General features: G+C 72.5%; 101 protein-coding genes, 1 pseudogene and 1 riboswitch (2 of these 103 running past the window's edge). Of the genes and pseudogenes, 52 read left to right on the plus strand and 50 right to left on the minus strand.

The features are described 5' to 3' along the window. Positions 1–86, plus strand: partial view of an MTH1187 family thiamine-binding protein gene (locus HL189_RS13365; RefSeq protein ID WP_369134199.1) — the final stretch only. The gene continues 205 nt to the left of window position 1, outside the view; the window shows 86 of its 291 coding nt (coding positions 206–291); the start codon falls outside the window, past its left edge; its stop codon occupies positions 84–86. A 79-nt stretch (positions 87–165) separates the two neighbouring features. On the opposite strand, the gene HL189_RS13370 is transcribed toward HL189_RS13365, so the two are convergent. Together HL189_RS13370 and HL189_RS13375 are read right to left on the minus strand one after the other, a co-directional pair. Continuing rightward, on the minus strand, positions 166–2,253 hold the full coding sequence (locus HL189_RS13370; RefSeq protein WP_369134200.1) for a 3-hydroxyacyl-CoA dehydrogenase NAD-binding domain-containing protein: 2,088 nt from the start codon (positions 2,251–2,253) through the stop codon (positions 166–168). Beyond that, a complete protein-coding gene (locus HL189_RS13375) occupies positions 2,250–3,455 on the minus strand; it encodes an acetyl-CoA C-acyltransferase (protein WP_369134201.1) in 1,206 nt (401 codons plus the stop codon). Before HL189_RS13375 ends, HL189_RS13370 begins: the two co-directional genes overlap by 4 nt. A gap of 204 nt (positions 3,456–3,659) precedes the next feature. Here HL189_RS13375 and HL189_RS13380 point away from each other — a divergent pair, with 204 nt between their 5' ends. Then, on the plus strand, positions 3,660–4,196 hold the full coding sequence (locus HL189_RS13380; RefSeq protein ID WP_369134202.1) for a DUF1697 domain-containing protein: 537 nt from the start codon (positions 3,660–3,662) through the stop codon (positions 4,194–4,196). Between the two features lie 182 nt (positions 4,197–4,378). Continuing rightward, positions 4,379–5,548 (plus strand): hypothetical protein, encoded by a 1,170-nt coding sequence (locus HL189_RS13385; protein ID WP_369134203.1) that lies wholly within the window; start codon positions 4,379–4,381, stop codon positions 5,546–5,548. On the opposite strand, the gene HL189_RS13390 is transcribed toward HL189_RS13385, so the two are convergent. The 3 genes from HL189_RS13390 to HL189_RS13400 form a co-directional block, all read right to left on the minus strand. Next, on the minus strand, positions 5,523–6,830 hold the full coding sequence (locus HL189_RS13390; protein ID WP_369134364.1) for an HRDC domain-containing protein: 1,308 nt from the start codon (positions 6,828–6,830) through the stop codon (positions 5,523–5,525). The genes HL189_RS13385 and HL189_RS13390 overlap by 26 nt on opposite strands. Further along, positions 6,827–7,543, minus strand: a complete 717-nt coding sequence (locus HL189_RS13395; RefSeq protein WP_369134204.1) for a LuxR C-terminal-related transcriptional regulator — start codon at positions 7,541–7,543, stop codon at positions 6,827–6,829. The genes HL189_RS13390 and HL189_RS13395 overlap by 4 nt, the downstream gene beginning before the upstream one ends. 75 nt (positions 7,544–7,618) lie before the next feature. After that, a complete protein-coding gene (locus HL189_RS13400; protein ID WP_369134205.1) occupies positions 7,619–8,239 on the minus strand; it encodes a DUF3000 domain-containing protein in 621 nt (206 codons plus the stop codon). Between the two features lie 118 nt (positions 8,240–8,357). Here HL189_RS13400 and hemE point away from each other — a divergent pair, with 118 nt between their 5' ends. From hemE to hemQ, 4 genes are read left to right on the plus strand one after another with little or no spacing between them, the layout of a single operon-like run. Further along, entirely contained in the window at positions 8,358–9,404 is a 1,047-nt protein-coding gene (gene hemE / locus HL189_RS13405) for a uroporphyrinogen decarboxylase (protein ID WP_369134206.1), read from the plus strand. After that, a complete protein-coding gene (gene hemG / locus HL189_RS13410; protein WP_369134207.1) occupies positions 9,401–10,756 on the plus strand; it encodes a protoporphyrinogen oxidase in 1,356 nt (451 codons plus the stop codon). Before hemE ends, hemG begins: the two co-directional genes overlap by 4 nt. Continuing rightward, a complete protein-coding gene (locus HL189_RS13415; RefSeq protein WP_369134208.1) occupies positions 10,753–11,688 on the plus strand; it encodes a DMT family transporter in 936 nt (311 codons plus the stop codon). The genes hemG and HL189_RS13415 overlap by 4 nt, the downstream gene beginning before the upstream one ends. Next, positions 11,685–12,401 (plus strand): hydrogen peroxide-dependent heme synthase, encoded by a 717-nt coding sequence (gene hemQ / locus HL189_RS13420; RefSeq protein ID WP_369134209.1) that lies wholly within the window; start codon positions 11,685–11,687, stop codon positions 12,399–12,401. The genes HL189_RS13415 and hemQ overlap by 4 nt, the downstream gene beginning before the upstream one ends. Positions 12,402–12,581: 180 nt before the next feature. On the opposite strand, the gene HL189_RS13425 is transcribed toward hemQ, so the two are convergent. Both HL189_RS13425 and HL189_RS13430 read right to left on the minus strand, forming a co-directional pair. Further along, on the minus strand, positions 12,582–13,244 hold the full coding sequence (locus HL189_RS13425; protein WP_369134210.1) for a response regulator: 663 nt from the start codon (positions 13,242–13,244) through the stop codon (positions 12,582–12,584). After that, positions 13,237–15,375, minus strand: a complete 2,139-nt coding sequence (locus HL189_RS13430) for a histidine kinase (protein WP_369134211.1) — start codon at positions 15,373–15,375, stop codon at positions 13,237–13,239. The genes HL189_RS13425 and HL189_RS13430 overlap by 8 nt, the downstream gene beginning before the upstream one ends. Positions 15,376–15,550: 175 nt before the next feature. On the opposite strand from HL189_RS13430, the gene HL189_RS13435 reads away from it, so the two are divergent. After that, positions 15,551–16,204, plus strand: a complete 654-nt coding sequence (locus HL189_RS13435; protein WP_369134212.1) for a hypothetical protein — start codon at positions 15,551–15,553, stop codon at positions 16,202–16,204. Between the two features lie 67 nt (positions 16,205–16,271). Here the strand turns inward: HL189_RS13435 and msrB are convergent, their stop codons facing one another. Beyond that, positions 16,272–16,691 carry a peptide-methionine (R)-S-oxide reductase MsrB gene (gene msrB, locus HL189_RS13440; RefSeq protein ID WP_369134213.1) on the minus strand — a complete coding sequence of 140 codons (420 nt, stop codon included), beginning with the start codon at positions 16,689–16,691 and terminating at the stop codon, positions 16,272–16,274. A 19-nt stretch (positions 16,692–16,710) separates the two neighbouring features. Then, positions 16,711–18,846 (minus strand): ExeM/NucH family extracellular endonuclease, encoded by a 2,136-nt coding sequence (locus HL189_RS13445; RefSeq protein ID WP_369134214.1) that lies wholly within the window; start codon positions 18,844–18,846, stop codon positions 16,711–16,713. A 178-nt stretch (positions 18,847–19,024) separates the two neighbouring features. On the opposite strand from HL189_RS13445, the gene HL189_RS13450 reads away from it, so the two are divergent. Further along, complete coding sequence (locus tag HL189_RS13450) at positions 19,025–19,483, plus strand: hypothetical protein (RefSeq protein ID WP_369134215.1); 459 nt, start codon at positions 19,025–19,027, stop codon at positions 19,481–19,483. A gap of 89 nt (positions 19,484–19,572) precedes the next feature. Here HL189_RS13450 and HL189_RS13455 read toward each other — a convergent pair whose 3' ends face one another. From HL189_RS13455 to HL189_RS13465, 3 genes are all read right to left on the minus strand, one after another. After that, positions 19,573–19,776 (minus strand): cold-shock protein, encoded by a 204-nt coding sequence (locus HL189_RS13455; RefSeq protein ID WP_075015009.1) that lies wholly within the window; start codon positions 19,774–19,776, stop codon positions 19,573–19,575. A gap of 129 nt (positions 19,777–19,905) precedes the next feature. After that, a complete protein-coding gene (locus tag HL189_RS13460) occupies positions 19,906–20,331 on the minus strand; it encodes a hypothetical protein (protein ID WP_369134216.1) in 426 nt (141 codons plus the stop codon). 115 nt (positions 20,332–20,446) lie between these two features. Further along, positions 20,447–20,719, minus strand: coding sequence for a YciI family protein (locus tag HL189_RS13465; protein WP_369134217.1), 273 nt, complete (start codon positions 20,717–20,719; stop codon positions 20,447–20,449). Positions 20,720–20,813: 94 nt separating this feature from the next. Here HL189_RS13465 and HL189_RS13470 point away from each other — a divergent pair, with 94 nt between their 5' ends. Further along, positions 20,814–21,584 carry a polyphosphate kinase 2 family protein gene (locus tag HL189_RS13470; RefSeq protein ID WP_369134218.1) on the plus strand — a complete coding sequence of 257 codons (771 nt, stop codon included), beginning with the start codon at positions 20,814–20,816 and terminating at the stop codon, positions 21,582–21,584. Between the two features lie 6 nt (positions 21,585–21,590). Here the strand turns inward: HL189_RS13470 and HL189_RS13475 are convergent, their stop codons facing one another. After that, positions 21,591–22,151 carry an SRPBCC family protein gene (locus tag HL189_RS13475; protein ID WP_369134219.1) on the minus strand — a complete coding sequence of 187 codons (561 nt, stop codon included), beginning with the start codon at positions 22,149–22,151 and terminating at the stop codon, positions 21,591–21,593. Beyond that, a complete protein-coding gene (locus HL189_RS13480; RefSeq protein WP_369134220.1) occupies positions 22,148–23,425 on the minus strand; it encodes a PP2C family protein-serine/threonine phosphatase in 1,278 nt (425 codons plus the stop codon). Before HL189_RS13480 ends, HL189_RS13475 begins: the two co-directional genes overlap by 4 nt. A gap of 194 nt (positions 23,426–23,619) precedes the next feature. Here HL189_RS13480 and HL189_RS13485 point away from each other — a divergent pair, with 194 nt between their 5' ends. Beyond that, positions 23,620–24,249 (plus strand): methyltransferase, encoded by a 630-nt coding sequence (locus HL189_RS13485; RefSeq protein ID WP_369134221.1) that lies wholly within the window; start codon positions 23,620–23,622, stop codon positions 24,247–24,249. Between the two features lie 137 nt (positions 24,250–24,386). Then, positions 24,387–25,001, plus strand: coding sequence for a universal stress protein (locus tag HL189_RS13490; RefSeq protein WP_369134365.1), 615 nt, complete (start codon positions 24,387–24,389; stop codon positions 24,999–25,001). A 108-nt stretch (positions 25,002–25,109) separates the two neighbouring features. Here the strand turns inward: HL189_RS13490 and allB are convergent, their stop codons facing one another. The 3 genes from allB to HL189_RS13505 form a co-directional block, all read right to left on the minus strand. Further along, the gene (gene allB / locus HL189_RS13495; RefSeq protein WP_369134222.1) at positions 25,110–26,582 is read right to left on the minus strand and encodes an allantoinase AllB; all 1,473 of its coding nucleotides are present in this window, start codon (positions 26,580–26,582) and stop codon (positions 25,110–25,112) included. Between the two features lie 71 nt (positions 26,583–26,653). Then, on the minus strand, positions 26,654–27,382 hold the full coding sequence (locus tag HL189_RS13500) for an aspartate/glutamate racemase family protein (protein WP_369134223.1): 729 nt from the start codon (positions 27,380–27,382) through the stop codon (positions 26,654–26,656). A 32-nt stretch (positions 27,383–27,414) separates the two neighbouring features. Beyond that, complete coding sequence (locus HL189_RS13505; RefSeq protein WP_369134224.1) at positions 27,415–28,962, minus strand: NCS1 family nucleobase:cation symporter-1; 1,548 nt, start codon at positions 28,960–28,962, stop codon at positions 27,415–27,417. A 384-nt stretch (positions 28,963–29,346) separates the two neighbouring features. Here HL189_RS13505 and HL189_RS13510 point away from each other — a divergent pair, with 384 nt between their 5' ends. Together HL189_RS13510 and HL189_RS13515 are read left to right on the plus strand one after the other, a co-directional pair. Next, complete coding sequence (locus HL189_RS13510; RefSeq protein WP_369134225.1) at positions 29,347–30,186, plus strand: bifunctional allantoicase/(S)-ureidoglycine aminohydrolase; 840 nt, start codon at positions 29,347–29,349, stop codon at positions 30,184–30,186. A gap of 78 nt (positions 30,187–30,264) precedes the next feature. After that, a complete protein-coding gene (locus HL189_RS13515) occupies positions 30,265–30,930 on the plus strand; it encodes a GntR family transcriptional regulator (RefSeq protein ID WP_369134226.1) in 666 nt (221 codons plus the stop codon). A 31-nt stretch (positions 30,931–30,961) separates the two neighbouring features. Here the strand turns inward: HL189_RS13515 and HL189_RS13520 are convergent, their stop codons facing one another. The 3 genes from HL189_RS13520 to HL189_RS13530 all read right to left on the minus strand — a co-directional run bounded on the left by HL189_RS13520 (position 30,962) and on the right by HL189_RS13530 (position 35,703). Next, a complete protein-coding gene (locus tag HL189_RS13520) occupies positions 30,962–33,631 on the minus strand; it encodes a glucosidase (RefSeq protein ID WP_369134227.1) in 2,670 nt (889 codons plus the stop codon). A 118-nt stretch (positions 33,632–33,749) separates the two neighbouring features. After that, positions 33,750–34,775: an AAA family ATPase gene (locus HL189_RS13525; protein ID WP_369134228.1), complete on the minus strand. Its 1,026-nt coding sequence runs from the start codon at positions 34,773–34,775 to the stop codon at positions 33,750–33,752. A gap of 631 nt (positions 34,776–35,406) precedes the next feature. Beyond that, the gene (locus HL189_RS13530; protein ID WP_369134229.1) at positions 35,407–35,703 is read right to left on the minus strand and encodes a hypothetical protein; all 297 of its coding nucleotides are present in this window, start codon (positions 35,701–35,703) and stop codon (positions 35,407–35,409) included. 1,026 nt (positions 35,704–36,729) lie between these two features. Here HL189_RS13530 and HL189_RS13535 point away from each other — a divergent pair. Continuing rightward, a pseudogene (locus HL189_RS13535) lies at positions 36,730–36,901 on the plus strand (transposase); the annotation flags it as partial. Between the two features lie 64 nt (positions 36,902–36,965). On the opposite strand, the gene HL189_RS13540 reads toward HL189_RS13535, so the two are convergent. Next, on the minus strand, positions 36,966–37,799 hold the full coding sequence (locus HL189_RS13540) for a hypothetical protein (protein WP_369134230.1): 834 nt from the start codon (positions 37,797–37,799) through the stop codon (positions 36,966–36,968). Next, positions 37,799–38,623 (minus strand): hypothetical protein, encoded by an 825-nt coding sequence (locus HL189_RS13545; protein WP_369134231.1) that lies wholly within the window; start codon positions 38,621–38,623, stop codon positions 37,799–37,801. The genes HL189_RS13540 and HL189_RS13545 overlap by 1 nt, the downstream gene beginning before the upstream one ends. Positions 38,624–38,980: 357 nt before the next feature. Here HL189_RS13545 and HL189_RS13550 point away from each other — a divergent pair, with 357 nt between their 5' ends. Both HL189_RS13550 and HL189_RS13555 read left to right on the plus strand, forming a co-directional pair. Continuing rightward, on the plus strand, positions 38,981–39,400 hold the full coding sequence (locus HL189_RS13550; RefSeq protein WP_369134232.1) for an IS5 family transposase: 420 nt from the start codon (positions 38,981–38,983) through the stop codon (positions 39,398–39,400). Positions 39,401–39,441: 41 nt separating this feature from the next. Then, positions 39,442–39,981, plus strand: coding sequence for a transposase (locus tag HL189_RS13555; protein ID WP_369134233.1), 540 nt, complete (start codon positions 39,442–39,444; stop codon positions 39,979–39,981). Here the strand turns inward: HL189_RS13555 and HL189_RS13560 are convergent. The 6 genes from HL189_RS13560 to HL189_RS13585 form a co-directional block, all read right to left on the minus strand. Next, positions 39,917–40,318, minus strand: coding sequence for a hypothetical protein (locus HL189_RS13560; protein ID WP_369134234.1), 402 nt, complete (start codon positions 40,316–40,318; stop codon positions 39,917–39,919). The two genes, HL189_RS13555 and HL189_RS13560, sit on opposite strands and share 65 nt — an antisense overlap. A gap of 365 nt (positions 40,319–40,683) precedes the next feature. Beyond that, positions 40,684–42,282 carry a hypothetical protein gene (locus HL189_RS13565; RefSeq protein WP_369134235.1) on the minus strand — a complete coding sequence of 533 codons (1,599 nt, stop codon included), beginning with the start codon at positions 42,280–42,282 and terminating at the stop codon, positions 40,684–40,686. A gap of 568 nt (positions 42,283–42,850) precedes the next feature. Next, positions 42,851–43,054, minus strand: coding sequence for a hypothetical protein (locus HL189_RS13570; RefSeq protein WP_369134236.1), 204 nt, complete (start codon positions 43,052–43,054; stop codon positions 42,851–42,853). A 176-nt stretch (positions 43,055–43,230) separates the two neighbouring features. Further along, positions 43,231–44,640, minus strand: a complete 1,410-nt coding sequence (locus tag HL189_RS13575; RefSeq protein ID WP_369134237.1) for a tyrosine-type recombinase/integrase — start codon at positions 44,638–44,640, stop codon at positions 43,231–43,233. 34 nt (positions 44,641–44,674) lie between these two features. After that, a complete protein-coding gene (locus tag HL189_RS13580) occupies positions 44,675–44,974 on the minus strand; it encodes a helix-turn-helix domain-containing protein (protein ID WP_369134238.1) in 300 nt (99 codons plus the stop codon). Positions 44,975–45,203: 229 nt separating this feature from the next. Next, positions 45,204–45,398 carry a hypothetical protein gene (locus HL189_RS13585; RefSeq protein ID WP_369134239.1) on the minus strand — a complete coding sequence of 65 codons (195 nt, stop codon included), beginning with the start codon at positions 45,396–45,398 and terminating at the stop codon, positions 45,204–45,206. 1,263 nt (positions 45,399–46,661) lie between these two features. Between HL189_RS13585 and HL189_RS13590 the strand changes: the two genes are divergently transcribed. The 3 genes from HL189_RS13590 (at position 46,662) to HL189_RS13600 (ending at position 50,090) form a co-directional block, all read left to right on the plus strand. Further along, positions 46,662–47,375: an HNH endonuclease signature motif containing protein gene (locus HL189_RS13590; RefSeq protein WP_369134240.1), complete on the plus strand. Its 714-nt coding sequence runs from the start codon at positions 46,662–46,664 to the stop codon at positions 47,373–47,375. Further along, entirely contained in the window at positions 47,372–48,025 is a 654-nt protein-coding gene (locus HL189_RS13595; RefSeq protein ID WP_369134241.1) for a hypothetical protein, read from the plus strand. The genes HL189_RS13590 and HL189_RS13595 overlap by 4 nt, the downstream gene beginning before the upstream one ends. Before the next feature lie 601 nt (positions 48,026–48,626). Continuing rightward, positions 48,627–50,090 (plus strand): YecA family protein, encoded by a 1,464-nt coding sequence (locus HL189_RS13600; RefSeq protein ID WP_369134242.1) that lies wholly within the window; start codon positions 48,627–48,629, stop codon positions 50,088–50,090. 1,037 nt (positions 50,091–51,127) lie between these two features. Here the strand turns inward: HL189_RS13600 and HL189_RS13605 are convergent. From HL189_RS13605 to glgX, 11 genes are all read right to left on the minus strand, one after another. Then, positions 51,128–51,325, minus strand: a complete 198-nt coding sequence (locus tag HL189_RS13605) for a hypothetical protein (protein WP_369134243.1) — start codon at positions 51,323–51,325, stop codon at positions 51,128–51,130. 55 nt (positions 51,326–51,380) lie between these two features. Further along, the gene (locus HL189_RS13610; protein ID WP_369134244.1) at positions 51,381–52,448 is read right to left on the minus strand and encodes a DNA polymerase domain-containing protein; all 1,068 of its coding nucleotides are present in this window, start codon (positions 52,446–52,448) and stop codon (positions 51,381–51,383) included. 79 nt (positions 52,449–52,527) lie between these two features. Beyond that, a complete protein-coding gene (locus tag HL189_RS13615; RefSeq protein ID WP_369134245.1) occupies positions 52,528–54,090 on the minus strand; it encodes an alpha/beta hydrolase in 1,563 nt (520 codons plus the stop codon). Positions 54,091–54,149: 59 nt separating this feature from the next. Further along, on the minus strand, positions 54,150–55,223 hold the full coding sequence (locus HL189_RS13620; RefSeq protein WP_369134246.1) for an ATP-dependent DNA ligase: 1,074 nt from the start codon (positions 55,221–55,223) through the stop codon (positions 54,150–54,152). Positions 55,224–55,231: 8 nt separating this feature from the next. Further along, on the minus strand, positions 55,232–56,035 hold the full coding sequence (locus tag HL189_RS13625) for a hypothetical protein (protein ID WP_369134247.1): 804 nt from the start codon (positions 56,033–56,035) through the stop codon (positions 55,232–55,234). Further along, a complete protein-coding gene (locus HL189_RS13630; RefSeq protein WP_369134248.1) occupies positions 55,969–56,739 on the minus strand; it encodes a DUF222 domain-containing protein in 771 nt (256 codons plus the stop codon). Before HL189_RS13630 ends, HL189_RS13625 begins: the two co-directional genes overlap by 67 nt. 341 nt (positions 56,740–57,080) lie before the next feature. Further along, the gene (locus tag HL189_RS13635; RefSeq protein WP_369134249.1) at positions 57,081–57,809 is read right to left on the minus strand and encodes a dihydrofolate reductase family protein; all 729 of its coding nucleotides are present in this window, start codon (positions 57,807–57,809) and stop codon (positions 57,081–57,083) included. Positions 57,810–57,811: 2 nt separating this feature from the next. Next, entirely contained in the window at positions 57,812–59,566 is a 1,755-nt protein-coding gene (gene treZ, locus HL189_RS13640; protein WP_369134250.1) for a malto-oligosyltrehalose trehalohydrolase, read from the minus strand. 164 nt (positions 59,567–59,730) lie between these two features. Continuing rightward, on the minus strand, positions 59,731–60,315 hold the full coding sequence (locus HL189_RS13645) for a transglycosylase family protein (RefSeq protein WP_369134251.1): 585 nt from the start codon (positions 60,313–60,315) through the stop codon (positions 59,731–59,733). 3 nt (positions 60,316–60,318) lie between these two features. Beyond that, a riboswitch (cyclic di-AMP (ydaO/yuaA leader) is annotated at positions 60,319–60,474 on the minus strand. A 215-nt stretch (positions 60,475–60,689) separates the two neighbouring features. Continuing rightward, the gene (gene treY, locus HL189_RS13650; protein ID WP_369134252.1) at positions 60,690–63,038 is read right to left on the minus strand and encodes a malto-oligosyltrehalose synthase; all 2,349 of its coding nucleotides are present in this window, start codon (positions 63,036–63,038) and stop codon (positions 60,690–60,692) included. Further along, positions 63,035–65,143, minus strand: coding sequence for a glycogen debranching protein GlgX (gene glgX / locus HL189_RS13655; protein ID WP_369134253.1), 2,109 nt, complete (start codon positions 65,141–65,143; stop codon positions 63,035–63,037). The genes treY and glgX overlap by 4 nt, the downstream gene beginning before the upstream one ends. Before the next feature lie 552 nt (positions 65,144–65,695). On the opposite strand from glgX, the gene uvrB reads away from it, so the two are divergent. The 4 genes from uvrB to HL189_RS13675 all read left to right on the plus strand — a co-directional run bounded on the left by uvrB (position 65,696) and on the right by HL189_RS13675 (position 71,136). Beyond that, entirely contained in the window at positions 65,696–67,813 is a 2,118-nt protein-coding gene (gene uvrB / locus HL189_RS13660) for an excinuclease ABC subunit UvrB (protein ID WP_369134254.1), read from the plus strand. 89 nt (positions 67,814–67,902) lie between these two features. Beyond that, positions 67,903–68,256, plus strand: a complete 354-nt coding sequence (locus HL189_RS13665; RefSeq protein ID WP_369134255.1) for an MmcQ/YjbR family DNA-binding protein — start codon at positions 67,903–67,905, stop codon at positions 68,254–68,256. Positions 68,257–68,497: 241 nt separating this feature from the next. Further along, a complete protein-coding gene (locus HL189_RS13670; RefSeq protein ID WP_369134256.1) occupies positions 68,498–69,652 on the plus strand; it encodes a TerC family protein in 1,155 nt (384 codons plus the stop codon). A gap of 404 nt (positions 69,653–70,056) precedes the next feature. Further along, positions 70,057–71,136 (plus strand): TerC family protein, encoded by a 1,080-nt coding sequence (locus HL189_RS13675; RefSeq protein WP_369134257.1) that lies wholly within the window; start codon positions 70,057–70,059, stop codon positions 71,134–71,136. A 43-nt stretch (positions 71,137–71,179) separates the two neighbouring features. On the opposite strand, the gene HL189_RS13680 is transcribed toward HL189_RS13675, so the two are convergent. Further along, a complete protein-coding gene (locus HL189_RS13680; RefSeq protein ID WP_369134258.1) occupies positions 71,180–72,424 on the minus strand; it encodes an amidohydrolase family protein in 1,245 nt (414 codons plus the stop codon). Between the two features lie 76 nt (positions 72,425–72,500). Between HL189_RS13680 and HL189_RS13685 the strand changes: the two genes are divergently transcribed. Next, entirely contained in the window at positions 72,501–74,591 is a 2,091-nt protein-coding gene (locus HL189_RS13685) for a prolyl oligopeptidase family serine peptidase (RefSeq protein ID WP_369134259.1), read from the plus strand. 11 nt (positions 74,592–74,602) lie between these two features. On the opposite strand, the gene HL189_RS13690 is transcribed toward HL189_RS13685, so the two are convergent. Further along, entirely contained in the window at positions 74,603–75,496 is an 894-nt protein-coding gene (locus HL189_RS13690; protein ID WP_369134260.1) for an NAD(P)-dependent oxidoreductase, read from the minus strand. A 120-nt stretch (positions 75,497–75,616) separates the two neighbouring features. Between HL189_RS13690 and HL189_RS13695 the strand changes: the two genes are divergently transcribed. From HL189_RS13695 to HL189_RS13715, 5 genes are all read left to right on the plus strand, one after another. Then, positions 75,617–76,099, plus strand: coding sequence for a potassium channel family protein (locus HL189_RS13695; protein WP_369134261.1), 483 nt, complete (start codon positions 75,617–75,619; stop codon positions 76,097–76,099). Between the two features lie 199 nt (positions 76,100–76,298). Next, the gene (locus HL189_RS13700; protein WP_369134262.1) at positions 76,299–76,502 is read left to right on the plus strand and encodes a hypothetical protein; all 204 of its coding nucleotides are present in this window, start codon (positions 76,299–76,301) and stop codon (positions 76,500–76,502) included. 31 nt (positions 76,503–76,533) lie between these two features. Then, positions 76,534–77,748, plus strand: a complete 1,215-nt coding sequence (locus tag HL189_RS13705) for an alpha-hydroxy-acid oxidizing protein (protein WP_369134263.1) — start codon at positions 76,534–76,536, stop codon at positions 77,746–77,748. A 93-nt stretch (positions 77,749–77,841) separates the two neighbouring features. Beyond that, positions 77,842–78,843: an acetamidase/formamidase family protein gene (locus tag HL189_RS13710; protein WP_369134264.1), complete on the plus strand. Its 1,002-nt coding sequence runs from the start codon at positions 77,842–77,844 to the stop codon at positions 78,841–78,843. 27 nt (positions 78,844–78,870) lie between these two features. Then, positions 78,871–79,632, plus strand: a complete 762-nt coding sequence (locus tag HL189_RS13715) for an SDR family NAD(P)-dependent oxidoreductase (protein WP_369134265.1) — start codon at positions 78,871–78,873, stop codon at positions 79,630–79,632. A 35-nt stretch (positions 79,633–79,667) separates the two neighbouring features. Here HL189_RS13715 and HL189_RS13720 read toward each other — a convergent pair whose 3' ends face one another. Then, positions 79,668–80,111 (minus strand): PPOX class F420-dependent oxidoreductase, encoded by a 444-nt coding sequence (locus HL189_RS13720; protein WP_369134266.1) that lies wholly within the window; start codon positions 80,109–80,111, stop codon positions 79,668–79,670. A gap of 4 nt (positions 80,112–80,115) precedes the next feature. Continuing rightward, the gene (locus HL189_RS13725) at positions 80,116–80,796 is read right to left on the minus strand and encodes an MBL fold metallo-hydrolase (RefSeq protein WP_369134267.1); all 681 of its coding nucleotides are present in this window, start codon (positions 80,794–80,796) and stop codon (positions 80,116–80,118) included. 46 nt (positions 80,797–80,842) lie between these two features. Between HL189_RS13725 and HL189_RS13730 the strand changes: the two genes are divergently transcribed. The 12 genes from HL189_RS13730 to HL189_RS13785 all read left to right on the plus strand — a co-directional run bounded on the left by HL189_RS13730 (position 80,843) and on the right by HL189_RS13785 (position 96,627). Next, positions 80,843–82,258 carry an amidase gene (locus tag HL189_RS13730; protein ID WP_369134268.1) on the plus strand — a complete coding sequence of 472 codons (1,416 nt, stop codon included), beginning with the start codon at positions 80,843–80,845 and terminating at the stop codon, positions 82,256–82,258. 178 nt (positions 82,259–82,436) lie between these two features. Next, a complete protein-coding gene (uvrA, locus tag HL189_RS13735; protein WP_369134269.1) occupies positions 82,437–85,328 on the plus strand; it encodes an excinuclease ABC subunit UvrA in 2,892 nt (963 codons plus the stop codon). 191 nt (positions 85,329–85,519) lie between these two features. Beyond that, positions 85,520–87,586, plus strand: coding sequence for an excinuclease ABC subunit UvrC (gene uvrC, locus HL189_RS13740; protein ID WP_369134270.1), 2,067 nt, complete (start codon positions 85,520–85,522; stop codon positions 87,584–87,586). 86 nt (positions 87,587–87,672) lie between these two features. After that, positions 87,673–88,566, plus strand: a complete 894-nt coding sequence (gene rapZ / locus HL189_RS13745) for an RNase adapter RapZ (protein WP_369134271.1) — start codon at positions 87,673–87,675, stop codon at positions 88,564–88,566. A gap of 20 nt (positions 88,567–88,586) precedes the next feature. Continuing rightward, a complete protein-coding gene (gene yvcK / locus HL189_RS13750) occupies positions 88,587–89,519 on the plus strand; it encodes a uridine diphosphate-N-acetylglucosamine-binding protein YvcK (protein WP_369134272.1) in 933 nt (310 codons plus the stop codon). A 126-nt stretch (positions 89,520–89,645) separates the two neighbouring features. After that, on the plus strand, positions 89,646–90,626 hold the full coding sequence (gene whiA / locus HL189_RS13755) for a DNA-binding protein WhiA (RefSeq protein ID WP_222267132.1): 981 nt from the start codon (positions 89,646–89,648) through the stop codon (positions 90,624–90,626). A gap of 167 nt (positions 90,627–90,793) precedes the next feature. Next, complete coding sequence (gene gap, locus HL189_RS13760; RefSeq protein WP_369134273.1) at positions 90,794–91,801, plus strand: type I glyceraldehyde-3-phosphate dehydrogenase; 1,008 nt, start codon at positions 90,794–90,796, stop codon at positions 91,799–91,801. Next, positions 91,801–93,009 (plus strand): phosphoglycerate kinase, encoded by a 1,209-nt coding sequence (gene pgk, locus HL189_RS13765; protein ID WP_369134274.1) that lies wholly within the window; start codon positions 91,801–91,803, stop codon positions 93,007–93,009. Before gap ends, pgk begins: the two co-directional genes overlap by 1 nt. Before the next feature lie 10 nt (positions 93,010–93,019). Beyond that, positions 93,020–93,832, plus strand: coding sequence for a triose-phosphate isomerase (tpiA, locus tag HL189_RS13770; protein WP_369134275.1), 813 nt, complete (start codon positions 93,020–93,022; stop codon positions 93,830–93,832). A gap of 36 nt (positions 93,833–93,868) precedes the next feature. After that, a complete protein-coding gene (locus HL189_RS13775; RefSeq protein WP_369134276.1) occupies positions 93,869–95,644 on the plus strand; it encodes an ABC transporter substrate-binding protein in 1,776 nt (591 codons plus the stop codon). Positions 95,645–95,881: 237 nt separating this feature from the next. Beyond that, complete coding sequence (gene secG / locus HL189_RS13780) at positions 95,882–96,115, plus strand: preprotein translocase subunit SecG (protein ID WP_369134277.1); 234 nt, start codon at positions 95,882–95,884, stop codon at positions 96,113–96,115. A gap of 170 nt (positions 96,116–96,285) precedes the next feature. After that, a complete protein-coding gene (locus HL189_RS13785; protein WP_222267122.1) occupies positions 96,286–96,627 on the plus strand; it encodes an RNA polymerase-binding protein RbpA in 342 nt (113 codons plus the stop codon). A 60-nt stretch (positions 96,628–96,687) separates the two neighbouring features. On the opposite strand, the gene pgl is transcribed toward HL189_RS13785, so the two are convergent. The 5 genes from pgl to tkt form a co-directional block, all read right to left on the minus strand. After that, entirely contained in the window at positions 96,688–97,581 is an 894-nt protein-coding gene (gene pgl, locus HL189_RS13790) for a 6-phosphogluconolactonase (RefSeq protein WP_369134278.1), read from the minus strand. Then, a complete protein-coding gene (locus HL189_RS13795) occupies positions 97,578–98,777 on the minus strand; it encodes a glucose-6-phosphate dehydrogenase assembly protein OpcA (RefSeq protein ID WP_369134279.1) in 1,200 nt (399 codons plus the stop codon). The genes pgl and HL189_RS13795 overlap by 4 nt, the downstream gene beginning before the upstream one ends. Before the next feature lie 43 nt (positions 98,778–98,820). Next, complete coding sequence (gene zwf, locus HL189_RS13800; protein WP_369134280.1) at positions 98,821–100,338, minus strand: glucose-6-phosphate dehydrogenase; 1,518 nt, start codon at positions 100,336–100,338, stop codon at positions 98,821–98,823. A gap of 138 nt (positions 100,339–100,476) precedes the next feature. Beyond that, a complete protein-coding gene (gene tal, locus HL189_RS13805; RefSeq protein WP_369134281.1) occupies positions 100,477–101,583 on the minus strand; it encodes a transaldolase in 1,107 nt (368 codons plus the stop codon). A gap of 39 nt (positions 101,584–101,622) precedes the next feature. After that, the gene (gene tkt / locus HL189_RS13810) at positions 101,623–103,854 is read right to left on the minus strand and encodes a transketolase (protein WP_369134282.1); all 2,232 of its coding nucleotides are present in this window, start codon (positions 103,852–103,854) and stop codon (positions 101,623–101,625) included. A gap of 313 nt (positions 103,855–104,167) precedes the next feature. Here tkt and HL189_RS13815 point away from each other — a divergent pair, with 313 nt between their 5' ends. Continuing rightward, entirely contained in the window at positions 104,168–105,091 is a 924-nt protein-coding gene (locus tag HL189_RS13815) for a heme o synthase (protein WP_369134283.1), read from the plus strand. 102 nt (positions 105,092–105,193) lie between these two features. On the opposite strand, the gene HL189_RS13820 is transcribed toward HL189_RS13815, so the two are convergent. Continuing rightward, a complete protein-coding gene (locus HL189_RS13820; protein WP_369134284.1) occupies positions 105,194–106,135 on the minus strand; it encodes a heme A synthase in 942 nt (313 codons plus the stop codon). A gap of 217 nt (positions 106,136–106,352) precedes the next feature. Between HL189_RS13820 and HL189_RS13825 the strand changes: the two genes are divergently transcribed. From HL189_RS13825 to HL189_RS13865, 9 genes are read left to right on the plus strand one after another with little or no spacing between them, the layout of a single operon-like run. Next, complete coding sequence (locus HL189_RS13825; RefSeq protein ID WP_369134285.1) at positions 106,353–107,132, plus strand: helix-turn-helix transcriptional regulator; 780 nt, start codon at positions 106,353–106,355, stop codon at positions 107,130–107,132. Then, on the plus strand, positions 107,129–108,571 hold the full coding sequence (sufB, locus tag HL189_RS13830; RefSeq protein WP_369134286.1) for a Fe-S cluster assembly protein SufB: 1,443 nt from the start codon (positions 107,129–107,131) through the stop codon (positions 108,569–108,571). The genes HL189_RS13825 and sufB overlap by 4 nt, the downstream gene beginning before the upstream one ends. Positions 108,572–108,594: 23 nt before the next feature. Continuing rightward, a complete protein-coding gene (gene sufD, locus HL189_RS13835) occupies positions 108,595–109,899 on the plus strand; it encodes a Fe-S cluster assembly protein SufD (RefSeq protein WP_369134287.1) in 1,305 nt (434 codons plus the stop codon). Between the two features lie 3 nt (positions 109,900–109,902). After that, positions 109,903–110,247, plus strand: a complete 345-nt coding sequence (locus HL189_RS13840; RefSeq protein ID WP_369134288.1) for a non-heme iron oxygenase ferredoxin subunit — start codon at positions 109,903–109,905, stop codon at positions 110,245–110,247. Positions 110,248–110,261: 14 nt separating this feature from the next. After that, a complete protein-coding gene (gene sufC / locus HL189_RS13845; RefSeq protein WP_369134289.1) occupies positions 110,262–111,080 on the plus strand; it encodes a Fe-S cluster assembly ATPase SufC in 819 nt (272 codons plus the stop codon). Next, complete coding sequence (locus HL189_RS13850; protein ID WP_369134290.1) at positions 111,077–112,405, plus strand: cysteine desulfurase; 1,329 nt, start codon at positions 111,077–111,079, stop codon at positions 112,403–112,405. Before sufC ends, HL189_RS13850 begins: the two co-directional genes overlap by 4 nt. Continuing rightward, positions 112,405–112,857: a Fe-S cluster assembly sulfur transfer protein SufU gene (gene sufU, locus HL189_RS13855; protein WP_369134291.1), complete on the plus strand. Its 453-nt coding sequence runs from the start codon at positions 112,405–112,407 to the stop codon at positions 112,855–112,857. The genes HL189_RS13850 and sufU overlap by 1 nt, the downstream gene beginning before the upstream one ends. A 1-nt stretch (position 112,858) precedes the next feature. Then, entirely contained in the window at positions 112,859–113,242 is a 384-nt protein-coding gene (locus tag HL189_RS13860) for a metal-sulfur cluster assembly factor (protein WP_369134292.1), read from the plus strand. 57 nt (positions 113,243–113,299) lie between these two features. Next, the gene (locus tag HL189_RS13865) at positions 113,300–113,878 is read left to right on the plus strand and encodes a GNAT family N-acetyltransferase (protein WP_369134293.1); all 579 of its coding nucleotides are present in this window, start codon (positions 113,300–113,302) and stop codon (positions 113,876–113,878) included. Between the two features lie 47 nt (positions 113,879–113,925). Here HL189_RS13865 and HL189_RS13870 read toward each other — a convergent pair whose 3' ends face one another. Further along, positions 113,926–115,343: the 3' portion of an SCO7613 C-terminal domain-containing membrane protein gene (locus tag HL189_RS13870; protein WP_369134294.1), read on the minus strand. The gene runs 409 nt beyond the window's last position; the window shows 1,418 of its 1,827 coding nt (coding positions 410–1,827); its start codon lies beyond the right edge, outside the window; its stop codon occupies positions 113,926–113,928.

Consider the following 115,343-nt stretch of genomic DNA (forward strand, 5'->3'; position numbering starts at 1 on the left):
CCGACGGCGCGACCAGCGGGATCTCCCACGTCAAGATCGCCAGCGTGGACCGCACGATGGACAGCCTCACCCGCAAGTTCCGCTGAGAGCGCCCTCACCGTGTGGTCGCCGTCCTCACGCCGCAGGGTGAGGACGGCGACCGTGTGGTGAGGCCGCCGGCCCGCGTCAGGCCGGGAGCGACGCCACCCCGCGGGGCAGGAACCGCTGCCCGGTGACCGCCGCCGAGACCCCGGCCCGGTCGAGGTGGGCGGAGATCCCGCCCAGCCAGAACGGCCAGCCGGCGCCCAGCAGCATGCATAGGTCGATGTCCTGGACCGCCTGCACGACGCCCTCGTCGAGCATCAGCCGGATCTCCTGGGCCAGTGCCCGCTCGGCCCGGTCCCGCAGCTCCTCGGCGGTCAGCGGGGAGTCGCCCGCGTCGATGCCGGCCAGGTCGGGGTCCACGACGCCGGGCTCGGAGAACACCGACGTCTTGCCGAGCTCGACCATGCGGCGCAGCCCCTCGCCGACGGCGAACCGGTCGGGGAACGCCTCGTGCATCCGCTCGGCCACGTGCAGCGCGACCGGCGGGCCGACCAGCGACAGCAGCTCGAACGGCGTCATCGGCAGCCCCAGCGGCTCGAGCGCCCGCTCGGCCACGGCCACCGGGGTGCCGGCGTCCACGGCCGCGGTGACCTCGCCGAGGAACCGGGTGAGCAGCCGGTTCACCACGAACGCCGGGGCGTCGGCGACCAGCACGCAGGACTTCCCCAGCGCCTTGCCGACGGCGAACGCGGTGGCCAGGGTGGCGTCGTCGGTCCGCTCGGCGCGCACCACCTCCAGCAGCGGCAGGACGGCGACCGGGTTGAAGAAGTGCAGGCCGACGACCCGCTCCGGGTGCTGCAGCTCGGCGGCCATCTCGGTCACCGACAGCGCGGACGTGTTCGTGGCCAGCACGCACTCCGCGGAGACGACCGCCTCGACCTCGGCGAAGACCTGCTGCTTGACCTTGAGCTCCTCGAACACCGCCTCGATCACCAGGTCGGCGTCGGCGAACGCGGCCTTGTCCAGCGACCCGGTCACCAGCCGCTTGAGCCGGTTGAGCCGGTCGGGGGAGAGCCGGCTCCGCCCGGCCAGCTTCTCCAGCTCGCCGTGCACGTAGCCGACGCCCTTGTCCACGCGGGACTGGTCGACGTCGGTGAGGACGACGGGCACCTCCAGCCGCCGGACGAACAGCAGCGCGAGCTGGGAGGCCATCAGCCCCGCGCCCACCACGCCGACCTTGGTCACCTGGCGCGCCAGCATCCGGTCCGGCGCACCGGCCGGCCGCTTGGCCCGCCTGTTGAGCAGGTCGAAGGAGTACAGGCCGGCCCGCAGCTCGTCGCTCATCAGCAGGTCGGTGAGCGCGTCGTCCTCGGCCGCCGTCCCGGCCGCGAACGCGTCGTCCTCGACCCCGGCCCGGGCCAGGTCCAGCAGCTCCACGGCGCGCAGCGCGCCGGGGGAGGCGTTGCGGGTGCGGGCCGCGACGATGCCGCGGGCCCGGGCGAGCGCGTCGTCCCAGGCCGACCGGTCGACCGCGGGACGGCGCACCACGACGTCCCCGTTGAGCACCCCGGCCGCCCACTCCAGTGACCGCTCCAGGAAGTCGGCCGGCTCGAACACCGCGTCGGCGATGCCCAGCTCAGCCGCCTTCGGGCCCGGTGTCATCTTGTTCTGCGCCAGCGCGTTCTCCACGACCACCGAGACCGCGCCGTCGATGCCGATGAGATCCGGCAGCAGCTGCGTGCCGCCCCAGCCGGGCACCAGCCCGAGGAACACCTCGGGGAAGGCCACGAACGCCCCGCCGCTGATCGTGCGGTAGGAGCAGTGCAGCGCCAGCTCGAGACCGCCACCGAGCGCCGCGCCGTTGACGAACGCGAAGGTCGGGACGGCGGCGTCCTTCAGCCGGCCGAACACCCGGTGCCCGGCCTCGGCGACCTCCCGGGCCTGCTCGGCCGAGGTGATCGCCGGAACACCGGAGAGGTCGGCGCCGACGGCGAAGACGAACGGCTTGCCGGTCACCGCGATGGCCACCGGGGCCGGGGTGCGCGCGGCGATCTCGTCCAGCGCGCCGTCCAGCGAGGCCAGACCGCCGGGGCCGAAGGTGGAGGGCCGGGTGTGGTCGTGGCCGTTGTCGATGGTGATCAGGGCGATCTCCCCGGCCAGCCCGGGCACCCGGACGAACCGGACGCAGGCGTGCGTCACGACCTCGTCGGCGAACAGCGCGTCGCTCACTTCTCCACACCCTCCCAGTTCGGGTTCTCCCAGATCACGGTGCCGCCCATGCCGATGCCGACGCACATGGCGGTGAGGCCGTAGCGGACGTCGGGCCGCTCGGCGAACTGGCGGGACAGCTGGGTCATCAGCCGCACCCCGGAGGAGGCCAGCGGGTGGCCGACGGCGATGGCACCGCCCCAGGGGTTGACCCGCTCGTCGTCGTCGGCGATGCCGAAGTGGTCCAGGAACGCCAGCACCTGGACGGCGAAGGCCTCGTTCAGCTCGAACAGGCCCATGTCGGAGACGGACAGCCCGGTGCGGGCCAGCGCCTTCTCGGTCGAGGGGATCGGGCCGACGCCCATGACCTCCGGCTCGACGCCGGCGAAGGCGTAGCCGACCAGCCGCATGCCGATGGACAGCCCAAGCTCACCGGCGACGTCCTCGGCGGCCAGCAGGCAGCCGGTGGCGCCGTCGTTCAGGCCGGCGGCATTGCCCGCGGTGACGGAGCCGTGCGGGCGGAACGGCGTCCTCAGCGAGGCCAGCCCGTCGAGGGTGGTGTCCGGGCGGGGCGGCTCGTCGACCGTGGCCAGGCCCCAGCCCTGCTCGGTGGAACGGGTGGCGACCGGGACGAGCTCCGGGCCGATGTGGCCGGCTGCCACGGCCTCGGCGTACTTCTGCTGGCTGGCCAGGGCGAAGGCGTCGGCCCGCTCCTTGGTCAGGTGCGGGAAGCGGTCGTGCAGGTTCTCCGCCGTGGCGCCCATGACCAGCGCCGAGGAGTCGACGATCTTCTCGCTGACGAACCGCGGGTTCGGGTCGACGCCCTCGCCCATCGGGTGGTGACCCATGTGCTCGACGCCGCCGGCGATCGCGACGTCGTAGGCGCCGAAGGCGATGCCCGACGCCGTGGTGGTCACCGCGGTCATCGCGCCGGCGCACATCCGGTCGATGGCGTAGCCGGGGACGGTCTCGGGCAGCCCGGCGAGCAGCGCGGCGGTGCGCCCGATGGTCAGACCCTGGTCGCCGATCTGGGTGGTCGCCGCGATCGCCACCTCGTCGACCCGGTCGGCCGGCAGGGACGGGTTGCGGCGCATCAGCTCGCGGATGCAGCGCACGACCAGGTCGTCGGCGCGCGTCTCGGCGTAGATGCCCTTCGGGCCGGCCTTGCCGAAGGGGGTGCGCACGCCGTCGACGAAGACGACCTCGCGCAGCGAGCGGGACATGGGACCTCCGCGGTGGGTTGCGTGCCGGCCCTGGGGGAAGAGTCGGCCCGATCAAGTTACCTGTCGGTAACCGCCAGACCAAAGCACCTCCTCGACACGGGTGAGATCGGTCCCCGGCCCCTACGCTCACCCCCACGCGGAGGGCGGGGGTGCCATGGGCAGCGGGCGGACGACGGCGCGACGGCTGGTGCCGGGGGCCACCGGATGACCCGGTACGCGCTCCTGCTGCGGGGGATCAACCTCGGGAAGGCCCACCGGGTCGGGATGGCCGACCTGCGGGAGCTGCTCCGTGCCGAGGGGCACGGCGACGTCGCCACCGTGCTGCAGAGCGGGAACGTGGTCCTCCACTCCGACCTGCCGCCCGGCGAGCTGGCGGGCTCGGTGGAGCAGGCGCTGGAGCGGCGGTTCGGGTTCCCGGTGCCGACCGTCGTCCGGACCGCCGACGAGCTCCTCGCGGTCGTCGCGACGGACCCGCTCGGTGCGGTCGCCACGGACCCGACCCGCTACGTCGTCAGCTTCTTCCCCGAGGAGCTGCCCGCCGAGGTGGCCGAGTTCCTGCGCGGCGTGGACCCGGGCGACGACGCCTTCGCGGTCGACGGTCGCGAGCTCTACATGTGGTGCCCGCACGGCCAGCTGGAGAGCCCGCTCGCCGCGGCGCTGGGCAAGCGCCGCGGCGGCCCGGTCGGCACGGCACGCAACTGGGCCACCGTCGGCAAGCTCGCGGCTCTGCTCCAGCGCTGAACCCGTCGACGGTGCGGCTCGCGCAGCGCTACCGTCGGTCCGTGCGGAAGCACCTGACCTCCTTTGCGTGCCCCCGGCTGCCGAGCAGCCGTGCGGGCGCCGAGGTCTGCCGGTAGCCCGTCGCGGAGTCGTCGGCCGGGGGTGAAGCCCTCCTCCCCGCCGACCACCCGAGAGGGACTCCCGTGACCACCCTGCTCTCCACCGCCGACCTCCAGGCCGCGCTCGAGCTGCGCGACCTGTCCGACCCCGCGTCCGGTCCGCACGCGATGCAGTCGCTGCTCGACGACGTGCTCGCCGCCCTGACCGGTGCCTGGCACTGCACCCTGGACCTGCAGCGGCGCCGGCCGCTGGTCAGCGTCGAGGACAACTACGACCGCCTCGGCTACGCGGCTGCCGACGTCACCCGGGACGCCCGCTACAGCCGCTACGTCGCCGAGACGGTGATGCTGCGCAGCCACACGAGCGCCGGCGTCCCGCCCGCCCTGCGTGCGCTCGCCGCCGCGCCGGCCGCCGACGCCGACGTCCTGGTGGCGCTGCCCGGGCTGTGCCACCGCCGGGACACCATCGACCGGCTGCACGTCGGGACCCCGCACCAGCTCGACCTCTGGCGCATCACCACCACGGGCTCCGCCGGACGGCGGTGGGACACCGGCGACCTCCGGCAGATGGTCGAGCTGGTCGTGGGCGCCGTCCTGCCCGGAGCACGCTGGCGGGCATCGGCCGCGCGGCACCCCTACACCACGCACGGTCTGCAGGTCGACGTGGACACCGGCGACGGCTGGATGGAGCTGGCCGAGTGCGGACTCGCCGCTCCGCACGTGCTCGCCGGTGCCGGGCTGGGCCCCGACCGGTGGAGCGGCCTCGCCCTCGGCATGGGCCTGGACCGGGCGCTCATGCTGCGGAAGGGCATCGACGACATCCGCGTGCTCCGCTCTCCCGAGCCGCGGATCGCCGCGCAGCTGCTCGACCTGGCCCCGTGGCGACCGGTGTCATCGCAGCCGCCGGTGCGTCGCGACCTGTCCGTCGTCGTCGACGCCCCGGTCGACGCCGAGCTGCTCGGCGATGCCGTGCGGGCCGCGCTCGGCCCGGCCGCCGAGGACCTCGAGTCGGTGACCGTCGTGGCCGCCACCGGCTCCGACGACCTCCCGGCGGCCGCCCGACGCCGCCTGGGCCTGCGCCGGGACCAGGTCAACGTGCTGCTGCGGGTGGTGCTCCGCCCGCTGTCCGGCACCCTGACCGACCAGCGGGCCAACGAGCTGCGCGACCGGGTGTACGCCGCCGTGCACCGCGGACCGCACGCCGAGTGGGCCGCCCGCGGACGGGCCCCTACCCCGCCGCGATCGCCTCGGTGAGCAGGTCGCAGGTCAGCTCGACCTGCCACGGCCGGGCACCGCCGGCCCGCAGCACCTCGGCGACGGCCTCCGGCGTGGCCGGCGACGGCGGGGTCCACATCAACCGGCGCACCAGGTCGGGGGAGAGGACGTTCTCCACCGGCACCGACCACCGCGTGGACAGCTCGGCGAGGGAGGCGCGGGCGGCCTTGAGCCGGGCGGCGGCAGCCGGGTCGCGGTCGGCCCAGCGGTTGACCGGAGGCGGGCCGTCGCCGGGGCGGCTGTGCAGCGGGAGCTCCGTCTCCGGCAGCGCCCGGCCGCGGGCCAGCGCGCCGAACCAGGTGCTCACCAGCTTGCGGTTGGCCCGGCCGCGGAACACCGGCAGCTCGAGCAGCGCGTTCTCGGTCGTCGGATCGGCCTGCACCGCCGAGACCATGGCGGCGTCGGGGAGCACCCGGCCGGGGGCGACGTCGCGGCGACGGGCGAGCTCGTCGCGGGTTTGCCACAGGGAACGCAGCATGCCCAGCTGCCGCCGGCTGCGCAGGCCGTGCATGCCCGACGTCCGCCGCCACGGGTCGGCCTTCGGCGCGGGCGGGCCGGCGGCCAGGATGGCCTCGAACTCCTGCCGGGCCCACTCGGTCTTGCCCTGCTCGGCCAGGATCTGGGCCAGCGCGTCCCGCAGGTCGACCAGCACCTCGACGTCCAGCGCGGCGTAGACCAGCCAGTCCTCCGGCAGCGGACGGGTGCTCCAGTCCGCGGCGGAGTGCCCCTTCTCCAACGAGTACCCGAGCAGCGACTCGACCACGGCGCCCAGGCCCACCCGGGGCAGCCCGGCCAGCCGGGCCGCAAGCTCGGTGTCGAACAGCCGGGCCGGCACCAGGCCGATCTCGGCGAGCGAGGGAAGGTCCTGGTTGGCCGCGTGCAGCACCCACTCGGTGTCGGCGATCGCCGCCTGCACCACCGACAGGTCGGGCAGCGGGACCGGGTCGACGAGCCCGGTGCCGGCGCCCTCCCGGCGCAGCTGCACGAGGTAGGCCCGCTGGCCGTAGCGGTACCCGGAGGCGCGCTCGGCGTCCACCGCGACCGGGCCGGAGCCGGCGGCGAGGGCGTCGGCGTACTTCACCAGCGCGGTGGAGGTGTCGATGACCGGGGGCAGCCCGTCGCGGGGGGCGGTCAGGGGGACGGCGGCCGGGGCGGCGTCGTCCGTCCCCTCGACGTCCGTCCCCTCGGCGTCCGTCCCCTCGACGTCCGTCCCCTCGGTGTCCGTTCCCTCGACGTCCCGGGACTGCGGGTCGGCGCTCAGTGGATGACCCCCGAGCGGATGCCGAGCGCCACCATGTGCGCCCGGTCGCCCGTGCCCAGCTTGCGCGCGATGCGTGCCAGGTGGCTCTTCACGGTCAGTGCGGACAGGTCCACCTTCTCGCCGATCTCCTCGTTCGTGTGCCCGTTGGCGACCAGGCGGAGGATGTCGCGCTCCCGGGGCGACAACTCGCCGACCGCCTCCTCCGCCCCGTCCCGCGTGAGGCCCTGGGCCAGGCTGCTGGCGACCCCCGGGTCGGCGTAGACCTCGCCGGACAGTGCCGCCCGCAGGCCCTCGGTGAGCGTGCGGAGCGGGCTGGTCTTCAGCACGTACGCCTGGACGCCGGCCAGGAAGGCCGCGCGGACGACGGCCGGGTCGGTCACCGAGGTGAGGACGACGGTCACCGGCCAGCCCTCGGCGCGCAGGGTGGGCAGCAGCTCCAGCCCGCGGCCGGGGTCGGCGTCGGTGTCGGTGTCCCGGCCCGCCTGCTCTGATCCGGGCAGGTCGACCTCGAGCACGCACAGCGCCCGCGGCCCGGAGACCTGCGCGCGGACCCGCGCCTCCTCGAGCGAAGCGGCCTCCTCGACCTCGCGGGCACCGAACGCGCGCAGCCGGCCGGCGAGCGCCTCGCGCAGCAGGGGGGAGGGGTCGACGAGCAGAGCACCGGCGACACGGTCGAACGGCAGGCCGTCGGACCACGGAGCCCCGTACGGCATCGACCCTCCCGTCGTCCGGCGTGTCAGCGCGATCGGCCGAGTCGCCGTTACGCCGAGTGGAGTACGCGGAGGAGTCTAGGCGTCGGGTCGGACGTCCTGCTCCGCGCCGAGCAGGTGCACGCCCGGCGGCGGCAGCCCGGCCGCGTTGCCCAGGACCTCCAGCCAGGCGGCCAGGTGGCGGTCCAGGTCGGTGCCCTCCGCCGTCCACGAGGCCCGGATCTCCACGTCCACCGAGTGCTCGGGCGCGGCGATCGAGCCGAAGCGGGTGGAGGCGGTGCGGGTCACCGTGCCGCCGATGGCGTGGTGGGCGGCGCCGCACTCGGCCAGCGCGTCGACCAGCCAGCTCCAGGCGACCTCGGAGAACATCGCGTCGTCGACCATCTGCTCGTCGGTGCTGGCCGAGACGTAGCCGACGCAGCGGGTGGTCCCCTGCCAGGCCTCGTGCCCCTCCGGGTCGAACAGCACGATGAACCGGCCGCTGGCCAGCTCCTCGTCCTCCTCGCCGGGGACGCCGACGTGCGCGCCGACGGCGTGCGCCCACGGTGCGAGCCGCTGCGGGGCGGGGATGTACTCGAGCACGACCTCCGGGCGGGGGCGCACCGTCGCCAGGGCGTCGAGCGCGGCCTGGAAGTCCGCCGGCCGCGGTGCCGCGGCGGCCGGGGCGTCCGCCGGTGGACGCGTGCGCTGAGGTGCCACCTCCGCAGGGTAGGGCGGCGGTGACCCCGGGGAGCGTCCCGACGCGCCACTCCTGCCCGGCGGTGGCCACCTGGACGGCGGGAGCCCGCCGGCGGGGTGTCTGGGAGACTCGTCGGTCGTGGGAACAGCTGCGGGACCTCTGCTCGACTCCGACCTCGTCCGGGCGGCCCGCGGCCTCCCCGTCTCCCGGACCCCGGTGTGGTTCATGCGGCAGGCCGGGCGCTCGCTGCCGGAGTACCGCGCGCTGCGGGCCGGCACCCGCATGCTGGAGGCCTGCCAGGACCCCGACCTGGTCACCGAGATCACCCTGCAGCCGGTGCGCCGGCACGGGGTGGACGCGGCGATCCTCTTCTCCGACATCGTGCTGCCGCTGGTCGTCGCCGGCGTGGACATCGACATCAAGCCGGGCGTGGGGCCGGTCATCGCGCATCCGGTGCGCACCGTCGCCGACGTCGACGCGCTGCCGCCGCTGGAGCCCGACCGGCTCGACTTCCTGTCCACCGCCGTCCGCCGGCTCGTCGGCGAGCTGGGCGACATCCCGCTGATCGGCTTCGCCGGGGCGCCGTTCACCCTCGCCACCTACCTGATCGAGGGTGGTCCCTCCAAGGAGCACGCCCGCACCAAGGCGTTCATGTACGCCGAGCCGGAGGCCTGGCGGCGGCTGCTGGAGCGGCTCGCGGTCAGCGCCGCCACCTTCCTGCGCGCGCAGGCCGACGCCGGCGTGAGCGCGGTGCAGCTGTTCGACTCCTGGGCCGGGGTGCTGTCCGCGGTCGACTACGGGACCCGCGTGCTGCCGCACTCCCGCGCGGTGTTCGACGGGCTGGCCGCCCCCGAGCTCCCGAAGATCCACTTCGGCGTCGGCACCGGCGAGCTGCTGCCGCTGATCGGCGAGGCCGGCGTGGACGTCGTCGGCGTCGACTGGCGCGTCCCGCTGGACGAGGCCGCCCGCCGGGTGGGGCCTGCCTACTCCCTGCAGGGCAACCTCGACCCGGCCGTCCTGCTCGCCGACCGGGCGACCGTCGACCGCGAGGTGCGCCGGGTGGTCGAGCAGGGCCGGGCGGCCCGCGGCCACGTGTTCAACCTCGGGCACGGCGTGCTCCCGGACACCGACCCCGGCGTGCTCACCCACGTCGTCGAGCTGGTCCACCAGCTGAGCGGCCGATGAGGTTCGTCGTCGTCGGGGGCGGCCTGACCGGGCTGACCGCCGCCTGGGAGTGGCGGCAGACGCACCCCGACGACGAGGTCGTCGTCCTCGAGGCCGCTGCCCGCCCCGGCGGCAAGCTCGACCGGGTCGAGCTGGCCGGGCAGTGGTACGACACCGGCCCGGAGGCGGTGCTCGCCCGGGTGCCCGAGGCCCTGGACCTGGTCCGCGAGCTCGGCCTGGGCGACCAGCTCGTGGCGCCGCGGACGACGCAGGCCGCCGTCGTGCTGCCCGAGGGGAGCTTCCCGCTGCCCGCCGGCACCGTGCTGGGCGTGCCCACCTCCGCGGCGGGGCTGGACGGCGTCCTGACCCCGGCGGGCGTCGCCCGGGTCGCCGCGGAGGCCGACCTGCCGCCACTGCGGGTGGACGGCGACGTCGCGGTCGGCCGGCTGCTGCGTGAGCGGCTCGGCGACGAGGTGGTCGACCGGCTGGTCGAGCCGCTGCTCGGCGGGGTGTACGCCGGCCGTGCCGACGAGCTGTCACTGGCCGCGACGATGCCCGGGCTCTTCGCGCAGCTGCGCCGCTGCTCCTCGGTGCTGGCGGCGGCCACCGCCGCGCGGGACGCCGGCGCGCGCAGCCGGGGGGACGACGACGGCCCGGTGTTCATGACCGTCGCCCCGGGCATCGGCTCGCTGCCCGACGTCCTGGCGCGGGCCGGCGGCGCGGAGGTGCGGCTGGGCACCCGCGCGGAGCGGCTGCGGCGCACCCCCGCCGGCTTCGACGTGCAGCTGGCCGGCGGGGAGGTGCTCGCCGCGGACGCCGTGCTGCTGGCCACCCCGGCCGGGCCCACGGCGCGGCTGCTCGCCGGGGTCGCGCCCGATGCGGTCCAGCCGCTGGCCGGCATCCCGTACGCCTCGATGGCGGTCGTCGCGATGGCCTTCCCGGCGCAGCCGCTGCCCGCGGGCTCCGGCCTGCTCGTGCCGCCGGTGACCGGCCGGCTGGTCAAGGGGGTCACCGTCTCCTCCGCGAAGTGGCCGCACCTCTCGGCGGGCGGCGTGGTCCGGGTGCGCTCGTCGGTCGGGCGGTTCGGGGACGACGACGCCCTGCACCGGGACGACGCCGAGCTCACCGCCGCAGTCGTCGCCGACGTCGCGGAGCTGCTGCAGCTGGAGCGCCCCGAGCCGCTGGACACCCGGCTCGTCCGCTGGGACGACGGGCTGCCGCAGTACCTCGTCGGGCACCCCGGGCGGGTGGCGGCGGTCCGGTCCGCGGTGGCCGCCGTCCCCGGGCTCGGGGTGGCCGGTGCGGCGTACGAGGGGGTCGGCGTGCCGGCCTGCATCCGCGACGCCCGCCGCGCCGTGGCGGGGCTGGCGTGAACGCACCGGCCGCCGTCCGCGGCGCCGCGATCACCGTGGCGCCGGTCGTCTTCGTGCTGCTGTGGAGCACCGGGTTCGTCGGCGCCAAGTACGGCCTGCCCTACGCCGAGCCGTTCACGTTCCTGGCGCTCCGGCTGGCCCTCGCCGGGGTGCTGCTGGCCGGGCTCGCCGCCGTCCTGCGGGCGGCCTGGCCGGCGGGCCGCGAGCAGGCGGGGCAGGCCGGTGTCGCCGGCCTGCTGCTGCACGCCGGCTACCTGGGCGGCGTCTTCTTCGCCATCGACCACGGCCTGCCGGCCAGCGTCGCCGCGGTCGTGGTGAGCCTGCAGCCGGTGCTGACCGCGGCGCTGGCCACCCGGCTGCTCGGCGAGCGGCTGGTGGCGGTGCAGTGGCTGGGGCTCGTCCTCGGCGTCGGCGGGGTGGTGCTGGTGCTCGCCCCGGGGCTGGCCCGCGCGGCGGGGGAGGCGGGCGCGCTCCCGCCGATCGGCGTGGTGTCGGCCCTGGTGGCCCTGCTCTGCGGCACCGGGGGGACGCTGTGGCAGAAGAAGCACGGCGACGACATCCCGATGGTGTCGGGCACCGCGGTGCAGTACGCCGCGGCCGCCCTCGCGCTGCTCGCGGTCGCCGGGGTCACCGAGAGCATGACGATCGAGTGGACGGCGGACTTCGTCCTAGCGCTGGCCTGGCTGGTGCTGCCGCTGTCGCTCGGCGCGGTCCTGCTGCTGCTGTTCCTGCTGCGCCGCGGCAGCGCCTCCGGGGTGTCCAGCCTGCTGTACCTGGTGCCCCCGGCCACCGCCGTCGAGGCCTACTTCCTGTTCGGCGAGGAGCTGCCGCTGCTGTCGCTGCTCGGGGTGGTGGTCACCACCGTCGGCGTCGCGCTGGTGCTGCGGCCGCCCGGTAGGCGCGCGGGACGCCGCGCGACAATGGACCCATGAGCGAGCAGACCGAAGAGCGCAGCACCGGCAAGCGGGCGAACGAGCTGAACGCGCAGATCCGCTACACGATGTGGTCGGTGTTCCGGCTGGCCCGCCCGCTCGGCGACGACCCGCGCACGGGGACCGCCGACGAGGTCACCGCGCTGTTCGAGGAGCTCGCGGGCAAGGACGTCGTCGTCCGCGGCACCTACGACGTCGCCGGCCTGCGCGCCGACGCCGACCTGATGATCTGGTGGCACGCGGCCACCCCCGACGCCCTCCAGGACGCCTACACCCGGCTGCGCCGCACCGCCCTGGGCCGGCACCTGGAGCCGGTCTGGTCGCAGATGGCGATCCACCGGCCGGCGGAGTTCAACCGCAGCCACATCCCGGCGTTCCTCGCCGAGGAGGAGCCCCGCCGGTACGTGTGCGTGTACCCGTTCGTGCGGTCCTACGAGTGGTACCTGCTGCCCGACGAGGAGCGCCGGGACATGCTCAAGGAGCACGGCATGCAGGCCCGGCCCTACCCGGACGTGCGGGCCAACACCGTCGCCTCCTTCGGCCTCGGCGACTACGAGTGGATGCTCGCCTTCGAGGCCGACGAGCTGCACCGGATCGTCGACCTCATGCGCGACCTGCGGGCCAGCCGCGCCCGCCGGCACGTGCGCGAGGAGGTGCCGTTCTACACCGGCACCCGCAAGCAGGTCGCGGAGCTCGTGTCGGATCTGCCGTGACCGTGCACCTGGTCGGCCTACCGGCCTCCACCGCGGCCAGGTGCCGTCCCGGCCTGCGCTGAGCCGTTGCCCGGATCGTCGGCAGGAGCCTCCGGCTCCGTGCCGACGATCCGGAGGCGGCTTCCGCCGCCGTCATCCGTACCTCTGGTTGCGTTCGTCGTGCGCTGCCGGGCGTTCGGTCTACCTGCCCAGGCCGGCGTCGCGGGCGCGGACGATGGCCTCGGCGCGGTCGGCGACCTGCAGCTTGGTGAGCACGTTCGACACGTTGTTGCGCACCGTCTTCGGCGACAGGTACAGCGCCGCGGCGATCTGGGCGTTCGACCGGCCCGCGGCCACCAGGTCCAGCACCTCCCGCTCCCGCGCGGTCAGCTGCGGGAACGCGGTGGCCGGGCCCGCCGGGCCGGCGGTGAAGAAGTCCGCGATCCGCCGGGCCAGTGCCGCCCCGAACACCGCGCCGCCGGCCGCCACCGTGGTGATCGCCCGCACGACCTCCTCCTGGTCGGCGCCCTTGAGCAGGTACCCCCGGGCGCCGGCCCGGACGGCGGAGAACACCGTCCCGTCGTCCTCGCTCATGGTCAGCACGACGACCCCCACGGACGGCGACTCCGACGTCACCCGCCGGGTCGCCTCGATGCCGTCGAGCCCGGGCATCTGCACGTCCATCACGACCACGTCCGGCTGCTCCTCCCGGGCCAGCTCGACCGCGGCCAGCCCGTCGGCCGCCGTCCCGACCACCACCAGGCCGGGCACCGACGCGAGCAGCGCGGCCAGCCCCTCCCGGTAGACCGGGTGGTCGTCGGCGACCACCACGCGCACCGGCTCGGCCCCCGTCGGCTCAGCCACCCGTCCTCCTCCCGTCCACGGGCAGCACCGCCCGCACCACCGTGCCACCCTCCGGCGGGCAGTCGACGGTGCCCCGCCCGCCCAGCTCCGCGGCCCGTTCCCGCAGCGACGCCAGGCCCACCCCGGCGGTCGCGTCGGCGGGGATCCCGCGGCCGTCGTCGGTCACCGTCACCACCAGGGCACCGCCCTCGCGGGCCAGCCGCACCGTGCACGAGGCCGCCCGCGCGTGCCGCGCGACGTTGGCCAGCGCCTCGGAAGCGATGCGGTAGGCCGCCACCTCCACCGCGGCCGGCAGCCCGTCGACGTCCGGCCCGGCCAGCACCTGCACCACCACCCGCGGCGCCAGCAACCGCTCGGCCTGCTGCCGGACGGCGCCGGTCAGGCCGAGGTCGTCCAGCGCCGGCGGCCGCAGGTCGTGCACCAGCCGGCGGACGTCGGCCAGCGCGGCGGCGACGTCGTCCCGCGCCTGGCGGAGCACCCGGTCGGCCTCCTCCGGCGCCCGGCCGGCCAGGTTGCGGGCGGTGTCGATGCGCAGCACCACCGCCCCGAGCGAGGGCCCGAGCCCGTCGTGCAGGTCCCGCCGCAGCCGGCGGCGCTCCTCCTCCCGCGCGGTCACCAGCTGCTCGCGGATCGCCTGCAGCTCGGTCGCCAGCGCGCTGGCCCGGGCGGCCGCGGCGGCCTGCCGGACGACGTCGGCCAGCAGCGGCTCGTCCTGCGCGAGCAGCGCTGCCCGGACGCCGGACCGCGGGAGCAGCAGGCGGCCCACCTCCTCGCCCCGGTAGGAGATCGGCAGCGCCTGCACCTGCGCCGGGCGGGTGCCGTGCTCGGCGACGAGCTGGTCGCCGCCGGCGTGCTCGACCTCCACCCCGACGTACGGCGACCGGAAGGCCTCCGCCACGGTCGCGGCGACGGCCACCAGCTGCCCGCCGGGGTCCGGGGACTGCTCCAGCCGCTCGGCGAGGCGGGACACCACCCGGTACGGGTCCTCCCGCTGACCGAGCACCCACCGGCGCACCACCCGCCACAGCTGTGCCCGCAACGGCACGTACAGGGCGGTGACCAGCAGCAGCGCCAGCAGGGCGACGTCCCGCTGGCCCAGCCGGTCCCCGAGCAGGGTGCCGGTGGCGGCCACCACCGCCAGGTCGAGGAGCACCACCGCGACCGCGAGCCCGCCGTAGACCAGGGTGCCGCCGAGCAGCCGGTCGATGTCGACCAAACGCGGGCGCAGGAGCCCCACGGCGACCGCTCCGCCGGTCAGCGCGACCGCCAGCGTCAGGGCGAGTGAGGCGCCCCCGCCGGGCAGGACCAGGGCGGTGAGCATGACCAGCAGGTCGACGACGCCGGCCCACACGAGCCAGCGGATCTGCCGGCGCCGTTCCCCGGTCGCCCGGCGGTGGCGGGCGACCACGACCGCCAGCGGCACGGCGACCCCCAGCAGCGCCACCGGGAAGGCCACCCGCAGCAGCGGCAGGACGACCGCGGCCGGCAGCGGCAGGCTCGTGGGGTCGACGTCGATCCGGTCGTAGACGGCGGGCAGCGCCGTGCCCGCCCGGGCGTCGGCGATCTCGGACGGGACGATGAGCAGCAGCGTCGGCAGCACCGCGGTGCACGCCAGGGAGGCGACCGCCGGGAGTCGCCAGCGCCCCGCGGGGAGCCGGCCGTCGGGGTACAGCAGGAGCAGCAGCGGCAGTCCCAGCAGCAGCCAGGAGCCGAGCCGCTGGACGGTCCAGAAGGCCAGCGACGCGAGCGGGCGCGGCTCCTCGGGAACCATCGCCCAGCTGAGCCAGGCGCCGGCCAGCCCGTCGACCGCCCACAGCAGCGCCGTGCCGGCCAGCACCCAGGACAGCGGGTGCCGCGGCGCGCGCCGCAGCAGCGCGGCCGCCGGCCCGGCGAGCAGGACACCGGGCAGTCCGACGAGCCAGCCGGGGTCGTTGGCGGTCGCCTCCCGCACTGCGGCCGGGGTGACGACGTCCAGGCCCAGGGTGACCGCGAAGGACAGCACGCAGGCGAGCGGGACCAGCCACGCGGCGGAGCGGGCGGCGGCCGCCCCCCGGGCGCGGCGCGGATCGGCCGCGTCCCCGCGCGGAGGGCGCGGTACGCGGTCGGTGACCGGGGACGACGGTGCCTGCACGCGGGGATCCTGACGGGTCGACCGTCCCGAGGGGGAGAGGCACGTGTCCCGGGTCGCCCGGGACGGTGAGCGGGACCGGAGAGAGGGTGGCGGGCCCTGGGTGCCCGGGACGCCGACCCGAGACGGTTCTCCCAGCGCGGCACACCGGGTGCCGCACCTCGCCGTGGAGGCCCCGATGTCCCTGAGCACCACCCCCGCCCCCGCCCGCACCGACGTCCGCGCCGACCGCGGCGGGCACCGCGCCCCGGCCGGCCGGTCGACGTCCGTCCGCGGCGCCCGGGCCGCGGGGATCGCCGTCGCCTCGGGCTCCGCCCTCTGGGCCGGTGGGCTGCTCGCCTTCGGCGCGGACCCGAGCGGCTGGCAGCAGACGGTCTACGACCTCACGTCGCTGGCGTTCCAGCTGGGCCTGGTCGCGCTCGTCTCCCTGCAGTTGCGCACCGGGGCGACCGGCACCGGGCGGCTGGCGCGGGGCTTCCTGCACGCCGAGCACGTGCTGCTCGGGCTGGCCATCCTCTCGACCCTGACCTGGATCGTCGCCCCGGGCCAGAGCGAGCAGACCTGGTTCCTGCTGCTCGACGCCTTCTGGCCGCTGTCCATGCTTGGCATGGCCGCCATCGGGGTGCGGATCGCCATCGCCGGCCGGTGGCGGGGGGCCGCCCGGGTGTGGCCGCTGGTCGCGGAGAGCTGGGCGCCGGTCGTCGTCCCGCTCAACGCCGTCCTCGGCGCCACCGTCGGCGGCTACGCCGGCGCCGCGCACCTGCTGGTCGGCTACGTGGCGCTGGGCGTCGTGCTCGCCGTCCGCCCGCAGCTCACCGGCGCCCGCGACTGACCTGCCCGAGCAGACGACACCGTCCCCACCCCGTGATCCCGGGTGGGGGCGGTGTCGTCGGTCGGCCTCAGCTCCCGCTGGGGGTGAGGGTGATGCTCACCGAGTTGATGCAGTAGCGGTCGCCGGTGGGCGTCTGCGGCGCGTCGGCGAAGACGTGCCCCAGGTGGCTGTGGCAGCTGCCGCACAGCACCTCGGTGCGCAGCATCCCGTGGCTGCGGTCCTCGCGGAGCACCACGTTGTCGCCGGTCGAGGGCTCGTAGAAGGACGGCCAGCCGCAGTGCGAGTCGAACTTGGTGTCCGAGCGGAACAGCTCGGCGCCGCAGGCCCGGCAGGCGTAGACGCCGACGGTCTTGGTGTCGACGTACTCCCCGGTCCAGGCCCGCTCGGTGCCGGCCTGGCGGAGGACGGCGTACTCCTCCGGGGAGAGCTGGGCGCGCCATTCCTCGTCGCTCTTGACGACCTTCGGCTGGGAGGCGGATGTGGTCATGCACCCACCGTACGGCGGCTCAGTCGCCGTCCGGCGTGAGCCACCCGATCAGCCGCTCCAGCAGCTCGGCGACCAGCGGGCGCACCTCGAAGCCCGTGCTCGCGGACTCGCCGGAGGTGCCGCGGAGCTCCACCTGCTGCCCGCCGGCCGGCAGGGTCACGGGCACCGTCGCGGCGATCGCGACACGGCCGTGCGCGTCGGCCGTGCCGCTGCCCAGCAGCCCCTGGTTCCGGGACGGCAGGGCGGCGGTCACCTGCTCGCCGGCCAGGAACCCGGTGCCGGTCACGGTCACGCGGTCGCCGCGGAACGGCGTGGCGTCGCTGATCGTCGCCGCGGCCTCGACGTCGATCCCGACCAGCGTCGGGTTGTGGTCGCTGGCCCGGTACGGGCCGGGGGAGTACAGCCGCCGGTCGCCGTCGTACTGGTAGGCGGAGGACTCCGCCGCGTTGACGTCCCAGACCGCGTGCCCGGTGACCCGCGCCGCCAGCGACGGCGAGGCGAACACGTGGTCCAGGGACCCGGACCCGCCGTCGAAGACGTAGCTGAACTGGTCCGGGGCGGCCAGCTCGGTCCAGCCGGCCGCGGTGACCACGTCGACCGGGTCCTCGTGCCGGTAGGCGTTGAAGTCGCCGGTGAGGAGGACGTCGGGGTCGCCGGCGGCGGTGGCCCGCTCGGCGGCGAAGGCGACCAGGGCCTGCGCCTGGGCGACCCGGTCGCCGTTGCAGTTGCCGTTCCCGCCGACGGCGGGGTCGTCGCTGCCGGCGCCGCACGCGCTGCCCTTGGACTTCAGGTGGTTGGCGATGACGGTGAACACGTCCCCGCCGGCCGAGAAGGTCTGCGCGATGGGCGAGCGGGCGTTGGCGAAGGCCGACAGGTCCGCGGGCACCGCCGGGTCGCCGACCGGCACCACCCGGTCGGCGCGGTACACGATCGCGTTGGTGATGACGTCGGTGTCCTCGTGCGCGGGCACGTACCGCCAGTCGTGCCCGTCGGCGTCCTCGAGCGCCGCCAGCAGCGTCTCCACCGCGCGGTACGGGGTGGCGGGGGTGAGGACGGCGGAGTTCTCGATCTCGTGCAGCGTGAGGACGTCGGCGTCCAGCGCCGTGATCGCCCGGACCAGCTTGGCCTCCTGCCGGGCCAGCTCGTCGGCGTCCGCCGCGCCGCGGGCGAGGTCCCCGAACTCGCTCGGGAAGTCGACGAAGTAGTTGAGCACGTTGAGGTCGCCGACCACGAGGTCGCCGCCGACCGCCGGGGGCTGCTCGGGGCGGGCGTTGACCGCGGGGAACGTCGTGCCCTGCGGCGTCCCGTCGGCGGGCTGCAGCCGCCACGCGTCGTGACCCCAGCCGAGCACGACCGGTTCCAGGTCGACCGCGTCACCGACCCGCACCGGGTCGTCCAGGGTCAGGTGCGGTGGTGCGGCCCGGGTCGTGGTCAGGTTCGCCGTCCGGGCGTCGTCGAGCAGGATCGAGCGGGTCTCGTTCTCGGCGGCGACCGCCGCGGCGGCCGGTCCCGGCTCGGCCGCCTCGGTCGGCGCGAGCAGCCGGCCGCCGGAGGACAGCAGCAGCTCGCCGAAGCGGTCCAGCGCGAAGAGCCCGGTCACGGTGAGCGGGGACGACGGCGTGACCAGCATGCCCTCCAGGGCCTCGCGCTCGGCGTCCCCCGAGGGCATCGGCAGGGGCGCGGGCGCGGGCAGCTCCGCCGTTCCGCAGCCGGCCACCTCGGGGTCGATGAGCTCGGTGAGGCCGTCGAACTCGGCCACGGTGCCGCGCACCACCACCTGGTCCCCGAGAGCGAGGTCCCTGAGGGCCATGTCCCCGAGGGCCATGTCCCCGAGGGCCGAGTCCCCGCCGGCCCCGTACACGAAGACGGCGTCGGAGGTGGCGGCTGAGCCGTCCCCGCCGTCCTGCACGAAGACGCCGCCGAACCCGCCGTCCTGCAGGTCGCCGACCACGGTGCCGGCGACGGTGACCTGCTGGCCGACCACCGGGCTGGCCGCGTCGCTGCCCTGCACCGAGCCGATCGACCGGACGGCGGCCGCGCAGGCCTCGTCCACCGGCGCGGCGCCGACGGGGGCGGCGGGAACGCCGGCCGCGAGCACGACGACGGCGACGGCGACGGTCAGACCTGGGGCGGCGAGGCGGAGGCGCTCGGACACGGATCTCCTCGGACTGCGGGCGAGGTGGCCGGGGCCTCGATCCTGGCAGCGCGCTGCGCAGTCGGCGGTGAACATACGGTAACGGTGTCCGCCGGTCCGGGGTCCGGCCGCGGCGGCGGTGCTCGTACCGTGGTCGCGGCGCGGCGCACCGCGCCGCCGACTCCCGCCGGAAGGACCCATGACCGTTCCCGAGCCGCTGCCCGACGTCTGGTTCACCCGCGACCTGCCCGTGCTCCGGGCGATCGTCCGGCTCGTCGACGAGCCGGCCACCGGCAGTGCCCCCTACCTCGGGGCGGTGGTGCCGGCCAGCGGGCTGCCCAAGCCCCAGGTGGTCTCGGCGGCCAAGGCCCTGGTCGACGCCGGCCTGGTCGAGGCCCTCACCAACTACGCCGGGGAGATCGTCCGGTTCACCGCGGTCTCCGGAGAGGCGCGGCGGCTCGCCGGGCTGTGGCCGACCCCGCAGGGGGAGTGGGACCGGCTGCTCGAGCAACTGCAGGCGCGGGCCACCCGTGCGCTGAGCGAGACCGAGCGGACGCGGTGGCGGGCCCTCGCCGACGCCGCCGCGGCGATCGGGCCGGACGACGGGGCGCTGCTGATGTCCGCGCTGATCGGCGGGTACGTGCCCCGCGCCCGCTGACCCCGGACGAGACAGCGCCCCCGCCCGGGGATCCGGACGGGGGCGCTGTCGGTGTTCGGGAGGCTGAGGTCAGCCGTCCGCTCCGAGGGTCAGAGCGGGGTGACGTTCGCCGCCTGCGGGCCCTTCTGGCCCTGCTCGACGTCGAACGAGATGCGCTGGCCCTCGTCGAGCGAGCGGTACCCGCTGGACTGGATGGCCGAGTAGTGGACGAAGACGTCGGGGCCGCCCCCGTCAGGGGTGGCGAAGCCGAACCCCTTCTCGGCGTTGAACCACTTCACTGTTCCTTCGGGCATTGCTCGCTCCTAGCTGAGGTCGTGCATCGGGGTCCTGCCAGTGCGCAGGGCCTTCCCGACGTCCAGAACCCTAGCGGCTCGGAGCGCTCCGTGGTCAAGCAGGGACCGACGAGTTCCCGGCGCGGCGGGTCAGAGCAGCCGGCCGTCGTCCTCGGGGAAGGCGTGCACGGTCCGCGCACGGGGACGCCCGTAGGCGTTCCCGGCGGCACCCTGGGGGCGCGCGGCTCCGGCGAGGGAGGGGGCCGCGGCCGGCAGCGCCCACCGCGCCGGCCGCCAGGACCGGACCCCGATCGGCTCCTGCTCGGCCGCCCACTGCTCGCGGGCCAGCCGGGCCTGCTCCGCGTCCCGGGCGAGCACCCAGCGGTGCCACCGGTGACCCAGCACGTCCAGGCCGACCAGGACGGCGACCAGCACGGCGACGGTGAGCATGGCGTCGGTGACCGCGGCCGCCACGTCGAGGGCGGTGACCTCCGGCCAGCTGACCGCCGTCAACCGGTGGCCGACGACCTCGAGGACGACGTACAGCACGCCGTACACCGTGAGCGTTGCCCTCATCTGCTCTCCTCCCCCGGAAGCCGTCCCCGTCCCCAACGACAGGACCGGTACCGAGGACGAGCCCCGGTGCCACCCCGGCGGCCGCTGGTCCCCCGAAGGGGTGAGCCCGGCCGGCTCAGCCGGTGAGGACCTCGTTCCACGGCCGGACCGTCCACTCGGCCACCACGCCGTGCACCACGAACGGGTCCCCGGCGATGAACTCCTCCGCGGCCTCCCGGGTGGTGAACACGCCCATGGCGTCGCCGTTCATCGGCTCGTCGAACGTGCCCACCATCAGCAGCACGCCGCGGTCGCGGAACTCGTGCAGCCGGGCGACGTGGGCCGCGCCGTGCTGCTGGGCCAGCGGGAGGAAGTCCTCGACCGCCCGGTACCTCATCACGTACTTCACGCCGGGCATCGTGGCGGAGACGGACGGCGCGCGGCAGGGGCCCGCTCGTCGCCGCCGACGCGCGCTCCGGGGTGGCGCCTGCCAGGCTCGCCGCATGGGCCGCCTGGACGAGGTCGATCTCAGCTCCCGCCTGGACAAGAAGGCGGCCAAGGAGCAGCTGGCGGCAGCCCAGCGGCGGCTGGTGCACCTGCGGCTGCTGCTCGGTGGGCAGATCGGGCCCGGGGAGATCGGGCCGCCGCTGTGCGTGGTGTTCGAGGGGTGGGACGCGTCGGGCAAGGGCGGGGTGATCAAGCGCCTGGTGGACCACCTCGACCCCCGGCACGTGCGGGTGGCCCAGTTCGCCGCGCCCACGCACGACGAGAAGCGGCACCACTTCCTGTGGCGGTTCTGGCCGGTGCTGCCGGGCTGGGGCGGCATGGCCGTGCTCGACCGGTCCTGGTACGGGCGGGTGCTGGTCGAACGCGTGGAGGGCTTCGCGCCGGAGGAGGCGTGGCGGCGCGCGTACGGCGAGATCGTCGACTTCGAGACGACCCTCGCCGCGGAGGGCACGGTCCTGGTCAAGTTCTGGATGCACGTGTCGCCGGAGGAGCAGCTCCGCCGGTTCGAGTCGCGCCGCGAGGATCCCTACCGCGCCTGGAAGCTGACCGACGAGGACTGGCGCAACCGGGGGAAGCGGGCCGACTACGAGGCGGCGGTCGAGGAGATGCTCCAGCGCACGGACACGACGACCGCTCCGTGGCACGTGGTCGCCGGCGACGACAAGCGGACCGCCCGGGTCACCGTCGTCCGTGCGGTCTGCGAAGCGGTCGAGCGCGCGCTGGAGGCCCGCGGCATCGACCCCGACCCGCCGCTCACGCAGGACTGAACCCGGTCAGCCGGGGCGCCGCGCGCCGGACCACCAGGCGGTGAGCCGACGGAACGTGGGCGGCGGCGGTGGGGGGACGGCGGCCCGCTCGGCCGGGGTGCGGGCCCGCCGCCGGCGCAGCTCCAGGGCGAGGCTCTCCTGCCCCCGGTCCATCGCCCAGCGGTGGTTGGCCTCGAAGACCGGTCGCAGCAGCCGGCCCAGCCGGCGCAGCAGCGGCTTGGCGGCGGCGACCCGCCAGTCGTAGGTGATCTCCACCTCCGGACCGTCCTGCCGGAAGGTCCACCGGCCGGTGCCCACGAGGTCGCCGTCGGCGGACAGCGCGAAGCCCGTCCCGCTGACCGGTTCGGTGAGTTCCAGCGTCCAGCGGAGGGTGTAGGGGAGCCAGCCGGTGGTCCACAGCTCGGCGGCCTCCCGGCCGGCCCGGGTCCGCCGCGCGGCGTCCAGGTAGACCGCCGGCCACCAGCGGGTGAGCGCGGCGCCGTCCCCGAGCACGTCCGCCACCTCGGCCACCGTGCCGGCCACCCGCCAGACGGTGACGAAGTGGTACTGGTCCGACCGCGCGGTCATCGGCCTGGCGGGTCGGTGGCGACCGGGCGGGCGTCCGAGGCGAGCGTCGCGTCGGCACCGTTCTCACTCGCCGTGCGGCGCCGCGGTCCGCCGTACCAGTCCAGGCAGACCATGGTGGCGTCGTCGCGCAGGTCTCCGCCGGTCTCGTGCAGCACGGCAGCGCCCAGCTCGTGGACGACCTCCCGAGGGTGCAGGTCCCGGCTGGCGAGCAGGGCGGCCGCCACGTCGAGGGAGACCGCGTTGCGCTCCTGCATCCCGTCGGTGAGGAGCACGATCCGGTCCCCCGGTTCCAGGGGGAGCCGCTGGAGCCGGAAGGACTTGCCGGGGACCACCCCGAACGGCGGCTCGATGCCCAGTTCCATCTCCTCCACCCGGCCGTCGCGCAGCCGGAGCGGGAAGGGGTGGCCGGCGTTGACGATCGCGGCCGTGCGGGTCGCCAGATCGACCCGGACGAGCTGCCCGGTGACGAACTGACCCGGCGGCGCGTTGTCGGCCAGGGCGTCATTGGCGTACCGGGCCTGCGCGCCGAGGTCCATCCCCTTCCGCCGGGCGTTCCGCAGGCCCCCGACGAACAGCGTCGCCAGCAGGGCCGCGTCGACCTCGTGGCCGACGGCGTCGGTGATGGACACGTGGAGCGAGTCGCGGTTGAGCGTGTAGTCGAAGGTGTCGCCGCCCACCGAGGCCGCGGGTTCGAGCCAACCGGCGAGGGTGAACTGCCCGGCCTCGCAGGTGTAGGAGGCCGGGAGCAGGCGACGCTGGATCTCGGCGGCCAGGGAGAACGGCGTGGTGCGCTGTCCCCACTCGAACACGTCGGTGTACCGGCGGGCGGCGATGACGACGTAGGCGAGGGCATGGGCGGCGCCGGCGACGTCGGCGACCACCCTCGCGGAGGGGTGGGCGGGCAGGACCAGTTCCAGCAGTCCGATCGCGTCGCCCCGGTCGGTGACCGGGACGGTCATCCGCGCCCCGGCGTCGAGCGCCTGGAGGTCGACCTCCTGGGTCCGCAGCACGCGCTCGTACACGGTGCCGTGCAACGGCACCGTCTCGGCACGGGCGCCGTCCTGCGTCCGTGCGCCCTCGGTGCGGGCTGCCGTCGACGTGAGACGGACGACGGCGCGACCGCTGAAGTCGGCGATCAGGAAGCTGAGCTCGCGCGCCCCGGTCATCTCCGTGAGCGCCTCCGCCGCGGCCTCCACGGCCTGGATCGGCGCCGTCCCCTCGATCCGGTCGAGCAGTGCGCCGATGTCCAGGCCGGAGGCGGGCGTGGTCGGCATGGGCAGACTCTAAGTGGCGCCTCCGGAGGCTCCCCACGCGCGAGAACGGCCCAGGGGCGCGGAGGACGCGCGGCGCGGCGGTGGTGGTCCGCATCGCCGCCGTCCGACACGATCCCGCTCGTGCCGTTCGAGACGAGTCCGGGCCCCCACCGTCCCTCGATGCAGCACGGGTGTGCCGCCGGTGAGGTGCGGGCGTGAGCGCGGTGGCGCTGGGGCTGTACGTCGTGGCGCTCGTCGTGCTGTTCGGCGTGCGCTCGTGGGTGCAGCGACGCCGGACCGGGCACACCGGCTTCCACGGCCTGTCCGGCACGCCGGCCGACGCCGGCTGGTGGGGCGGCGTGCTGTTCATGGTCGCGATCGTGCTCGGGCTGGCCGCTCCGCTCCTGGTGGTCCTCGGCGCAACGCCGACCGACCCACCCGTCGGGGTCGAGGTCGTCGGGCTGGGGCTGGCCCTGGTCGGCTTCGCCGCGACGCTGGCCGCGCAGACCGGCATGGGTGCCTCCTGGCGGATCGGCGTCGACCCGGCCGAGCGCACCGAGCTGGTGACCACCGGGGTGTTCGCGTCCGTGCGCAACCCGATCTTCACCGCCATGGTGCTCGCCCAGTCCGGCGTCGTGCTCATGGTCCCCACCTGGGTCGGCGCCGGAGCGCTGGCCGCACTGGTCACCGCGGTCCAGCTGCAGGTACGCGCGGTCGAGGAGCCCTACCTGCGGAACGCGCACGGCGACGCCTACGCCCGGTACGCCGCGCGCACCGGCCGGTTCGTCCCCGGGGTCGGTCGTCTGCCCGATGCCGCCACCGCGACCGGCCGGCGCGCGTTCTGAGGCCGGGCGGGACCGCGCCGTCGGCAGCCCGCCGGGGTCTCGACGGATCGACGAGGTCCCTGGTGGGGCGCAGCTCGACGGAGGAGCATTCCTCCTGAGTGCTGTACCGGTGATCCTGGACGGAGGAGGCGGGCGTGATGCACGACGAGGAGGAAGCCCTGTACGTGGACAGGCCTCCGGTCGAAGAGGAGGCCGTGCGAGGCCACCGGGTCGTGGTGGCGGTCGACGGCTCGGCGGGCTCGACGGCGGCGCTGAGGTTCGCCCTCGAGGACGCGGCACGACGCGGTGTGCCGGTCGAGGCGGTCATCGCCTACCGGGTGCCGGAGATGCGGGGCGACTACACCGACATCGGCACGGCCGAAGACCAGCGACTCTCGGACACGCTGCGGAGGCAGTCCGTGGACAAGGTCCGCGCCGTGGTCGACGAGGCCGCGCGCGGCTTGGCCGGCGCGGTGCCGGACGTGCAGATCCGTGCCGCGCTCGGCTCGCCGGCGGACGTGCTCGTCCGTGAGTCGCACGGCGCGGACCTGCTGGTGGTCGGCAGCCGGGGGCACGGGGGCTTCCACAGCATGCTGCTCGGCTCGACGAGCATCCAGTGTGCGACGCACGCCACCTGCCCGGTCACCGTGGTCCACTCGCCCGAGACGCGCCGCCACCGGCTCCGTCTCCACCGGGAGCGCCAGGACCAGCGTGCGGACCAGCGTGGGGACCAGCGTCAGGACGCTACCCAGATGGCGGGGGACGGTCGCTGAGCGCGCCCTGCCGCACCGGGCGTCGAGGAACCGGGACGCCGCGACGGGACGGGGGCCGGACCACCGGGGCCCCCGTCCGCGCCGGACGCGAGAGGGTGTGCGGCAGCGTCAGTCGATCCCCCGGCGGATGAGCCGCCCGCGCGGGGTCTCGTAGTCCACCTCGACGCCCCGGACGAACGTCCGCCGCACGACGCCGGACAGGGTCTTCTGGTCGTACGGCGTCAGCGGGTGCCGGTGGCGGAGCTTCCCGGCGTCCACGACGAAGGCCTGGTCGGGCGCGAAGACCGACAGGTCGGCGTCGTAGCCGAGGGCGATCCGCCCCTTGGACCTGAGCCGCAGCCGGTCGGCCGGGCGGGCGGCCATCCACTCGATGACCTGCTCGAGGCCGATGCCCCGCAGGCGCGCCTCCGTCCAGACCACCGACAGGCCCAGCTGGACCGAGGCGATCCCTCCCCATGCCACCCCGAAGTCGCCGTTCTGCAGGTCCTTCAGCGACGGCGTCGAGGGGGAGTGGTCGGAGGCGATGTAGTCGATGGTGCCGTCGAGCAAGCCCTCCCACAGCTGCTCGCGGTTGCTCGTCTCACGGATCGGCGGGCAGCACTTGTACTGCGTGCCGCCGTTGGGGATGGACTCCGACGCCAGGGTCAGGTAGTGCGGGCACGTCTCGACGGTGAGGTCCAGCCCGTCGGCCTTCGCGGTGCGCAGCATGGGCAGGGCGTCGGACGACGACAGGTGCAGGATGTGGGTGCGTGCACCGGTCCAGCGGGTGCGCTCGATGACCTCGGCGATCGCCAGGTTCTCCGCGCCGCGGGGCCGCGAGGCGAGGAAGCGGTCGTAGACGTCCCCCTCGGGGTCGGGGGCGCGGTCGATGGAGCGCGAGTCCTCGGCGTGGACGATCATCAGCGCGTCGAAGCTGCGCAGGACCTCCAGGTACTCCTCCAGCTGGTCCGGGCTGAGCGGGGGGAACTCGTCCACGCCGGAGTGGAGCAGGAAGCACTTGAAGCCGAAGACGCCGTCGTCGTGCAGCTCACGGAGGTACTGCTTGTTCCCCGGCACGGCGCCGCCCCAGAAGCCGACGTCGACGAAGGCCTGCGGTGCCGCGGTGAACTGCTTGAGCTGCAACGCCGGGCGGTTGACCGTCGACGGGATCGAGTTCAGCGGCATGTCGAGGATGGTGGTGACGCCGCCGGCCGCGGCGGCCCGGGTGGCGGTGGCGAAGCCCTCCCACTCGGTGCGCCCGGGCTCGTTCACGTGCACGTGCGCGTCCACCAGACCCGGTATCAGGGTCTCGTCGTCGGCGAGGGTGATGACGTCGTCGCCCTGCAGGTCCGAGCCGAGGGGCTCCAGGGCGACGATCCGGCCGTTGGTGACGCCGATCTCCCGCGCGACGATCCCCGCGGTCGTCAGGATGCGGTTGCCCCGGACGACGAGGTCGAAGCCGGTGGACCGGGTGGTCACGCGTGCCGTGGGGTCGTCGGCGACGTCGTCCCCGCGCTCGGCGCGCAGCCGGGCGAGTTCCTCGAGGATCGTCTCGGGGTCGTTGACGGCAGCCAGCTGCTGACGGGGTCCGCCATCGGGCATGAGTAGCTCCTGGGGTCGAGTGGTGGGGTGATCAGGGGTCGGAGGTCCCGGGATCCTGGTGCGGGAGTCGCTCACCTGCCCCCGGTGATGGGCCACCCGGTCATCTTCTTCTGCCGCGCCGGCGCGTAGGTGCGCACCTTCGAGGTGCTCAGCTGCATCCGCACCAGCGACTCGGCGACGGTTACCGCCGCCGCGACCCCGTCGACCACGGGCACCCCGGTGCGCGCTCGCACCGCTTGCTCGAGCTCCGCCATCCCGCCGCAGCCGAGGCAGATGACCTCGGCGTGGTCGTCGCGCACCGCGGCGGTGGCCTGCTCCACGATCGCCTCCACTGCGCGCTCCGGGTCCGACTCGAGCTCGAGGACCGCCAGACCGCTGGACCGGACCGACGCGCAGCGGCGGTCCAGGCCGGCGAGGAGCAGCCGGTCCTCGATGAGGGGCACCGCGCGGTCCAGCGTCGTGACGACGGAGTAGCGGTGGCCCAGGTACATCGCCGTCGAGGCCGCGGCTTCGGTGATGTCCACGACGGGGACGTCGAGCAGCTCCTGGAGTCCCTCCCGGCCGTGCTCCCCGTAGCCGGCCTGGATGACGGCGTCGAACGGTTCGTCGTAGGCGAGGACGCGGTCCATCACGGCGACCGCGGCCAGGTAGCTCTCCAGGTTGCCCTCGACGGACTCGGCCCCGAAGGCCGGGGTGAGCCCCACGATCTCCGTTCCGGGCAGCGCCACGCGGCGGGCCTGCTCCGCGATGCCCTCGGTCATGGACTCGGTGGTGTTGACGTTGACCACGAGGATCCGCATCGGTGGTGTCCCTTCGTCTGGTGTCGGGTGGATCAGTGCCGGACCGGGACGGCGATGGACTCCCCGTCGACGTCAGCGAAGGTGCGCGTCCGGTCGGCGATCACGTAGTAGATGACCGCGCCGAGGCCGGCCGCGATGAACCACGAGAAGGCGGCGAACGTCCCCAGGCCCTCGACGAAGGCGAACACCATCGCGATGGCCGCGGACGGGATGAGCGCGAGGATCGCCCGCGTGTTCACGCCGTTGCGGTACCAGTACTCACCGGAGGTCTCGAAGGTGTACAGGTCGGGGACGTTGATCCGCTGGCGACGCAGCAGCCAGTAGTCGGCCATCACGATCCCGAACAGCGGGCCGAGGAAGGCGCCCAGGCCGCCGAGGAAGTAGAGGATGACCGCCGGGCTGTTGTAGAGGTTCCACGGCAGGATGACGAACCCGATGACCCCGGACACGATCGCTGCGCGACGGAAGTTCAGCGTGCGCGGCATCATGGCGGCGAGGGCGAAGGAAGGGGCGACGAAGTTCGCCATCAGGTTGACCGCGATCGTCAGGGTCAGCAGGGCCAGGCAGGCGAGCACCAGGAACAGGGTGCTGTCGATGGCCTGCACGACGTCGGTGGGGCTGGTGATGACCGTTCCGTCGATGGACAGCTGGCCACCGGTGAGGATCACGACCACCAGGCCGAAGAACAGCATGTTGACCGGGATGCCCCAGAGGTTGCCCAGGACCACGGCCTGCTTGGACTTGGCGCCGCGGGTGAAGTCGCAGAAGTTCAGGACGAAGGTCGCGTAGATGGCGACCCAGAGGGCGCCACCGCCCAGGATCTGGAGCCACATCTCCGACCCGGTGAGCACGTCGGGCGGCGACCAGGCGATCGAGCCCCCGGCCTGGACGAACACGTAGACGGCGAGCGCGACGAACGTGATCAGGATGACCGGGCCGGCGAACGCCTCGTAGTGGCGGATCATCTCCATGCCGTAGCAGGCGATGAGGACCTGCACGACCCACAGCACGCTGAAGCAGATCCACGACAGGTGCGACAACCCCAGGGTGCTGCTCTCGGTCAGCGACTCCAGCGAGGGGAACACCGCGATCAGCAGGACGTTGCCGACGAGTGCCGCGAGGTAGGTCTGGATGCCGAACCAGACGATGGCCACGCCGCCGCGGAGCAGCGCGGGGACCTGTGCGCCGCGGACGCCGAAGCTGATCCGGCTCATGACCGGGAAGGGCACACCCGTCTTGACGCCCATGTAGCCCGACAGGGTCAGCAGGAGGAAGAGCAGCGCGGCGCCGACCCCGATGGCGGTGAGGATCTGCCAGGTGCCCAGGCCCAGGGCGAACAGACCGATCGCGAACGCGTAGTTGCCGAGGCTGTGCACGTCGTTGGCCCACAGCGCGAAGAAGTTGTACGCGCTCCAGGTCCGGCCCTCGCGCTTCGTGGGCGCGAGGTCCTGGTTGTAGAGCCGGGGGTCGACCCCGGCGGGGACCGGTTCGGCCAGGCCGTGCAGGCCGGGCAGGCCGCCGGACGGGCCGACGATGGTGTCCCCTGGCGTCGAGCTGCTGGCGGGTGAAGATCCGCTCATGAAGCACTCCGGGTTTGGTATACGAGAACGGCTGGTGACGAGTAACCTGCATCACAAGGCCCGCCGACGTCAAGGGTTTGTTTCCGTTCCGCGAAAGTCAATGTCCACATGACGGAAGAGTCGGCCCGCCGGAACTGGCGGTCGCTGCAAGTGACGGAGGGCGATGGTGCGGTCCCGGGCATGGTTGACGGCTCGTATACCAAGTCACTAGCTTCATCCACCATCACGGGCGGCCGGTCCCGCGGCAGGGACAGGTGACCGCCCGGCGCAACGGCCCGGGCGTCTCCGAGGGCGCGCCGGCGTCGTAGAGCCCCACCGGCACCAGCAGGAGTGCGGACATCATCCGGGCCGCGACGGCGGCTCCAGCGGAGAGGACGACCCGACATGACGTCGACCACGAGCCCCTACTACGCGCCCCGTGGCGGGCTGCCGGGGCAGACCGAGCTGACCACCAACCGGGCCATGTTCACCGAGGCCTACGCGGTGCTGCCCAAGGGGACGATGACCGACATCGTCACCAGCAACCTGCCGTTCTGGGAGCGGACCCGGCTGTGGGTGATCGCCCGGCCGCTGTCCGGCTTCGCGGAGACCTTCTCCCAGTACATCGTCGAGGTGTCCGAGGGCGGCGGCAGCGACCGGCCCGAGGCCGACCCCGCCGCCGAGGCCGTGCTGTTCGTGGTGGAGGGCTCTCTGCGGCTGACCATCGGTGAGACGGCGCACCAGCTGGAGCCCGGCGGCTACGCCTTCCTCCCGCCCGGCGCGGCGTGGACGCTGCGCAACGAGCAGGCCGAGCCCGCCCGCTTCCACTGGATCCGCAAGGCCTACCAGCGGGTCGAGGGCGTCGAGGTGCCCGAGGCGTTCGTGACCAACGAGCGCGACGTCGAGCCGATCCCGATGCCCGACACCGCCGGCACCTGGAGGACGACCCGCTTCGTCGACCAGACCGACGTCCGGCACGACATGCACGTCAACATCGTCACCTTCGAGCCCGGGGGAGTGATCCCCTTCCCCGAGACCCACGTGATGGAGCACGGGCTGTACGTGCTGGAGGGCAAGGCGGTCTACCTGCTCAACCAGGACTGGGTGGAGGTCGAGGCCGGGGACTTCATGTGGCTGCGCGCGTTCTGCCCGCAGGCCTGCTACGCCGGCGGCCCGGGGCGGTTCCGGTACCTGCTGTACAAGGACGTCAACCGGCACGTGCAGCTGAGCCGGCAGTTCGTCTGAGCCGACGCCTCCCCCGTGGGGGGAAGGGAGTGTGGGCGGGTGCACGTGCGGCGTGGGGGCCTGCGGGACGATCAGCTCGTGAAGACGAACGAGGAGCCGGCGCCCCTCGCTGCCGCGGAGGGCCAGCCGCTGCGCGACGTCATCCGGGAGCAGCTCCGCGCGCAGATCGCCGAGGGTGTGTGGACGCCCGGCACCCGGTTGGTCGAGCGCGAACTGGCCGAGGAGTTCGGGGTCTCCCGCGTGCCGGTGCGGGAGGCCCTGCGGGCACTGGAGAGCGAGGGCTTCATCCAGCTCCTCCCGAGACGGGGGGCGGTGGTCCGCGACCTGACGCGGTCCGTGGTCGCCGACCTCTTCGACATCCGGGAGGTCCTGGAGGCGCTCGTCGCCCGGCTCGCGGCACAGCGGATCGACGAGGAGGGGCTGGCCGAGCTCCGGGGCGTGGTCGAGGACGGCCGCCGCGCCGTCGACGCCGATGACCACGCCTGGGCCGGCGCCGCGAACACCACCTTCCACGAGACGCTGCTGCGTCTCTCGGGCAACGACTCGCTCCGGTCGCTGCTGGAGCCCCTGACCGGACGGCTGCGGTGGCTCTTCCGGCAGTCGACCGATCTCCGGCGCGTGCAGGCCGAGCACGAGCAGTTGTACGCCGCACTGGCGATGCACGACGCGGACCTCGCCGCCGCCGTCGCCGTGGCGCACGTGCGGGCCAGCCGGCACATGGTGCTCGACGACATGCCCGGCTGACGGTCGGGTCGGGGGACCGGCCTTCCCGCCCTCAGTCGTCGGAGGTCGTGACCGTGCGCATCCCGCAGACCAGATCGGCGACGAGCGCGGTCCACCCGGTCTGATGGGAGGCGCCGAGCCCGGCGCCGTTGTCGCCGTGGAAGTACTCGAAGAACAGCGGCTGCCCGTTCCAGGCGGGATCGCGCTGGAGGCGGTCGACCCAGCCGGAGCACGGGCGCCGGCCGTCCGGGCCGACGGTGAACAGCGAGAGGAACCGGCTCCGCAGGTCCGCCATGACGTCGGTGAGCGTCTTCTGCTGTCCCGATCCGTGCGGGAACTCGACCGTCATGCCGGGGCCGATGTGGTCGGCGTACTGGGCGACGACGTCGACGAGCAGGTAGTGCAAGGGAGCCCACACCGGACCGCGCCAGTTGCTGTTCCCGCCGAACATGGTCGTGGTCGACTCGGCCGGCTGGTAGTCGATGGAACCGTGGTGCGAGTCCACCGTGACGACGTACGGGTTGTCGCGGTACTCGGCCGACAGGGACCGGACGCCGTAGGGCGACAGCAGTTGCCCCTCGTCGGCGACCCGCTGGAACACCCCGCGCAGCTGCTGCTCGTCGATCAGGCTGATCAGCTGCTCCGGTCGGTCGGCGAGTGGGCGGACCACCCCCACGCGGTGCGAGCGCGCCGGCGCATCGGTCGGGGGGAGGAACTCCGCGACGGCGGGCAGGGTCGCCCGCGCCGCCTCGAGGCGGGCAGGGGTGATGACGGCCGCGGCCAGTGCAGGGACGACGCCGACCAGCGAGTCGATGCGGAAGGGGACGCTCTCCCCGCTCGGCATCCGCAGGACGTCGAAGAAGAACTGGTCGCGCTCGCTCCACAGCCCCTTCTCGTCCACCGCCCGGGCGAGCTTCGCGAAGTAGTCGAGGTACCGGCTGACCTCGGCCTCGTACGCCGGGTCGGACCGGGCCAGCGCCTGCGCGATCGTCACCATGGACAGCGTGAACAGGCCCATCCAGCCGGTGGCGTCGGCCTGCTCCAGCTCACCGCCGAACGGCAGGTTCGAGCGGTCGAACACCGAGATGTTGTCCAGGCCCAGGAAGCCGCCGGTGAAGATGCCGTCCCCCTGGGAGTCGTGCCGCGAGACCCACCAGTCGAAGTTCCGCCCCAACCGCTCGAACATGAAGCGCAGGAAGTCCGTGTCGCGCTCGCCGTCGAGCGACCAGACCTTGACGGTCGCCCACGCGTGCACGGGCGGGTTGGTGTCGTCGAACCGCCACTCGTACGCGGGCAGGGCGCCGTCCGGGCTCTGCACTCCGTCGCGGCAGAGCAGGCGCAGCTGGTACTTGGCGAACGCCGGATCGATGTGCGCCCAGGCGACGCAGTGGAAGGCCAGGTCCCAGGCCGCGAACCAGGGGTACTCCCACGTGTCCGGCATGGAGATGACGTCGGTGAGCGCGAGGTGCCGCCAGGCCCTGTTGCGCGCGCGGCCCGGTGGTGGCGGTGGTTGCGCCGGGTCGCCGTCCAGCCAGCGGCCGACGTCGTAGGCGTAGAACTGCTTGGACCAGATCAGGCCGGCGAAGGCGCTGCGGGCCACTGCGGCAACCTCGTCCGGCGTTCCCGACGGCACCAGCGCGGCGTAGAAGGCATCCGCCTCCCTCCGGCGAGCGCCGATGGCGTCGTCGAAGGCGCTGCCGAGCGGATCCGCCGGGAGCACGTCGCCGGACGGCCGCAGCCGCAGCCGCAGCTCCGCCGTGCCGCCGGCCGCGACCCGGAGGCGGTACCAGGCGGACGCCTTGGTCCCCCTGGCGGCGGGGTCCACCGTCGGGGTGCCGGCGACGACGTAGTCGTTGATGCCGTCCTTGGGAAACGGCGACGGGTTCGTGGCCGCGAACAGGCGTGCCGCGTTGGTGTCGTTGGCGCAGAAGACCAGGTCCGGACGGCGGCCGTCCGGACCCGTGCCCACCGTGAGGGTGTGGTCGCCCAGGTCCGGGTGGCTCGCCACGAGGTCGCCGTCCGCAGCGCGGATCTCCGGCCGGTGCGCACCGACGTCCCACGACCAGGTGTTGCGGAACCAGAGCGTCGGGAGGACGTGCAAGGTCGCCTCATCCGGTCCCGCGTTGCGGACGACGATCCGCATGAGGAGGTCGTCGGGGCCGCCCTTGGCGTACTGGACGTCCACGGCCCAGTACCGGTCGTCGTCGAAGACCCCCGTGTCGAGCAGTTCGTACTCCGGGTCGAACGGGCCGCGGCGGGCGTTCTCGGCGACGAGGTCGTCGTAGGGGAAGCGGCGCTGCGGGTAGTGGTAGCGCCAGTGCAGCCAGGAGTGACTGGGCACCGCGTCGACGTACCAGTAGTACTCCTTGACGTCCTCGCCGTGGTTGCCGCGGTCGATGCGGCCACCGGTGAGGCCGAACAGGCGCTCCTTGAGGATCGGGTCGGCGCCGTTCCACAGCGCCAGGCCGAGGCACAGCCGCTGCTGCCAGTCGCACACGGCGGCGAGGCCGTCCTCGCTCCAGCGGTACGCGCGGGAGCGGGCGTGGTCGTGCGGGAAGTAGTCCCATGCTCCGCCGTCCGCGCTGTAGTCCTCCCGGACGGTGCCCCACGCCCGCTCGCTGACGTACGGACCCCACCGGTACCACTCGGTCACGTCCGCGAGGTGGGTGGCTCCCGCGTCGAAGCCGCGGACACGGTCCCGTTCCGGGTCGGCACCAGCCATCGTCCGATGCTGACAGATCCGGGCCGCGGCGCGCCCATCCCGGCCTGCGGTAGCAACACCAGGCCAGGGGTTCGCCGAGAGCTCCAGTCACAGCGTGACATCACCGCCCTCCTGGACGTCACCCGAGCCAGCGTTGCCATCGAGAGGGCTCGTGTTCACGCGCTGGCTCCTCGCCCAGCGCGCGGGCAGCCTCAGCGACGTCGTCCGCGGTGAGCGTCGTCACGTCGGCACGGTCGAGCGCGTCCACGCTCCGGTCCTCGGCGCGCGTGAGCCGCAGGGCCTGGCGGTTGAGGGCCTGTTCGAACAGCGTGCGGGCGAAGCGCGCGTTGCCGGACTCCTCACCGGGGCGGAGGCCACCGAGGATGCGGCGGAGCGTCGCTCCGGCGCCAGGCTCCAACGTGTACTCGTGCTGGGCAAGGATGAGAGCGAAGATCGCTTCGAGTTCGTCCGTCGAGTAGTCGGGGAACCTGACCTCGCGAGCGAACCGGGAGCGGAGGCCGGGGTTCGAGAGCAGGAACGACTCCATCAGCCGGGGATAGCCGGCCACGATCACCACGAGGCGGTGGCGGTGGTCCTCCATGCGCTTGAGCAGGACCTCGACGGCCTCGGGCCCGAAGTCCAACCGGCCGTCGCCCTCGGGGGCCAGCGAGTAGGCCTCGTCGATGAACAGGACGCCGTCGAGTGCCCGGCGGATCACGCGGTCGGTCTTGATGGCGGTCGCACCGACGTACTGTCCGACCAGAGCGGCCCGATCGACCTCCACCAGGTGACCCTTCTGCAGCAAGCCGACCGCCCGGTACATCTCGGCCAGGAGCCGCGCCACCGTGGTCTTGCCCGTGCCCGGGTTCCCGAGGAACACGAGGTGCTGGGACGTCGCCACCTCGGGCAGGCCGTGCGTCTTGCGGCGCGCCTGCACTTGCAGGAAGGCGACGAGCGCCTGCACCTGCTCCTTCACCGTCTCCAGCCCGACGAGCGCGTCGAGCTCCGCCTGCACCGCCGAGAGCGGCCGAGCCGGCCCGGGGCGGCCGCCGAAGAGGTCGCTCACCAGGTCGTCCACGCCCCGCAGACCGGGCCGCGGAAGTTGATCGCCCAGGCGACCGACGGTCTCACGCAGGTCATCGAGTGGCTTGCGCTTGGAAGCCATGCCGGGAGCCTAGGGCCACGGGGGCGGAGGATCCCTCGTGAGAGCCCAGGAGGTGGTCGTCGGTGGGGTCGATCACCCACGCAGCCCTGGTTCGGCGAGCTGACCGGTTCAGGTGGCGCGTTGGGCAGCCGGGGACTGCCCCGGGTCGGGTGACGCCTTTCCGTGAGGCTGCGGCCTCGGCTCCACCCCTCAGCGTGGGCGGCGCCGTACGGACTGCCGACCGCCATCGGGGAACGGAGGGCAGTGCCGTTGAGCGGGCGGTCAGGCGTCCTCGCTGGTCACCTTCCTCGCGCGGCTGGGCTGCACGCGCATCGGCTCGCCCGGCATCTTCGGGGAGCGAAACCCGAAAGCGCTGTTCAGAGCGGTGAAACCGCAGGTCGCGCGTGAGCGAAAGTGGGGGAGTTATCGGGCGAGTTCTCGCGCCTCGAATCCGCGTAGAAAGCCGTCTCCCGTGTCGCCATGAGTACCGTGCACGGTAGTAGGGCTCACCGCGGTGTGGCGCTCAGACGGGGACGGTCTTCTGTAGACGCGGGAACGGGACCACGAAGCACTCAGGCGAGGTCATACGCGTCACGTCGGTCGACGGCCTGTGCGTTTCGGTGACGTTCGCAGGAGTGGACGAGGGGCCGGTCTACTGCGGCTGGTCCTCGCCCGGGTGGCTCGGCCGGCCGCTTCCATCTGCCACGTCGAGCGGCTTGCGTCGCGCCTTCGCTGACCGCAGCGCGAGGCGGGCGAAGTAGGCCTTGCGCGCGTGCCCGGCTCGGCGTGCCCGCTCGACCGGTGACAGCACGCCGTCGGGGTCGACCTGGCGCTCGAAGCGATCCAGCATGGCGCGACGTGCCGGCGCCGTCCGCGCACTTGGGTCGGCGGTGTTGGCCCACGACTCGTGCGCGGCGAGCCGCGCGATCAGCGAGCGGTCGGCCGTCATGGGAACGAGGCTGCTGACCCTTCTCCAGTTCATCTCGCGGCGCGGCCGCCTGTGCGCGGACCCGCCGGACAGCATGGGAACGGCAGGGCTCCTGTTCCTCTGCACCCAGCGACGGGGACCGCGAGCATCTGGTGGGGGAGGGTCACTGAGCCGCTCTCCTCCAGTTGTGGTCTGCACTGCAGGACGACTGGAGATTGCAGGTCGACCGCAGGGTGGGAGGCGCCGCTGCAGGGTCGAGCGTCGACAGCGTGCACCGGCCCGGTTCTCACTACAGATGAGCGGACCCTCGTCCGAAGCTGCGGTCTCGCACATACGGGCGTCGGCTGTAGGCGTCGAGGACGGTTCTCAGTGCCGCGGCGAGTGCAGCGAGGTCGCGGTCGTAGACACGGCCGTCCTCCAGTTGGTGGGCCAGCTCGTTGAGGAGCGGCGCCCAGTCCCGTCGCGTGGGCGTGACCGGCACGCGGACCTCGACCCGGCGCTCGACCACTTCCACGGCTGACCGCCCGGACGCCGCCGCACGGCCCTGCTCCCATGCGCGACGTCGGCAGTCGACCGAGCACCACTTCGGGATGGGTCCCCGGGACCGTGGCGTGATGGCAGCACCGCACCAGGCGCAGGACACAGCGGCTGCCCGCCGGGCACCGCCATCAGCGGATGTGCGCGCCGGCACGTCGGTCTCTGCGGACTGGTCGCTGGTACCTCGCCGCGCGGTCCGCCCCCGACGGTGTCGTTCGGCTTCACGCCGGCGAGCTCGGTAGCCGGCGCTCCTTCCAACTGCCATGTTCTCAGCGTCCGGAGCAACCTCCTGAAACCCGTCCGACGAGTTCCACGGCCGCTGGTGCATGAGGTGTGTGGCACTTGATCTTGGAACTTCTCGAGTACTCGGGGCCGTGCCGAGGCTCCGGGGCGGTGGGCGAGGCCGAGCGCTGGAAGGGACAACCGCGGCCTCGCGTCGACTACTGGCATCTTGCCCGGTTCCACAGCACGACATTCGTCGAACGTCCGTGCGAAGACATGCCGGGCGCGGTGAACACCCGCAAGGTCGACGACCTGGTCAAGGCCCTCGGGTGCCGATACCGGCATCTCGAAGTCCGAGGTGTCCCGGATCTGCGCGGATCTGGACGCGGAGGTGGCCGCGTTCCGGGGCAGGTCGCTGGCCGACACCGCGTTCCCGTACGTGTTCCTGGACGCGACCTACTGCCCCCGCCCCACTTCACCGGAGGTGGAAGGCATTGCTGGTCATGACCACTTTGGTGATCTGCCTATGCGATAGGCGACGACCTTGAGCGAGAATTGTTCGGGGACGATTCGGGTGGCGTCGACGATTCGGGTGGCGTCGACGATTCGGGTGGCGTCGACGATTCGGGTGGCGTCGACGATTCGGGTGGCGTCGACGATTCGGGTGGCGTCGACGATTCGGGTGGCGTCGACGATTCGGGTGGCGTCGACGATTCGGGTGGCTTGGCGTCTCCGCGTATCTCTAGTTCCTCCCTATAGAGCAGTGTCGCCTCCTCCCAGATATCTAGCGTGCCTTTGTACTCCCCTTCCCCGGGCGGCGTCGCCCCGATTATTAGGGAACAACTGGGCCCTGGGAATGTCGCCCCGTTGCACTCGTTTGAAACGATACTAAAGGCTATCCCCGTAATCTCTATGTCAGTGATGCGGGCCCGCTCGTTGACGTGTCCGTATACGAACAGATGCCATGTGACGGTGAATCCTGGTGTAGTTGAGTTATCAAAGTAGGCTCCGATCCCCACGGCGTTGGTTGCGGTCTGGCCGTAGCCGCCGCCGTCCCCGTCCCCGCCGCCGTCCCCGCCGCCGTCCCCGCCGCCGTCCCCGCCGCCGTCCCCGCCGTCCCCGCCGCCGTCCCCGCCGCCGTCCCCGCCGCCGTCCCCGCCGCCGTCCCCGCCGCCGTCCCCGCCGCCGTCCCCGCCGCCGTCCCCGCCGCCGCCGCCGCCGTCCCCGCCCCCGCCTACCGTCGTCGACGTCGGGGAGGCAACGGAAAGGTCATTTTCCGCTCCGTCGTCCGAGGAGCAAGCAGGCAGGGGCGTTGCCAGGACCGCGGCCAGAGCGAAGGTCGCCAGGCGTGTGTTCATCATCGACCTCCCGGAGCGAACTCAATCCGAATCTCCGAGCCGTCGGGGATCACGAGGATCGTGCCGGTGGTCGGGGTCCAGTTATCAGGCAGAAGGAAGTACTTCTCGGCCGAGCGGATGAGTAGCCTGAGTCGGCTGTACCGGTAGAGGTATCGACCGTTTTCCTCGGAATTGAGCCGCTCCGTGGGCGCGACGGCGGGGTCGATAGCGAGAGCGCGCTCGCTGTATACGGTCACCCTCGGCTGCGCTGCCAGGGAGGCTCCCAGTTGTTGGGCACTTCCCCGGCCGAGCGCGTCGGCGTAAAGGGATGTCGCCCAGAAGAGGCCCAAGAGGACGAGTCCGCCGACGGCCGCCGCGCTGATCTGCGCCGACCGCGCAACCGGCGCCTCCGGACGCAAGCATCGTGCGGCGAATGCGGTGACCAGTGGACCGGTGGCTAGCAGTATGGGAGGCAGTAGGTACCAATCAAGCGGTGGAGGCAGCGGGCGGAAGGCGCCATAGGCCCCGACGACGCCAGCCAAGGCGCCGCCGACGATGACCGAGCCGACTCCCCAGCCGAATAGCTTCGCCGTGCCGCATCTGTCGGCGAGGCGATGTGCCTCGGTGTGCACTGCCACGCCGCCTAGGACGGCGGCAAGTAGCACGATAAGCGGGACAATCCCTGCCTGGACGCCTCGGATCAGGTAGTCGGTCGTCGTGAAACCCAACGTCCCTGTGCTCAAACCGAAATAGCTGGCCCGAGCGTCCACGAGCTCGAAGCCAAACCAGAATAGTAGTGCGGTGACCAGCGTCGTCGGTGGGACGACCAGGGTCAGCAGTTCCAATGCCTGCCGGGTGTGAGCCTCGGGAGCGGGCGACGCTGGGCTCCGTCGATCCCTCGCCGGCATTCCCGTAGACAGGCTGGTTTGGCGCCTTAACCTTTGGTCACGGGATGGCATCGCGCTTCGGTCCGCGACTGGGGCTGGTCACGGTCGCGCGACGGCCGCCCATCCCATCGAACGGGTCGAGCGAGCTGCAGCGTAGTAACCGGTGAGAGGTAAGCATCGGCCACCCTCCGATCATCAGAGGCAGTCGAGTATCGGGATGCCCCGTCACCGGAACGTCACCGACCGGGCGGCGACCCCGGCCGGCTAGGGCGTGTCCTGCGGATCATCTGGGCGGTCCGCGAGAATGCTGCTGCGATGGTGGGTCGCGGTGAGCTGACCGATGCGGCGTGGGCGCGGATCACACCCCTGCTGCCGGCGACTGGCGGTCGCGGCGGGCGGTGGCGTGATCACCGGCAGGTGATCAACGCGATCCTGTGGCAGGCGCGCACCGGAGCCCCGTGGCGGGATCTGCCCGAGCGCTACGGGCCGTGGAAGACCGCCCATGAGCGGCTGCGCAAGTGGACCGCCGACGGCACCTGGGAACGCATCCTGGCCGAGGTGATCGTCAGGGACGACGCGGTCGGCGCGGTGGAGTGGACCTTCAGCATCGACTCCAGCTCGGTCCGGGCTCACCAGCACGCCGCCGGAGCGCGGAAAAAGGGGGGTCCCGCGCCGGGTGGATCGACCGGCTCGCCGTCGACGGCGAGGCGCTGGGACGCTCTCGCGGCGGACTGACCTGCAAGCTGCACCTGGCCGTCGACGGCCGCGGGCTGCCGATGGCCATCCTGCTCACCGCCGAGCAGGCCGGGGACAACCCGCAGCTGCTGCCGCTGCTCGATGAGGTCTCCGTCGCCCGGGTCGGGCCCGGCCGGCCGCGTCAACGCCCGGACCGGATGGTGGCCGATCGGGCCTACTCCCATCCCTCCACCCGGGCCGCGCTGCGCGCCCGCGGCATCCCCTTCACCAGCCCCGAACGCACCGACCAGATCGACCGGCGCAAGGCCAAGGGCTCGGCCGGTGGTCGCCCACCGGCCTTCGACGCCGAGGCCTACGCCGGCCGCAACGTCGCACCACGGAGCGCCCGGGTGGAGGAGCGGATCGCGATGATGGGCTGGTACGGCTGGAACCACATGGGTGGCTGGGGCTCGTTCGCCATGGTCTTGGCCGGTGGCGGAAAGACTGACGAACGTACTTCTTGTGTGCCATTGGCGCTCAGAGGCGGCAAGATCATCAGAGGGTCCGGTGTCACCATCAGGCCTGAATCGCCATCATCGCTGCCGCGGCGAGTACCCCCAAGCCGACGAACTGCAGTATAACCGCGACTAGGAGAAGTGCCCCCTTCGAGTTGTTTCCATCCTGCAGTTGCTTCAACTGCTCCAATCGCTCCGAGACTTCCTTGAGTCGGGCGTCGTTCTCGGAACCGCTCCAGGTCGCGACAAGCTCATCGGCCAACCTTGACACATCGTATGGATAGAAGGCACGAGGGGCGAAAGTCGCTAAGGCGGCGATTGCGGAGACGACGAGGACGGCGACCGCAGTTGTCACAAGTCCCTCAGCGGATCCTGGCAGATTAGGCTTGTTGTCCGCAGTGGTTGCGGCCGCAAGCGCCAGGATTAGTGTCACCAAGGCCCCTGAAGCGGTGATGCTTGCCACTGCGCGATTGTCCAGGGAAGTGCGGCGACCGTCCTCCATCTGTACGAGATCCTTGACCAAAGCACATAAGACAGAGCCGCTTGTCCCACCGCTTCGATCGTCAGTCACCATGATTCAGGTTTCCCCCTTCCGCTCTTCGACGGGCACCTCGGGGACGTCAATCGGCGTCGTACTCGGCCTTCGGTACCGCCGCTGAGGGATTCTGGGTAGCGGTGGTGGAAGACTTACCGGGGAAGTACCTGTCTCTCGCGATGCACCTGAATCACCAGGTTTGCCAGGCTCGGCCATCATCCCGTACCTCCATTCCGATGACTCCTCAGCCACTCTCACCCCACGCGCTGACGTTGAATGGGGACCGTTGCACTCTAGGGCTCGCCGGGACGATACGGGGGAAGCGCTCCACCGATTGCATAGAGTTCAACTATCTTCACAGCAACCTCATGCTCCCTGCTCGCCTGTTGCAGTTTGCTTGACTTCGCCCACAGCCTCTCAAGTAGTGCTGGCTCGTGCAATTCCAAAGCATTGAAGAATCCCGGGAACGCGCGACAGCACATCATGAACCTGGCTGTGGTGTCCGGAATCGGTCCCATGTCGCCGAAGAGCCACCCAATGTCTGGGTTCTGCGTCGCACCTAAGAGAATGCGCTCCGCCTTATCGACATAGTGTTGCAACAGCGAGAACGTGATTTGAGGGTCGAACGACTCCTCTACTAGAACCCAATCAAGGGGAGAGGCCAACCCCTCCAAAGTTGCAACGAACGTAGCGTTGCTCGCGAGGGCGGAGGACGAACTGAGCGAGCGGCGCTCGACTAAACCACTTGTCAGCGCCCCAAGTGCCTCATCTAAGCTCGGCAAGATCGCCCGCTGACGTAAGAATTGTGAAGGCGACTCCGATGATGTCACGTCGGCAGGCACGTCATAGAACAGAATCGAGGCGAACCCCTCACCAATATGCATATGGGCATGAACTGTGTCGGGAATATTCGTCCACAGAGCAACAAAGGTACTTTCATCTACAAGAGCGTCTTCAATCAGTCGCTCCTCAACATATGTCACGTTACTATCGGCTAAATGACTCAGCCAGTCATACCCGTCCTGCAGTCCGGGGACTTTGACGCCCAGTGAAACCAGGTGTTGTTGTGCAGCATCCCACCATTCCAGGACGCAACTCTTGACATCCGTCTGAGTGTGGTCAACAAGTTCTGCCGAGACCATGCCCATGTTACTGGCGAAAGCTTCATCGATCTCCTGCTGCAGCGCATTTAGAGCCTCGCCCTGCTGGGTGGACCCCATCGCTGAATGTATCTCACCTCGAGTTAGATTTCCGGCAATCCCAAGTCGCGACTTTATCAAGGTCATGGAAGCCTGCAGAAAGGCATCGGGCCAGCCGTGGATCTCTATCGCTTCGCAGATGCGTCGAACTCTGTAGTCAGGAACGTTCCGCGGGTTTCCAAGGTCTTCGCTCACCACATCAAGCCAGTCCTGAGATGGGGCGCGCGCGAGTATCCTTGTGTTCATAGCCGCCGCGGCAAGCGCCTGCAGTAGCAGCGGCTCAGCCCCCCGGGTCGATTCTGGCAATCGTCGGCCGGCCCGAAGATAATGATCGAGCGCCTCTGTGTACGCGCTCGGGAGTGGCGCCACTTGCCCAGGCGGAGTCCCCCTGTGCTCATGGTACAAGTGCTCGACGTACGAAGCCCATCCTTCCTGAACTAGGAAGGTTCCGGCGAATAACTGGTCCGTCAGGCGCTGCAGCGAATCCGATCGCCCTTTGCTGCTGGCTAATGTGCTCAGGGCTTGTAGGTATCGCAGCGCGGTTCCCACGCTCGTAGTGATTGCTAGGTTGCGATGGGCGCCTTCATGGGCGGCCGTTGCCGCCGTCCCCCTTGAAGCGGGATGCATTCGTGGATGCACGTACACTTCCGAGAGCAAATCGAACCAGCCCGCGTCTGACGGTTCATCGGACATCCAAGGCCCTTCCTCCAGGGAGAAGATTCTGCCGCACCCGCTGCGTCGTGCCTAGCCGCGCCTCGGCGACTGGCCACTGCGAAGGAGGAGTCGTGCGTCCTGGAGGGCTGTCCCTAGGGCCGCCCTCAGGGACATCGGGCTCCGCGGGACAATGGGTCTCGGTACGTCCCTAACGCGCCTTGAGTTGGCTCCAGGACGCGCCCGAGCGCGGGGGAGGACTACAGCAACCGGTACAGCAACGCGGCCCGAACGCGGCTGTACCCGGCCGGACGAAGAACGCCGCAGCCGTCTCACCAGCGCAACAAGTCAACCCCGGGTGTCGGCGAACCCCCGGCACCTGACTAGGGGTCTTCGGGCGTGTCTCGACGCTCCGGGGCCGGCGCAGCAGTCAAGACCCTTGCCGCCCGCGTCCCGCTCGCATCGTGTGAGGGCCAGGCTGCGGCAAGCAGCGGCCTCCCCGTCGGTGGCCGGTCGACTCCAGGGACAGCGAGCTTCCTCGCCCAGCTGAACCCGGACACAGCCTGCCGTGAGGCACCCCCGGGTCAGGAGCTGAGGGAGGCAGGCCTGCTCACCTTGACCTCTGCTGGCTCCGAGCGACGAGGACGAGCCCGCCCACGACGACGACGATGGGCACCCACGATGGCAGCCCGAACGGTCCGAGCAGTAGGCCCACGACAGAGAGCAGGAGCTGGAAGCCGAGGAAGAGACCCAGCGCCACCAGCACCCAGAAGATGACAGGCTGCTCAGCCGTCAGTCGGCGCAGGTGCTCCATGGTGTCTCCTCATTCGTGTCGGTTGGCGCGTGGCGACGACGCAGCCTGGCCGTGGACCGCCGGCTCAGCCAGCTGGGCACATCGGCAACGCGGGGTCGCGACTTGAGTCGACTGTCCACCGGAGAACGTCCCACGGTGAAGACGGCGTTCCCGCTCCTGTTCTCGCCAGGGGTCTGTCAGGCGGCCTGTGTGTGGTGCCACGGTAGTGGCCAAGCCGTGTCGTTTACGGTCGTCCGGAGGGGTCTCCTGACAGCCACATACGACGCTGAGCTGCGGCAATGGACAACGGCGGACGTCCGCGGACCCCCACCAGCCACCCTGGCAGTGTGGGGGTCAGGGGTTCGAGTCCCCTCAGCTCCACCCCGATGACCAGGCCGTTCTCCTTCTGGAGGGCGGCCTGAGTCGTCTCTGGTTGCAGTTGTGGTTGCAGTTTGCCTGCCCTTACCTGGCAGCAGCAGGGCGCTCATCCGGTCGGCGGCCTCGCGGGCCAGGGCCGGCATGACGTGGCTGTAGATGTCCATCGTGGTGCGCATCTGGCTGTGGCCGAGCAGCTCCATGACCACGCGCGGGTGGACGTTCTCGCTCAGCAGCAGGGTGGCGGCGGTGTGCCGGCCGTCGTGCAGCCGGACGTGCCGGACGCCGGCGGCCTGGAGCAGACGGCTCCAGTCGTCGTAGTCGGTCTTCTTGTCGATGGGCCGGCCGTTGGGCTGGGCGAAGACCAGGTCCTCGTCGTGCCACTCCGAACCGGCCAGCATCCGTTCGCCATTCTGGACGGCTTTGTGCCGGTGGAGTTCGGCCACGAGGGGCACCGGCAGCGCGAGCGTGCGCTGGCTGCGGCGGGTCTTGGGCTCCTCGTAGATCAGCCCGCCGCCCCGGACGCGGTGGATGCTCCGCCGCACGGTGAGGGTGCCAGTGAGCGGGTCGATGTCCTTCCACTGCAGCGCCAGCGCCTCGGACTGCCGCAGCCCGAGGGCCAGGGCAACGGTCCAGCGGGCGGAGTTGCGCACGTGGGCGGCCGCGGTGAGCACGGCCCGGGCCTCGTGGAGGGTCAGGGCGGTGGCGAGGTCGCTATGCCTCTGGGCGGGTGGATCGACGAGCGTGGCGATGTTGCGGGCGATGTGGCCGCGCTGCATGGCGACGGTGAGCGCGCGGGACAGGATCCGGTGGTGGCGCAGCACGGTGGCGGGGGAGTAGCCGTCGTCGAGCAGCGCGGTGTACAGCTGGTCGAGGTGCTCGGGGCGCAGCCGGTCCAGGCGGTGCCGGCCGATGCCGGGCATCAGGTGCTTCCGGACGGCGGACTCGTAGCTCTCCAGCGTGCGCTGGCGCACCCGGCGCGGGGCGATGGTGGTGAGCCAGTGCTCCAGCCACTCGGCGACGGTCGGGGTGGAGACGGCGCTGATCGTGCCGCTGTCGCGCCTGCGTTCCAGGTCGCGGACCTTCGCCACGACCACGGCGCGGGTCTTGCTGGTGACGTGCCGGCGGTCGGGCTTGCCGTTGGCGGTGAAGCCGACGGAGACGTAGCCGTGCCACCGGCCGTCGGCGTCCTGGTAGATCGTCGACTCGCCGTTCGCCGCTCGTCCCGCCATCGCTGGTCCCGTTGTCGTCGCTGCCGGGCAGTCTTCAGCAACCTGCTGACTGGCGGCCAGCGCTCGGGGGGAACAGTGCTGGCTGGTCCACAGTTTGCGCGCGGGTCCGTGCATGGCGGGCCGGTGGGGGAGCCTCGAGTCGGCTGACGTAGCGCTCGATCTCGGCGCGGGAGATCCGGCAGCTGCGGCCGATGTGCACCGGCCGCAGGTGACCATCCTTGGTCAGGGCGTAGACGGTGGTCCGCCCGACCCGGAGGACGTCGGCCGCCTCCTCGGTGGTCAGCAGCAGCCTGTCGGCGCTTAAGTCCTCTGACTGGTTGTTGTCGGTTCGCACTTGGATCCTCCCGGTGGCCGATGGCGGTGACCGGCGGTGTGGACCCGGTCGTTCCTCACCCGGAGAAGGCGCCTTCATCGCCCGATTGGTGACGGCTGACGCGAAGATCCGGGCAATGGCGGGCCGACCGGGACGGTGGCGAACCGTGCGGCCCGGTGCTCGCAGAACGGGGTGACGTCCGAACGTCGTTGTCACCCCGGCCGGTTGCACGTCACCCCCCGGGTCGCGGTCAGTGCGGTCGGGGAGCTGCCCGGCTGCGGATGTAGCTCCGGCGGCTCATCGCGACGTCGACTGCGGTCAGGGCGACGGACAGCTCGTCCAGGTCGCGGTTGTAGATGCGACCGTCGTCGAGTTGGGCGGTGAGCTCACGAAGCAGCCGCGGCCAGTCACGCCGGGTGGGTGGGATGGGCGTCGGGGTCTCCACGCGTCGTTCGACGAGCTGCACCGCCGAGAGCCCATACGAGGCCGCGCGTGCCTGCTCCCAGGCCCGCTGCCGGCAGGATGGCGAACACCACTTGGGGAGGCGTCCCGTCGCCTTGAGGGTGATCGGCCCGCCGCACCACCCGCACACCGATGCGGCGCGCCGCCGAGGCTGCCTCACGGACTCGGCCGCCCGCGTCGCATCTGCACTCCGGTCCTCGGACGACGACATACTCGCCCGCCTTGGCTGCAGGCTGGTTGCTCGGCGCCGGGTCCCGGATCGCCCTGATGCATTCCGACGTTTGGTCATGCCGGCCACGGTCCGGATCAACGTCCCAGCCGACGTCACCCCCATCCGTCACGACGGAACGGGGGTCCTCGATGCAGTAGGTGTGTCGGCTGCAGATCCTCTCGGGGTTGACGCCGTAGCGGAGCTCAAGGTGGCTGGGCGACATCATGCAGGCCAGCCACGCCCAGGTCATCGGTCACCTCCGCGTCAGCGTCGAGAGCACGCGGCCCGAGGTGAGCGCGACCATCTTTGAGCAGCTCCCGGATCTCCTCGCCACCCGAGGCCGGCAGAGAGCCAGGTAATCGACGAGCCGTTGGACACCTCCCGAGCCATCGCCGCGTGGACGATCCGCGACTACCGGCCTCCCCCTGGAGAATCCATGTCGGCGTTGTGAGACACGGGAACCGCTGGTGCAACGCTTTCGCTATCGCTCGGAATATCGCTTCCTGCACGGCCCGCCTCTCATACAAATGAGGCGCCGACAGGGGACTGTCCCCTGTCGGATATAAGTGCCCTGATTCTTATCGGGCACGTCGCCCCAGAATGCAGCCCGACTGGCCTGGCTTTTTGGGCGTCATCCTGCCGTTCAGCACTCACGGCCTACCTGTGCGATGGCACTGGCTCCGAGTTAAGGGTGCCGCTGACCGACGCGTCGTCGCCGTGCGGACCCGCCCACCCCAACCTCGAGGGCGCCTGAGATTGCACTCCGTCGGCTGGTCAAGAAGCGCTGCGGATGCGCCCCTCCCGCCTGGTCCTGGGAGAATGGGACGAGCGCCTGGACCTGGTGATCGCGCTGAAGCCACGCCCGGGATGTGCACCCTGCACGCCAACAGCGCGCGCGAGGAGATCCACGCCTAGGCAGGACCCGTCGCACTCAGCCGCAGACAGTGTCCGATGACGTGAGTGCGACGGACATCTGGTGGGTACCGCAGATATCAGACACCGTGTCGGATGGAGGAGTTGGTCGATGATGTCCGCGTGACCAGGAACGTGGAGGTCAAGACTTGCGAGCGTCTCGCGCTCTCAACCGAAACGAAGCGGCGTCTCTGGAGCGAGTCTGGGGGCTACTGCCAAAATCCTCAGTGCACCACCAAGCAGCTCTTCGCGGCGGGGACTGACATCGACTTCGCGGAAATGGCGCACATCATCCCTGCATCCACTGGAGGACCTCGCGACGAATCCGCCCCAGACATGACTCCCCAGCAGCGTGCTCATCACAGCAACGTCGCTGTCCTGTGCGCCAACTGTCACACCATCGTTGATAAGGATCCTGCGAGCTACCCAGCCGACCTCGTGCGTGGCTGGAAGGAGCGACACGCACGGGCACTGGAGGTAGCTCTCGGCGCGCCCGAGTTCGCCACTCGCGCGGAGGCGCGCGACTACGTCGCTCCGAAGCTGGACGAGAACCGAATGATCTTCACACATTATGGGCCGCTCCGTGAGGCCGTCACCGAAGAGGGGGCTGCTCAATGGCGGCGACACGTTGTGGCGACCGTCATTCCGAATAATGCCAACGTGCAGCTGGCGCTGAAGCGAAACCGGGCGCTGCTCACGCCGGACGAGCAGGCCACCGCCGACCTCTTCTCGCTTCATGTGTTTGAGTTTGAGGCACGTCACTTATTGGACGACTTCACGGCTGGATCGACACGGTTCCCAGTTGCAATGGACACCATCCTCAAGGACACCGAGTGAGCGGCATTCAATCTTGGATCGCAGGCAAGCTGGATGATAAGTACAATGTCTACCTGCAAGGGGAGCAGGGCCTCCGAATCGAACGACCTGGCGCACCTACCGCACACGTCTACTGCATCGAGCCCGATGAAGCGGCGCTTTTCGACGTGGAGGACCTCGAAGCGGCGCTAACCGAGATGCCACAAGCCGACTTCTTCGTGATCGTTCGACGAGCCGTGGCGCACCAAGCGTACGAGCGAGCAGAACAGCTCGGGGTGTGTCTGGACACGTTCGGGGAACTACAAAGTGCGTTGTTCAGTGACTACGATATCCGGTCCCATCGAAGCAAGAATAACGCATACCTGCAAAATCGCCTCAGGCGAAGCAAGTACGTCGAATCCATCACCCGCAGAGGAGGAGCCGCATACGAAATAACGAGAGTCGATTCTCTGAGGCCACTCATCATCGTGACAATCGACCACTACGAACTAACCGCAGACGGCGTGTACACTGTTCTAGACGATTACGACCATCTGGTAGTAGACATCATCGTCACGACGAACCCCTACGCCATGGGCTTTTCACGCGAGTCGTGGAGGGTGGCGGAACGGGCGGGGATTGAGGTAGACACATTGAACAACTTCTTGGACCGAATCGGTGAAATCTCGTAGAAAGCTTGCTTGGCCGCAGCTAGCCAAGTTCTGCCATTGTGCAGCGGATCTGGGTGATCTGGAGGTATGGCTCTTCGGATCCGCCGTGCGAACGGAGGCGCCGAAAGATATTGATGTGCTTGTGGTCTATGCCTCACGTCAGAAGGTGGTTGAACTGAGGGCGACAGCTCGGTGGAACCTCTGCGACCCCCCTTTGCACATGATCGCCATGACGGATGCGGAGGAGCGGCATTACAAGTTCATCTCTGTGACAAACGCGGTTAGACTGGTTTAGGCTGGCTCGTAGCCACGGTCCGCGATTGGCGTCAGCGGCGAAGAACGGAGTCGATGGCTGAGCACCACGCACGCAGTCGCCCCCTGAGGGGTGTCAACGCGCTGATGGTGGCCGCGACGTTGCGGCTCCTCGTTGTCGTCCCCGCAGCCATGCCGTGCTGCTGGGGATTTACCCAGGGACCGCCCGTCCTGGGGACACTGCGCGCACTCGTACCGACGCAGCCGCCTTCGGCCGGTCCGTTGACAAATCGCCTGCGTTGTCGGTGGCTCGTGGTGTGATGGCAGCAGCGGCAGTTCGCCGCTGCTTGTCTTGAAGGCTAGGAGTCGGGTGACTGCCACCGTCCTTGACGTAATCGACAACTTCTTGACTGGCGAGGGCGCTACGGAAGTCCACCGCATCCCCGGTCGCAACCTCTACGAGCTTGGTCGGGAAGCACGACGACTCGCTGATGCGCGCACTCCAGCGCAAGTTGAGCCGGGGGCTATTTACCTCGGCGGTTGGCCGTCGGCAAACTTTTGGGCTGTCTCCGGTGACCTGATTCTTTCGACTCTTCTTTACGCTGACTCTGTTGTCGTAAAAGACCCGGTGACTGACTGGTTCTCATCAAGTCAATACAGAGTGCCGCATGTGATGCCGACGAGGCCAGGGTACTTGGACCCTGAAGCAGGTAAGCCTGCCGTTGGTCAAACGCGGGCTTTTCTCCGCTCCGTGCTCCCATCCCTGCTTGCCTTGCGCCCGTTGGTTGAGTCCGGAGCCATCATCTTTACCTCGTCACATGACTTCAATCTCGCCGCGTCAGGGCAGATTGAGCTCATGACGGAGTCCCTTATGGCCAACTTGGTAAGAGACGTCGCGCAATACACTATGGACTTTTCTCCTGAGGAAATCGCTGTTGAAGACAATGTTCGAGGGATGTTCGTAGCCGCCCCAGGTGATCAGGAGGCATCGGTCGTCCGCAGCCTTGAGCACGGCATGCGGCACTTCGCACGTGAATACTTGCTCGCAACGAGCGTAGGAGCTACCTACACGGCACCGTTCAGGCACGAGCGGTATTTGTGCGAGTCGGGGCTCGGAAGGTCTCTCTCTCCCAGTGAGCGCGTGACCCGTGCTTTGATGACCACCGAGCTGCCTATCTTAACCGGTTTGACTCCGGAAATTGTGGCCAAGGTTCGGCGTGACGACGCGTATGAGGACTTTCGTGCTCAACTGCACAATATCTACGCAGGGCTTCCAGTAGGAGCTCCGCATGACGAGGTCGAACGTTTCTTGGAGGATCAGGAGCGAGCGCTGCTTGCGGGGCCGCTTCGAAGGGCCGAACAGGATCTATCGCGTGGCGCCCTCGGGCGCTTGGGCGCGTCGCTTTCTAGGGCCACCTTCAACATCGCAGCAGGCGTCGCCATGGATGCTGCCGTAGGCACCGGGTGGTTGGGAGCTGGGTTGGGCGCCGCCAAGACTGCGGCTGAGGAGGTTGTCGCCGCTAGGGCCAGCCTTGGGCCGCAGCGTGTGTGGAATGCTCTCGTGAAGCACAATAGGAAGCCGAACCAAGAGCTGGATGGAGTGAGCGTCCAGCTAGGCCACGCACAACAGAAGCCCTACTGGGGCATACCTGGGACCCCCGGTATGACTGTCACAGTGACTGCTGGTGCGACTCTCTGGGATCATGTTCCGCAACCAGGTGCGAGTGATGAATCGCCCAGTGGTGCATACCGGGAAGGTGACTATGCACCATGCGATTGCGGCAGTGGCCGTGGATATCGGTATTGCTGTAGGCGACTGAAGGTGGACTTCTGATCCGGCTGAACAACCCGAGGGGGCCCAAGCCTCGGGAAAGTGACGTGTTCGGCGTAAGGCTCACCGGACGTCGGATGCGAGTCCTCCTTGACGGAGGATGGGAGTCTGCCCGTTGGGGGACTGACGACGCTGGTCGACAGCTGCAGGAGATGTTCGCGGCCGAAGACATTGAGGTTTGGGTTGTCCGTGGGGAGGCCCTAACACCGGATAGTCCCACGTGGGGGCCCTCATTCCCCCTCGACGTGCGCGAACTCAGGGTGCGCGAACTGTCAGATCGAGACTTTGCCAGCCATGAGTTGGAGTGGACTGATGGTGATGGGTGGACCCGGTCGGCGATCTTTGGAAACTTGATCGAAGTCGCGGGTCTTGACGAAACTGCTGTCTCGTATTCGCCTCTGGTTCCTTCAGAGAGAGCAGCTCGGAGATGTGCTGACGCGGTCGTTGCCGGTGTAGCGGAGAGTTTGGGCGTCGACCTGTTGATCTCTCGGCGCGACTACCTGCATCGCGGGAAGCCGCACCTAGTTCGTGATGTGACAGTTTGTACGCCCGAGTCGGCAGTGGGCCTGACGGGTCTCTTCCTGAGAACGCGTGACCGCTACGAGTGCTTAGGGATTTACGGAGCGGTTTTCATATCGCGTTGGACAGGTGGCTTTTCTTTCTGGTCGCGGCCAACGCTCTCCTTCCAGCGGCTCAGGGGTTGCAGTCACGCCTTAGCGCTTCCTCCACGTCTACGGAGCTGGCCGCTGAGGACGTGTCAGCGTTGATCCAGTCAGTCCGACAGCGCACCGCTCGTGCGCTTAAGTTGCGGGATGATCTTCTGCGGCTGGCCAACACGTCCGTTACAAACAGTTCCTTTGATGAGGCATTGGAGGACCTTGACAGCTGCCTACTGTTCCTTATGGGCGCGCTGGACGCGTTGGCGCGGTGTGCTCATGTTCTGGCCGAACTGCCCGCGAGCAAACTCTGGCAGGCTGGGTGGCAGAAGACCGCATGGACGAAGAATCTCAGCAAAGAGTTTCCTGCCGTGCAGCACGCTCCTAGTTCCTGATGGCGAGCACGTAGCCGCGCTGACCGTATTGCGTCTCCTTCGTAACACCGTGCACTCGTCGGGTCTGCAGGGCATCACCGTCGGCAGCTCCTCCCGAATGCACGATGCAGCCGGCCACGACGGCCCTCGCGGCGGCCCGCAGGTGCCGTCGGAAGGACGCCAGCAGGTCCTTGAGCTGGATCGCCACGGTGGCAAGTTATCGGGCGAGCGAGCGCTGTGCTAGCCCTGCCAAAACGCTCGATTTAGCTGTCTGTGCTGCTAGAACGCTTGGCGCGGCTGGGCTGCACGCGCATCGGCTCGCCGGGCATCTTCGGGTAGTCCGGGGGATAGGGCATCTCCCCGAGCCCGAGGTCGCGCTCCTGCCGGTCCGCGAGCTCGACCAGCGGGGTGATGTCGAAGGCGTGGTCGGCCAGCCCGGCGTGCTTGTCCCCGACCTCGCGGAACCGGGCGGGCATGGTGAGCACGTCGAAGTCGAAGGGGGAGACGTCGGGCAGCTCGTCCCAGTCCAGCGGCGCGGACACCGGGGCGTGCGGCTTCGGCCGGATCGAGTAGGCGCTGGCGATCGTGCGGTCCCGGGCCATCTGGTTGTAGTCGATGAAGATCTTCTCGCCGCGCTCCTCCTTCCACCAGTTCATCGTCACGCGGTCCGGGATGCGCCGTTCCAGCTCCCGGCCGAACGCGATCACCGCCCGGCGCACCTCCGGGAAGGTCCACCGCGGCTGGATCGGCACGTAGATGTGCACGCCCCGCCCGCCGGAGGTCTTCGGCCACCCCTCCATGCCGAACTCGTGCAGCAGCTCCCGCACGTGCGGCGCCACCCACACCGCGTCGGAGAAGTCGGTGCCCGGCTGCGGGTCCAGGTCGATGCGGATCTGGTCGGGTTGCTCGACGTCCCCCTTCGACACCGGCCACGGGTGGAAGGTGAGCGTCCCCAGGTTGGCGCACCAGGCGACGACGGCGACCGAGTCGGGCGCGATCTCGTCGGCGGTGCGCCCGCTGGGGAAGGTGATGTGCGCCGTCGGCACCCACTCGGGGGCGTTCTTCGGCACCCGCTTCTGGTAGAACGCGTCGCCGGTGTTGTCGACCCGGGTGGAGATCCGGGCGCCCTCGAACACCCCGCCGGGCCAGCGCTCCAGCGTGGTAGGCCGGTCCCGCAGCGCGAACAGGATGCCCGGCCCGACGGCGACGAAGTACTCGATGACGTCGATCTTCCGGATCCCCTTGTCGGCGAAGTACGGCTTCTCCGGGTTGCTCACCCGCACCTCGCGGCCGTCGAGCTCCAGCACCACGGCGTCCTTGCTGCTGCCCATCGGGCTCCGTCCGGTCGGGGCGCGCGGGAGCGCGCAGGTCAGGCGGGCAGGATCCGTGCCCGAGCGCGACCGCGCAAGATCAAGCGGGGCAGGTCGTGCCGTCCGCGGGGACGGCCAGGTCGATCAGGTACGCGTTGACCGCGCCCGTGACGCAGTCGGTCTTGGGGTAGGCGGTGTGCCCGTTGCCCTCCCAGGTGAGCAGCGTCCCGCTGAGCAGCTGGGTGGCCATGTCGACGGCACCCGCCGCCGGCGTGACCGGGTCGCCCTGCGTGCCGATCACGAGGATGGGGGCGCTCCCCTCGGCGTCGCGCACGGGCAGGGGGGTGCGCGGCGCCTCCCAGGGCGTGCAGGCGTAGAGGCTGCGCGCGGCGTCGGCACCGAAGAGCGGGTACGTGCCGTTCCAGTCGGCGGCGAGCTGCTGCACCTGGTCGCGGGTGAACTGCTCCTCGGTGTCCGCGCAGCTCACGGCGACGTTCGCGTCGATGACGTTCGTGTAGGTGCCGTCGTCCGTCCGGCCGGTGTAGGTGTCGGCCAGCGTCAGGACCCCGGCCGAGTCGCCCTCGCCGGCCGCGGCCAGGGCCTGGGCCAGCTGCGGCCAGGCACTGGGCTGGTACAGGGCCGAGCGGACGGCCTGCAGCACCAGGCCCGGCGTCGCCTCCCGGGTCTCGCCCGCCCGGCTGCTGGGGATCGGGCCGGCGGCCGCCTGGGCGAGCCGGTCGTTGAGGAACCCGCGGGGGTCGCCGCCCAGCGGGCAGCCGCCCATCAGCCCCGTGCAGTTGGCGGCGAAGGCGTCGAACGCGGCCTCGAAGGCCTGCGCCTGCGCCTCGGCCCGCTCCTGCGGACCGGCGTCGGGGTCGACGGCGCCGTCGAGGACCAGGGCGCGCACCCGGTCGGGGAACAGCTCCGCGTACGTGGAGCCGAGCGTGGTGCCGTAGCTGTAGCCGAGGTAGGTCAGCTGCTCGTCGCCGAGCGACTGGCGGACCAGGTCCATGTCCCGGGCCGCGTCGACCGTGCTGAAGGCGCCCAGCGCCGCGCCGTACTTCTCCGCGCAGCCGTCGGCCGCCGCGTCCACCCGGCCGAAGGACTCCTCCAGCGACGCCTCGTCGAGCGCGCGCGGGTCCTCGGCGAGGATCTCGTCCTTCTGCTCGTCGCCGATGCACTCGACCGGGGTGGACAGGCCCACTCCGCGCGGGTCGACGCCCACCACGTCGAAGCGGGCCAGGACGTCGGTGGGCAGGGTCAGCGCCGCCTGCACCGCCGCGTCGGTGGCCGACTGGCCCGGCCCGCCCGGGTTCACCTGCAGCGACCCGATCCGGTCGGTCTGCCCGGCCAGGACCCCGCGGACCAGGACCAGCTGGAGGGTGCCGCCCTCGGGGTCGGCGTAGCTGACCGGCACATCGGTCGTCCCGCACTCGAAGGACAGGTCGCGGTCGGCGCCCGCGCGCCCCTCGATGATCGGGTCGATCTGCTCGCTGCAGTCGGTCCAGTCGATCGGCTGGGCCTCGGGCGGGGCCGTCGTCGTCGCGGCCGGACTGCTGGCCGCCGGTTCGTCGTCGCCGGTCGAGGTGCAACCGGCGAGGACGGCGGGGGCCAGGAGCAGGGCGCCGAGGACGGCGGCGGAGGTGCGGCGGTGCGGGTACACGATGATCCACCCTAGGACCCGCACGGGGAGGTGGCAGCCGCAACCGTGTTCCTTCCGTCTCAGCCGCCCAGCACCTCGGCGAGGTCGTAGCGGACCGGGACGTCGAGCTGGTCGTACGTGCAGGAGCGGGCGTCCCGGTCGGTCCGCCAGCGCACGAACTGGCCGGTGTGCCGCAGCCGGCTGCCCTCGAGCTGGTCGTACTTGACCTCGACGACCAGCTCCGGGCGCAACGGCACCCAGGACAGGTCCTTCCCCGCGTTCCAGCGGCTGGTGGCGCCCGGCATCCGGTGCTCGCCGTCCGCGTCGGTCTGCGCGTTCGCCCAGTCCTGCCACGGGTGCCCGTCCAGTGCCTCCGCCCGGTACGGCGCCAGCTCCTCGACCAGCTCCGCGCGGCGCTTCATCGGGAACGAGGCGGCCACGCCGATGTGCTGGAGGGTGCCGGCGTCGTCGTACAGCCCGAGCAGCAGCGAGCCGACCACCGGGCCGCTCTTGTGCCACCGGAAGCCGGCGACCACGCAGTCGGCGGTGCGCACGTGCTTCACCTTGGTCATCACCCGCTGGTCGGGGGAGTAGGGCTGGTCACCCAGCTTGGCGACGACGCCGTCCAGGCCGGCGCCCTCGAACTCGTGGAACCAGCGCTGACCGATCTCGGCGTCCTGGGTGATCGTGCTGACGTAGACGGGGGCCTGCACCCCGGCCAGCACCTCCCGGAGCCGGGCCTGCCGGTCGGCGAACGGGGTCTCCATCAGCGACTCGTCGCCCAGCGCGAGCAGGTCGAAGGCGACGAAGGACGCCGGGGTTTCCTGAGCGAGCTTCGCGACCCGGGAGGCGGCCGGGTGGATGCGCTGGAGCAGGGCCTCGAAGTCCAGCCGGTCGCCGCGGGGGACGACGATCTCGCCGTCGATCACGCACCGCTCGGGCAGCCCGGCCCGCACCGCGTCGGCCACGTCGGGGAAGTAGCGGGTCAGCGGCCGCTCGTTGCGGCTGCCCAGTTCCACCTCGTCGCCATCGCGGAACACGATGCAGCGGAAGCCGTCCCACTTCGGCTCGTAGAACCAACCCTCGCCCGCGGGCAGCTGGGCCGCGGGCTTGGCGAGCATCGGCTTGACCGGTGGCAGCACGGGCAGGTCCATGGCTTCAGTCAAGCAGGTGATCTAGAAGGGCGGCGGGTCCTCGACCGGTGCCGGTGGCGGGGGGCTGGCTCCGGCGGGTGGGCCGGGGGGCCGGGGGGCCGGGGTCGCTGGCCCGGTGGTCGGGTGGTGCGGGTGACGCCGGAGGGGGTGGTGACGGTGATCACCCCGTCGGGGGTCATGGTGAAGCGCCAGCCGGGGGCGAAGTCGAAGGACCCCCGTGCCCCCCACCACTCGCGAGCTCGCGGCGGGACCCTGCACGGGGGCCGGTGGGCGGTGACGTGGTCGAGGTCGGCCCAGCCGATCCGCTGCCCGCAGTTGGGGAACCGGCAACGCCGGTCGCGGGTGGTGACGAAGGCTCGTTGCCGGTCGGTGGGCGCGTAGGCGTCGGTCGGCGGGGGCGGGCCGGCCACGCCGCAGGCGCACGGCTGATCGGTGTCGGCGTCGGCAGCGGGGTCGGGGTGGGTGGGGCAGCCGCGGCGGGCCAGCCGGATGAGTTCGGCGGGGGTGAGGGTGGCCAGCAGCTGCCCGTCGGGGCCGGTGACCGCAAAGCGCAGTGTCCCGCCGTCGGGGGTGGTGAGCCCCAGGGCGCTGACGCGGGCGAGCAGGTCCCGCAGGTGGCCGGCGGTGATCGGCAGCCCGTTCACCTCACCGGGCGCATTACTCGTGCCCTCCAGCGCGGCGAGGTCGGCGGTGACCGTCAGGTGCGCGCAGACGGTGGGCAGGCCGGTGTCGGCAGGGCGGCGGATCAGCGCCGACAGCACGTGCGCCCGCAGCTGCCCGATCGGCCGGGGATCGCCGTCGGCCTTGAGCATGCGGGCGAGCTGGTCGACCAGGTCGAGGCACTCGGTCGCCTCGTCGGTGGGCAGGTCCGCGGCCAGCGTGGTGCGGCCGTCGGCCGGGGAGGGGTACAGCTTGACGTCGGCGGCCTTCTCGCTTCCTTGCGGCGTTCCTCGGCGGCGGCGTCGTCGAACTGGAGCAGCAGGGCGGTGGCGCGGTCGCGCAGCTTGTACACCGACAGGTCGCCGGCCTCGCCCAGCAGCGCGTCCTCGACCCGGCCGGCGACCTCGGCGGAGGTGTGCATCAGCACGTCGGCCAGCGCCTGGGCGCGGCGCTCGTCGATCTCCCCGGCGGCCAGGGCGGCGAAGGTGGCCGGCAGCTTGTCCCGCCAGGTCAGCGCCCGGGCCACCTTGATCGCGGCGGTGCCGCGGCCGACGCTGGGCACGGTGGCCAGCTCCGCGGTGAGGAACTCGCTCACCGTTTCCGACGGCTGCGCGGTCCAGCCCGGCCGGCGGGCACCCGGGGTGTCCGGCGGCGGGTCGGCGGTGGCCGGCCGGTCGTCGGCCAGCGCCAGGATCAGCTCCGCCTCGTAGGCGGTGTCCATCGCCCTCCGGGCCTGAACCCGCTGCAGCTCGACGGCCTTCTCCTCGTCGGAGAGCCAGGCCACCGGTAGGCGCGGAGCAGCGACCTGGGGCTGCCACACCAGGTCGATCTCCAGCCCACCCACGCTCTCGTGCACGGATCGAACACAGGATCGACCACTGACAGTTTCGCGTTCTTCTCGGGCCGCCCGAGTCGCAGCGGATGAGTTCGCCCTGCCACCGGCGTCCTTGGACCACAGGGAGCCCCAGCCTCGAGGGACCCGCATGACCGCGACCACCGCTCCGGCCGCCCGAACCCTCGACCCTGCCCGGTGCTCGTCTGCACCTCGAGGTCCGGGGCGTCGGGCCGTTGCTGGTGCTCGTCGGCGCCCCGATGGACGCCGACGCCTTCGCGCCGCTGGCCGACCATGCTCGCCACCGACCGCACCGTGCTCTTCGCTGCCCGGGCGCGCGAGTGCTGGCCGGTTGATGAACCGGCTCAGCGCAGCGCGTACCGGGTGAGGAGGACGCCGTCCTCCTCCAGCACCTGGCGGAGCTGGCCACGGGCCGGCACCGGCAGCCCTGCCGGCAACAGGCCCGGGCCGCCGCCGACCAGCTGGGGGGCCACCGTCAGGTCCAGCTCGTCGACGACGCCGGCGATCAGCGCGGCCTGGAACAGCGCGGGGCCTCCCTCGCAGAGCACCTGCTCCAGCCCGCGGCCGGCGAGCTGGTCGAGCGCGGCGGGCAGGTCGACGTCGTCGTCCCCGCAGACCAGCACGTCCACCCCGGCGGCGCTCAGCGCAGCCCGACGGCCGGGGTCGGCGGCCGCGCAGGTGACCAGGATCGTCGGCGCGACGGCGCCGGTGACCAGCTGGTCGGCCGGGTCCAGCGAGGCCCGCCGGGAGACGACGGCGACCGGCGCGACCGGGGGGCGGCCGAGTGCGGCCCGCAGCCGGCCGACGGCGGAGTCGGCGGACACCGGGCGGTACCCCTCGGCGGCGGCCGTGCCCGCCCCGACCAGCACGACGTCGGACACCGCCCGCAGCACGCGGAACACCCGCCGGTCGCCGTCCGAGCCGAGCCCGCCGCTGCGGCCCTCGACGGCGATGGCGCCGTCGAGGGACGCGACGAAGTTGACCCGCAGGTGCCGGCCGGCCGGCAGCCGGTAGGCGTCGGCGAGCGCGGCAGTGTCCTCCAGCGGTCCGGGGTCGGGGAACAGCCGCCGCACGGTCAGCGGGTGCTGACCACGGCGGCGCTCTCCGCCGGCAGCGTGACGGTCCTGCCGTCCAGCGTGGGCGGCTCGCCGGTGGCGAGGAGCAGCTCGTGCGCCGGGACGTCCAGGTCGACCTCGCGGGGCTGGTCGGAGAGGTTGGCGACCACCCGCAGCGAGCCGCGGGTGACGACCAGCCAGCGGTCGGCGTCGTCCCAGCTGACCGCCATGCTGCGGAGGTCGGGGTCCACGAGGTCGGGGTGTGCGTGCCGGAGCGCGATCAGCGACCGGTGCACGGCCAGCAGCTGCGCGTGCGGCTCCTGGGTGAGCTCGGACCAGTTCAGCTTGGACCGGGTGAAGGTCTCCGGGTCCTGCGGGTCCGGGACGACGGCGGCGTCCCAGCCGTGCGCGGCGAACTCACCGATCCGGCCCTCCGCGGTGGCCTTGCCCAGCTCGGGCTCGGGGTGGCTGGTGAAGAACTGCCACGGGGTCGAGGCGCCCCACTCCTCACCCATGAACAGCATCGGCGTGAACGGGCTGGTCAGCACCAGCGTCGCACCGACGGCGAGCAGGCCGGGCGAGAGGGTGGCCGAGATCCGGTCACCGACGGCGCGGTTGCCGATCTGGTCGTGGTCCTGCAGGTAGGCCAGGAACTTCCAGCCGGGCAACGCGTTCGTGTCCACCGGCCTGCCGTGGTGCCGGCGCCGGAAGCTCGACCACGCGCCGTCGTGGAAGTAGGCGCCGGTCAGCGTCCTGGCCAGGCCCCCGAGGCCGGCCGCCGCGAAGTCGGCGTAGTAGCCCTGGGCCTCGCCGGTGAGCTGGGTGTGCAGGGAGTGGTGGAAGTCGTCGCTCCACTGCGCGTCGAGCCCCTTGCCGCCGGCCACGCGCGGGGTGACCAGCGAGGGGTCGTTGAGGTCGCTCTCGGCGATGAGCGTCAGGGGGCGGCCCTCGGCGACCGACAGGCGCTCCACCTCCACGGCCATCTCCTCCAGCACGTGGGTGGCGCGCTCGTCGACCAGGGCGTGCACCGCGTCCAGCCGCAGGCCGTCGACGTGCATGTCGCGCAACCACATCAGCGCGTTGTCGATGATGTAGCGGCGGACCTCGTCGGAGTCGGGGCCCGAGAGGTTCACCGAGTTGCCCCAGGTGTTGGCCCCGCCCTCGCTGAAGACCGGGAAGAACAGCGGCAGGTAGTTCCCGGACGGGCCGAGGTGGTTGTAGACGACGTCCTGGATCACGGCGAGGCCACGCTGGTGGCAGGCGTCGACGAACCGCTGGTAGGCGGCCGGGCCGCCGTAGGTCTCCTGGACGGCGTACCAGGCGACGCCGTCGTACCCCCAGTTGTGCGTGCCGTTGAACCCGTTGACCGGCAACAGCTCGACGAAGTCGACGCCGAGGTCGACCAGGTGGTCCAGCCGGTCGATCGCCGAGTCCAGCGTGCCCTCGGGCGTGAACGTGCCGATGTGCAGCTCGTAGACGACACCGCCGGCGAGCCGGCGGCCGGTCCAGGCGCGGTCCCGCCAGGTGTACGCCGCGGGGTCGAAGCGCCGGGACAGCCCGTGCACGCCGTCGGGCTGCCGCCGGGAGCGCGGGTCGGGGCGGGGGGTCTCGTCGTCGTCGAGCAGGAAGCCGTAGTCGGCCTCCGGGGACGCCGGGACCGTGGCACGCCAGGAGCCGGCGTCGTCCTGCCGCATGTCGTGCACCTCGCCGTCGACCTGCAGGCGGACCCGCTCGGGCACGGGCGCCCAGACGGAGAACTCGACGGGCTCGGACATGCGGGGGCCTCCAGAGGCGGGTCGGGCGGGCGGCGCGGGAGATCATGCCCGCGTCCCGGCGGGCCAACCCTCGGTGTGCCTGAGCCCACCGGACGGCGCTGCCCACGGGATGGCGCTGCCCCCCGGAGGCGGCCGGGGCTGATGCCCCGGCCGCCCTCGGCGCGTCAGACCGTGATGACCTGACCGACGAAGATCCGGTTCGGGTCGCTGATCGTGCTGCCGTTCTGGTTGTGCAGCTGGCGCCAGTTGACGCCATGGGCTGCGGCGATCTCCGCCAGGGTGTCGCCGGGCTGCACCGTGTAGGTGCTCCCGGACGACGAGGCGGCGGCCGGCGCCTGGGCCGCCGGTGCCGGTGCTGCCGGTGCGGGCGCCGCGGCCGCGGCCGTGGACCCGCCGGTCAGGTACCGGCCGCAGTGCGGCCAGGCGCCGATGCCCTGGCCGTCGAGGACGCGCTCGGCGATCTCGACCTGCTGGGCCGGGGTGGCCAGGTCGGCCCGCGACGCGTACTGCCCGCCGCCGTAGCCGAGCCACGTCGGAGAGCTGAACTGCAGCCCGCCGTAGTAGCCGTTCCCGGTGTTGATGTGCCAGTTGCCGCTGGACTCGCACTTCGCGACGCCGGTCCAGTCGTGCTCGGCGGCCTGCGCGGGTGAGACCCCCAGGGCGAGGGCGGTACCGAGCGCGGCGGTGCCGACGACGCCCGCGCGGAGCAGGCGGCGGCGGGCAGGGGTGTGCTGGACGTGCTGGGACATGCGGGATCCTCCGATCACCGCCGGCGAGGTGAGCTGTCGGGTTCGGGCGATCGGTGCCCGGCCGCGTGCCGCGGCTTCACCCCGAGGCGCACTCCTGGTTGCGGGCGCGCCGGATGTGGGTCCCCCACCCCCGTCCGGGAGGTTCGATGTCAGGCGGCCGGTGGACGGGGTTGGGCGGTCCGGCGCCTCGCAGCCCGGCCAGGGTGCCCGGATGCGCCGGGAACGCTAAGCGGAACCGGCGAGTCTCGCTGAGCGAGCCCGGCGCGTCCTGTCGGTGTGTCGGTGACAGGCCGAGCCGGTCGCTGCGCACAGCGACCGGCCCGGGACGACACGTGTCCGTGCTCCTCGTGCGGGGTCCCGCCCCCGGAGGTGCTTCAGGAGTCGCGGACGAGCAGGGCGACCGGCAACCTCGTGAGCAGTTCCGCCACTGGTGCGCCGGCCGCGTCGGAGACCACCCGCGCACCGGTGAACAGGTCCCGCCAGGCGCCGGTGGGCAGCTGCAATGCGGTGTCGCCCCAGCCCGTGCCGGCGACGCGCACCGGCAGTCGGGTCGCCACGGTGACCACGCCGCCGCGGTCGAAGGCCACGACGGAGTCCGCTGCCGCGCCGGCCACCTCGACCGGCGTGTAGGCAGTGAACGCTTCGGGGTGGTCACGGCGGTGCCGCAGGGTCCGGGAGACCACCAGCAGCTTGGCCGCACCGGTCTCGTCGACCGGGGGCACCCGGCCGCCGTCCAGCCGGGCGAGCAGCGAGCGGCGCTGCGCGTAGTCGACCGGACGGCGGTTGTCCGGGTCGACGAGCGAGAAGTCCCACAGCTCGGTGCCCTGGTAGACGTCCGGGACGCCGGGCATCGTGAGCTGCAGCAGCTTCTGGCTCAGCGAGTTGCTGTACCCGAACGGCGCGATGCGGGCGACGAAGGCGTTGATCGCGCCGTGCGTCGCCTCGTCGTCGAACGCGGCGTCGACCAGCCCGTGCAGCTGCTCCTCGAACTCCTGCACCGGGTTCGTCCAGGTGGTCGAGGTGCCCGCCTCGCGGGCGGCCTTCTCCACGTAGGCGTGCGCGCGCTCCCGGGACAGCGGCCAGGCGCCGACCAGGTTCTGCCACACCAGGTGCGCCAGGGAGCGGTCGGCCAGCGGGTGCCGGTCGAGCAGCCGGCGCACCAGCTCCGCCCACTCGGCAGGGACCTCGGCCAGCACCGCCAGCCGGGCCCGGACGTCCTCGCTGCGCTTCGTGTCGTGCGTGGACAGCGTCGTCATCGAGGCCGGACGCCGCTCGGCCCGCCGCTGCTGCGCCTCGTGGAACCCGGCGACCGTCGTCCCGAACCGGGCCGGGTCCCCGCCCACCTCGTTGAGCGCGACGAACCGGGCCCACCGGTAGTAGGCGCTGTCCTCAACGCCCTTGGCCATGACCGGGCCGGAGGTCTGCTCGAACCGGGTGGCCAGCTCGGTGCCGGCCTGGCCCAGCAGCGGGTGCAGGGCGTCGACCGCGGCGGTGAGGTCCGGCCGGCGCTGCTTGACCGCGTGGACCGTCTCGTCGAGGTGCTCCCGCCCGTCGGGCAGGTAGCTGCGGTACACCGGGAAGCTGGCCAGCAGCTCGGCCAGCCCCTCGCGCACCTGCTCGGCCGGTATGCCGGGCAGCTCGCCGACGATCCGCTGCAGCCGCGCGACCTCCGAGCCCAGCATCCCGTCGGTGACCTCGCGCTTGCAGTGGTGCACCAGCCGCGCGTAGTCGACGGGCGCGCCGGCCAGCTCGGTGTCCAGCGCGGTGATCGCCGTCTCGCCGGCCGGGTCGACCAGGACGTCGTCCACCTCGGCGAGCGCGTCGTAGCCCGTCGTCCCCGCCGTCCGCCAGCTGTCCGGCAGCTCCTCCCCGGGCTCCAGGATCTTCTCGACCACGGTCCACCGGTCGCCGGTGGCCTCGGCCAGCCGGTCCAGGTAGCCCTTCGGGTCGGCGAGGCCGTCGGGGTGGTCGATGCGCAGCGCGTCGACCGAGCCGCCGTCGACCAGCTCCACGATGGTCCGGTGGGTGGCGTCGAAGACCTCGGGGTCCTCCACCCGCAGCCCGGCGAGCGTGTTGATCGCGAAGAACCGGCGGTAGTTGAGCTCGTCGTCGGCGCGCCGCCAGTCGACCAGCTCGTAGTGCTGCCGGGCGTGCACCGCGGCCGGGTCGTCGCCGGCCTCAGCGGTGCCCGGCGCCACCGGGAACCGGTTGTCGTAGTAGTGCAGCTCCAGCTCGCCGTCCACCGTGGCCAGCTCCAGCTTCGCGACGTCCTCGTCGCTGCCGAGCACGGGGATGCGCACCCGGCCGCCGCCGAAGTCCCAGTCGATGTCGAACGCGGTCGCGTGCGCGCTGTCCCGGCCGTGCCGGAGCACGTCCCACCACCACGGGGACTCGGCTGCGTCGCTGACACCCATGTGGTTGGGCACCAGGTCGAGCACCAGACCGAGGCCGTGCTCGTGCAGGGCGGAGATGAAGCGGTCGAACCCGGCCTGCCCGCCCCGCGACTCGTCGATGTGCGCGTGGTCGGTGGTGTCGTACCCGTGGGTGCTGCCCGCGGCCGAGCGCAGCAGCGGGGAGGAGTACGCGTGGGTCACGCCGAGCTCGGCGAGGTAGCCGGCCACGGCCGCCGCGTCGTCGAGGGTGAAGTCGGCGGTCACCTGCAGCCGGTAGGTGCCCGCGGGCACCTCCCGGCGGCGGTGCCCGTCAGCGGACGGCGTGCTCACGCGTCGGCCTGCAGCACGACCATCGCCCGCGCCTGCAGGGTGAGCTTGTCGCCCGCCTTGACCGTGACCGGCTCCACGTCACCCAGCTCCGCGGTGTCCACGACGACGGTCCAGCCCTGGGCGTACTCGTCGCTGGGCAGGGTGAAGTCGATCGGCTCGTGGGAGGTGTTGAAGGCCAGGTAGAAGCAGTCGTCGGTGACCAGCTCGCCGCGCTCGTCCATCTCGCGGATGCCGTGGCCGTTGAGGTACATGGCCAGCGACTTGGCGTACCCGGCGTCCCAGTCCTCGTCGGACATCAGCTCGCCGGCGGAGGTCAGCCAGGCGATGTCCTGCACCGGGTCGCCCTCCTCCCGGCGGACCGGGCGGCCGTGGAAGAACCGGCGACGGCGGAACGTCGGGTGGTCGGTGCGGAGTTTGGTGACCAGCTTGGTGAACTCGAGCAGTCCCTCGTCGATCTCGGCCCAGTCGATCCAGGTCAGCTCGGAGTCCTGGCAGTAGCCGTTGTTGTTGCCGTTCTGGGTGCGGCCGAGCTCGTCGCCGTGCAGCAGCATGGGCACGCCCTGGGACAGCATCAGCGTGGCGATGAAGTTGCGCCGCTGCCGGGCGCGGAGGGTGAGCACGTCCTTCTTCTTCGTCGTGCCCTCGACGCCGCAGTTCCAGCTGCGGTTGTGGCTCTCGCCGTCGTTGTTGCCCTCGCCGTTGGCCTCGTTGTGCTTCTCGTTGTACGAGACGAGGTCGTTGAGGGTGAAGCCGTCGTGCGCGGTGACGAAGTTGATGCTGGCCACCGGACGGCGGCCGGAGTGCTGGTACAGGTCGGCGGAGCCGGAGATCCGGCTGGCGAACTCGCCGATGGTGGCCTCCTCGCCGCGCCAGAAGTCGCGGACGGTGTCGCGGTACTTGCCGTTCCACTCCGTCCACAGCGCCGGGAAGTTGCCCACCTGGTAGCCGCCCTCACCGATGTCCCACGGCTCGGCGATCAGCTTCACCTGGCTGACGATCGGGTCCTGGTGGACCAGGTCGAAGAACGCCGACAGCCGGTCGACCTCGTGGAACTGGCGGGCCAGCGTGGAGGCCAGGTCGAAGCGGAAGCCGTCGACGTGCATCTCGGTGACCCAGTAGCGCAGCGAGTCCATGATCAGCTGCAGCGACTGCGGGGTGCGGACGTTCAGCGAGTTCCCGGTGCCGGTGGTGTCCATGTAGTACTGCTCGTCGCCGTCGACCAGCCGGTAGTACGCCCGGTTGTCGATGCCCTTGAACGACAGGGTCGGGCCCATGTGGTTGCCCTCGGCGGTGTGGTTGTAGACCACGTCGAGGATCACCTCGATGCCCGCCTCGTGCAGGTCGCGCACCATGCCCTTGAACTCCTGGACCTGCTGCCCGTCGGTGTTCTGCGCGTACTCGTTGTGCGGGGCGAAGAAGCCGATCGTGTTGTAGCCCCAGTAGTTGCGCAGGCCCTTCTGCAGCAGGGTGTCGTCCTGCACGAACTGGTGCACCGGCATGAGCTCGATCGCGGTGACCCCGAGGCTCTGCAGGTGCTCGATGATCGCCGGGTGCGCGACGCCGGCGTACGTGCCGCGCAGCTCCTCGGGGATCCGCGGGTGGGTCATGGTCAGGCCCTTGACGTGGGCCTCGTAGATGACGGTCTTCTGGTACGGCGTCCTCGGCGGCCGGTCGACGCCCCAGTCGAAGTAGGGGTTGATGACGACCGACTTCGGCATGTGCACCGCGGAGTCCAGGTCGTTCCGCTCGCCGGAGCCGAAGTGGTAGCCGAAGCAGGCCTCGTCCCAGTCGATCTGGCCGTCGATCGCCTTGGCGTACGGGTCGAGCAGCAGCTTGTTCGGGTTGCAGCGCTGTCCCTGGCTCGGGTCGTTGGGGCCGTGCACGCGGTAGCCGTACCGCTGGCCGGGCTGGATGCCGGGCAGGAACGCGTGCCAGACGAACGCGTCCCGCTCGGGGAGCCGGATGCGCTCCTCGTTGCCGTCGGCGTCGAAGAGGCAGAGCTCGACCTTCTCGGCGACCTCGCTGTAGATCGCGAAGTTCGTTCCGGTGCCGTCGTAGGTGGCACCGAGGGGATAGTCGTTGCCGGGCCACACCTGGGTGGTCATGGAGAGGTCGTCCTCCTGGACTGAGCGCCCCGTTCCGGGGGCACGTACGGCACATCGTTGGTGCGGGGGAGTTGAGCAGGCGTCCGCGGACGGATGCCCGGATCGCGGCTCTCGCACACCTGTCGTGGCCTGCGCCACAGCGGCGGGCTCGGACGGGGCAACCATGATCATCAGCGTGCCCGGGCGGCGGGGTGCCCGCGCGGGATGCTGCGGCCGGCCCGCGGCGACGGTGCGCGCGGGGCCGACGACGGCGGCGGCGAGAGCGCCCAGGACGGTACCCGGGCACGGCCGGGGGCCGGTGCGGGGCAGGAGCGCAGTCCGGTCCGCCGCTGACCCCGTCCGGCTGCCCGGGTGGCACTGGCGGCGGCCGGAGCTGCGCATTCCTACCGGCGGCGAGGCTAGGGGCGCGCGCGGCCCGGGACAAGACCACGCGTGCGTTCGCTCCGGCGTGTCGCCCCAGTCGTCCCCTCGAGGCGCACGAGGCGTCACGTGCACCGAGGGCGACGAGGTCGCGGGAGCCGTTCTGTCGTCCCCCCGTCGTACCGTCGTCCCGTGCGCGCATCCACCGACATCCGGCCCACGCGGGGCCGGTTCCGGGTCGTCAGCGAGTTCGAGCCCTCCGGTGACCAGCCGGCGGCCATCACGGCGCTCGCCGAGCGGGTCAACGCCGGCGAGACCGACACCGTCCTGCTCGGTGCCACCGGCACCGGGAAGTCGGCCACCACCGCGTGGCTCATCGAGCAGGTGCAGCGGCCCACGCTGGTGATGGCGCCGAACAAGACCCTCGCCGCGCAGCTGGCCAACGAGTTCAAGGAGCTGCTGCCCGACGCGGCGGTGGAGTACTTCGTCTCCTACTACGACTACTACCAGCCCGAGGCGTACGTCCCGCAGACGGACACGTACATCGAGAAGGACTCCTCGATCAACGAGGAGGTGGAGCGGCTGCGGCACTCGGCGACCAACAGCCTGCTCACCCGCCGCGACGTCATCGTCGTCTCCACGGTGTCCTGCATCTACGGCCTCGGGACGCCGGAGGAGTACGTCGAGCGGGCGCTGAAGATCAAGGTGGGGGAGGAGCGCGACCGCGACGAGCTGCTGCGCACCCTGGTCACCGAGCAGTACACCCGCAACGACCTGTCTTTCACCCGGGGCACCTTCCGGGTCCGCGGCGACACCATCGAGGTCTTCCCGGTCTACGAGGAGCTCGCCTGCCGGATCGAGATGTTCGGCGATGAGGTGGAGCGGCTCTACTACCTGCACCCGCTCACCGGTGAGGTCGTCCGCGAGGTGGAGGAGCTGTTCGTCTTCCCGGCCACCCACTACGTCGCCGGCCCGGAGCGGATGGAGCGGGCGATCCGCACCATCGAGGCGGAGCTGGAGCAGCGGCTGGCCGAGCTGGAGCAGCAGGGCAAGCTGCTCGAGGCCCAGCGGCTGCGCATGCGCACCACCTACGACATCGAGATGATGCGGCAGGTCGGCTTCTGCTCGGGCATCGAGAACTACTCCCGGCACATCGACGGGCGCGCGCCCGGCAGCGCCGGCGCCTGCCTCATCGACTACTTCCCGGACGACTTCCTGCTGGTCATCGACGAGTCGCACGTCACCGTGCCGCAGATCGGCGGCATGTACGAGGGCGACATGAGCCGCAAGCGGACCCTCGTGGAGCACGGCTTCCGGCTGCCCTCGGCGATGGACAACCGTCCGCTGCGCTGGGAGGAGTTCACCGACCGGATCCACCAGACCGTCTACCTGTCGGCCACACCGGGTCCTTACGAGCTGGGCAAGGTCCAGGGCGACGTCGTCGAGCAGGTGATCCGCCCGACCGGCCTGGTCGACCCCGAGGTCGTGGTCAAGCCGACCAAGGGCCAGATCGACGACCTGGTGCACGAGATCCGGGTGCGCACCGAGAAGGACGAGCGGGTGCTGGTCACCACGCTGACCAAGAAGATGGCCGAGGACCTCACCGACTACCTGCTCGAGCTCGGCATCAAGGTGCGGTACCTGCACTCCGAGGTCGACACCCTGCGCCGGGTGGAGCTGCTGCGGGAGCTGCGCCAGGGGGAGTACGACGTGCTCGTCGGGATCAACCTGCTGCGCGAGGGGCTCGACCTGCCCGAGGTGTCGCTGGTGGCCATCCTCGACGCGGACAAGGAGGGGTTCCTGCGCTCGGGCACCTCGCTGATCCAGACGATCGGCCGCGCGGCGCGCAACGTCTCCGGCGAGGTGCACATGTACGCCGACAAGATCACTCCGTCGATGGCGCAGGCGATCGAGGAGACCAACCGGCGGCGGGAGAAGCAGGTCGCCTACAACCTGGAGCGCGGCATCGACCCCCAGCCGCTGCGGAAGAAGATCGTCGACATCCTCGACGGCATCTACAAGGCCGCCGAGGACGCCGAGGCGACCACCGAGCTGATCGGCGGCTCGGGGCGTCAGCAGTCCCGCGGCAAGTCCCCGGTGCCGGGGCTGTCGTCGAAGCGGGCGGGCAAGGCCGGCTCGATCGACGTCCAGGGGCTGCCGCGCAACGAGCTGGCCGACATGATCGCGACGATGAACGAGCAGATGCTCGCCGCCGCCCGCGAGCTGCAGTTCGAGGTCGCCGCCCGGCTGCGCGACGAGCTCAACGAGCTCAAGAAGGAGCTGCGCCAGCTCGACGCGGCCCACGCCTGAAGAAGGACCCTGCTTCCCCCCACGCCTCGCAGGCTCGGCGCGGGCCCGTGGAGCAGGGCCGTTCCAGTCCGTCACCAGGGAGGGGTGCCGTGCAGCGCGAGGAGCTGGTGGCCTACTGCCTCGCCAAGCCGGGGGCGGAGGAGACATACCCCTGGGGCGAGGCCGAGCTGGTGGCCAAGGTCGGCGGCAAGGCGTTCGTCTTCATCGGGCTGGACGGCGGCACGGTCGGGCTGAAGTGCGGCCGGGACGCCGCCGAGGCGGCCGAGTGGCGCGAGCGGTACCCGGGTGCGGTCACCGTCAGTGCCTACGTCGGGCGGTACGGCTGGAACTCCGTCGACTGGACCGGACCGGTGCCTGACGACGAGGTCCGCGAGCTGGTGGACGGCTCGTACGACGCGGTCGTCGCCGCGCTGCCGAAGAGCCGCCGTCCACCCGCCGGCTGAGGCCGGTCCGCCCCGCGGCACTCGCCGGGAACACCAGCGGGCCCCCGCGCGTTATCTGCCACGAACCGACCCGGTGCGGCGTCCCTGACGTCTGTGCCCGGGACGGGGTGGAGGGGAGTATCCCCACGCGGCAACGTCGTCAGTACGAGGTCCCACGACCTCCGGCGCTGCTGGTCGGCCATCGACGGCCGACGGGAGAGACCTCCGGAGCTGACACTTGCCAGCACACCGGAGGAAACACTTGGACGTCCCCTTCTGGGTCTGGGCGATCACCGTCGCCGCGATCCTCGGCATGCTCGCGTTCGACTTCGTCGGGCACGTGCGCACCCCGCACGCACCCTCGCTCCGCGAGGCCGGCACCTGGTCGGCGGTCTACGTCGGCATCGCGATCGTCTTCGGGCTGCTCGTCTTCTGGTTCGGCGGAGCGCAGGCCGGCGGTGAGTACTTCGCCGGCTACATCACCGAGAAGAGCCTGTCGGTCGACAACCTCTTCGTCTTCGTGCTGATCATGGCCAGCTTCGGCGTGCCGCGGATCGCCCAGCAGAAGGTGCTGCTGTTCGGCATCACGTTCGCCCTGGTGCTGCGGACCATCTTCATCTTCATCGGCGCCGCCGCGATCGAGAACTTCAGCTGGGTCTTCTGGATCTTCGGCGGCATCCTGATCTGGACCGCGATCGTGCAGGCCCGCAGCGGTGGGCACGGTGGTGACGAGGACTACCAGGAGAACGCCGTCCTCCGGCTGGTGCGCCGCGTCGTGCCCACCACCGAGGAGCACCACGGCGACCGGATGACGGTGAAGCTGAACGGCAAGCGGTACATCACCCCGCTGGCCATCGCGCTGATCGCCATCGGCACCGCGGACATCATCTTCGCCGTCGACTCGATCCCGGCCATCTTCGGCCTGACCCAGGACACCTACCTGGTCTTCGCCGCGAACGCGTTCTCACTGCTGGGTCTCCGGCAGCTGTTCTTCCTCATCGACGGGCTGCTCGACCGGCTGGTCTACCTGGCCTACGGCCTCGCGGTGATCCTCGCCTTCATCGGCGCCAAGCTCCTCATCCACGCCATGCACACCAACGAGCTGTCCTGGCTCAACGGCGGCGAGCACATCACCGTCATCCCGGAGATCCCGACCTGGCTGTCGCTGACGGTCATCATCGTGACGCTGGTGGTCACCACCGTCGCGAGCCTGCGCCACGACCGCACGGTCCGGAACCGCCGGCGGGCCCGGGACGCCGCGGCGGCCGGGACCGGCTCCGCCCCCGGAGCCGGCGCCGCTACCGGCGGCGCGGCAGCGCCGGTGGACGGCGAGGCAGCACCCGTGGCCGGCGAGGGCCGCCTCGCGCACGCGGGGGACGGCGCCCCGCGGGCTGGCTCCTCCGCGCGCCGCGACTGACCCGCGCTCAGCCGGTCCGGGGCCGGGGACGGCCGACCGTCGTCCCCGGCCCCGCCCGTTCGGTCCCGGACCGCCGCGGGCGGGGCGGCGGCGCGACCGACCGCGGCACACGGCACGTTCCGCGAACTCCGTGGGGTGGCTGTAGTTTGATGCCGGGTCCCAGGGTCGGCGGTGGTCGGCGGGACCCGCAGGTGGAGGGGAGTATCCCCACGCGGCGGTGTCGTCATCACGAGGTCCCATGACCTCCGGCGCCGTCGGTCGCCGACTGGGGTCGGCGGCGGGAGAGACCTCCGGCACTGACGACTGCCAGTCCCCGGAGGAAGCTGCATGACCGCACCCGTCCCCGTCCCCGCGCCGCTCCGGCGCCTGATGGAGACCCCTCCGCGGAACGGACGGTACGTCTGATGGAGCTCCCTCTCTGGTTCGAGATCGCGACGTTCGTGGGGCTGACCGTCCTGCTGCTCGCCGACCTCGCCATCGTCGCCCGCCGTCCGCACGAGCCCTCCGTCAAGGAGGCAGGCATCTGGGTCGCGTTCTACGTGAGCCTCGCCCTGCTCTTCGGCCTGGTCGTCCTCGCGGTGAGCAACGGGCGGTACGCCACCGAGTTCTACGCGGGCTGGCTGACCGAGTACTCCCTCTCGGTCGACAACCTCTTCGTCTTCGTGATCATCATGGCCCGCTTCCAGGTGCCGAGGAAGCTCCAGCAAGAGGCGCTGATGATCGGGATCATCATCGCCCTGGTGCTGCGCGGCATCTTCATCCTGCTCGGCGCCGTGGTGATCGAGCGGTTCGTCTGGGTCTTCTACATCTTCGGTGTCTTCCTCATCTACACCGCGATCAACCTCGTCCGGCACCGCGGCGACGACGAGGACTACGAGGAGAACGCCCTCATCCGCCGGATGCGCAAGGTCCTGCCCATCTCGAAGGACTACCACGGCGCGAAGATCCGGGTGACCGAGAACGGCAAGAAGATGTGGACGCCGATGGTCGTGGTGATCCTGGCCCTCGGCACCACCGACCTGATCTTCGCGCTCGACAGCATCCCGGCGATCTTCGGGTTGACCCGTGAGCCGTTCATCGTGTTCACCGCGAACGTCTTCGCGCTGATGGGCCTGCGCCAGCTGTACTTCCTGCTCGGCGGCCTGCTCAAGCGGCTGGTCTACCTGTCGCTCGGACTGGCCGTCATCCTGGCGTTCATCGGCGTCAAGCTGATCCTCGAGGCCGTGCACGAGAACCAGCTGCCGTTCGCCGGCGACCGCGAGCCGATCGAGAGCGTGCCCCACATCCCGATCTGGCTGTCGCTGTCGATCATCCTGGGTGTCCTGCTGATCGCCACGGTGGCGAGCCTGCTGAAGACCCGCGGCGAGCAGCCGGACGACGACACCCCCGCCGAGGTCGAGCGGGGCGAGTCGCCCGTCTCCACCGAGGTCACGGGCCGTCCCGCGCCGACCCCGGGGACGGCCGAGGAGACCCACCGCAGCTGACCGGTCCCCGGGTGCGCCGTCCGCGGCGCACCCGGGGTCGGGGTCAGCGGGGCGGGATCGTGCCCGGCTCGACGACGGCCCCGCCGGCCGCCACGAGCACGCCGTCCTTCCACACCTCCCGGACCCGTCCGGACAGCCCGGACAGGTCGCTCACGTCGCCCTCCAGCACGACGACGTCCGCCCGCTTGCCGCGCTCGAGGCTGCCCAGCTCGGCGTCGACGCCCATCAGCTGCGCGGCCGAGAGCGTGCTGGCGTGCCAGACCTGCTCCGGGGTCATCCCGCAGTCGGCCATGAGCTGCAGCTCGGCCAGGTTGTCGCCGTGCGGGCCGACGCCGCTGTCGGTGCCCATCGCGATCTTCACGCCCGCCTCCACCGCGCGGGTGACCGAGGCGTCGTGCACCGCCTGCACCGTGCGGGCCTTCTCGATCACCGTCGCGGGGAGCGCCGCACCGGCCGCTACCGCGGTGAGCACCGCCCGCGGCGCGGCCAGGGTGGGCACCAGCCAGGTGCCGGCCTCCACCATCAGCTCGATCGCCTCGTCGTCGAGGAAGATGCCGTGCTCGATCGACCGGATGCCGGCGCGCACCGCCGCCTTGATGCCCTCCGCGCCCTGCGCGTGCGCCATGACCGCCACGCCCGCCGCCTCCGCCTCCTCGACCAGCGCGTCCAGCTCGGCCGGCCGGAAGTGCGGGTGCCGCGGGTCGTCCCGGGCGGAGAGGACGCCGCCGCTGGTGGCCACCTTGAGGACGTCGGCCCCCGCGCGCAGCAGTTCGCGGACGGTGCGGCGCATCTCGTCCGCGCCGTCGACCACCGTGGCCGGGCGCCCCGGGTGCGGGCCCATCAGCGGCACCTCGGCGCCGCAGACGTGCCAGCCGTCGCCGTGCCCGCCGGTCTGGGACAGCATGCTGATCGCGATCTGCATCCGCGGCCCGGCGATCAGCCCGTTCCGCACCGCCTCGGCCACGCCGAGGTCGGCGCCGCCGGCGTCGCGCACCGAGGTGATGCCCAGCGCGACGGTGCGCCGCAGGTTGTGGGCCGCCTCGTAGAAGCCGTAGCTGAACGGCGTCTGCAGCACCCGCAGCATGTCGACGCCGCTGAGCATCACGTGCACGTGGCAGTCGAACAGGCCCGGCAGCAGCGTGGCGCCGGCGCAGTCGACCACCTCGTCGCCGTCCAGCCCCGGGCCGACCGCGACGATGCGGCCGCCCTCGACGGCGACGTCCGCGGGCGTCGCCGGGCTGCCCGTGCCGTCGAAGACCTGTCCACCGGAGAACACGCGTCTCGTCATGGGCGCACCCTAGGACCTCACCCGTTAGCGGTGCTCATCATCTGGGGCGTGCTGGGCCTGGACTAGCGTGCCCGTCATGCGGCCGACCGACCTCTCCCTGCTGCGCGTCCCCGGCGTCCCCGCGGTGTCCCCGGACGGGCAGACCGCCGTCGTCGCCGTCACCCGGCTGGACCTGGACGCCGACGAGTACCGCAGCCGGCTGTGGACGGTGCCCACCGACGGGTCCGCGCCGCCCCGGCCGCTGACCCAGGGGCACCGCGACTCCGCCCCGGTGTTCTCCCCGGACGGGCGGTGGCTGGCCTACCTCTCCGCGGAGCCCAAGGGGCGGCCGCAGCTGCAGGTCCTGCCGGTCGGCGGCGGCACCGCCCGGACGCTGACCGACCACCACCTCGGCGCGGGTGCGCCGGTCTGGTCGCCGGACTCCCGGCGGCTGGCCTACGTCGCACGGGTGCCGGAGCCGGGCCGGTACGGCACGGAGGAGGAGGTGGGTGCCGGCGGTGAGGCTCCGCGGCTGATCACCACGCTGAAGTACCGCGCCGACGACCTCGGGTTCACCAACGACCGGCGCAGCCACGTGTTCCTCCTGGACCTGCCGGGGGACGACGACACGGCCCCGCTGCCCGAGCCGTTCCAGGTCACCGACGGCGACGTGGACGACCGGGACGTCGCCTGGAGCCCGGACGGCACGGAGCTGGCGTTCGTCTCCGCCCGGCACGAGAGCGCCGACCGGGACCTCGTGGCCGACGTGTACGTCGTCCGGCCGGACGGGACCGGGCTGCGCCGGGTCACCGAGTCGCGGGCCGGCTGCTCGAGGCCGGCGTTCGACCCGGACGACCTGTCCGGGAGCACCATCTACGTCACCGCCATCCCGGACCTGGGGGAGAGCGGCCGGGACTTCGTCGCCCGCCAGGCCACCCTGTGCCGGGTGCCCGCGGCCGGTGGCCCGCTGGAGGTGCTGCTCGACCCGGAGGAGCACCAGCGCGGCGACGAGACGCCCACCACGGTCGTCGCCGACGGCGCGGCCTTCCTCGGCGTCGAGCGCCGCGGGTCGGTCGAGCTGCTGCGGGTGCCGCTGCGCGGCGGGCGGCCGGAGGTGCTGGTCGACGGGCCGTACACCGTGCGCGGGGTCGGGATCGGCGGCGGCGTGGTCGTCGCGACCGTGGCCCACGACCGCTCGGCCGGTGAGCTGATCGCCATCACCCCGGGCCGCCGGCGGCTGATCAGCGGGTTCGGCGCGACGCTGCAGCGCACCGGCCGGCTGCACCGGATGCGCGAGCGGACCGCCACCGCGCCCGACGGCTACCCGGTGCACGGCTGGGTGACCACCCCGCCCGGCCCCGGTCCGCACCCGGTGCTGCTCACCGTGCACGGCGGCCCCTTCTCCCAGTACGGCTGGACGCTGTTCGACGAGACCCAGGCCTACGTCGAGGCCGGGTACGCGGTGGTGCAGTGCAACCCGCGCGGGTCGTCGGGGTACGGACAGGCGCACGGCCGGGCGGTCAAGGAGCGGATGGGCACGGTGGACGCCGACGACGTCGTGGCCTTCCTCGACACCGCGCTGGAGGACCCGGCGCTGGACGCGAGCCGGGTGGGCGTCATGGGCGGCTCGTACGGCGGCTTCATGACCACGCTGCTGCTCGGGCGCACCGACCGGTTCGTCGCCGGGATCAGCGAGCGCGCGTTCAACGACCCGGTGAGCTTCGTGGGGTCCTCGGACATCGGGTTCTTCTTCGCCGACGAGTACGTGGGCACCGACCCGGCCGGGATCGCCGCGCAGTCGCCCCTGGCGCACGCGTACGAGATCCGGACGCCGACGCTGGTGATCCACTCGGAGGAGGACTGGCGCTGCCCGCTGGAGCAGGGCACCCGGCTCTACGTCGAGCTGAAGCGTCGCGGCGTGCCCACCGAGCTGCTGCTCTTCCCCGGCGAGGGGCACGAGCTGTCCCGGTCCGGGCGGCCGAAGCACCGGCTGGCCCGGCTGGAGCACGTGCTGCGCTGGTGGGCCCGCTGGCTGCCCACGGCGCAGAACGCCGCAGGGGTGGCCGAGCTCCCGGCCGCGGGCGGCCGGGGCGCGGGCGACGCCGAGCCGGTGGAGGCGGCGGTGGACGGCGAGGCCACCGGACGGCGGTCGGACACGATCGCCGTCCCGGCCACCCGCCTGCGCTGAGCCGCCGCCCGTCACCGCCCCCCGGCTGCGTGGCGGGCCAGGGACAGCGCGACGCCCGAGTGGTCGAGGTGCCCGTCCCCGTCGTCGACGGCCCGCTGGTACACCGCGGAGAGGGTCGTCGCGATCGGCAGGGCCAGGCCGTGCGCCGCCGCGGCCTCGGCCACGAACCGCAGGTCCTTGAGCTGGTTGTCCATGCTCCCGCCGCCCGTGAAGTCGCCGGTGAGCCAGCGCTCGCCCTTCTGCCGGAGCGCCTCCGAGCCGGCCAGGCCGCCGCCGAGCAGCTCGAGCAGCGGCTGCCGGTCGATCCCGTGCGCGTCGGCCAGCACCAGCGCCTCGGCGAGCCCGCCGAGGGTCGCGGCGACGACCACCTGGTTGCACGCCTTGGCCACCTCGCCGGCGCCGCACGGGCCCAGGTGCCGCACCGTCGACCCGACCAGGGACAGCACCGGCCACGCGCGGCCCACCGCCTCCTCCGTGCCACCCACCATGACGCTCAACGCGCCGGACTCCGCACCGGCCGGACCGCCGCTGACCGGGGCGTCGACGACGTCGATCCCCGAGGCAGCCAGCCGCTCGGCGAGCCCGGCGACCCCCACGGGCGAGACGGTCCCGTGCACCACGAGGACCGGCCGGGACACGCCGGCGGCGGCCCAGCCGGCGAGCAGGCCGTCCTCGCCGTCGAGCACCGCCTCGACGTCCCCGAGGTCGGTGAGCACGGTGAGGGTGATCGCGGCCGCGGCGTCGGCCGGGCGGGTCACCACGTTCGCGCCGGCGGACCCGAGCGCCTCGGCCTTGGCCGGCGTCCGGTTCCACACGGTCAGCCCGCCGAGGGCGGTGAGGAGACGTCGGGCGATGGGTCCGCCCATCCGGCCGAGGCCGAGCAGGGACACGTCCGGGGTGCTCATGGGTCCTCCAGGTCGTCCGATCGAGGTCTGCCGGGCCGCGTCTTCGCCTCGCGCCCCGCCTCCCGCCCTACTCTGCACGGCGTGGGCCGGGGCCGGTCCACCGAGCAGGAGGGAAGAACCGTGGACGTCTCCTCGACCGGTGCCCCGACGGTGGTCGGGGCCGGCGCGCACGCCGTGCCGTCGTCCTGGGCCACGCGGGCCGGGGTGACCATGCTGCACATCGCCAACCACACGCCGTCGGCGGTCACCGTCTACCTCGCCGCCGTGCTCGCGGCGGCGGCGGCGGTCTCGGCGCTCGAGGACTGGGCGTTCGGTGACGCGGTCTGGTGGGCGTTCGTCACCACGACGACCACGGGCTACGGCGACCTGTCGCCGGCGACGGGGGCCGGCCGGGTGATCGCGGTGGTCACGATGTTCGTCGGCATCGTGGGGATCGGCGTCATCGTCGGGCGGATCGCCGCCGTCGTCATCCGGACCAGGGACGACTTCACGCACGAGGAGCAGGTCGAGATCGCCCACGAGTCCGACGAGCAGCTGCGGCTGCTGCGGGAGATCCAGGCGCGACTGGAGGCGGGCGGCGGTTCGCCCGACCGCGCCTCCTGACCGTGCGCGCGGCAGCTGCCGGGGCCGTTCCCGCGCCGCGTGCCGACCCCCGCGATGCTCCGTTGGCCGCGCACCCGTCGCGGTCCTAGCGTGCACGGATGGCGCTCATCTACCCCGTGGTGGCCGACGCTCCCGAGCCGGAGGACGGGACGGACCCGACTTCTCGGAGCTAGCCACCGATCTGTCCGACGCCTGGCTCGTGGAGATAGCCGTCGACGACGACGGGGACGACGCGTGCTTCGGCCCCCTGACCGCACGGGCAGCGTGGGACCTCGCGGTCGACGTCGACCAGCGGCGTCCGGAGTGGGCGGTGTCGGTCGTGCCGTTGCACGTCGCCGGGACGGCGGACGAGCTGGTCGCCCTCTTCGAGGACCAGCCGGGTCCAGGCGACGCGGGGCGCTGACGTCGGCTCCGGGTGGTGGCAGGGTGCTGCCGTGGTCGCGCGCCGGGTCCCCCGCTGGTCGGAGTTCTCCGAGCTGGTCCGGCCGCGTCGGCTCCCCGGCGACGCCACCGACCGGCGGCTGGCGCGGGCCGCGACGGTCGGCGACCTGCGGGACCTGGCCCGGCGGACGGTCCCGCGCGCCGTGTTCGACTACACCGACGGGGCCGCAGGGGCGGAGATCTCGCTGCGGCGCTCGCGGGAGGCCTTCGAGCGCGTCGAGTTCTGCCCGCGGGTCCTGCGCGACGTGAGCGTGGTCGATCCCTCCACGACGCTGCTCGGCGCACCGTCGGCGCTGCCGCTGGTGTTCGCGCCCACCGGCTTCACGCGGTTGATGCACACCGAGGGCGAGTCGGCGGTGGGCCGGGTCGCCGAGCGGATCGGCGTCCCGTACGCGCTGTCGACGATGGGGACGACGTCGGTCGAGGCACTGGCCGAGGCGGCGCCCGGCGCCCGGCGGTGGTTCCAGCTCTACCTTTGGCGGGACCGGGCGGCCAGCGACGCCCTGGTGCAGCGCGCGGCGGCCGCCGGCTACGAGGCGCTGGTGCTCACCGTGGACACCCCGGTCGCCGGCCCGCGGCTGCGCGACGTGCGCAACGGCTTCTCGATCCCACCCGCGCTCACCCTGCGCACCGTCGCCAACGCCGCCGTCCACCCGCGCTGGTGGATCGACCTGCTCACCACCCCACCGCTGGAGTTCGCCTCGCTCCGCTCCTGGGGCGGCACGGTGGCCGACCTGGTGGACCGCGTCTTCGAGCCGGCGGCCACCCTGGCCGACGTCGCGCGACTGCGCGCATCGTGGCCGGGAGCCCTGGTGGTCAAGGGCGTCCAGGGGGTGGACGACGCCCGCGCCGTCGTGGACGCGGGGGCCGACGCCGTGGTCGTCAGCAACCACGGCGGTCGGCAGCTCGACCGCTCACCCACCCCGCTGGAGCAGCTGCCCGCCGTCGCGCAGGCAGTCGGGGACCGCGCCGAGGTGTACGTCGACGGTGGCGTGCTCGACGGCGCCGACGTCGTCGCCGCGGTCGCCCTCGGCGCCCGGGCGTGCCTGGTGGGCCGGGCGTACCTGTACGGGCTGATGGCCGGCGGGGAGCGCGGGGTGCAGCGGACGGCCGACATCCTGACCACGGAGATCACCCGCACCATGCAGTTGCTCGGCGTCGCGGGCGTGGCCGACCTGACCGCGGAGCGGGCCCGCCTGCGTCCGTGAGCCGGTGGTGACGTGCTGGAGCGGCCTTCCTGCAGGGGCCCGCGGGTCGCGGAGCCACTCGTCGGGGGCAGGCAGGTCCTTCTAGAGTGCCGCATGGACCTCGTCGAGATCGTGCCCTCGGTCGAGCAGTACGCGTTCACCTTCGGCGGGGTGCCCCCGCTGCGGCGCGTGACGCCGGGGACGGCGTTGCGGCTGTGGTCCGACGACGCCTTTGGCGGTGCGCTGCGCAAGGTCACGGACCTCTCCGGCGAGAAGGTCGACCTGCGCTACGTGAACCCGCAGACCGGGCCCTTCTACGTCGAGGGCGCCGAGCCCGGCGACACGCTGGCCCTGCACCTCGTGGCCCTGGAGCCGGCCCGGGACTGGGGCGCCTCGGCCGCCATCCCGTTCTTCGGGGGGCTAACCAGCACCGACCGGGTCGCCACGCTGCAGGACCCGCTGCCCGACACCACCTGGATCTACGAGCTCGACCGGGCGCGCAACACGGTGACCTTCGTCGCCGGGCACAGCGACTTCTCGGTGGACCTCCCGGTCGAGCCCATGCTGGGCACGGTGGGTGTCGCCCCGCCTGGGGGAGAGGCGCGCAGCTCGCTGGTGCCCGAGCGCTTCGGCGGCAACATGGACACCCCGCAGATGCGGGCCGGCACCACCTGCTTCCTCGGGGTGAACGTCGAGGGCGCGCTGTTCTCCATGGGCGACGGGCACTACCGGCAGGGCGAGGGGGAGGCCTGCGGGACCGCCGTCGAGGGCGCCATGACCACCACGCTGATCGTGGAGCTGATCAAGGGCGGGGGACCCGCCTGGCCGCGCCTGGAGGACGACACCCACTGGATGACCGTCGGCTCCAGCCGCCCCCTCGAGGACGCGTGGCGGATCGGCCAGGTCGAGCTCGTGCGCTGGTTCGGCGAGCTGTACGGACTGTCCGCGATGGACGCCTACCAGCTGCTCTCGCAGATCACCGAGGTGCCGATCGCCAACGTGGTGGACGCGAACTACAGCGCCGTCGTCAAGGCGCGCAAGTCCCTGCTGCCCACGGCCTCGGCGTACGGCGGACTGCACGCGGACCTCCGGCAGCGCGCTGCCGGGCTGCTCTGACCCGATCCCGGAGACCAGGGAGACCTCATGGACCTGCAGCTGACCGGCGCCCGCGTGCTCGTCACCGGGGGCACCCGCGGCATCGGGCGGGCGACCGTCGAGGCGTTCGCCGACGAGGGCGCCGCCGTCGAGTTCTGCGCCCGCGACGCCGGGGAGATCGAGACGACCGAGAAGGCCCTGGCCGGCCGCGGCGCCGGTGTGCGCGGGGTGCAGCTCGACGTCCGCGACGGCCCGGCGCTGACCGCGTGGGTGGGGTCAGCGGCCGGCCGGCTGGGCGGGATCGACGCGGTCGTGGCGAACGTGAGCGCACTGGCGACCGAGGACACCGAGGAGAACTGGCGCACCTGCTTCGAGGTCGACCTGATGCACACCGTCCGCCTGGCGAAGGCGGCCCTGCCGCACCTCGAGGCGAGCGACAACGGGTCGATCGTGGCCGTCTCGAGCGTCTCCGGGCGGGAGTCGGACGTGGTGTCCGGCCCGTACGGGACGATGAAGACGGCGATCGTCGGCTACGTCTCCGGGCTGGCGTTCCAGCTGGCCGGCCGGGGCGTGCGGGCGAACGTCGTCTCCCCGGGGAACACCTACTTCCCGGACGGGTTCTGGTCCGCCGTCGAGCGGAACGCCCCGGACGTGTTCGCGTCGGCGCTGGCGCTGAATCCCACCGGCCGGATGGGGACGCCGGAGGAGATGGCGAAGGCCGTCGTCTTCCTGTCGAGCCCGGTGTCCAGCTTCACGACCGGCACGCACCTGGTCGTCGACGGCGCACTCACCCGCGGCATCCAGCTCTGACGCAGCGGGGTCCGCGGCGACCGGGATCGCCGCGGTCAGCCCGGGTCGTGGGCTCCGTCCGGGGAGGCGACGTGGACCGTCCGTCGGGTCTCGTACCAGGTCGCGCCGACCGGCTCCCCGGCCATGTTCCAGCTCCAGGAGACGTGCGGGGTGATCCGCAGGAACAGACCGGGACCCACCATCCCGACCCGCTCCACCGGGCCGTCGGCCACGCCGTAGACCCTGATCCCGCGCGCGACGAACGGGTCGAGGGAGGGGAGGTCGTCCACCACCAGCGCGACCTTCCGGCGTCCGGCCAGCACGTTGGCGATCTTGCGGGTCCGCAGGACGCTCCCCCCGGAGCCGCCGACCCAGAAGTGGGCTCCGTCGAACTCAACGGCGACCGGCACGACGTCGGGCTGGTCGTCCTCGCCCGACGTCGCCAGCCGGGCGATCCCGTGGGAGCGCAGGAACTCCAGCTCGTCGGCCGCGAAGGTCACCTGGTCACCAGCCGCGGGCGCGCCACTCGCCGAGGTGCGGGCGCTCTGCGCCGAGCGTGGTGTCCTTCCCGTGCCCCGGGTACACCCAGGTGTCGTCGGGGAGGGCGTCGAACAACCGGGCCTGGACGTCGTCGATCAGGCTGGTGAACCGGGCCGCGTCCTGCTGGGTGTTGCCGACACCGCCGGGGAACAGGCTGTCGCCGGTGAACACGTGCGTGCCCGCGCCCTCGGGCCCGCGCCAGACCAGCGCGATCGACCCGGGGGTGTGACCGCGCAGGTGCACGACCTCCAGCGTCTGGTCGCCCACCGCCACGGTGTCCCCGTGCTCGACGGTCCGGGTCACCGGGACCGGGAGGTCCCCGGCGTCGGCCGGGTGCGCGATCGTCTCCGCGCCGGTGGCCGACACCACCTCCGGCAGGGCGCGGTGGTGGTCCCAGTGGCCGTGCGTGGTGACCACGGCGCGCAGGTCGGCGCCCTCGATGAGCGCGAGCAGCGCCGCGGGCTCCGCCGCGGCGTCGACGAGCACCGACTGGCCGGTGCCGGGCCCGGTGCCGGTGTCGGTGAGCAGGTAGGCGTTGTTCGCCATCTCGCTGACCGCCAGCTTGCGGATGGTCAGCCCGGGCAGCGCCCGCACGTCCGCCGGGCCGCCGACCGTGACGTCGCCGGTGTAGGTCTGCGCGCTCATCCCGCTCCCAACTGGAACTGTCGGTGGCCCCGGATAGGTTCGTCGCATGGACGGTAGTGCAGCGCCCGGGTCCACCTCCCTGCACGACCCCGGGGTGGTCGGGCTGCCCGCCACCGAGATCGCGGCCCGGGTGCGCGCCGGCGAGCTGTCCGCCGTCGAGGTCGTCCGGGCGCACCTGCGCCACCTCGCCGCGGCCGACGCGCGCCTCGGCGCGTTCCGCGTGGTCCGCACCGAGGCCGCCCTGGCCGAGGCGGCCGAGGTCGACGCCTCCCCGCGGCGCGACCGGCTGCCGCTGGCCGGCGTGCCCATCGCGGTGAAGGACAACGTCGCCGTGGCCGGGGAGGTGGTCACCGACGGGTCCCGCGCCCACTCCCCGGCGCCCGCTCCCACCGACCACCCCGTGGTGGCCCGGCTGCGGGCGGCCGGTGCCGTGGTCGTCGGGATCACCCGGGTGCCCGAGCTGTGCCTGTACTCGGCCACCGACGGTCCGGGCACCGTCACCCGCAACCCCTGGGACACCGCGCGCTCGTCCGCCGGGTCCTCGGGCGGCAGCGCGGCCGCGGTCGCGGCGGGCATAGTGCCGCTGGCCCAGGGCAACGACGGGATGGGGTCGCTGCGGCTGCCCGCGGCCGCCTGCGGCCTGGTCACGCTGAAACCCGGGTCGGGCGTCGTCCCGGCGTCCATCGGGGCCGACAGCTGGTCGGGGATGGCGGAGAACGGCGTGCTGGCGACCACGGTGGCCGACCTGCGCGCCGGTTCCGCGGTGCTCGCCGGGGCGGAGCCGGGGCCGCCACCGGGCGAGGGGGCGCCGCTGCGCGTCGCGGTCTCCACCCGCTCCCCGCTGCCCGGGGTCCGGCTCGACGCCGCGGGGCGGGCCGCTGTCGACGCCGTGGTGGCCGAGCTGCGGTCCGCCGGGCACACCGTGGTCCACCGCGACCCCCCGGTCACCGCGGGCGCCGCCCTCGGCGCCGTCGCCCGCTGGCTGGCCGGCGCCGACGCCGACGCCGACGCGCTGGGCCTGGACCGGTCGGCGCTGGAGCCGCGCAGCCGCCGGCACGCGCAGCTGGGGCGCTGGGTCCGCCGGGCCGGGCTGGTCCGCCCGGGCGTGGCCGCCCTGTTCCGGTCCCGGATGGGCGAGTTCTTCGACCACGTCGACGTCCTGCTCACCCCGATCGTCACCGGTCTCCCCCTGCCGGCCCGGCCGTGGCACGAGCGCGGCCTGCTGGCCAACCTCACCGCCAACGCGCGCTGGGCGCCGTGGGCCGCCGCGTGGAACCTGTCCGGTCTCCCGGCCCTCGTGCTGCCGGCCGGTCCCGGTCGCGAGGGCCTGCCGACGGCGGTCCAGCTGGTCGGTCCGGCAGGCTCCGAGACGCGACTACTCTGGCTGGCCGGAGAGCTGGAGCGCCGGCTGCCCTGGCGCCGGCACGCCCCCGTGTTCGACCCCCGGGACCCGGTCGGCTGACGCGCCGTCCCGGGGGCACCGTCGTCACCGGGAGAGACGCAGCCGACACACCGGCGGGGGAGTGCACCCCACCGGGGAGGCGTTCTCCTCGGCGATGACCGACAGCGCGCGAGAGCACGGAGCACCGTCCCACCTCTGGCTCAGCCAGACCCGAACCACTGCGACCGACAGGGATCACATGGACCGGCTCGTCGTCCGCGGCGCCCGCGAGCACAACCTCAAGGACGTCCACCTCGACCTGCCCCGCGACGCGATGATCGTGTTCACGGGGCTCTCGGGCTCGGGCAAGTCGAGCCTCGCCTTCGACACGATCTTCGCCGAGGGCCAGCGCCGGTACGTCGAGTCGCTGTCGGCCTACGCCCGCCAGTTCCTCGGCCAGATGGACAAGCCGGACGTCGACTTCATCGAGGGGCTGTCCCCGGCGGTCTCGATCGACCAGAAGTCCACCAACCGCAACCCGCGGTCGACCGTCGGCACGATCACCGAGGTCTACGACTACCTGCGCCTGCTGTACGCCCGCGCCGGTCAGCCGCACTGCCCCAACTGCGGCAAGCCGATCTCCCGGCAGACGCCGCAGCAGATCGTCGACCAGGTGCTGGCCATGGCGGAGGGCACCAAGTTCCAGGTGCTCGCCCCCGTCGTCCGGGCACGCAAGGGCGAGTACGTCGACCTGTTCAGCTCGCTGCAGACCCAGGGGTTCTCCCGGGTCCGGGTCGACGGCACCGTGCACCCGCTGACCGAGCCGCCGAAGCTGAAGAAGCAGGAGAAGCACACGATCGAGGTGATCGTCGACCGGCTCACCGTGAAGGAGAGCGCGAAGCGGCGGCTCACCGACTCGGTCGAGACCGCGCTGGGGCTGGCCGGCGGGCTGGTCGTGCTGGACTTCGTCGACCTGCCCGAGGACGACCCGCACCGCGAGCGCACCTTCTCCGAGCACCTCGCCTGCATCGACGACGGGCTGTCCTTCGAGGCGCTCGAGCCGCGGTCCTTCTCCTTCAACTCGCCGTTCGGCGCGTGCGCGGAGTGCACCGGCATCGGCACCCGCAAGGAGGTCGACCCGGACCTCGTCATCCCGGACCCGACCAAGAGCCTGGCCGACGGCGCGGTCGCGCCGTGGGCCGGGTCGATGAGCAACGAGTACTTCCTCCGGCTGCTCAGCGGCCTGGCGGACATGCTCGGCTTCTCCATGCAGGACCCGTGGGAGAAGCTGCCCGCCCGGGTGCAGAAGGCCGTCCTGCACGGCTCGCCCGACCAGGTGCACGTCCGCTACAAGAACCGCTACGGCCGCGAGCGCAGCTACTACGCCGCCTTCGAGGGCGTGCTGCCCTTCCTCGAGCGCCGGCACGAGGACACCGACAGCGACTTCATGCGGGACAAGTACGAGGGCTACATGCGCGACGTGCCGTGCCCCGTCTGCCACGGCACCCGGCTCAAGCCGGAGATCCTCGCGGTCAAGCTCAACAGCCGGTCGATCGCGGAGGTCACCAACCTCTCCATCGGCGAGGCGTCGCAGTGGCTGGGCGCGCTGGAGCTCGGGGAGCGGGAGAAGGCGATCGCCGACCGCGTGCTCCGGGAGATCCAGGCCCGGCTGTCCTTCCTCGTCGACGTCGGCCTGGACTACCTGTCCCTGGACCGCCCGGCGGCCACCCTCGCCGGCGGCGAGGCGCAGCGGATCCGGCTGGCCACCCAGATCGGCTCCGGGCTGGTCGGCGTCCTGTACGTGCTCGACGAGCCGTCGATCGGGCTGCACCAGCGGGACAACGTCCGGCTGATCGAGACCCTGGTCCGGCTGCGCGACATGGGCAACACCCTGATCGTCGTCGAGCACGACGAGGACACGATCAAGCACGCCGACTGGATCGTGGACATCGGTCCCGGTGCCGGCGAGCACGGCGGTGAGGTGGTGGTCAGCGGCACCTACCAGGACCTGCTGGCCAGCGAGCGGTCGCTCACCGGGCAGTACCTGTCCGGCCGCCGGGAGATCACCATCCCGGCGAACCGCCGGGAGCCCGCCCCGGGCAAGGAGCTGGTGGTCAAGGGCGCCCGCGAGAACACCCTGCGCGGGATCGACGTCGCCTTCCCGCTCGGCTGCCTGGTGGCGGTGACCGGGGTCTCCGGCTCCGGCAAGTCCAGCCTGGTCAACGACATCCTCTACACGACGCTGGCCAACGAGCTGAACCGCGCCCGCATGGTGCCCGGCCGGCACCGGACCATCACCGGTCTCGACCAGCTGGACAAGGTGGTCGGGGTCGACCAGTCGCCGATCGGCCGCACCCCGCGGTCCAACCCGGCCACGTACACCGGCGTCTGGGACCACGTCCGCAAGCTGTTCGCCAGCACCACCGAGGCCAAGATGCGGGGCTACCAGCCCGGCCGCTTCTCCTTCAACGTTAAGGGCGGCCGCTGCGAGGCGTGCTCCGGCGACGGCACGCTGAAGATCGAGATGAACTTCCTCCCCGACGTGTACGTCCCCTGCGAGGTGTGCAAGGGCGCCCGGTTCAACCGGGAGACCCTCGAGGTGCACTACAAGGGCAAGACGGTCGCCGAGGTCCTCGACATGCCGATCGAGGAAGCCGCCGACTTCTTCGAGGCCATCCCGGCGATCTCCCGGCACCTGCGCACGCTCACCGACGTGGGCCTGGGCTACGTGCGGCTCGGCCAGCCGGCCACCACGCTCTCCGGCGGGGAGGCGCAGCGGGTGAAGCTCGCCAGCGAGCTGCAGAAGCGGTCCAACGGACGCACCATCTACGTCCTCGACGAGCCCACCACCGGACTGCACTTCGAGGACATCCGCAAGCTGCTGCTGGTCATCCAAGGCCTGGTCGACAAGGGCAACTCGGTCATCGTGATCGAGCACAACCTCGACGTGATCAAGAGCGCCGACTGGATCATCGACATGGGTCCCGAAGGCGGCTTCCGCGGGGGCCAGGTCGTGGCCGAGGGGCCGCCCGAGTTCGTCGCGACGGTGCCCGAGAGCCACACCGGCCGGTTCCTGGCGACCATCCTGGACCCGGAGGCGGTGGCCGCGGCCGCTGCCCCGAAGAAGCGGGCCCGCAAGAAGGCCAGCTGACGTCCGCCCTCCCGGGCCGGGACCGGCCCGGGAGGGCAGCCGTCGGCGGCGGGTGGATCGGCGACCGGCGGTGCCGCCCGCGGACGGCCGGCGCGGGGCGGACGGCCGTCGTCCACGGGCGTTCTGCTGGGCGTTCCCGCAGGGCGGGACGGGTCCGCCGGACTGTCGGCGTGTCGACCTAATCTGGTGACATGCCCGACCCCTCCACGTATCGGCCCGCGGTCGGCAGCATCCCGGAGTGCCCCGGGGTCTACAGGTTCCGCGACCCTGCCGGCCGGGTCATCTACGTCGGCAAGGCCAAGAGCCTCCGGCAGCGGCTCAACAGCTACTTCGCCGACGTCGCCGGCCTGCACCCGCGCACCCGGCAGATGGTCACCACGGCCGCGTCCGTCGAGTGGACCATCGTCGGCACCGAGGTCGAGGCACTCCAGCTCGAGTACAACTGGATCAAGGAGTTCGACCCGCGCTTCAACGTCCGCTACCGCGACGACAAGAGCTATCCGTCGCTGGCCGTGACGCTGAACGAGGAGTACCCGCGGCTGCAGGTGATGCGCGGGCCGAAGAAGAAGGGCGTCCGGTACTTCGGGCCCTACGCGCACGCCTGGGCGATCCGGGAGACGCTGGACACGCTCACCCGGGTCTTCCCGGCCCGCACCTGCTCCAACGGCGTCTTCAAGCGGGCGAGCCAGATCGGCCGCCCCTGCCTGCTCGGGTACATCGGCAAGTGCGCCGCGCCCTGCGTCGGCCGGGTCAGCGCCGAGGAGCACCGGGAGATCGTCGACGACTTCTGCGACTTCATGGCCGGCCGGACCGACTCGATGGTCAAGCGGCTCGAGCGGGAGATGGCCGAGGCCGCCGAGGCGATGGAGTACGAGAAGGCCGCCCGGCTGCGCGACGACCTCGGCGCCCTCAAACGGGCCATGGAGAAGCAGGCCGTCGTCCTCGGGGACGGCACCGACGCCGACGTCGTCGCCTTCGCGCAGGACGAGCTGGAGGCCGCCGTGCAGGTCTTCCACGTGCGCGGCGGGCGGGTCCGCGGTCAGCGCGGCTGGATCATCGACAAGGTCGAGGAGATCACCACCGGCCAGCTCGTCGAGCAGTTCCTGCTGCAGGTGTACGGCGGGGTCGACGAGCAGACCGGCGTGGGGGAGGCCGGCGAGGCGGTGCCGCGCGAGGTGCTCGTGCCCGAGCTCCCGGACGACGCCGACGTCTACGCCGAGCTGCTCAGCGAGCTGCGCGGCTCCCGGGTGTCCCTCCGGGTGCCCCAGCGCGGCGACAAGCGCAACCTCATGGAGACCGTCGAGCGCAACGCCAAAGAGGCCTTCGCGCGGCACCGGGTGAAGCGGGCCAGCGACCTCACCGCCCGCTCCCTGGCGCTCGCCGAGATCCAGGAGGCGCTCGACCTGCCCGAGGCGCCGCTGCGGATCGAGTGCATCGACATCTCGCACGTCCAGGGCACCAACGTCGTGGCCAGCATGGTCGTGTTCGAGGACGGCCTGGCCAAGAAGTCCGACTACCGGCGGTTCTCCGTCGCGCAGGGCACCGACGACACCGCGGCGATGGCCGAGGTGGTCCGCCGGCGGTTCGCCCGCCACCTCAAGGAGGAGGCCGACCGCCGGGACGACCAGGGCATCGCCGCCGAGGAGGGCCGGCCGCGCAGGTTCGCCTACCCGCCGAACCTGCTGGTCGTCGACGGCGGGGCGCCGCAGGTGGCCGCCGCGAGCCGGTCGCTGGCCGAGCTCGGCATCATCGACGTCGCGGTGTGCGGCCTGGCCAAGCGCATGGAGGAGGTGTGGCTGCCCGACGACCCCGACCCGTTGATCCTGCCGCGCACCTCCGAGGCGCTGTACCTGCTGCAGCGGGTCCGGGACGAGGCCCACCGGTTCGCGATCACCTACCACCGGCAGCGACGATCCACCACGATGCTGGTCTCGCTGTTGGACGACGTCCCGGGGCTCGGCGAGACCCGGCGGAAGGCGCTGATGAAGCAGTTCGGCTCGCTCAAACGGCTGCGGGCGGCCACGGTCGAGGAGCTCACCGCGGTGCCCGGGATCGGCCGGCGCACCGCGGAGGCGGTGCTCGCCGCCGTCGCCGAGCCGGGGGCGCCGCCCGCCGAGCCCGACCCCGACGTCGAGGGCGCCGGCCCGGACGACGAGGCGCTGCCCTCCGCCGCGCAGGAGCGGCCGGTCCACGGGCCCGCCGCGGGCGAGATGGCCGAGGTCGGCCGGGTCCGGCCGGCCGCCGGGGCGGGCGCGTGAGCGCGCTCGGGTCGCCGCCCTCCGGAGGAGGGCCTGCGGGGGAGCACCGTGCGGCCGAGGGGCCGCCGGCGGGACCGCAGAGCGACGTGCCGCCGTCGCTGGACGGCAGCACCACCGAGTTGCCACCGCTGGACGTCGTGGTGGTGACCGGGCTGTCCGGTGCCGGCAAGAACAGCGCCGGCCGGGTGCTGGAGGACCTCGGGTTCTTCGTCGTCGACAACCTCCCGCCTGCCCTGCTGCAGCCGATGGTCGAGCTGGGCGCCCGCGGCGACCTGCGCCGCTTCGCCGCCGTCGTCGACGTGCGCAGCCGTGCGTTCTCCAGCGACCTGCAGGAGGCGATCCGGCTGCTCGCCGGGGCCGGGCACCGGCCGCGGGTGGTGTACGTGCACGCCCGCAACGAGGTGCTGATCCGCCGGTACGAGTCGGTGCGCCGCGAGCACCCGCTGCAGGGCAGCGGCCGGCTGATCGACGGGATCGACGCCGAACGGGAGCTGCTCACCGGCATCGCCGGGGAGGCCGACCTCTGGATCGACACCAGCGACCTCAACGTGCACCAGCTGCGGGACACCCTGGAGTCCGCGTTCGTCGAGCACGGGGCACCCCCGCAGGTCGTCGCCACGGTGCTGAGCTTCGGGTTCAAGTACGGCCTGCCGCTGGACGCCGACCTCGTGGTCGACGCCCGCTTCCTGCCGAACCCGCACTGGGTGCCCGAGCTGCGGCCGATGACCGGCCGGGACGCCGAGGTGCGCGACTACGTGCTGGCCCAGGACTCCGCCGAGCCGTTCCTGGACGGGTACATGGAGGTGCTCCGGCTGCTCCTGCCCGGGTACCAGCGGGAGGGCAAGCGCTACCTGACCCTCGCGGTGGGCTGCACCGGCGGCAAGCACCGCAGCGTCGCCATCGCCGAGGAGTTCGCCCGCCGGCTGTCCGCCGAGGGCGTGCCCGCGACCGCCCGCCACCGCGACCTGGGGCGCGAGTAGTGGCCGGCCCGCCCCTCAGGGTGGTCGCCCTCGGAGGCGGCCACGGCCTGGCAGCCGCCCTGGGCGCCTGGCGTCAGCTCACCCCCGACGTGACCGCGGTGGTCACGGTCGCCGACGACGGCGGGTCCTCCGGTCGCATCCGGCGGGAGATGCCGGTCCTGCCGCCGGGTGACCTCCGCATGGCGCTGGCAGCGCTGGCCGGGGACGCCCCGCGGACCCAGGAGATGGTGCGGCTGATGCAGCACCGGTTCGGCGGCGAGGGTGTGCTGGCCGGGCACCCGGTGGGCAACCTCGTGCTGACCGGTCTCACGGAGATGTACGGCGGGGACAGCGTTCGCGCCCTCCAGGTGGTGGAGGACCTGCTCGGCGCCACCGGCCGGGTGCTGCCGATGGCCGAGGTGCCGCTGGACCTGGTCGCGACGGTGACCAGCGTCGATCCCGACGACCCGCAGGAGACCCGCCGGATCCGCGGGCAGGTCGCGATCGCCTCCACGCCCGGCCACGTCACCGAGATCCAGGTGTCCCCGGCCGACCCGCCGGTGCCCGACGCCGTGCTCGAGGCGATCGCCGCGGCCGACGTCATCAGCCTGGGCCCGGGCTCCTGGTACACCTCGGTGCTGCCGCACCTGCTGATCCCGCGACTGCGCAAGGCACTGGAGGTCAGCCCGGCCCGGGTGGTCGTCGTGCTGAACCTGGAGCCGCAGGTGGGGGAGACCGACGGCTTCTCGCCGGAGGAGCACCTGCGCGTCCTGCTGGCCCATCTGGGGAGCGTGTCGCTCCACACCGTGATCGCGGATGCGGCTGCGGTTGTTGACCGGCGTGGTCTCCTGTCTGCTGTGCAGGGATGTGGGGCGGAGCTGGTGCTCGCACCGGTCGCCGCGCCCGACAGCGCACCACGGCACGAACCCTCCCGGCTCGCCGCCGCACTGGCCTCCGTGGTCGGTGCGCGGTGACCGGCGGGGGAGGGCCCCGGCACGACCGGGGCACGGCCGGCACACAGGGGGAGAGGAACAACCGTTGAGGGCGATGGCTGGGGACACGAGAGCAGGTCGCGGCGGGCGCGCAGGGAGGTGGACGTCGTGGCGATGACGGCGATGGTCAAGGACGAGCTCTCCCGCGTGGAGTGCACCAAGACGTCCGAGCGCAAGGCCGAGGTGACGGCGCTGCTCCGGTTCTCCGGGGGGCTGCACATCGTCGGCGGCCGCGTGGTCATCGAGGCGGAGCTGGACACCGGCTCGGTCGCCCGGCGCCTGCGCCGGGACATCAGCGAGGTCTACGGCTACACCAGCGGGGTCAGCGTCCTGGCCGGCGGCAACATCCGCCGCGGCGTGCGGTACCTGGTGCGGATCGCCAAGCACGGCGAGGGACTGGCCCGGCAGACCGGCCTGGTCGACCAGCGGGGCCGCCCGGTGCGGGGCCTGCCGCCGTCCGTGGTGTCGGGCAGCATCGGCGACGCCGAGGCCGCCTGGCGGGGTGCCTTCCTGGCGCACGGCTCGCTGACCGAGCCGGGGCGGTCGTCGTCCCTCGAGGTGACCTGCCCGGGCCCGGAGGCCGCGATGGCGCTGGTCGGCGCGGCCCGGCGGCTGGGCATCGGCGCGAAGGCACGCGAGGTGCGCGGCACCGACCGCGTGGTGGTGCGGGACGGCGACGCGATCAGCGCGCTGCTCACCCGGATGGGCGCGCACGACGCCGTCATGGCCTGGGAGGAGCGGCGGATGCGCCGGGAGGTCCGCGCCACCGCCAACCGGCTGGCCAACTTCGACGACGCCAACCTGCGCCGCTCGGCGCGGGCGGCGGTGGCGGCGAGCGCCCGGGTGGAGCGCGCGCTGGAGATCCTCGGCGACGACGCTCCCGAGCACCTGCTGATCGCCGGCCGGCTGCGGCTGGAGCACGGCCAGGCCTCGCTCGAGGAGCTCGGCCAGCGGGCCGATCCGCCGATGACCAAGGACGCGGTGGCCGGCCGGATAAGGCGTCTGCTGGCCATGGCGGACAAGCGGGCCAAGGACCTCGGCATCCCCGACACGGAGTCCGTCGTCACCGACGACATGCTGGCGCAGTGACCCGACCGGTCCCCGCCACCGGCGCCCCCGGAGGCGAGGACCGGCCGGTCGGGTGCCACGGTGCGGGCCGATAGGCTCTGGGCGCGATGTGGCCGCGCACACGCGTGGTCGACGCTGCGGCCGGGCCACCCGGGTCCGGTTGCGCGACACGGTCTGGGAGGTCCGCAGTGACGGTACGGGTCGGGATCAACGGGTTCGGTCGGATCGGCCGCAACTTCTATCGGGCAGTGGCCGCCAGCGGCGCGGACGTCGAGATCGTGGCGGTCAACGACCTCACCACCCCCGAGGCTCTGGCGCACCTGCTGAAGTACGACAGCATCCTGGGCAAGTTCCCCGAGGAGGTCTCCGCCGTCGGGGACGGCATCAAGGTCGGCGGTGCCACCCTCAAGGTGCTGGCCGAGCGTGACCCGGGGAACCTGCCGTGGGGCGAGCTCGGCGTGGACGTCGTCGTGGAGTCCACCGGCTTCTTCACCAAGGCCGATGACGCGCGCAAGCACGTCGACTCCGGGGGCGCGAAGAAGGTCGTCATCTCCGCGCCCGCCACCGGCGACGACCTGACGATCGTCATGGGCGTCAACGACGACCTGTACGACGGTTCCCAGACCATCATCAGCAACGCGTCCTGCACCACGAACTGCCTGGCCCCGCTGGCCAAGGTGCTCAACGACGCGTTCGGCATCGAGCGCGGCCTGATGACCACGATCCACGCCTACACCGCCGACCAGAACCTGCAGGACGGCCCGCACAAGGACCTCCGCCGGGCCCGCGCCGCCGCGCTCAACATGGTGCCGACCTCCACCGGTGCCGCCAAGGCCATCGGCCTGGTGCTGCCGGACCTGAAGGGCAAGCTCGACGGCTACGCCATCCGCGTGCCCGTGCCCACGGGCTCGGCCACGGACCTCACCGTCCAGCTGAGCCGTGAGGCCTCGGCCGAGGACATCGACGCCGCCTACCGCGAGGCCGCCGCGGGCCCGCTCGGCAAGTACCTCACCTACACCGACGCGCCGATCGTCTCCTCCGACATCGTCACCGACCCGTCGTCGTGCATCTACGACGCCAAGCTCACCAAGGTGTTCGGCCCGATGGCGAAGGTGCTCGGCTGGTACGACAACGAGTGGGGCTACTCCAACCGCCTCGTCGACTCCGTCGTGCTGGTCGGCAGCAAGCTCCAGTGATGCGGTCCGTCGACGAGCTCATCGCCGACGGGGTCGCGGGTCGGCGCGTCCTGGTGCGCGCCGACCTGAACGTCCCCCTGGACAAGGCCCGGCTCCGCGAGGGCGCGGCCGCGATCACCGACGACGGCCGGATCCGGGCGAGCGTGCCCACGATCCAGGCGCTGCGGGAGGCCGGCGCCCGGGTCGTCGTGGCCGCGCACCTGGGCCGTCCCGCGGGTGAGCCGGACCCGCAGTACTCCCTCGCGCCGGTGGCCGCGCGCCTGGGCGAGCTGCTGGGCACCGACGTCCCGCTGGCGGCCGACGTCGCCGGGCCGGACGCCACCGGCCGGGCGGCGGAGCTCGCCGACGGGGGCGTGCTGCTGCTGGAGAACGTCCGCTTCGAGGCGGCGGAGACCAGCAAGGACGACGCCGTCCGCGGGGAGCTCGCCGACCGGCTGGCCGGGCTGGCCGACCTCTACGTCGACGACGCCTTCGGCGCGGTCCACCGCAAGCACGCCTCGGTGTACGACATCGCCCAGCGCCTCCCGCACGCCGCCGGGCGGCTGGTCGCGCGGGAGCTGGAGGTGCTGACCCGGCTCACCGAGAGCCCGGAACGGCCCTACGTCGTGGTGCTCGGCGGCTCCAAGGTGAGCGACAAGCTCGCCGTCATCGAGGCGCTGCTGCCGAAGGTCGACACCCTGCTGGTGGGCGGCGGGATGTGCTTCACGTTCCTGGCCGCCCAGGGGCACGGCGTCGGGAAGTCGCTGCTGGAGGCCGACCAGGTCGACACCTGCCGACGGCTGCTGGCCGAGGCGGGGAACCGCATCGTGCTGCCGCTCGACGTCGTGTGCGCGCCGGAGTTCAGCGCCGACGCCGAGACCACCGTGGTCCCGGTGGAGGGGATCCCGGACGGGCAGATGGGTCTCGACGTGGGCCCGCGCACCGTGGAGCTGTTCGGTTCCGCGCTCGGGGACGCGCGCACCGTGTTCTGGAACGGGCCGATGGGCGTCTTCGAGCTGGCCCCCTTCCAGGCCGGCACCCGCGGGATCGCGCAGGCGGTCGCCGCGGTCGACGGGCTGTCGGTGGTCGGCGGGGGCGACTCCGCCGCCGCCGTCCGGCAGCTCGGCCTCGACGAGGCTGCGTACGGGCACATCAGCACCGGGGGCGGCGCGTCCCTGGAGTACCTCGAGGGCCGGCAGCTGCCGGGTCTCGCGGCGCTCGCCGACTGAGGGGATGGCGATGGCACGCACGAGGAACACCCCGGCGGTCCGCGAGGGGCGCCGTCCGCTCATCGCGGGCAACTGGAAGATGAACCTGACCCACCTCGAGGCCATCGGGCTGGTCCAGAAGCTGGCGTTCTCGCTCACCGAGGTCCAGCTCGAGGCCGCCGAGGTGGTCGTGCTCCCGCCGTTCACCGCGCTGCGCAGCGTCCAGACGCTGGTCGCGGGGGACAAGCTGGGGATCGGGTACGGCGCGCAGGACCTCTCGGCGCAGGACTCCGGTGCCTACACCGGCGAGGTCAGCGGGGTGATGCTGGCGGCGCTGGCCTGCCAGTACGTCGTCGTCGGTCACTCGGAGCGGCGCACGCTGCACGCCGAGGACGACGCCGTCGTCGCGGCCAAGGTGCAGGCCGCGCTGCGGCACGGGCTCACCCCGCTGCTCTGCGTGGGCGAGGGGCTCGACGTCCGGCGGGCCGGCGCGCACGTCGCGCACTGCACCGGCCAGCTCGACGCGGCCCTGGCCGGGCTGACCGCCGAGCAGCTCGGCGGCCTGGTGGTCGCCTACGAGCCGGTGTGGGCCATCGGCACCGGTGAGGTGGCCACCCCGGACGACGCGCAGGAGGTCTGCGCGGCACTCCGGGCGCGGCTCGCCGAGAGCTTCGGCCCGGGGACGGCGGCGGGCGTCCGTATCCTCTACGGCGGGTCGGTGAAGGCCGGTAGCGCGGCCGGCATCCTCGCCGGGCCGGACGTCGACGGAGCGCTCGTCGGCGGTGCCAGCCTGGACGCCGACGAGTTCGCATCGATCTGTCGACACGCCGCCGACGGGGGCTGACCGCCGCCGGCACTGACCGGGCGGAGCAGCACCACGGTGATCCACCGCACTGACCGACGGCCGGCCGGCCGCCGTCCCCTCCGGGGCGCGCACCGGCCGGCCGTCGTGCTGTCCCTCCTGCTCGTCCTCGGGCTGCTGGCCGGCTGCGGCAGCGGCAACAGCGGCGTGGCCGGGGTGCCAACCCTCACCGGGGAGGCCGGCGCGGGGGTCGACGGGGTGCGCGCCCCGTCGGACGCGACCGGCGGCACGCTCCGGCTGGTGACCGGCGAGGTGGACAGCCTGGACCCGCAGCGCTCCTACGTGCCCGGTGTCTGGAACCTGATGCGGCTGTACGTCCGCACGTTGGTGACCTACTCGAGCGAGCCGGGGCGGACCGACGAGCTGGTCCCCGACCTCGCCACCGACCTGGGCACCACACCCGACGGCGGGCGGACCTGGACCTGGACGCTCAAGGACGGCGTCCGCTTCGAGAACGGCCAGCCCATCACCTCCCGGGACGTCAAGTACGGCATCGAGCGGTCCTTCGCCTCCGACGTCGTGGTGGGCGGCCCCAGCTACGTCGTCGACCTGCTCGACGACCCGGCCAACCCCTACGCGGGTCCCTACCAGGACGAGACCCCGGACAGGCTCGGCCTCGGCTCGATCGCCACGCCCGACGACCGGACGATCACCTTCACGCTGACCACCCCCGCTCTGGACTTCCCGTTCGTGATGGCGCTGCCCTCCAGCAGCCCGGTGCCGGTCGGCGAGCAGGCCGCCGGCGCCTACGGGGCCGACCCGGTGTCGTCGGGGCCGTACACGGTCACCTCCGTCGATCCCCGGGCCGGCATCCGGCTGGAGCGCAACCCGGAGTGGGACCCGGCGACCGACGAGGTGCGCACCGCGCTGCCCGACGCGGTCGTCGTCCGCACCGGCATGTCCGGCCTGGCCCGCGACCAGGCGCTGCTGGCCGGCTCGGCCGACATCGACGTGTCCGGCAGCGGGGTGCAGCAGACCATCACCACCGGCCGGCTGGACGACGAGCAGGTCGCCGCCCGCGTCGACGACGTGACCACCGGCTCGGTGCGGCTGCTCGCGCTGCCGACGACCGTGGCCCCGATGGACAACGCCGACTGCCGGGCCGCGGTGGCCGCCGTCGTCGACCGGGCCGCGGTCCAGGAGAGCCTCGGCGGCGCGACCAGCGCGGTCCGGACCGCCCGGCTCTGGCCCCGCGCGCTCGACGGGGGGCCCGAGCAGACCGATCCGCGGCCGGACCTCGACGCCGCCCGGGAGGCGCTGGCGCGGTGCGGCCGTCCCGACGGGTTCAGCACGGTGTTCGCCGTCCCCGATGCCACGGGCGCCGTCGCCCTGGCGGACACCGTGTCCGGGGCACTCGCCGAGGTCGGCATCACGGCGGACGTGCGGCGGCTGGACCCGACCACGTACTACGCCACCGACGTCGGCAACCCCGAGTCGGTCACCGCGAACGGCTACGGCATCGTGCTGGCCACCTGGACGGCGGACTTCCCGACCCCGGCGTCGTTCCTGGTGCCGCTGGTCGACGGGCGGTCCATCCGCACGGTGGGCAACACCAACTACGCCCACCTCGGCGTCCCGGAGATCAACGCCCTGGTCGACACCGCCCGCGCGGCCGCGGAGCCGGCGGCCGCCGACGAGGCCTGGCAGCAGGTGGTCGGCGCGGTGGAGGAGACCGGCGTGTACGTGCCGCTGGCCACCAACAAGGTCCAGCTGCTGAGCGGGCAACGGCTGCGCAACGGCGTGGTCATGCAGCCCTACGGGGGCTACGACGTGGCCACTGCCGGCGTCGGCTGACAGCCGCAGGGAGCATCGCAGGGAGCGCCAGCGACCGGGGGCGCGGAAGCCGACGGGCGACGGGCGACAGGGTGGGCTGACGGGTCGGCCCGACGAGTCGGTCGCGGGGGACGCCACCGGCGGTCGGCTAGGCTGGAACGTCGAGAGGCCGGCTCCCCGGCCCGAGCAGTGTCCGCCGTCAGTCCCGCCCGTCAGGGTGCCTGCCGTCACCCGTGCCCACGGGACAGGAGAAATCGCATGGAGCTGGTCCTCAACGTGCTGCTGGTGCTCACCAGCATCGTGCTCGTGGTGCTCATCCTGCTGCACCGCGGCAAGGGCGGTGGGCTGTCCTCGATGTTCGGTGGCGCGGTCTCCTCGCAGCTGTCGGGCAGCTCGGTGGTGGAGAAGAACCTCAACCGGATGACCGTCTTCGCCGGCCTGGTCTGGACCGTCTGCATCGTCGCGCTCGGCATCCTCATCAAGGCCGGTTGACCTGGCCGTTCCGCGGAACGGCCGGGCTGAGAACCGCAGTTCTTCCGGACGCTTGCGAGCCGATACAGACGGTGTTCGCATCGTGACCTGAGTCCGGCCGGGGAGGCCCTAGACTGCCCGGGCGGTGATCAACTCGGTGCCGCGTCGAGGCGACGATCAGGGGGCCGCTCGTGGCTGGTGGGAACGCGATCCGGGGCAGTCGGGTCGGTGCGGGGCCGATGGGGGAGGCCGAGCGGGGCGAGGCCGCGCCGCGCCGGCGGGTCGGCTTCTGGTGCGCGAACGGACACGAGTCCCGGATAGCCTTCGCGGCCGACGTCGAGCTGCCGGAGACCTGGGACTGCCCGCGGTGTGGCCTCCCGGCCGGCCTCGACGAGCAGAACCCGCCGCCGGCACCGCGCACGGAGCCCTACAAGACGCATCTGGCCTACGTCCGCGAGCGGCGCAGCGACGCTGACGGTGACGCACTCCTCGAGGAGGCGCTGTCCCGGTTGCGGGCCCGCCGCGGCGCATGATCGACCGATGGCCGGCCACCCCGAGGGTGGCCGGCCATCGTCGTGTCCGGGGTCTCTCCCTCAGGCGCGCGGCAGCCTGCTCGCGGCGGCCTCGTCGAGCAGCCAGCGGGTGGCCCGGGTGCCCCGGGCGCCGGCGGCCGGCAGCTCCACCGGGGTCACGTCGCCCGACAGCGCCCGGGCCACCGCGTCGGCCTTCGCCTCGCCGCTGACCAGCAGCCACACCTCCTCGGCGGAGGTGATGGCCGGGAACCCGAGGCTGACCCGGGTGGGTGGCGGCTTGGGGCAGTCCCGGACGGCGACCACCGGCCGTTCGTCCCGCGCGGCCGGCGACCCCGGGAAGATCGACGCCACGTGCCCCTCCCCGCCCATGCCGAGCATCAGCACGTCGAAGCGGGGGAGTCGAAGGCCCCCGCTGCCCCCGGCCGCCTCCGCGCTCGCGGCGGACTCCTGCGGAGGGCCCGCCGGCCCGGGTGGCGTCGCCGCGGCCGCGAGCTGCTCGGTGTACCAGGCGGCGGCGTCCTCCGGCTCGTCGAAGCCGGCGTCCGAGGACGGCATGGGGTGCACCCGCTCCGGGTCCAGGCCCACCCGGTCGAGGAAGGCGGTGCGGGCGCCGGTCTCGTTGCGGTCGTCGGAGCCGGCCGGCAGGAACCGCTCGTCGCCCCACCACACGTCCACCTGCTGCCAGTCCACGACGGCGTGCTCGGGCTCCGCGGCGAGGTCGGCGACCCGCTCGAGGACGGCGGTGCCGATCCCCCCGCCGGTGAGCACCACCGACGCCGTCCCGTGCACGGCCTGGGCCGCCGCCAGCCGGGCCACCAACGCGGAGGCGACCACCCGCGCCAGGTGCTCGGCGTCCGGCTGGACGACCACGTCCGGCGTCTGGCCCTCGTGCCGGGGCCGGCCGTGGTCGGCGAGCGCCTCGTCGATCCGGTCCCCCGGGGACTGCTGGGTCATCGCCGCGTCGCCTCCCCGGCAGACGGCGCGTCCGCCGACTGCACGACCTGCTGCTCGTCGGAGTCGTCCCGGGGGTCGTCGTGCTCCCCGCTCTGGGCGACCTCGTCGGTGTCCGCCGAGGTGACCGGGACGGTCGGTGCCGGCCGGGCGGCGGCCGGGGTGGACGTCCGGCCGTCGCCGTCGTTGCCCGGCGCCGACTGGTCGGGGCGCATCGGGTCGTGCCAGATGTGGTCCCGGCTGGCGCTCCGCTCACTCAGTGCGGACATCCCGGTGACCGCCTCCAGCGCCTCGCTGTAGGGCTCGTCGGGGTCCAGCCGCCGCAGCTCCTCGCCGACCAGCTCGCCCAGCGTGCGCTCGGGCAGCGCCACCACGGCGTCGGGCCGGTAGGGCTGGCTGATCACCGCGCCGCCCTTGCGGTCGTCGTGCAGGCGCACCTCCTCGTCCTCGTCCAGTCGCAGGACCACCCCGGAGATGCCCGACGGACCAGGACTGCGCTCGCCCCGCACCACGGGGACGCTGCAGCCGCAGCGGGAGGACAGCCACCCGGCCACCAGCCGGGCGGTGGCGTTGCCGGGGTCGCCCTCGATCTGACCGCCCTCCACCCGGACCGGCTCGCCGCGCCGGCCGGAGACCGAGTCCAGGCTGGAGGCGAGGATGGCCCGCCAGGGCGTGCTGCGGGTCCAGGCGAGGTCGGTGTCGCCGGGGGCGTAGTCCCGCGCCCGCATCTGCAGCGCGGCCACCGGGTCGTCGGTCAGCGACGAGTCGGTGATCCGCCGGCCGGCGATCACCCCGAGGGCGTCGTGGGCGATGAGCTCCGGCGGCGACTCGTGCCACCAGGTGACGACCGGGGCGTCGGCGGCCAGCAGGGGCAGCACGACCGACTCGGCGTGCAGACCCAGCCGTCCGTACATGCGCATGACCACGGCCTCGCCGGGGCCCAGCCGGCCCCCGATCTGCACCTCGGCGTCCAGCCGCGGCATCGGGGCCTCCACCTGGCGGCGGACCACGACGAGCAGCCGGCACGGGTGCAGCTCGGCGGCCGCCGTCGCCGCCTGCTCGGCCTCGGCGACCCGGCGCTCGTCGGCGACGACGACCAGGGTCAGCGCGACGCCGCTCATCACCGCCCCGCCGGTGCGGCGCTGGGCGGCGAGTTCCTTGACCACCGCGGATCCGGTGGTGTCCCAGAGCGTGGTCACGGGGTCTCCTCGGGAGCGGGCACGGGGGAGGGGAGGGACGGGGTCACGGCCGGCGCCACTGACGTCCCTCGGCCTCGAGCATCGCGTCGGCGGCGCGCGGACCCCACTCGCCGGCCCGGTAGGGGTGCGGCGTGGTGCCGACCCAGAACTCCTCGAGCGGGTCGATGACCGCCCAGGAGGCCTCGACCTCGGCGTTGCGCGGGAAGAGGGTGGCGTCGCCGAGGAGGACGTCGAGCAGCAGGCGCTCGTAGGCCTCCGGGCTCGCCTCGGTGAACTGCTCGCCGTAGAGGAAGTCCATGGCGACGTCCCGGACCTCCATGACGCTGCCGGGCACCTTCGAGCCGAACTTGAGGGTCACCCCCTCGTCGGGCTGGACGCGGATCACGAGCTGGTTGTGGCCGAGCTCCTCGGTGTCGGTGGGCGCGAACGGCAGGTGCGGGGCGCGCTTGAACACCAGGGCGATCTCGGTGACCCGGCGTGGGAGCCGCTTGCCGGCGCGCAGGTAGAAGGGGACGCCGGCCCAGCGGCGGGTCTCCACCCCCAGCCGCACCGCGGCGTAGGTCTCGGTGCTGGACTCCGGGCTGACGCCCTCCTCCTCCCGGTACCCGATGGCCCGCTGCCCGGCCAGCCAGCCCTGCTCGTACTGCCCGCGGACGGCGAAGCGCTCCTTGTCCTCCGGCACCGAGATCGCGCGGAGCACCTTCAGCTTCTCGGTGCGGATCTCCTCCGCGGAGAACTCGACCGGTTCCTCCATCGCGGTGAGCGCCAGCAGCTGCAGCAGGTGGTTCTGCAGCACGTCCCGGGCGGCGCCGGTCTTCTCGTAGAACCCGGCGCGGCCGCCGATGCCGACGTCCTCGGCCATGGTGATCTGCACCGAGTCGACGTGGTGGCCGTTCCAGACCGGCTCGAACAGGGTGTTCGCGAACCGCAGCGCCAGCAGGTTCTGGACCGTCTCCTTGCCCAGGTAGTGGTCGATGCGGAAGACGTCGTCGGCGCTGAAGACCGAGTCGACGAGCTCGTTGAGCTCACGGCTGGAGGCCAGGTCGTGCCCGAAGGGCTTCTCCACGACCACGCGCCGCCAGCGCCCCCGGTTGCTCTCGGCCATCCCGGTGCGCTGCATCTGCTTGAGCACGACGGGGAACATCGCCGGCGGGATGGACAGGTAGAACGCCGCGTTGCCGCCGATCCCGTGGCTGCCCTCGAGCTCGGTCAGCGCGCCGGCCAGCTCGTCGAAGGCGTTGTCGTCGTCGAACGACCCCTGCACGAAGTGGACGCTGTTCGCCAGCCGCTCCCAGACCTCCTCGCGCCACGGGGTCCGGGCGTGCTCACGGGCGGCGGAGCGGGCCAGCTCGGAGAACTCGACGTCGCCCCAGTCGCGCCGGGCGAAACCGAGGAGGGCGAAGTTGGTGGGCAGGAGTCCCCGGTTGGCCAGGTCGTAGACCGCCGGGAGCAGCTTCTTGCGCGCCAGGTCGCCGGTGATGCCGAAGACCACGAGCGCACAGGGTTCCGGCACCCTGGGCAGCCGCCGGTCCCGCGGATCGCGCAGCGGGTTGGAAGACATCGGGGTTCCGTCCTCGGAGGGGTGGCGAGGGGACCCGCCGTCCGGCTCGGCGCTGCGCCGGACGGCGGGACTGTTCCGGGTGGTGCGGACGTGCGGCGCGGACGCCGGCGGAGGACGGCCTCGCCGGCGTCCGCCCGGTCAGGCCTTGTCCTCCAGCTGCTCCTCCACCGAGGTGGTCAGCTCGTCCCAGGAGTCGACGAACTTCTGCACGCCCTCCTCCTCGAGCACGCGGAACACGTCGTCCAGGTCGACCCCGGCCTCGGCCACCGACTTCATGACCTGCTCGGCGTCGGCGTAGGCCTCCTGGACCGCGGTGCCCGGCTGACCGTGGTCGGCGTAGGCCATCAGCGTCTTCTCCGGCATGGTGTTGACCGTGTCCGGCGCGATCAGCTCGCTGATGTACATCGTGTCGGAGTACTCCGGGTTCTTGACCCCGGTCGAGGCCCACAGCGGCCGCTGCGGCTGCGCCCCCTTGGCCTCTAGCGCCTTCCAGCGGTCGGAGGAGAACACCTCCTCGTAGGCCTGGTACGCCAGCTGGGCGTTGGCGATGCCGGCCTTGCCCTTGAGGGAGGCGTCGGCCCCGACCGCGTCGAGCCGCTTGTCGATCTCGGTGTCCACGCGGGAGACGAAGAAGGACGCGACGGACTCGATGCCCTCGAAGGAGGCGTCCGGGTCGTCGGCCAGCCGCTGCTCCAGCCCGGACAGGTAGGCGTCCATGACCGCCCGGTACCGCTCGGGGCTGAAGATCAGGGTGACGTTGACGCTGATGCCCTTGGCGATGGTCGTGGTGATCGCAGGCAGGCCCGCGACCGTCGCCGGGATCTTGATGAACAGGTTCGGCCGGTTCACCAGCCACCACAGGTGCGCCGCCTCGGCGGCGGTGGCGTCGGTGTCGTGCGCCAGGCCCGGGGCCACTTCCAGCGAGACGCGGCCGTCCCGGCCGGTGCGCGCAGCGACCGGCGCGAGCAGGTCGCAGGCGTCCCGGACGTCGGCGGCGGTGATGGTGCGCAGCGCCTCCTCGACGCTGACCTTGCGGACGGCCATCGCGTGCAGCTGGTCGTCGTAGGACTTCGAGCCGCTGATCGCCGCGGCGAAGATGCTCGGGTTGGTGGTGACGCCGACGACGCTGTGCTCGTCGACCAGCGACTGCAGGTTGCCGCTGCGGATGCGGTCGCGCGACAGGTCGTCGAGCCAGACGGCGACCCCCGCCTTCGACAGCTGGGCCAGGTTCTCGTTCTGGGCCATGACGTGCCCTCCCTCGGGTTCTCTGTGTGTGGGGTTTGTTCAGCGGTCGCCGGTGGCGTGGGGCAGCCCGCCGCGTGACACCCCGGGCCCCGCGGGCGTCGCAGCGCCCGAGGCGGCGGCCTCGATGCTCTCCCGGGCGGCCGCCACGACGGCGTCGTGCGTGAGCCCGAACTGCTCGTACAGCACGGCGAACGCCGCGCTGGCGCCGTAGTGGTTGAGGCCGACGATCCGCCCGGCGTCCCCGACGAACTCGCGCCAGCCCATCGGCACGCCGGCCTCGACGCTGACCCGCGCCTTGACCGACGGCGGCAGCACCTCGTCGCGGTAGGCCTGGTCCTGCTCGGCGAACCACTCCCAGCAGGGCAGCGAGACCACGCGGGTGGGCACCCCGTCGGCCTCCAGCACCTCGCGGGCGGCCACCGCGATCTGGACCTCCGAGCCGGTGCCCATGAGGACCACCTCGGGGGTGCCGGTGGAGGCCTCGGCCAGGACGTAGCCGCCCTTGGCCACGCCCTCGGCCGACCCGAACTGGTCGCGGTCGAACACCGGGAGGTTCTGCCGGGACAGCGCCAGGCCCGCGGGCCGGTCGTTGTTCTCCAGGATCGTCCGCCAGGCGACGGCGGTCTCGTTGGCGTCGGCCGGGCGGACGAAGTCCAGGCCGGGGATCGCCCGCAGCGCGGCGTAGTGCTCGATCGGCTGGTGCGTGGGGCCGTCCTCGCCCAGGCCGATCGAGTCGTGCGTCCACACGTAGGTGACCGGCAGCTGCATCAGCGCCGCCAGCCGCACCGCCCCGCGCATGTAGTCGGAGAAGGTGAGGAACGTGCCGCCGTAGACCCGGGTCCCGCCGTGCAGCGCGATGCCGTTCATGATCGCGCCCATGGCGTGCTCGCGGACGCCGAAGTGCAGGGTGCGGCCGTAGATGCCGCCGGTCCACATCTTGGTCTGGCGGTTGGCCGGCAGGAACGACGGCTCGCCCTTGACCGCGGTGTTGTTGCTCTCCGCGAGGTCGGCCGAACCGCCCCACAGCTCGGGGAGCTCGGGGTAGAGGGCGGCGAGGACCTCGCCGGAGGCCTTGCGGGTGGCCACGCCCTTGGGGTCGGCCGGCCAGCTGGGCAGCTTCTCGGCCCAGCCCTCGGGCAGCGTGCGGGTGCGCATGCGGGACAGCAGCGCGGCGGCGTCCGGGTTGGCCTCTTCCCACGTGGCGAACCGCTCGTCCCAGGCGGCGTGCGCGGCCTTGCCGCGCTCGACGACCTCGCGGGCGTGCCCGATGACCTCGGGGGCGACCTCGAACGTCTGCTCCGGGTCGAAGCCGAGGATCTCCTTGGTGGCCCGGACCTCGTCGTCGCCGAGCGCCGAGCCGTGCGCCGCACCGGTGTTCTGCTTGTTGGGCGACGGCCAGCCGATGACGGTGCGCAGCACGATGATCGACGGGCGCTGGGTCTCGGCCTTGGCGGCGGCGAACGCGGCGTCGACGGCGGCGAGGTCCTCACCGTCGTCCACGTGCTGCACGTGCCAGCCGTAGGCCTCGTAGCGCTTGCCGACGTCCTCGGTGAACGCGATGTCGGTGTGGTCCTCGATCGAGATCTTGTTGTCGTCGTAGACCACGACGAGGTTGCCCAGCTGCTGGGTGCCGGCGATGGAGGAGGCCTCGCCGCTCACGCCCTCCTGCAGGTCGCCGTCGGAGGCGAACGCCCAGATGGTGTGGTCGAAGAGGCTCTCGCCCTCCGGTGCCTCGGGGTCGAACAGGCCGCGCTCGCGGCGGGCCGCCATCGCCATGCCGACGGCGTTGCCCACGCCCTGGCCCAGCGGGCCGGTGGTGGTCTCGACGCCGGGCGTGTGGTGGACCTCGGGGTGGCCCGGGGTGAGCGATCCCCAGGTGCGCAGCGCCTGCAGGTCCTCGAGCTCCAGGCCGTAGCCGGAGAGGTACAGCTGCACGTACAGGGTCAGGCTGGAGTGCCCCATGGACAGCACGAAGCGGTCCCGGCCGACCCAGTGCGGGTCGCTCGGGTCGTGGGCCAGCCACTTCTGGAACAGCAGGTACGCCGTGGGCGCCATGCTCATCGCCGTCCCCGGGTGGCCGTTGCCGACCTTCTGGACGGCGTCCATCGCCAGCACGCGGGCGGTGTCGATGGCCCTGCGGTCCAGCTCGCCGAAGCCCTCGGGCAGCGTGGGCTCCGGCTGGCGCGGCGAGCCGGTGGGGGCGTCGCTGGTGGCCTCGGCCGGAGCCTCGGGCGCGGTGCTCTTCGTGGTCGTTCCGCTGTCGGTGCTCATGTGGCGCTCGGTGCTCCCTCGGGGTCGGTCGGTGTCGGGCCGCCCAGGGCGCAGGCCACCACCCCGGGCGGACGACGGTGCGCACCACGGCCGCCCGGGGTGGCGCGGTCGAGAGTCGGAAGCGGTGGGTGCGCCGGCGTCCTCGACGACCGCCCTACCCGCTGGACGCGCAGTGTCAACGTGATCAAACCCTAGTGGTACCGGGCGGTTCCCGGTGGGCCGCCGGGCTACAGTGGTCCGGCAACCCATCCCCGGCGGAGAAGGACCACGTGGTGCCCTGCTGCCTGCGCGTCACCGCGCTCCCGGGCACGCGGTGACGGCCATCTCCGACCGTCCCGTCGACCGCGCCCGGACGGCCCGTTCGACCCGGGCGACGGTGGGCGCCTACGTGTCGCTGACCAAGCCGAAGCTCGTCGAGCTGCTGCTGGTCACCACGCTGCCGGCGATGATGCTGGCGGCCGGGGGCTGGCCGGGCACGGGTCTGGTCGTGGCCACCCTGGTCGGCGGGATGCTCGCGGCCGGGGCGGCCAACACCATCAACTGCTGGTACGACCGGGACATCGACCGGTTGATGTCCCGCACCCGCGACCGGCCGATCCCCAGCGGGGTGATCGAGCCGCGTGCCGCGCTGACCTTCGGTGTGCTGCTGGCCTGGGTCGCGCTGGTCCTGCTCGGCCTTTTCACCACGCCGCTGGCCACAGCCCTCGCGGCCGCCGCGGTGCTGGCCTACTCGGTGCTCTACACGATGGTGCTCAAGCGCCGGACCCACCACAACACCGTCTTCGGCGGGTTGCCGGGCGCTGCTCCCGTGCTGATCGGCTGGGCCGCGGTCACCGGCTCGCTGGACTGGCCGGCGCTGGTCTTCTTCGGCATCGTCTTCTGCTGGCAGATGCCGCACTTCTGGGCCCTGGCCAGCCGGTTCCGCTACGACTACTTCCGGGCCGGGGTGCCCATGCTGTCGGTGGTCGCCGGACCGGTCAGCGTCGGGCGTCAGTCCGTCGCCTGGGCCTGGGGCACGCTGGGCACCTCGCTGCTGATGGCGCCGGTGACGCCCCAGCTGGGCTGGACCACCGGCATCGCCACCCTGGGCCTGGGCGCCTGGTACGTCGCGGAGTCACACGCCTGGCTGGGCCGGATCAAGGCCGGCGTGCCCGACCGCCCGATGCGGCTGTTCTCCGTGTCGATCACGTACATGACGCTGCTCTCGATCGCCCTGGTCGTCGACGTCCTGCTCTGATCACCCAGCTTTGATCAGGTGACCTGATCAACGACCGTCCCCCGGCGGCACGCTGCTGCGGGAGGACGGTCGTTGCTGCGGGGGGACGGCGCCCGCGGTCGCTCAGCGGACGGCGCGGGTGGCCAGCGTCGCCCCGGTGACCGGCAGCTCGGACGCCGGCCCGCGGACCGCCCACAGCAGTCGCGCCGTGTAGACGGTGATCAGCACCGCGCCGGCCATGTGCAGCAGCACGAGCACCGCCGGCAGGTGGGTGAAGTACTGCGCGTAGCCGATGGCGCCCTGGGCGAGCTGCAGGACCAGCAGGTCCCGCGCCGCCCGCCGCACCCGGCCGGGGGAGTCGGTGGCGTGCAGGGCCACCAGCAGGGCGACGGTCAGGCCGATGAGCAGGAAGACGACGTCGGCGTGCAGCTGGCTCATCAGCTCCGGGTCCAGCCCGGTCCGCCCGGCCGCCGGGTCGCCGCTGTGCGGACCGCTGCCGGTCACCACCGTGCCGATGACGAGCACGGCCGCCACCGTGGCGGCGATCCCCGTGATCAGCGACGCGAACGGACGCCGGACCAGCAGCTGCCCCACCCCGGGCTCGCGGGACCGCAGCCACAGCGTGGTCGCGATGTGCACCAGCACCATCGAGAGCAGGAAGTGCGCGGCGACCGTCCACGGGTTGAGGCCGGTGAGCACCGTGACCCCGCCGAGCAGCGCCTGCGCCGGGATGCCCAGGAAGCTCAGCACAGCCAGCCGGCGCAGGTCCCGCCGGGCCGAGCGGAACACCGCGAGCAGCGTGGCGATCGCGACCGCGGTCAGCACGAAGGTGAGCAGCCGGTTGCCGAACTCGATCGCCCCGTGCCCGGCGAGCTCGGGGGTGGCGACGAAGCTGTCGTCGGTGCACCGCGGCCAGGTGGGGCAGCCGAGCCCGGACCCGGTGAGCCGGACGGCCCCGCCGGTGACGACGATCAGCCCGTTGGCGACCACGTTGGCCAGGGCGACCCGGGAGACGGTTGCGGGGGCCACCGCCGCACGACGGAGCTGGGCGGAGAGGGCCGGCACGGCGCCGATGCTACCGACCCCGCGGCAACCCCCGGGGGACCCGAGGAGGTGACGAGCGGGACCCCGGCGGGCGGGTGACCTGCGTCTCCTGGCCGCGGCAGGTAAGGGCGACCTTGCTTGCGAGCGCCCCGAATAAGCACACAATCGTGTTGTGGAATCCACCCCGGCGCGTGTCCCGTCCTCGGCTCCGGCCGATGACGGCCGCACCCGTGACCGGGTGAGCGCCCTCCTGCTGGAGCACGGCGCGCAGACCGCCGCCGAGCTCGCCGCTCGCCTGGGCGTCTCGCCGGCGGCGGTGCGCCGTCACCTGGACGCGCTGCTGGTCACCGGGCGGGTGGCCGAGGGCGTGGACGCCCACGCGCCCGCCGGGCGACGCGGTCGCGGCCGGCCCGCCCGCCGGTTCACCCTCACCGAGGCCGGCCGCGCCTCGTTCCCGCACGCGTACGACGACCTGGCGCTGACCGCGCTGCGGTTCGTCGCGGCGCACGGCGGCCCCGAGGCGGTCCGTGAGGTGGCCGAGCAGCAGCTCTCCGGCCTGGAGCAGCGTTGCTCCGCCGCCGTCCGGCAGGCCCAGTCGACCTCGGCGGAGCCCGTCGACCGGGCGCAGGTCGTCGCGGCGGCGCTCACCACCGAGGGCTACGCCGCGATGGCGATGTCGATCGGCGGCGGGGCCACCTCCAGCGGCGAGCAGCTGTGCCAGCACCACTGCCCGGTCGCCCACGTCGCGGCCGAGTTCCCCCAGCTGTGCGACGCTGAGACCGCGGTGATCAGCCGGCTGGTCGGCACGCACGTCCAGCGACTGGCGACCATCGCCCACGGCGACGGCGTCTGCACGACGCACATCCCCGGGCAGGTCACCCCGCGTAGCGGGAACAAAACACCCCTGCCGGACCCTGTACCTGGTGGTCGCGCTGCAGCCGCCGAGCACCTGACCGGACCGGCCGGCGCCAGCACTCCATCCACCCCCTCGTTCGACCGGGAGAGGACCCCCGCATGACCAGCACCCAGCAGCCGGTGGCCAGCACGCCGATGACGCAGGACGAGACGATCGACTCGCTCGGCCGCTACCAGTACGGCTGGGCGGACGCCGACGTCGCCGGTGCCTCGGCCACCCGTGGCATCAACGAGGACGTCGTCCGCGACATCTCCCGCCGCAAGAACGAGCCCGAGTGGATGCTCGAGCGCCGGCTCAAGGCCCTGAAGATCTTCGGCAAGAAGCCCATGCCCGACTGGGGGTCGGACCTCTCCGGCATCGACTTCCAGAACATCAAGTACTTCGTGCGGTCCACCGAGGCGCAGGCCACCACGTGGGACGAGCTGCCCGACGACATCAAGAACACCTACGACAAGCTGGGCATCCCGGAGGCCGAGAAGCAGCGGCTGGTCTCCGGCGTCGCGGCCCAGTACGAGTCCGAGGTCGTGTACCACAAGATCCGTGAGGACCTCGAGGAGCAGGGCGTCATCTTCCTCGACACCGACACGGCGCTGAAGGAGCACCCGGATCTGTTCCGTGAGTACTTCGGCTCGGTCATCCCCTCCGGGGACAACAAGTTCGCCGCGCTGAACACCGCGGTGTGGTCCGGCGGCTCGTTCATCTACGTGCCGAAGGGCGTGCACGTGGAGATCCCGCTGCAGGCCTACTTCCGGATCAACACCGAGAACATGGGCCAGTTCGAGCGGACCCTCATGATCATCGACGAGGGCGCCTACGTGCACTACGTCGAGGGCTGCACCGCGCCGATCTACAAGACCGACTCCCTGCACTCGGCGGTCGTCGAGATCATCGTCAAGAAGAACGCGCGCTGCCGGTACACGACCATCCAGAACTGGTCGAACAACGTCTACAACCTGGTCACCAAGCGGGCCGTGGCCCACGAGGGCGCGACCATGGAGTGGGTCGACGGCAACATCGGCTCCAAGGTGACGATGAAGTACCCGGCCGTGTGGATGACCGGCGAGCACGCCAAGGGCGAGGTCATGTCCATCGCCTTCGCCGGCGAGGGCCAGCACCAGGACGCCGGCGCCAAGATGGTGCACGCCGCCCCGCACACCTCCTCGACGATCGTGTCCAAGTCCGTCGCCCGCGGTGGTGGCCGCACCTCCTACCGCGGCCTCGTGCAGATCGACGAGGGCGCCCACGGCTCCCGGTCGACGGTGAAGTGCGACGCGCTGCTGGTGGACACGATCAGCCGGTCGGACACCTACCCCTACGTCGACGTCCGCGAGGACGACGTCGCCATGGGCCACGAGGCCACCGTCTCCCGGGTCAGCGACGACCAGCTCTTCTACCTGATGAGCCGTGGTCTGTCCGAGGACGAGGCGATGGCGATGGTCGTGCGCGGCTTCGTCGAGCCCATCGCCCGAGAGCTCCCCATGGAGTACGCCCTCGAGCTGAACCGCCTGATCGAGCTGCAGATGGAAGGTGCCGTCGGCTGATGTCGGCCCCACAGGACGCAGGTATGGACGACCAGACGACCCTGACCACGGACACCGCGGCCCTCGCCGGGGAGCTCTTCGCTCCCGGCGTGGGCGCGCAGGCCGGCCCGCCCACCACCCCGGCCGCGGGCACCGGCACCGCCGGCGACGTCTCGCCGGGGGCGCACTCCCACGGTGGCCCCGCCCCGACCGGCTCGCCGGCCGAGCGGTTCACCTCGACCGACCCCGACGCCTTCGGCGTGCCCACGGGCCGCGAGGAGGAGTGGCGCTTCACCCCGATGCGCCGCGCCCGCCAGCTGCTCCACGGCGCTCCCTCCGACGCGCACCTGCAGTGGGACACCGACCTGCCCGAGGGCGTCGAGCTGTCCGGCGTGGAGGCCGACGACCCGCTGCTCAAGGGCCTGCCCGAGCCGGTCGACCGGCTCGCCGCGCTCACCCGTCGGCGCAGCAACGGCGCGGCCGTCGTCCGCATCGCCCCGGAGGCCGTGCTCGACCGCCCGGTCACCCTCGGGCTGTCCGGCACGGGCGGCGAGGACGTCGTCTGGGGCCAGATCGTCGTCGAGGTCGGCGCGTTCGCCAAGGCGACCGTCGTGCTGGACCACAGCGGCCTGGCCAGGTACGCCGGCACCGTCTCGTTCCTGATCGGGGACGGCGCGCAGCTGACCGTCGTCTCGGTCCAGGACTGGGCCGCGGGCACCGTGCACGGCACCCAGTTCGACGCCGTCGTCGGCCGGGACGCCACCCTCAAGCAGGTCGTGGTCACCCTCGGTGGCGACCTCGTGCGGCTGGTCAGCAACGTGCAGTTCGCCGGTCCCGGCGGCTCGGTAGACCTGTTCGGCCTGTACTTCGCCGACGAGACCCAGCACCAGGAGCACCGGCTCTGGGTCGACCACGCCACGCCGCACTGCCGCAGCAACGTCGTCTACAAGGGCGCGCTGCAGGGCGAGAACGCGCGGACCGTGTGGATCGGCGACGTCCGGATCCGCCCCACGGCGGTCGGGACCGACACCTACGAGCTCAACCGCAACCTGGTGCTCACCGACGGCGCCCGCGCCGACTCGGTGCCGAACCTGGAGATCGAGACCGGCGAGATCGTCGGCGCCGGCCACGCCAGCGCGACCGGCCGGTTCGACGACGAGCAGCTGTTCTACCTGTGCTCGCGCGGGATCGACGCCGAGACCGCGCGTCGCCTGGTGGTGCGCGGCTTCTTCGCCGACGTCGTCCAGCACATCGGCATCCCCGCCCTGCAGGACCGGCTGATGACCGCCATCGAGCGGCGGCTCGGCGCCCTGCCCGAGCTGGACGAACAGCCCGTCGAGGTGGCCTGACCCATGGCCTTCGAGCGCGTCTGCGCCCGGTCCGAGGTCCCCGAGGACGGCGCCCTGCGGGTCGAGCTGCCGGACGTCGACATCGCCGTCGTCGACTTCGAGGGTGAGCTGTTCGCCATCGAGGACGTCTGCTCGCACGCCGAGGTCGCGCTCAGCGAGGGCGAGGTCGAGGAGTTCGACGGCGCCCCCACCATCGAGTGCGCGCTGCACGGGTCGTGCTTCGACCTGCGCACCGGGCAGCCCACCAACCTCCCGGCCACCGAGCCGGTCCCCGTCTACCCGGTCCGGGTGGAGGGCGAGGACGTCCTGGTCGACGTCGACGCCCCCCTCGCCGTGGCCAGCAACTGAGGAGCGAGAACACCGTGACCAGCCCCACAGCGACCCGCACGTCCGCCGGCACCACCGGCACCAGCGTGCTGGAGATCCGCGACCTGCACGTCTCCGTCGGCGAGGGTGACGAGGCCAAGGAGATCCTCCGCGGCGTCGACCTGACCGTCCGCGGCGGCGAGACCCACGCGATCATGGGCCCCAACGGGTCGGGCAAGTCGACCCTGGCCTACTCGATCGCCGGGCACCCCAAGTACACGATCACCGGCGGCACCGTGACCCTGGACGGCGAGGACGTCCTGGCCATGACCGTCGACGAGCGCGCCCGGGCCGGCCTGTTCCTGGCCATGCAGTACCCGGTCGAGGTCCCCGGGGTGTCCGTGTCCAACTTCCTGCGCACCGCGGCGACCGCCATCACCGGCGAGGCGCCCAAGCTGCGCACCTGGGTCAAGGACGTCCGCACCGAGATGGAGGCGCTGGAGATGGACTCCGCCTTCGCCGAGCGCAACGTCAACGAGGGCTTCTCCGGCGGTGAGAAGAAGCGCCACGAGATCCTGCAGATGCGGCTGCTCAAGCCGCGGATCGCGATCCTCGACGAGACCGACTCCGGCCTGGACGTCGACGCGCTGCGGGTCGTCTCCGAGGGGGTCAACCGCGCCAAGGCGGACAGCCCGGTCGGCGTCCTGCTGATCACCCACTACACGCGGATCCTCCGCTACATCAAGCCCGACTACGTGCACGTGTTCGTCAACGGCCGGGTCGTCGACGAGGGCGGCTCCGAGCTGGCCGACAAGCTCGAGAACGAGGGCTACGCCGCGTACGTGGCGGACTCGAAGGAGACGGCGAAGGCATGACCGTGACCGTCTCGCGTCCCGCCGGGGCGCAGCAGGTGCCCCTGCCTCTGGACGTCGAGGCGATCCGGGCGGACTTCCCGATCCTCTCCCGAACCGTGCGGGACGGCCGCCGGCTGGTCTACCTGGACTCCGGGGCGACGTCGCAGAAGCCGCGGTCGGTGCTCGACGCCGAGCGGGACTTCTACGAGAACCACAACGCCGCCCCGCACCGCGGTGCCCACCAGCTCGCCGAGGAGGCCACCGGCCTCTACGAGGCGGCCCGGGCGGCCGTCGGGCGGTTCATCGGCGCCCCGGAGAACGAGGTCGTCTTCACCCGGAACACCACCGACGCGATCAACACCGTCGCCTACGCGCTGTCCAACGCCGCGACGGCGAAGGAGCCGGAGTTCCGCCGGTACGCCGTCGGGCAGGGCGACGAGATCGTGGTGACCGAGATGGAGCACCACGCCAACCTGGTGCCGTGGCAGCAGCTGTGCGAGCGCACCGGGGCGACCCTGCGCTGGCTCGGCCTGACCGACGACGGCCGGCTGGAACTCGCCGACCTCGGCACGGTGGTCAACGAGCGGACCAAGCTGGTCGCGGTCACCCAGCAGTCGAACATCCTGGGCACGATCAACCCGCTGGAGCAGATCGTCGCCCGGGCGCACGAGGTCGGCGCCCTGGTGCTGGTCGACGGCGCGCAGTCGGTGCCGCACCAGCCGGTCGACGTCACCGAGCTGGGCGCGGACTTCCTGGTCTTCTCCGGGCACAAGATGCTCGGGCCCACCGGGGTCGGCGTGCTGTGGGGGCGGTACGAGGTGCTCGACGCCCTGCCGCCGTTCCTCACCGGTGGCTCGATGATCGAGGTCGTGCGGATGGAGGGCAGCACCTTCATGCCCCCGCCGCAGCGCTTCGAGGCCGGCGTGCCGATGACCGCGCAGGTGATCGGGCTGGGCGCGGCCGTCGAGTACCTCGAGCGGCTGGGCATGGCCGACGTGCACGCGCACGAGGAGGCGCTCACCGGGTACGCGCTGGAGCAGCTGCAGGCGATCCCCGGCGTGACCGTGATCGGCCCGCCGGACACCGTCGCCCGCGGAGGAGCGATCAGCTTCACCGTCGAGGGGATCCACCCGCACGACGTCGGCCAGGTCCTCGACGACCTGGGGATCGCCGTCCGGGTGGGGCACCACTGCGCCTGGCCGGTCGTCCGCCGCTTCGGCGTGCCGGCGACCACCCGGGCCACGTTCTACGTGCACACCGGCTACGACGACGTCGACGCGCTCGTGGAAGGTGTGCGGGCCGCGCAGCGTTTCTTCGGGACGACGCCGGAGGAGGCAACCGCCTGATGCAGCTGCAGTCGATGTACCAGGAGATCATCCTGGACCACTACCGGAACCCGCACGGCCGCGGCCTGCGGGAGCCGTTCGAGGCCGAGGTCCACCACGTCAACCCGACGTGCGGGGACGAGGTGACGCTGCGGGTGCACCTGGACGGCGACACCATCGCCGACGTCTCCTACGAGGGGATGGGCTGCTCGATCAGCCAGGCGTCGGTCTCGGCCATGTACGACCTGGTGGTCGGTCGGACGGTGCCCGAGGCGCTGGAGACCGGCGAGCACTTCATGACGCTGATGCAGAGCAAGGGCGACGCATCGGTGGCGGAGAAGCTCGAGGACGAGTTGGAGGACGCCGTCGCCTTCGCCGGTGTCTCGAAGTACCCGGCCCGGATCAAGTGTGCGCTGATGAGCTGGATGGCGCTGAAGGACGCGAGCGCCCGCGCCTGGCAAGGAGAGAACTGACATGAGCGAGCCCACCACCCCCGGGCCCACGGCCGACGAGGGCATCTTCGGCGGCAAGTCCGCCCTGCTCGAGGACGTCGAGGAGGCCATGCGTGACGTCGTCGACCCCGAGCTCGGGGTCAACGTGGTCGACCTCGGCCTCGTCTACGGCCTCGACGTGGACACCGAGGCCAACGTCGCCATCATCGACATGACCCTGACCTCGGCGGCCTGCCCGCTGACCGACGTCATCGAGGACCAGGCCCGGCAGGCGCTGACCGGCGGCCCCGGCCCCGGCCTCGTCGACGACATCAAGATCAACTGGGTCTGGATGCCGCCGTGGGGTCCCGACAAGATCACCGACGACGGCCGCGAGCAGCTGCGCGCCCTGGGTTTCCGGGTGTAACGCTGCAGCTCCGAACCCTGTTCGACCGGCTGGCCACGGGGGAGACCGTGCCGGCCGATGCGAGCGTCACCACGGTGCCCGCGCCCCTCGGGGCGCGGGCACTCGTCGTCGGTCGGGGGCACGGCGTGGCACGTCGTCGCGGCGGACGTCGACCCGTCCTGGGTCGCCGTCCAGGTCGCGCACGACCCCCTCGCCGCGCCGCTGGGAGCTCGGTTCCTGGCCGCGCTCGCCGACCGGGTGGGCGCCGAGCCGGGCGTGGTCGACGCCGTCCTGGCCGCGCCGCCGCCGCCCGCCGGACCGGGCGTCGATCTCGTCGAGGCGACGCCGGCGCAGCACCCGCGGGTCCGGCGCGCGCTGGCCCACCGCACCGGCGTCCGGGTCTGGACGACGCCCGACGGCGCCGGCCTGCTCGTCCTCGGGCGCGGCGTCGCGGGCCGCTGGGAAGCGGCGGTGGAGGTGGCTCCGCAGGCCCGGGGCCGCGGCCTCGGCACCGCGCTGGCCGCCGCTGCCCCGGCGCTGCAACCTGCCGGCGAGCCGCTGTGGGCGCAGGTGGCCCCGGCGAACACCGCGTCCCTCCGGGCCTTCCTCTCCGCCGGCTGGCGGCCGGTCTGCGCCGAGGTCCTCTTCGGTCCCTGACCGTCGTCCCAGCGGGAATGGCGCTACAGCGGCTGTAGCAACGGCGGTCAGCGCAGGTCGGCGACGTGGTCCGGGAGCTGGGTGGCGCGCCGCCGGCGGCCGGCCTCGTACCTGATCCCCGCGGCGAGGAGCGCGCTGCCGGCCGCGGCCAGGGCGACCAGTCCGGGCACCGGCAGCCACGCCACCGCCCGGCCCACCGCGACCACGACCAGCGAGACGGCGCCCACCACGAACGGCGCGCGGAGCCGCCAGCGGTGGCCAACGAGCACCGCGACGGTCGCCCCGGCGACGACCAGCACGACCCGCGGGGTGTCCGGGTCCACGAGCGTGAGCAGGGTGGAGGGGGCGAAGGCGGTCAGGAGCGCCGGCCCCAGGGTCGACCACGAGGGGTCGTCGACCAGCCCGTGCCCGGCGTACAGCGACAGCACCACCGCGGCCGGGAGGGTGTAGGCCTCGGGCACGGTCGTACCGACGTCCGCGGCTGCCAGCCACGCCGCGGCCACCAGCGCGAGGCACCCGGCGACCCGGGCCGGTTGCCGGCCCGCCAGCACGGCGTAACCGAACCCCGCGGCGCCCAGGACCGCCAGGCTCACGGCCACCGGGGACAGGTCGCCGTGCCGGGCCACGTCGATCACGGCGACCACCGCGACGGCGGCGGCGCTCCCGGCCAGGGGCACCTCCGACCGGTGCCCGCGGAGGAGCGCTGCGCCGGTCAGCGCGACCAGGGCGAGCACCACGAGCAGCGGCCCGGCGAGGGCGACCGGCAGCGCCCCGTCGGCCTCGGTGAGCAGGACGGCGCCCGTCAGGCAGCCGACGGCGACCGGCAGGGCGCCGGGCCGGTCCTCGGGCTGCCGGGCGGCCACCAGGAGGGCCGGCAGCGCCGCGGCCAGCAGCAGGCCGGCCAGCTGCGACCAGTGGCCGGTGGCCAGCAGCCGGGCGCCGGCCAGGCCGGTCAGCGCCGTCGCGGACGCCAGCCCCGTCGGCCGGGCCACCGCGTTCGGCTGGGGCGAGGCCGTCAGGGCCACCACCGTCGCGACCGCCAGCCCGAGGTAGCCGCTGGTCGAGGTGCCCGCGCGGCCGGCCGCGTCCAGCGCCCCCGAGACGGCGGCCGCGGCGACCACGCCGGCGACCACGGGGACGGCCGCCCGCGGGCCCAGGAGCGGGCGCAGCGACTGGCGGGCGCGCAGCCAGGCCAGCCCGGCCGCGGCGGCGACGACGAGCGCGGCGATCCCGGCGGCCACGCCGAGCTCCGGCGTCCGCCAGATCAGCAGGAGGCCCCAGGCCACCCCCGTGAGCCACCACGGGACGGTCGTGGCGAGGGTCAGGACGGCCAGCGGCTGCCGGGCGCAGCGGGTGACCAGCAGGCCCACGAGCGCCGTTCCCAGCACGGTCCCCACCAGCATCGCCCGGGTCTGGTACCAGCCGTCCAGCGCGGTGAGGACGGCGGCCTGCCCGGCGACCCAGG

It is taken from the genome of Modestobacter sp. I12A-02662 (assembly GCF_041028325.1).
GTDB lineage: Bacteria > Actinomycetota > Actinomycetes > Mycobacteriales > Geodermatophilaceae > Modestobacter.

Coding starts and splice junctions, on each gene's coding strand:
- HL189_RS13375 (WP_369134201.1), bottom strand. CDS start 3,455: ATGTCCCGCTCGCTGCGCGAGGTCGTCTTCGTCGACGGCGTGCGCACC.
- HL189_RS13380 (WP_369134202.1), top strand. CDS start 3,660: ATGACCCGGTACGCGCTCCTGCTGCGGGGGATCAACCTCGGGAAGGCC.
- HL189_RS13395 (WP_369134204.1), bottom strand. CDS start 7,543: ATGCCGTACGGGGCTCCGTGGTCCGACGGCCTGCCGTTCGACCGTGTC.
- hemG (WP_369134207.1), top strand. CDS start 9,401: ATGAGGTTCGTCGTCGTCGGGGGCGGCCTGACCGGGCTGACCGCCGCC.
- hemQ (WP_369134209.1), top strand. CDS start 11,685: ATGAGCGAGCAGACCGAAGAGCGCAGCACCGGCAAGCGGGCGAACGAG.
- HL189_RS13435 (WP_369134212.1), top strand. CDS start 15,551: ATGTCCCTGAGCACCACCCCCGCCCCCGCCCGCACCGACGTCCGCGCC.
- msrB (WP_369134213.1), bottom strand. CDS start 16,691: ATGACCACATCCGCCTCCCAGCCGAAGGTCGTCAAGAGCGACGAGGAA.
- HL189_RS13450 (WP_369134215.1), top strand. CDS start 19,025: ATGACCGTTCCCGAGCCGCTGCCCGACGTCTGGTTCACCCGCGACCTG.
- HL189_RS13455 (WP_075015009.1), bottom strand. CDS start 19,776: ATGCCCGAAGGAACAGTGAAGTGGTTCAACGCCGAGAAGGGGTTCGGC.
- HL189_RS13460 (WP_369134216.1), bottom strand. CDS start 20,331: ATGAGGGCAACGCTCACGGTGTACGGCGTGCTGTACGTCGTCCTCGAG.
- HL189_RS13470 (WP_369134218.1), top strand. CDS start 20,814: ATGGGCCGCCTGGACGAGGTCGATCTCAGCTCCCGCCTGGACAAGAAG.
- HL189_RS13475 (WP_369134219.1), bottom strand. CDS start 22,151: ATGACCGCGCGGTCGGACCAGTACCACTTCGTCACCGTCTGGCGGGTG.
- HL189_RS13480 (WP_369134220.1), bottom strand. CDS start 23,425: ATGCCGACCACGCCCGCCTCCGGCCTGGACATCGGCGCACTGCTCGAC.
- HL189_RS13490 (WP_369134365.1), top strand. CDS start 24,387: ATGCACGACGAGGAGGAAGCCCTGTACGTGGACAGGCCTCCGGTCGAA.
- allB (WP_369134222.1), bottom strand. CDS start 26,582: ATGCCCGATGGCGGACCCCGTCAGCAGCTGGCTGCCGTCAACGACCCC.
- HL189_RS13500 (WP_369134223.1), bottom strand. CDS start 27,382: ATGCGGATCCTCGTGGTCAACGTCAACACCACCGAGTCCATGACCGAG.
- HL189_RS13505 (WP_369134224.1), bottom strand. CDS start 28,962: ATGAGCGGATCTTCACCCGCCAGCAGCTCGACGCCAGGGGACACCATC.
- HL189_RS13510 (WP_369134225.1), top strand. CDS start 29,347: ATGACGTCGACCACGAGCCCCTACTACGCGCCCCGTGGCGGGCTGCCG.
- HL189_RS13520 (WP_369134227.1), bottom strand. CDS start 33,631: ATGGCTGGTGCCGACCCGGAACGGGACCGTGTCCGCGGCTTCGACGCG.
- HL189_RS13525 (WP_369134228.1), bottom strand. CDS start 34,775: ATGGCTTCCAAGCGCAAGCCACTCGATGACCTGCGTGAGACCGTCGGT.
- HL189_RS13530 (WP_369134229.1), bottom strand. CDS start 35,703: ATGACGGCCGACCGCTCGCTGATCGCGCGGCTCGCCGCGCACGAGTCG.
- HL189_RS13540 (WP_369134230.1), bottom strand. CDS start 37,799: ATGAACACACGCCTGGCGACCTTCGCTCTGGCCGCGGTCCTGGCAACG.
- HL189_RS13550 (WP_369134232.1), top strand. CDS start 38,981: ATGGTGGGTCGCGGTGAGCTGACCGATGCGGCGTGGGCGCGGATCACA.
- HL189_RS13555 (WP_369134233.1), top strand. CDS start 39,442: ATGGCCATCCTGCTCACCGCCGAGCAGGCCGGGGACAACCCGCAGCTG.
- HL189_RS13565 (WP_369134235.1), bottom strand. CDS start 42,282: ATGTCCGATGAACCGTCAGACGCGGGCTGGTTCGATTTGCTCTCGGAA.
- HL189_RS13570 (WP_369134236.1), bottom strand. CDS start 43,054: ATGGAGCACCTGCGCCGACTGACGGCTGAGCAGCCTGTCATCTTCTGG.
- HL189_RS13575 (WP_369134237.1), bottom strand. CDS start 44,640: ATGGCGGGACGAGCGGCGAACGGCGAGTCGACGATCTACCAGGACGCC.
- HL189_RS13610 (WP_369134244.1), bottom strand. CDS start 52,448: ATGGGCAGCAGCAAGGACGCCGTGGTGCTGGAGCTCGACGGCCGCGAG.
- HL189_RS13620 (WP_369134246.1), bottom strand. CDS start 55,223: ATGGACCTGCCCGTGCTGCCACCGGTCAAGCCGATGCTCGCCAAGCCC.
- HL189_RS13625 (WP_369134247.1), bottom strand. CDS start 56,035: ATGCTCAAGGCCGACGGCGATCCCCGGCCGATCGGGCAGCTGCGGGCG.
- treZ (WP_369134250.1), bottom strand. CDS start 59,566: ATGTCCGAGCCCGTCGAGTTCTCCGTCTGGGCGCCCGTGCCCGAGCGG.
- HL189_RS13645 (WP_369134251.1), bottom strand. CDS start 60,315: ATGTCCCAGCACGTCCAGCACACCCCTGCCCGCCGCCGCCTGCTCCGC.
- glgX (WP_369134253.1), bottom strand. CDS start 65,143: ATGACCACCCAGGTGTGGCCCGGCAACGACTATCCCCTCGGTGCCACC.
- HL189_RS13675 (WP_369134257.1), top strand. CDS start 70,057: ATGGAGCTCCCTCTCTGGTTCGAGATCGCGACGTTCGTGGGGCTGACC.
- HL189_RS13680 (WP_369134258.1), bottom strand. CDS start 72,424: ATGACGAGACGCGTGTTCTCCGGTGGACAGGTCTTCGACGGCACGGGC.
- HL189_RS13685 (WP_369134259.1), top strand. CDS start 72,501: ATGCGGCCGACCGACCTCTCCCTGCTGCGCGTCCCCGGCGTCCCCGCG.
- HL189_RS13690 (WP_369134260.1), bottom strand. CDS start 75,496: ATGAGCACCCCGGACGTGTCCCTGCTCGGCCTCGGCCGGATGGGCGGA.
- HL189_RS13710 (WP_369134264.1), top strand. CDS start 77,842: ATGGACCTCGTCGAGATCGTGCCCTCGGTCGAGCAGTACGCGTTCACC.
- HL189_RS13715 (WP_369134265.1), top strand. CDS start 78,871: ATGGACCTGCAGCTGACCGGCGCCCGCGTGCTCGTCACCGGGGGCACC.
- HL189_RS13725 (WP_369134267.1), bottom strand. CDS start 80,796: ATGAGCGCGCAGACCTACACCGGCGACGTCACGGTCGGCGGCCCGGCG.
- HL189_RS13730 (WP_369134268.1), top strand. CDS start 80,843: ATGGACGGTAGTGCAGCGCCCGGGTCCACCTCCCTGCACGACCCCGGG.
- uvrA (WP_369134269.1), top strand. CDS start 82,437: ATGGACCGGCTCGTCGTCCGCGGCGCCCGCGAGCACAACCTCAAGGAC.
- uvrC (WP_369134270.1), top strand. CDS start 85,520: ATGCCCGACCCCTCCACGTATCGGCCCGCGGTCGGCAGCATCCCGGAG.
- pgk (WP_369134274.1), top strand. CDS start 91,801: ATGCGGTCCGTCGACGAGCTCATCGCCGACGGGGTCGCGGGTCGGCGC.
- tpiA (WP_369134275.1), top strand. CDS start 93,020: ATGGCACGCACGAGGAACACCCCGGCGGTCCGCGAGGGGCGCCGTCCG.
- secG (WP_369134277.1), top strand. CDS start 95,882: ATGGAGCTGGTCCTCAACGTGCTGCTGGTGCTCACCAGCATCGTGCTC.
- pgl (WP_369134278.1), bottom strand. CDS start 97,581: ATGACCCAGCAGTCCCCGGGGGACCGGATCGACGAGGCGCTCGCCGAC.
- zwf (WP_369134280.1), bottom strand. CDS start 100,338: ATGTCTTCCAACCCGCTGCGCGATCCGCGGGACCGGCGGCTGCCCAGG.
- tal (WP_369134281.1), bottom strand. CDS start 101,583: ATGGCCCAGAACGAGAACCTGGCCCAGCTGTCGAAGGCGGGGGTCGCC.
- tkt (WP_369134282.1), bottom strand. CDS start 103,854: ATGAGCACCGACAGCGGAACGACCACGAAGAGCACCGCGCCCGAGGCT.
- sufB (WP_369134286.1), top strand. CDS start 107,129: ATGACCAGCACCCAGCAGCCGGTGGCCAGCACGCCGATGACGCAGGAC.
- sufD (WP_369134287.1), top strand. CDS start 108,595: ATGGACGACCAGACGACCCTGACCACGGACACCGCGGCCCTCGCCGGG.
- HL189_RS13840 (WP_369134288.1), top strand. CDS start 109,903: ATGGCCTTCGAGCGCGTCTGCGCCCGGTCCGAGGTCCCCGAGGACGGC.
- HL189_RS13850 (WP_369134290.1), top strand. CDS start 111,077: ATGACCGTGACCGTCTCGCGTCCCGCCGGGGCGCAGCAGGTGCCCCTG.
- sufU (WP_369134291.1), top strand. CDS start 112,405: ATGCAGCTGCAGTCGATGTACCAGGAGATCATCCTGGACCACTACCGG.
- HL189_RS13860 (WP_369134292.1), top strand. CDS start 112,859: ATGAGCGAGCCCACCACCCCCGGGCCCACGGCCGACGAGGGCATCTTC.
- HL189_RS13865 (WP_369134293.1), top strand. CDS start 113,300: ATGCGAGCGTCACCACGGTGCCCGCGCCCCTCGGGGCGCGGGCACTCG.